Origin of the sequence: Marinobacter sp. HL-58, assembly GCF_001314605.1 — a bacterium.
Lineage (GTDB): Bacteria > Pseudomonadota > Gammaproteobacteria > Pseudomonadales > Oleiphilaceae > Marinobacter.
In genome coordinates, this window is the sequence record NZ_LIHP01000004.1 from 284,149 (window position 1) to 399,491 (window position 115,343).

Annotated in this window: 95 protein-coding genes and 1 pseudogene (2 of these 96 only partly in view); 50 read left to right on the plus strand and 46 right to left on the minus strand. The window is 56.2% G+C overall.

The window, feature by feature from the left end:
* Positions 1–747 carry the 5' end (the start) of a 1,4-alpha-glucan branching protein GlgB gene (gene glgB / locus HLUCCO03_RS05090; protein WP_027832029.1) on the minus strand. 1,140 nt of this gene lie to the left of the window's left edge, so the window shows 747 of its 1,887 coding nt (coding positions 1–747); it begins with the start codon at positions 745–747; its stop codon lies off the left edge, out of view.
* 189 nt (positions 748–936) lie between these two features.
* Here glgB and glgC point away from each other — a divergent pair, with 189 nt between their 5' ends.
* Genes glgC through glgP form a run of 6 tightly spaced genes read left to right on the plus strand, consistent with a single transcriptional unit; the run spans position 937 to position 9,217 of the window.
* Positions 937–2,202, plus strand: coding sequence for a glucose-1-phosphate adenylyltransferase (gene glgC / locus HLUCCO03_RS05095; RefSeq protein WP_027832028.1), 1,266 nt, complete (start codon positions 937–939; stop codon positions 2,200–2,202).
* Positions 2,192–3,919, plus strand: a complete 1,728-nt coding sequence (locus HLUCCO03_RS05100) for a glycoside hydrolase family 57 protein (RefSeq protein WP_027832027.1) — start codon at positions 2,192–2,194, stop codon at positions 3,917–3,919. The genes glgC and HLUCCO03_RS05100 overlap by 11 nt, the downstream gene beginning before the upstream one ends.
* Complete coding sequence (gene malQ / locus HLUCCO03_RS05105) at positions 3,916–5,403, plus strand: 4-alpha-glucanotransferase (RefSeq protein WP_292016618.1); 1,488 nt, start codon at positions 3,916–3,918, stop codon at positions 5,401–5,403. The genes HLUCCO03_RS05100 and malQ overlap by 4 nt, the downstream gene beginning before the upstream one ends.
* 4 nt (positions 5,404–5,407) lie before the next feature.
* Positions 5,408–5,875, plus strand: coding sequence for a PilZ domain-containing protein (locus tag HLUCCO03_RS05110; protein ID WP_292016619.1), 468 nt, complete (start codon positions 5,408–5,410; stop codon positions 5,873–5,875).
* A gap of 18 nt (positions 5,876–5,893) precedes the next feature.
* On the plus strand, positions 5,894–6,664 hold the full coding sequence (locus tag HLUCCO03_RS05115) for a glucose 1-dehydrogenase (RefSeq protein ID WP_027832025.1): 771 nt from the start codon (positions 5,894–5,896) through the stop codon (positions 6,662–6,664).
* Positions 6,665–6,688: 24 nt separating this feature from the next.
* Entirely contained in the window at positions 6,689–9,217 is a 2,529-nt protein-coding gene (glgP, locus tag HLUCCO03_RS05120) for an alpha-glucan family phosphorylase (RefSeq protein ID WP_027832024.1), read from the plus strand.
* A 3-nt stretch (positions 9,218–9,220) separates the two neighbouring features.
* On the opposite strand, the gene HLUCCO03_RS05125 is transcribed toward glgP, so the two are convergent.
* On the minus strand, positions 9,221–10,636 hold the full coding sequence (locus HLUCCO03_RS05125; RefSeq protein WP_027832023.1) for a TrkH family potassium uptake protein: 1,416 nt from the start codon (positions 10,634–10,636) through the stop codon (positions 9,221–9,223).
* A gap of 252 nt (positions 10,637–10,888) precedes the next feature.
* Between HLUCCO03_RS05125 and HLUCCO03_RS05130 the strand changes: the two genes are divergently transcribed.
* From HLUCCO03_RS05130 to HLUCCO03_RS05160, 7 genes are all read left to right on the plus strand, one after another.
* Positions 10,889–11,434, plus strand: coding sequence for a porin family protein (locus HLUCCO03_RS05130; RefSeq protein ID WP_027832022.1), 546 nt, complete (start codon positions 10,889–10,891; stop codon positions 11,432–11,434).
* A gap of 69 nt (positions 11,435–11,503) precedes the next feature.
* Complete coding sequence (locus tag HLUCCO03_RS05135; RefSeq protein WP_027832021.1) at positions 11,504–12,079, plus strand: ACP phosphodiesterase; 576 nt, start codon at positions 11,504–11,506, stop codon at positions 12,077–12,079.
* The gene (locus HLUCCO03_RS05140; RefSeq protein WP_036197484.1) at positions 12,079–12,669 is read left to right on the plus strand and encodes a RimK/LysX family protein; all 591 of its coding nucleotides are present in this window, start codon (positions 12,079–12,081) and stop codon (positions 12,667–12,669) included. Before HLUCCO03_RS05135 ends, HLUCCO03_RS05140 begins: the two co-directional genes overlap by 1 nt.
* Before the next feature lie 98 nt (positions 12,670–12,767).
* Positions 12,768–13,169, plus strand: coding sequence for an antitoxin Xre-like helix-turn-helix domain-containing protein (locus HLUCCO03_RS05145; RefSeq protein ID WP_027832019.1), 402 nt, complete (start codon positions 12,768–12,770; stop codon positions 13,167–13,169).
* Between the two features lie 35 nt (positions 13,170–13,204).
* On the plus strand, positions 13,205–13,858 hold the full coding sequence (locus HLUCCO03_RS05150) for an RES family NAD+ phosphorylase (RefSeq protein ID WP_051603856.1): 654 nt from the start codon (positions 13,205–13,207) through the stop codon (positions 13,856–13,858).
* A 78-nt stretch (positions 13,859–13,936) separates the two neighbouring features.
* The gene (locus tag HLUCCO03_RS05155) at positions 13,937–14,479 is read left to right on the plus strand and encodes a GNAT family N-acetyltransferase (RefSeq protein WP_036197481.1); all 543 of its coding nucleotides are present in this window, start codon (positions 13,937–13,939) and stop codon (positions 14,477–14,479) included.
* 24 nt (positions 14,480–14,503) lie between these two features.
* Positions 14,504–15,604, plus strand: a complete 1,101-nt coding sequence (locus tag HLUCCO03_RS05160; protein WP_027832017.1) for a histone deacetylase — start codon at positions 14,504–14,506, stop codon at positions 15,602–15,604.
* A gap of 79 nt (positions 15,605–15,683) precedes the next feature.
* Here the strand turns inward: HLUCCO03_RS05160 and HLUCCO03_RS05165 are convergent, their stop codons facing one another.
* On the minus strand, positions 15,684–16,991 hold the full coding sequence (locus tag HLUCCO03_RS05165) for an acetyl-CoA carboxylase biotin carboxylase subunit family protein (RefSeq protein WP_027832016.1): 1,308 nt from the start codon (positions 16,989–16,991) through the stop codon (positions 15,684–15,686).
* A 286-nt stretch (positions 16,992–17,277) separates the two neighbouring features.
* On the opposite strand from HLUCCO03_RS05165, the gene HLUCCO03_RS05170 reads away from it, so the two are divergent.
* From HLUCCO03_RS05170 to HLUCCO03_RS05195, 6 genes are all read left to right on the plus strand, one after another.
* Positions 17,278–19,017, plus strand: coding sequence for a hypothetical protein (locus tag HLUCCO03_RS05170; protein WP_292016620.1), 1,740 nt, complete (start codon positions 17,278–17,280; stop codon positions 19,015–19,017).
* The gene (locus HLUCCO03_RS05175; RefSeq protein ID WP_292016621.1) at positions 18,947–19,288 is read left to right on the plus strand and encodes a hypothetical protein; all 342 of its coding nucleotides are present in this window, start codon (positions 18,947–18,949) and stop codon (positions 19,286–19,288) included. Before HLUCCO03_RS05170 ends, HLUCCO03_RS05175 begins: the two co-directional genes overlap by 71 nt.
* Positions 19,289–19,857: 569 nt before the next feature.
* On the plus strand, positions 19,858–20,049 hold the full coding sequence (locus HLUCCO03_RS05180) for a phage/plasmid replication protein (protein WP_027832015.1): 192 nt from the start codon (positions 19,858–19,860) through the stop codon (positions 20,047–20,049).
* Between the two features lie 328 nt (positions 20,050–20,377).
* Positions 20,378–21,718, plus strand: coding sequence for a peptidoglycan DD-metalloendopeptidase family protein (locus tag HLUCCO03_RS05185; RefSeq protein WP_292016622.1), 1,341 nt, complete (start codon positions 20,378–20,380; stop codon positions 21,716–21,718).
* Between the two features lie 220 nt (positions 21,719–21,938).
* Positions 21,939–23,378, plus strand: a complete 1,440-nt coding sequence (gene hemG, locus HLUCCO03_RS05190; protein WP_081813545.1) for a protoporphyrinogen oxidase — start codon at positions 21,939–21,941, stop codon at positions 23,376–23,378.
* A 12-nt stretch (positions 23,379–23,390) separates the two neighbouring features.
* The gene (locus tag HLUCCO03_RS05195) at positions 23,391–24,575 is read left to right on the plus strand and encodes a hypothetical protein (RefSeq protein WP_027832013.1); all 1,185 of its coding nucleotides are present in this window, start codon (positions 23,391–23,393) and stop codon (positions 24,573–24,575) included.
* A 103-nt stretch (positions 24,576–24,678) separates the two neighbouring features.
* Here HLUCCO03_RS05195 and HLUCCO03_RS05200 read toward each other — a convergent pair whose 3' ends face one another.
* Positions 24,679–25,707, minus strand: a complete 1,029-nt coding sequence (locus HLUCCO03_RS05200) for an MBL fold metallo-hydrolase (RefSeq protein ID WP_292016623.1) — start codon at positions 25,705–25,707, stop codon at positions 24,679–24,681.
* 327 nt (positions 25,708–26,034) lie between these two features.
* Between HLUCCO03_RS05200 and HLUCCO03_RS05205 the strand changes: the two genes are divergently transcribed.
* Positions 26,035–26,688: a peroxiredoxin gene (locus tag HLUCCO03_RS05205; RefSeq protein WP_027832011.1), complete on the plus strand. Its 654-nt coding sequence runs from the start codon at positions 26,035–26,037 to the stop codon at positions 26,686–26,688.
* A gap of 92 nt (positions 26,689–26,780) precedes the next feature.
* Complete coding sequence (locus tag HLUCCO03_RS05210; RefSeq protein ID WP_027832010.1) at positions 26,781–27,161, plus strand: rhodanese-like domain-containing protein; 381 nt, start codon at positions 26,781–26,783, stop codon at positions 27,159–27,161.
* Positions 27,162–27,228: 67 nt separating this feature from the next.
* On the opposite strand, the gene cydB is transcribed toward HLUCCO03_RS05210, so the two are convergent.
* The 9 genes from cydB to HLUCCO03_RS05255 form a co-directional block, all read right to left on the minus strand.
* Complete coding sequence (gene cydB / locus HLUCCO03_RS05215; RefSeq protein ID WP_027832009.1) at positions 27,229–28,230, minus strand: cytochrome d ubiquinol oxidase subunit II; 1,002 nt, start codon at positions 28,228–28,230, stop codon at positions 27,229–27,231.
* A 2-nt stretch (positions 28,231–28,232) separates the two neighbouring features.
* Positions 28,233–29,663, minus strand: coding sequence for a cytochrome ubiquinol oxidase subunit I (locus tag HLUCCO03_RS05220; protein WP_027832008.1), 1,431 nt, complete (start codon positions 29,661–29,663; stop codon positions 28,233–28,235).
* A gap of 20 nt (positions 29,664–29,683) precedes the next feature.
* Positions 29,684–31,423 (minus strand): SulP family inorganic anion transporter, encoded by a 1,740-nt coding sequence (locus HLUCCO03_RS05225; RefSeq protein WP_036197478.1) that lies wholly within the window; start codon positions 31,421–31,423, stop codon positions 29,684–29,686.
* An 18-nt stretch (positions 31,424–31,441) separates the two neighbouring features.
* Positions 31,442–32,704, minus strand: a complete 1,263-nt coding sequence (locus HLUCCO03_RS05230; RefSeq protein ID WP_051603854.1) for an FAD/NAD(P)-binding oxidoreductase — start codon at positions 32,702–32,704, stop codon at positions 31,442–31,444.
* Between the two features lie 54 nt (positions 32,705–32,758).
* The gene (locus HLUCCO03_RS05235; RefSeq protein WP_027832005.1) at positions 32,759–33,181 is read right to left on the minus strand and encodes a TIGR01244 family sulfur transferase; all 423 of its coding nucleotides are present in this window, start codon (positions 33,179–33,181) and stop codon (positions 32,759–32,761) included.
* 13 nt (positions 33,182–33,194) lie between these two features.
* Positions 33,195–34,061 carry an MBL fold metallo-hydrolase gene (locus HLUCCO03_RS05240; RefSeq protein WP_027832004.1) on the minus strand — a complete coding sequence of 289 codons (867 nt, stop codon included), beginning with the start codon at positions 34,059–34,061 and terminating at the stop codon, positions 33,195–33,197.
* 405 nt (positions 34,062–34,466) lie between these two features.
* Complete coding sequence (locus tag HLUCCO03_RS05245; RefSeq protein ID WP_027832003.1) at positions 34,467–36,182, minus strand: protein adenylyltransferase SelO family protein; 1,716 nt, start codon at positions 36,180–36,182, stop codon at positions 34,467–34,469.
* A gap of 25 nt (positions 36,183–36,207) precedes the next feature.
* A complete protein-coding gene (locus tag HLUCCO03_RS05250) occupies positions 36,208–36,612 on the minus strand; it encodes an ACT domain-containing protein (protein WP_027832002.1) in 405 nt (134 codons plus the stop codon).
* Between the two features lie 253 nt (positions 36,613–36,865).
* Positions 36,866–37,273 carry a DUF4168 domain-containing protein gene (locus HLUCCO03_RS05255; protein ID WP_027832001.1) on the minus strand — a complete coding sequence of 136 codons (408 nt, stop codon included), beginning with the start codon at positions 37,271–37,273 and terminating at the stop codon, positions 36,866–36,868.
* Between the two features lie 374 nt (positions 37,274–37,647).
* Between HLUCCO03_RS05255 and HLUCCO03_RS05260 the strand changes: the two genes are divergently transcribed.
* Entirely contained in the window at positions 37,648–37,857 is a 210-nt protein-coding gene (locus tag HLUCCO03_RS05260; RefSeq protein WP_027832000.1) for a hypothetical protein, read from the plus strand.
* 15 nt (positions 37,858–37,872) lie between these two features.
* Here HLUCCO03_RS05260 and HLUCCO03_RS05265 read toward each other — a convergent pair whose 3' ends face one another.
* The 4 genes from HLUCCO03_RS05265 to HLUCCO03_RS05280 all read right to left on the minus strand — a co-directional run bounded on the left by HLUCCO03_RS05265 (position 37,873) and on the right by HLUCCO03_RS05280 (position 50,703).
* On the minus strand, positions 37,873–39,615 hold the full coding sequence (locus tag HLUCCO03_RS05265; protein WP_027831999.1) for an isocitrate/isopropylmalate family dehydrogenase: 1,743 nt from the start codon (positions 39,613–39,615) through the stop codon (positions 37,873–37,875).
* A gap of 36 nt (positions 39,616–39,651) precedes the next feature.
* Positions 39,652–41,115 (minus strand): malate:quinone oxidoreductase, encoded by a 1,464-nt coding sequence (locus HLUCCO03_RS05270; protein ID WP_027831998.1) that lies wholly within the window; start codon positions 41,113–41,115, stop codon positions 39,652–39,654.
* Positions 41,116–41,205: 90 nt separating this feature from the next.
* The gene (locus HLUCCO03_RS05275) at positions 41,206–49,494 is read right to left on the minus strand and encodes a glucoamylase family protein (RefSeq protein ID WP_292016624.1); all 8,289 of its coding nucleotides are present in this window, start codon (positions 49,492–49,494) and stop codon (positions 41,206–41,208) included.
* 357 nt (positions 49,495–49,851) lie between these two features.
* Positions 49,852–50,703, minus strand: a complete 852-nt coding sequence (locus HLUCCO03_RS05280; protein ID WP_197025676.1) for an alpha/beta hydrolase-fold protein — start codon at positions 50,701–50,703, stop codon at positions 49,852–49,854.
* Positions 50,704–50,885: 182 nt separating this feature from the next.
* Between HLUCCO03_RS05280 and HLUCCO03_RS05285 the strand changes: the two genes are divergently transcribed.
* From HLUCCO03_RS05285 to HLUCCO03_RS05295, 3 genes are all read left to right on the plus strand, one after another.
* On the plus strand, positions 50,886–51,905 hold the full coding sequence (locus HLUCCO03_RS05285) for an acyltransferase (protein ID WP_027831996.1): 1,020 nt from the start codon (positions 50,886–50,888) through the stop codon (positions 51,903–51,905).
* A 118-nt stretch (positions 51,906–52,023) separates the two neighbouring features.
* Positions 52,024–52,968, plus strand: a complete 945-nt coding sequence (locus tag HLUCCO03_RS05290) for a peptidoglycan-binding domain-containing protein (RefSeq protein WP_051603852.1) — start codon at positions 52,024–52,026, stop codon at positions 52,966–52,968.
* Between the two features lie 124 nt (positions 52,969–53,092).
* On the plus strand, positions 53,093–54,313 hold the full coding sequence (locus tag HLUCCO03_RS05295; RefSeq protein WP_051603851.1) for an MFS transporter: 1,221 nt from the start codon (positions 53,093–53,095) through the stop codon (positions 54,311–54,313).
* Here HLUCCO03_RS05295 and HLUCCO03_RS05300 read toward each other — a convergent pair whose 3' ends face one another.
* The 3 genes from HLUCCO03_RS05300 to HLUCCO03_RS05310 form a co-directional block, all read right to left on the minus strand.
* Entirely contained in the window at positions 54,314–54,466 is a 153-nt protein-coding gene (locus HLUCCO03_RS05300) for a hypothetical protein (protein ID WP_197025675.1), read from the minus strand.
* Positions 54,467–54,614: 148 nt separating this feature from the next.
* Positions 54,615–54,869: a YdcH family protein gene (locus HLUCCO03_RS05305; RefSeq protein WP_027831994.1), complete on the minus strand. Its 255-nt coding sequence runs from the start codon at positions 54,867–54,869 to the stop codon at positions 54,615–54,617.
* Between the two features lie 92 nt (positions 54,870–54,961).
* Positions 54,962–55,744, minus strand: coding sequence for a hypothetical protein (locus HLUCCO03_RS05310; protein WP_155939942.1), 783 nt, complete (start codon positions 55,742–55,744; stop codon positions 54,962–54,964).
* A gap of 206 nt (positions 55,745–55,950) precedes the next feature.
* Between HLUCCO03_RS05310 and HLUCCO03_RS05315 the strand changes: the two genes are divergently transcribed.
* Complete coding sequence (locus HLUCCO03_RS05315; RefSeq protein ID WP_027831992.1) at positions 55,951–56,919, plus strand: beta-ketoacyl-ACP synthase III; 969 nt, start codon at positions 55,951–55,953, stop codon at positions 56,917–56,919.
* 9 nt (positions 56,920–56,928) lie between these two features.
* Here the strand turns inward: HLUCCO03_RS05315 and HLUCCO03_RS05320 are convergent, their stop codons facing one another.
* Together HLUCCO03_RS05320 and HLUCCO03_RS05325 are read right to left on the minus strand one after the other, a co-directional pair.
* On the minus strand, positions 56,929–59,370 hold the full coding sequence (locus HLUCCO03_RS05320) for a YbcC family protein (RefSeq protein ID WP_027831991.1): 2,442 nt from the start codon (positions 59,368–59,370) through the stop codon (positions 56,929–56,931).
* Entirely contained in the window at positions 59,367–60,986 is a 1,620-nt protein-coding gene (locus HLUCCO03_RS05325; RefSeq protein ID WP_051603970.1) for an NADH-quinone oxidoreductase subunit L, read from the minus strand. The genes HLUCCO03_RS05320 and HLUCCO03_RS05325 overlap by 4 nt, the downstream gene beginning before the upstream one ends.
* Positions 60,987–61,087: 101 nt before the next feature.
* Between HLUCCO03_RS05325 and HLUCCO03_RS05330 the strand changes: the two genes are divergently transcribed.
* The 4 genes from HLUCCO03_RS05330 to HLUCCO03_RS05345 all read left to right on the plus strand — a co-directional run bounded on the left by HLUCCO03_RS05330 (position 61,088) and on the right by HLUCCO03_RS05345 (position 65,341).
* Entirely contained in the window at positions 61,088–61,999 is a 912-nt protein-coding gene (locus HLUCCO03_RS05330) for a LysR family transcriptional regulator (protein WP_027831989.1), read from the plus strand.
* 86 nt (positions 62,000–62,085) lie between these two features.
* Positions 62,086–63,567, plus strand: a complete 1,482-nt coding sequence (locus tag HLUCCO03_RS05335; RefSeq protein ID WP_027831988.1) for an NAD(P)/FAD-dependent oxidoreductase — start codon at positions 62,086–62,088, stop codon at positions 63,565–63,567.
* A 92-nt stretch (positions 63,568–63,659) separates the two neighbouring features.
* On the plus strand, positions 63,660–64,340 hold the full coding sequence (locus HLUCCO03_RS05340; RefSeq protein ID WP_027831987.1) for a FadR/GntR family transcriptional regulator: 681 nt from the start codon (positions 63,660–63,662) through the stop codon (positions 64,338–64,340).
* A complete protein-coding gene (locus tag HLUCCO03_RS05345) occupies positions 64,337–65,341 on the plus strand; it encodes a bile acid:sodium symporter family protein (RefSeq protein ID WP_027831986.1) in 1,005 nt (334 codons plus the stop codon). The genes HLUCCO03_RS05340 and HLUCCO03_RS05345 overlap by 4 nt, the downstream gene beginning before the upstream one ends.
* On the opposite strand, the gene HLUCCO03_RS05350 is transcribed toward HLUCCO03_RS05345, so the two are convergent.
* Positions 65,312–65,986, minus strand: coding sequence for a molecular chaperone DnaJ (locus HLUCCO03_RS05350; RefSeq protein ID WP_027831985.1), 675 nt, complete (start codon positions 65,984–65,986; stop codon positions 65,312–65,314). The genes HLUCCO03_RS05345 and HLUCCO03_RS05350 overlap by 30 nt on opposite strands.
* 130 nt (positions 65,987–66,116) lie before the next feature.
* Here HLUCCO03_RS05350 and HLUCCO03_RS05355 point away from each other — a divergent pair, with 130 nt between their 5' ends.
* Genes HLUCCO03_RS05355 through HLUCCO03_RS05365 form a run of 3 tightly spaced genes read left to right on the plus strand, consistent with a single transcriptional unit; the run spans position 66,117 to position 71,267 of the window.
* Entirely contained in the window at positions 66,117–68,309 is a 2,193-nt protein-coding gene (locus tag HLUCCO03_RS05355) for a TonB-dependent siderophore receptor (protein ID WP_292016625.1), read from the plus strand.
* Between the two features lie 56 nt (positions 68,310–68,365).
* Positions 68,366–69,322, plus strand: a complete 957-nt coding sequence (locus HLUCCO03_RS05360; RefSeq protein WP_292016626.1) for an ABC transporter substrate-binding protein — start codon at positions 68,366–68,368, stop codon at positions 69,320–69,322.
* Positions 69,315–71,267 (plus strand): ATP-binding protein, encoded by a 1,953-nt coding sequence (locus HLUCCO03_RS05365; protein ID WP_027831982.1) that lies wholly within the window; start codon positions 69,315–69,317, stop codon positions 71,265–71,267. Before HLUCCO03_RS05360 ends, HLUCCO03_RS05365 begins: the two co-directional genes overlap by 8 nt.
* A gap of 19 nt (positions 71,268–71,286) precedes the next feature.
* On the opposite strand, the gene gorA is transcribed toward HLUCCO03_RS05365, so the two are convergent.
* The 11 genes from gorA to gspE all read right to left on the minus strand — a co-directional run bounded on the left by gorA (position 71,287) and on the right by gspE (position 81,211).
* Complete coding sequence (gene gorA / locus HLUCCO03_RS05370; RefSeq protein ID WP_027831981.1) at positions 71,287–72,648, minus strand: glutathione-disulfide reductase; 1,362 nt, start codon at positions 72,646–72,648, stop codon at positions 71,287–71,289.
* Between the two features lie 32 nt (positions 72,649–72,680).
* Complete coding sequence (locus HLUCCO03_RS05375) at positions 72,681–73,346, minus strand: GNAT family N-acetyltransferase (RefSeq protein ID WP_036197475.1); 666 nt, start codon at positions 73,344–73,346, stop codon at positions 72,681–72,683.
* 22 nt (positions 73,347–73,368) lie between these two features.
* Complete coding sequence (gspM, locus tag HLUCCO03_RS05380) at positions 73,369–73,896, minus strand: type II secretion system protein GspM (RefSeq protein WP_027831979.1); 528 nt, start codon at positions 73,894–73,896, stop codon at positions 73,369–73,371.
* Positions 73,897–73,900: 4 nt separating this feature from the next.
* On the minus strand, positions 73,901–75,205 hold the full coding sequence (gene gspL, locus HLUCCO03_RS05385; RefSeq protein WP_027831978.1) for a type II secretion system protein GspL: 1,305 nt from the start codon (positions 75,203–75,205) through the stop codon (positions 73,901–73,903).
* Positions 75,206–75,274: 69 nt separating this feature from the next.
* Positions 75,275–76,330 (minus strand): type II secretion system minor pseudopilin GspK, encoded by a 1,056-nt coding sequence (gene gspK, locus HLUCCO03_RS05390; protein WP_292016627.1) that lies wholly within the window; start codon positions 76,328–76,330, stop codon positions 75,275–75,277.
* Complete coding sequence (gene gspJ, locus HLUCCO03_RS05395) at positions 76,281–77,072, minus strand: type II secretion system minor pseudopilin GspJ (RefSeq protein ID WP_027831976.1); 792 nt, start codon at positions 77,070–77,072, stop codon at positions 76,281–76,283. The genes gspK and gspJ overlap by 50 nt, the downstream gene beginning before the upstream one ends.
* Positions 77,072–77,446 (minus strand): type II secretion system minor pseudopilin GspI, encoded by a 375-nt coding sequence (gene gspI, locus HLUCCO03_RS05400; RefSeq protein WP_027831975.1) that lies wholly within the window; start codon positions 77,444–77,446, stop codon positions 77,072–77,074. Before gspI ends, gspJ begins: the two co-directional genes overlap by 1 nt.
* A complete protein-coding gene (gene gspH, locus HLUCCO03_RS05405; RefSeq protein ID WP_081813544.1) occupies positions 77,443–77,997 on the minus strand; it encodes a type II secretion system minor pseudopilin GspH in 555 nt (184 codons plus the stop codon). The genes gspI and gspH overlap by 4 nt, the downstream gene beginning before the upstream one ends.
* Positions 77,979–78,431, minus strand: a complete 453-nt coding sequence (gspG, locus tag HLUCCO03_RS05410; protein ID WP_036197472.1) for a type II secretion system major pseudopilin GspG — start codon at positions 78,429–78,431, stop codon at positions 77,979–77,981. The genes gspH and gspG overlap by 19 nt, the downstream gene beginning before the upstream one ends.
* Positions 78,432–78,486: 55 nt before the next feature.
* Positions 78,487–79,698, minus strand: coding sequence for a type II secretion system inner membrane protein GspF (gene gspF, locus HLUCCO03_RS05415; RefSeq protein ID WP_027831972.1), 1,212 nt, complete (start codon positions 79,696–79,698; stop codon positions 78,487–78,489).
* Positions 79,699–79,702: 4 nt separating this feature from the next.
* Positions 79,703–81,211 carry a type II secretion system ATPase GspE gene (gene gspE, locus HLUCCO03_RS05420; protein WP_027831971.1) on the minus strand — a complete coding sequence of 503 codons (1,509 nt, stop codon included), beginning with the start codon at positions 81,209–81,211 and terminating at the stop codon, positions 79,703–79,705.
* Between the two features lie 194 nt (positions 81,212–81,405).
* Between gspE and HLUCCO03_RS05425 the strand changes: the two genes are divergently transcribed.
* From HLUCCO03_RS05425 to HLUCCO03_RS05455, 7 genes are all read left to right on the plus strand, one after another.
* Positions 81,406–82,062, plus strand: coding sequence for a type II secretion system protein N (locus HLUCCO03_RS05425; protein ID WP_027831970.1), 657 nt, complete (start codon positions 81,406–81,408; stop codon positions 82,060–82,062).
* A 7-nt stretch (positions 82,063–82,069) separates the two neighbouring features.
* Positions 82,070–82,732 (plus strand): transglutaminase-like cysteine peptidase, encoded by a 663-nt coding sequence (locus HLUCCO03_RS05430; RefSeq protein WP_027831969.1) that lies wholly within the window; start codon positions 82,070–82,072, stop codon positions 82,730–82,732.
* Positions 82,733–82,831: 99 nt separating this feature from the next.
* Entirely contained in the window at positions 82,832–84,424 is a 1,593-nt protein-coding gene (locus HLUCCO03_RS05435; RefSeq protein WP_027831968.1) for an FAD-binding oxidoreductase, read from the plus strand.
* 2 nt (positions 84,425–84,426) lie between these two features.
* Positions 84,427–86,034, plus strand: a complete 1,608-nt coding sequence (locus tag HLUCCO03_RS05440; RefSeq protein WP_155939940.1) for a glycerol-3-phosphate dehydrogenase/oxidase — start codon at positions 84,427–84,429, stop codon at positions 86,032–86,034.
* Positions 86,031–87,593, plus strand: a complete 1,563-nt coding sequence (locus tag HLUCCO03_RS05445; RefSeq protein ID WP_027831966.1) for an FGGY-family carbohydrate kinase — start codon at positions 86,031–86,033, stop codon at positions 87,591–87,593. The genes HLUCCO03_RS05440 and HLUCCO03_RS05445 overlap by 4 nt, the downstream gene beginning before the upstream one ends.
* A 107-nt stretch (positions 87,594–87,700) precedes the next feature.
* Positions 87,701–88,543, plus strand: coding sequence for a cytochrome c oxidase assembly protein (locus HLUCCO03_RS05450; RefSeq protein WP_027831965.1), 843 nt, complete (start codon positions 87,701–87,703; stop codon positions 88,541–88,543).
* Between the two features lie 47 nt (positions 88,544–88,590).
* Positions 88,591–89,157 carry an SCO family protein gene (locus HLUCCO03_RS05455; RefSeq protein ID WP_292016632.1) on the plus strand — a complete coding sequence of 189 codons (567 nt, stop codon included), beginning with the start codon at positions 88,591–88,593 and terminating at the stop codon, positions 89,155–89,157.
* A 16-nt stretch (positions 89,158–89,173) separates the two neighbouring features.
* On the opposite strand, the gene HLUCCO03_RS05460 is transcribed toward HLUCCO03_RS05455, so the two are convergent.
* The 3 genes from HLUCCO03_RS05460 to HLUCCO03_RS05470 form a co-directional block, all read right to left on the minus strand.
* Positions 89,174–91,090 carry a class I poly(R)-hydroxyalkanoic acid synthase gene (locus tag HLUCCO03_RS05460; protein WP_081813543.1) on the minus strand — a complete coding sequence of 639 codons (1,917 nt, stop codon included), beginning with the start codon at positions 91,088–91,090 and terminating at the stop codon, positions 89,174–89,176.
* 102 nt (positions 91,091–91,192) lie between these two features.
* Entirely contained in the window at positions 91,193–91,936 is a 744-nt protein-coding gene (locus HLUCCO03_RS05465; protein WP_027831963.1) for a 3-oxoacyl-ACP reductase family protein, read from the minus strand.
* Between the two features lie 163 nt (positions 91,937–92,099).
* On the minus strand, positions 92,100–93,317 hold the full coding sequence (locus HLUCCO03_RS05470; protein WP_027831962.1) for a polyhydroxyalkanoate depolymerase: 1,218 nt from the start codon (positions 93,315–93,317) through the stop codon (positions 92,100–92,102).
* A 354-nt stretch (positions 93,318–93,671) separates the two neighbouring features.
* On the opposite strand from HLUCCO03_RS05470, the gene HLUCCO03_RS05475 reads away from it, so the two are divergent.
* From HLUCCO03_RS05475 to phbB, 3 genes are all read left to right on the plus strand, one after another.
* Positions 93,672–95,555: a pyruvate kinase gene (locus tag HLUCCO03_RS05475; protein ID WP_027831961.1), complete on the plus strand. Its 1,884-nt coding sequence runs from the start codon at positions 93,672–93,674 to the stop codon at positions 95,553–95,555.
* Between the two features lie 84 nt (positions 95,556–95,639).
* Positions 95,640–96,968: an acetyl-CoA hydrolase/transferase C-terminal domain-containing protein gene (locus tag HLUCCO03_RS05480; protein ID WP_027831960.1), complete on the plus strand. Its 1,329-nt coding sequence runs from the start codon at positions 95,640–95,642 to the stop codon at positions 96,966–96,968.
* Between the two features lie 52 nt (positions 96,969–97,020).
* Positions 97,021–97,779, plus strand: coding sequence for an acetoacetyl-CoA reductase (gene phbB, locus HLUCCO03_RS05485; protein WP_027831959.1), 759 nt, complete (start codon positions 97,021–97,023; stop codon positions 97,777–97,779).
* 102 nt (positions 97,780–97,881) lie between these two features.
* On the opposite strand, the gene HLUCCO03_RS05490 is transcribed toward phbB, so the two are convergent.
* Together HLUCCO03_RS05490 and HLUCCO03_RS05495 are read right to left on the minus strand one after the other, a co-directional pair.
* Positions 97,882–98,187, minus strand: a complete 306-nt coding sequence (locus HLUCCO03_RS05490) for a hypothetical protein (RefSeq protein ID WP_197025674.1) — start codon at positions 98,185–98,187, stop codon at positions 97,882–97,884.
* A gap of 91 nt (positions 98,188–98,278) precedes the next feature.
* The gene (locus HLUCCO03_RS05495) at positions 98,279–99,892 is read right to left on the minus strand and encodes a methyl-accepting chemotaxis protein (RefSeq protein WP_027831958.1); all 1,614 of its coding nucleotides are present in this window, start codon (positions 99,890–99,892) and stop codon (positions 98,279–98,281) included.
* Positions 99,893–100,187: 295 nt separating this feature from the next.
* On the opposite strand from HLUCCO03_RS05495, the gene HLUCCO03_RS05500 reads away from it, so the two are divergent.
* Together HLUCCO03_RS05500 and HLUCCO03_RS05505 are read left to right on the plus strand one after the other, a co-directional pair.
* Entirely contained in the window at positions 100,188–101,948 is a 1,761-nt protein-coding gene (locus HLUCCO03_RS05500) for a phosphodiesterase (protein WP_036197466.1), read from the plus strand.
* 81 nt (positions 101,949–102,029) lie between these two features.
* Entirely contained in the window at positions 102,030–102,563 is a 534-nt protein-coding gene (locus tag HLUCCO03_RS05505; RefSeq protein WP_036198065.1) for a CIA30 family protein, read from the plus strand.
* Here HLUCCO03_RS05505 and rhuM read toward each other — a convergent pair.
* Positions 102,557–103,099, minus strand: a complete 543-nt coding sequence (gene rhuM, locus HLUCCO03_RS05510; RefSeq protein WP_081813542.1) for a RhuM family protein — start codon at positions 103,097–103,099, stop codon at positions 102,557–102,559. The genes HLUCCO03_RS05505 and rhuM overlap by 7 nt on opposite strands.
* Before the next feature lie 24 nt (positions 103,100–103,123).
* Complete coding sequence (locus tag HLUCCO03_RS05515; RefSeq protein WP_027831957.1) at positions 103,124–104,479, minus strand: NADH:flavin oxidoreductase/NADH oxidase family protein; 1,356 nt, start codon at positions 104,477–104,479, stop codon at positions 103,124–103,126.
* A 170-nt stretch (positions 104,480–104,649) separates the two neighbouring features.
* Here HLUCCO03_RS05515 and HLUCCO03_RS05520 point away from each other — a divergent pair, with 170 nt between their 5' ends.
* Positions 104,650–104,907 carry a DUF465 domain-containing protein gene (locus HLUCCO03_RS05520; RefSeq protein ID WP_027831956.1) on the plus strand — a complete coding sequence of 86 codons (258 nt, stop codon included), beginning with the start codon at positions 104,650–104,652 and terminating at the stop codon, positions 104,905–104,907.
* Positions 104,908–104,988: 81 nt separating this feature from the next.
* Here HLUCCO03_RS05520 and HLUCCO03_RS05525 read toward each other — a convergent pair whose 3' ends face one another.
* The 3 genes and pseudogenes from HLUCCO03_RS05525 to HLUCCO03_RS05530 all read right to left on the minus strand — a co-directional run bounded on the left by HLUCCO03_RS05525 (position 104,989) and on the right by HLUCCO03_RS05530 (position 106,765).
* A complete protein-coding gene (locus HLUCCO03_RS05525) occupies positions 104,989–105,801 on the minus strand; it encodes a flavin monoamine oxidase family protein (protein WP_367142340.1) in 813 nt (270 codons plus the stop codon).
* A gap of 18 nt (positions 105,802–105,819) precedes the next feature.
* A pseudogene (locus HLUCCO03_RS19380) lies at positions 105,820–106,074 on the minus strand (FAD-dependent oxidoreductase); the annotation flags it as partial.
* Between the two features lie 64 nt (positions 106,075–106,138).
* Complete coding sequence (locus tag HLUCCO03_RS05530) at positions 106,139–106,765, minus strand: heme-binding protein (protein ID WP_027831954.1); 627 nt, start codon at positions 106,763–106,765, stop codon at positions 106,139–106,141.
* Between the two features lie 122 nt (positions 106,766–106,887).
* Between HLUCCO03_RS05530 and HLUCCO03_RS05535 the strand changes: the two genes are divergently transcribed.
* Entirely contained in the window at positions 106,888–107,733 is an 846-nt protein-coding gene (locus HLUCCO03_RS05535) for a hypothetical protein (RefSeq protein WP_027831953.1), read from the plus strand.
* Between the two features lie 55 nt (positions 107,734–107,788).
* Here the strand turns inward: HLUCCO03_RS05535 and HLUCCO03_RS05540 are convergent, their stop codons facing one another.
* Positions 107,789–109,096 carry a DUF3883 domain-containing protein gene (locus HLUCCO03_RS05540; RefSeq protein WP_027831952.1) on the minus strand — a complete coding sequence of 436 codons (1,308 nt, stop codon included), beginning with the start codon at positions 109,094–109,096 and terminating at the stop codon, positions 107,789–107,791.
* On the minus strand, positions 109,093–109,488 hold the full coding sequence (locus tag HLUCCO03_RS05545; RefSeq protein WP_027831951.1) for an HIT family protein: 396 nt from the start codon (positions 109,486–109,488) through the stop codon (positions 109,093–109,095). The genes HLUCCO03_RS05540 and HLUCCO03_RS05545 overlap by 4 nt, the downstream gene beginning before the upstream one ends.
* A gap of 516 nt (positions 109,489–110,004) precedes the next feature.
* On the opposite strand from HLUCCO03_RS05545, the gene HLUCCO03_RS05550 reads away from it, so the two are divergent.
* The 3 genes in view from HLUCCO03_RS05550 to drmB are tightly spaced (at most 4 nt apart) and all read left to right on the plus strand, a layout consistent with a single transcriptional unit that may run on beyond the window.
* Complete coding sequence (locus HLUCCO03_RS05550; RefSeq protein ID WP_027831950.1) at positions 110,005–111,609, plus strand: nuclease-related domain-containing protein; 1,605 nt, start codon at positions 110,005–110,007, stop codon at positions 111,607–111,609.
* Entirely contained in the window at positions 111,596–114,877 is a 3,282-nt protein-coding gene (locus tag HLUCCO03_RS05555; RefSeq protein WP_027831949.1) for a helicase-related protein, read from the plus strand. Before HLUCCO03_RS05550 ends, HLUCCO03_RS05555 begins: the two co-directional genes overlap by 14 nt.
* A gap of 4 nt (positions 114,878–114,881) precedes the next feature.
* Positions 114,882–115,343, plus strand: partial view of a DrmB family protein gene (drmB, locus tag HLUCCO03_RS05560; protein WP_027831948.1) — the beginning only. Its footprint extends 1,419 nt past the window's final position; the window shows 462 of its 1,881 coding nt (coding positions 1–462); it begins with the start codon at positions 114,882–114,884; the stop codon falls past the right edge of the window.

Below are 115,343 nucleotides of genomic sequence, written 5' to 3' on the forward strand. Positions count from 1 at the left end.
TTCATCCGTGGGGAAATGGCCGGGCACCCAGTCGAGAATAACCCCGAGGTTATTCTGGTGGCACTGATCCACGAGATAGCGCAGGTCATCCGGTGTGCCGAACCGGCTGGTGGGCGCGTAGTAGCCAGTGGTCTGGTAACCCCAGGACTCATCCAGGGGGTGCTCTGTCACTGGCAATAACTCGATATGGGTGAACCCCAGTTCCAGCACGTAGGGGATCAGCTGATCCGCCAGCTCGCGGTAGTTCAGCCAGCGCCCGGAGCCATGGTGGCGCCAGGAAGCAGCATGAACCTCATAGATTGAAATGGGGGTTTCCTGCCAGTTCCATCGGCTACGACGGCTGAGCCAGTCTCCGTCGTGCCAGTCGTAATGGCCTCTTTCGGTAACAACGGCCGCCGTGGCGGGTCTCAGTTCGAAGGCCTGGCCATAGGGATCGGTTTTCAGGAGCTGCCGGCCCTTCTCGGTGGTAATGACGAACTTATAGAGGGCGCCCGTACCGATACCGGGAACAAAGCACGACCATACCCCCATGCCTTCATGAAGGGCCATGGCGTGGGCGCCGGAAGCCCAGTCGTTGAAGTCGCCAACAACGCTGACGGCTTTGGCATGGGGGGCCCATACCGCGAAACGGACACCCTCAACGCCGTCGCTTTTGCAGACATGGGCGCCCATCACATTGTAGATGTGCCAGTGCCTGCCTTCGGCAAAAAGATGAAGGTCGAATTCGCTTAGCGCTGGGCTATCCATAGTCTGTGATATTCCTAACCAGGTGGAGCTGACATTGAACGCTAATGGGCCTGTTTGAAAAATGACCCGTGACAAGTCTACGTCATAATTTCGTGATAGTGTTTTAATATCATTACAAGCGTCAAATCCAAGTCAGGACCTTTCTGCTGAAAAACGCATCATAGTCAAAGGATTTTCAGGGGAGCAGTTATGCACACGGCCCAGCGTTTCGTCAGTCGCCTTACTCGCCAAACTCTCGCGCTGGTGCTCGCCGGCGGCCGGGGTTCCCGCCTTCATGATCTCACCAATTGGCGAGCCAAACCGGCGGTTCCTTTTGGTGGAAAGTTTCGAATTATCGATTTTCCACTCTCAAATTGTATTAACTCGGGTATAGGCAGGGTAGGTGTGATTACCCAGTACAAATCCCACTCCCTGATCCGCCATATCCAGAGAGGGTGGGGTTTCCTGCGCGGGGAAATGGATGAGTTCGTCGAATTGTTGCCAGCACAGCAACGGATTGAAACATCCTGGTATGAGGGAACAGCAGATGCTGTTTTGCAGAATCTGGACATCATTCGCAGCCACAATCCAGAATATGTTCTGATTCTCGCCGGTGACCATATCTACAAGATGGACTACGGCACAATGTTGGCTGCCCATGTCGAGAATGATGCTGAAATCACCGTTGGTTGTATCGAAGTACCCATTGACGAAGCCTCGGCATTCGGGGTTATGTCGGTAGACGATGAGCTAAGAGTTACTGAATTTGTTGAGAAACCGGAGCAACCCAAGCCTATGCCTGGCCAGCCGGGCAAGGCGCTGGCATCCATGGGTATCTACGTGTTCAGCACCCGGGTATTGTTCGATGAGTTGATGCGTGATCATCAGATGGAAGGGGACACCTCCCATGATTTCGGCAAGGATATTATCCCGTCGGTCATCAAACGCCTGCGGGTAATAGCTTTTCCGTTCCGGGATCCGGTTCAGAACAAACCTGCCTACTGGCGTGATGTGGGCACTATCGATGCACTCTGGCAGGCAAACCTGGAACTTATTGGCATCAGTCCGGAATTGAATCTGTACGATGCTGACTGGCCGATCTGGACCTATCAGGAGCAGTTGCCGCCGGCGAAGTTCATATTTGATGACGAGAACCGCAGGGGGACGGCGGTGGACTCAATGGTGGCAGGGGGCTGTATTGTGTCCGGCGCCGTGGTCAAACATTCCCTTTTATTCTCGCAGGTTAAAGTTCATTCCTACAGTGATATATCAGACTCGGTCATCTATCCGGATGTAGAGATTGGCCGCCACTGCCACATACGCAATGCCCTGATTGATCGCGGCTGCCGCATTCCGGAAGGCTCACGTATCGGTTTTGATGAAACCGAAGACCGCAAGCGGTTCCATGTTTCACCCAGGGGTATTGTGCTCATTACGCCCGAGATGCTCGGGCAGGACTACCCCCATGGTCTCTGAAACCAAAACCCCGGTGGTGCTTTGCTGGCATATGCACCAGCCCTCGTACCAGGACATGCGTACAGGCCAGTTCCTGTTTCCCTGGGTGTATCTGCACACCATCAAGGATTACAGCGACATGGCTGCTCACCTTGAAAAAGAGCCCCAGGCGAGGGCTGTGGTCAACTTTGCTCCGATTCTTCTGGAACAGATCGAAACCTACCTGGTCCAGATTGAACGATGGCGCCATGGTGCAGGCGAAATCGGTGACCCCCTGCTGGCAGCACTGGTCGCACAGGAAATGCCGGACACCGGCACTCCGGCCTTTCTCGGTCTGATGGAAAAAGCCCTGCGGGCCAACCCGGAACGCATCATCAGGCGCTATCCCGCCTACGCCAGACTGGCCGAGCTTGCCGAGGTCTACCGCCAGAAACCCGAGTTGCAGCGCTATATTTCCAGCCGATTCCTGTCGGATCTTCTGGTCTGGTATCACCTCGGCTGGATGGGGGAAACCATACGGCACGAGAACCATTGCATCCAGGCGCTTCAGGAAAAGGGACAGCATTTTACCCCTGACGACCGCAAGGCGTTGCTGGATGTGATTTTTGATGTGCTTTCCGGTATCGGCCCCAGGTACCGGCATCTGGCCCGGAATGGGCAGGTGGAGCTATCCGTCAGCCCCTACAGCCACGCCATGCTGCCGCTGTTGCTGGATCTCGGGTCTGCTCGCGAGGCCATGCCGGACATTCCCCTGCCTGTTTGCCGCCAATATCCCGGTGGCGAGGACAGGGCCGGCTGGCAACTGCAGCAGGCGAAATCCGTATTCCAGCGCTTTTTTGGTATTGAACCGACTGGGTGCTGGGCCTCGGAGGGCGGCCTCAGCCAGTCCACCCTGGCAATACTGGGTGAACACGGGTTCCGCTGGACGGCCAGCGGGGACTCGGTGATTCACAACAGCCTGAATCTTGCCCGGGAAGGCAACGCCAACCTGCCGGATTCAGGCGTTCATCAACCCTACAGTTTTGGCGAATCCGATATAACGGTGTTTTTCCGGGATGACGGGCTTTCCGACCTTATCGGTTTCACCTATGCCGACTGGCATGCGGTGGATGCCGTCGGTGATCTGGTTCATCACATGGAGAACATCGCGACGCAGGCCCAAGGCAAGGCGCACCCGGTGATTTCTGTGATTATGGATGGTGAAAATGCCTGGGAATACTATCCGGAAAACGGTTTTCATTTTCTCGACGAGCTGTATCGGGTGCTGGCGCACCATCCGCGGCTGAAACTCACAACCTACAGCGATCTGGTGGCAGAACCGGTTGCAGAGCAGATCAACCTGCCGCACCTGGTGGCCGGCAGCTGGATCTATGGCACTTTCTCCACCTGGATCGGCGACCCGGATAAGAACCGCGCCTGGGATCTTCTTTGTGAGGCAAAAACCCATTACGACCGGGTGATGGACAATGGCAGCCTGAGTTCCGAGCAAAAGGAGTCCGCCAGGCACCAGCTCGCTATCTGCGAAGGTTCGGACTGGTTCTGGTGGTTCGGGGATTACAACCCGGCCCAGATCGTCAGTGACTTTGAGCACCTTTACCGGCGCCACCTTGTCAATCTGTATGAGCTGATCGGCTATCCGGCACCACCGTCGGTATTCCAGCAACTGAGCCAGGGCAGCGGCGAACCGGCCCGGGGCGGCACCATGCGGCCCGGACATGAAGCGGATCAACCGGCATGATGTCGAGCAGCAACGACGATCTGTTCAACACGCGCCGGGCAGGGGTGCTGTTGCATCCGACCTGCCTGCCAGGCTCCTGGGGTGTCATCGGTGCTGAAGCACGGCAGTTTGTCGACTTCCTGGCCGCCAGTGGTATCAGCATCTGGCAGACGTTACCGATCGGTCCAACCCACCGTGATCTTTCTCCTTATCAGTCGTTGAGTGCCCACGCCGGTAACCCGGACTTTATAGACCTGGCTGAACTGGTCCAGGCCGGTTTGTTGGACGAGGGGGAGCTTTCCCGGCCGACAGCCGAACTGCGCCAGGCGCTATTGACTCTGGCGGCACAGCGGTTCTTCTCTAATGAAAGGGAGAGCCCGCCTGGCCTTGACCAGAGTGGATTCGAGCGCTTCAGGGCGGCCAATGATTACTGGCTTGATGATTTCTGCCTGTTCTGTGCGATCCGGGAGGTTCAGGAGTCTCCGGGCTGGCTGGAATGGCCGGAGTCCTTGCGGGATCGGGAAAGTAACGCGCTGCAGGCATTCATCAATGAGAACCAGCCCCGGCTGGCGCGGATCCGCTTCGAGCAGTTTCTGTTCAATCATCAATGGCAGGCGCTGCGGGACTATGCCCGAACAAAAGGCATTCTGCTGTTTGGGGACATCCCCATTTTCGTTGCCCACGACAGCGCCGATGTCTGGGCCAACCGGCACCTGTTCAAGCTGGACCAGCGAGGTGAGCCGACGGTGGTTGCCGGAGTGCCACCGGATTATTTCTCACCGGACGGCCAGCACTGGGGCAACCCGCTTTATGACTGGCAGGCCATGGCAGCGGATGGTTATCAGTGGTGGCTGGAACGGCTGGAAAGCCAGCGCCACCTTTTCGACCTGATTCGAATTGATCACTTCCGTGGGCTGCAGGCCTACTGGGAAATCCCGGCCGAATCACCGGAGCCACGATACGGCTACTGGGTTCCGGGCCCGGGAGATGATTTTCTTGCAACCTGCTTCAAGCGATTTCCGGAACTGCCCCTGGTAGCGGAAAACCTGGGCATGATCAGCGAGGATGTGGAGGAGCTCCGCAAGCGCTTCCGGCTGCCAGGTATGACGGTTATGCAATTCGGATTTGACGGCAGCCCGGACAATCCCCACCTGCTGCATAATCATCATGCCGGGGATCTCGTGTACACGGGAACCCACGACAACGACACCACCCTTGGCTGGTACCAGAGCCTGGACGAGCCTACACGTCGCTATGTAAATGACTATCTGGCCTGCGCCGCCGAGGACATGCCCTGGCCGGTCATCGAGGCAGCATTCCGCTCTGTATGCTCCCTGGCTATCGTTCCCATGCAGGATTACATCGGGCTGGGTACCGAGGCACGGTTCAATACTCCGGGCACCGTAACAAACAACTGGATCTGGCAACTGGACCGGAATTTATGCACTGAACAACTGTCCAAAAGGATCGCTGAGTCCGTTCAGAAATATGGGCGCCTGCCATAACACAATGACTGATCGCAATTTGATCAACGTCAAATTGATGCGCCCAACAGTGAGCTATAAAACAGTAGCAGTAGCAACGAATGGCATTCATGACGAGTCAGGGGGGAGAGTAATGGAACACAGACTCAGTAAACGCGTACAGGGAAAGCTCGGTCTGTTTGTGTACAAGCGTGGAATGCCCGTGGCAACCGGCCAGATCCGGGATGCATCCAAGCGGGGGCTTTTTATTTCGACCGACTACACAGATGTGCAGCTAAACCAGACACTGGAGCTTGAATTCCGTTTTCCTGACAATCAGGAGAAACAGTTCAGGCGACTGAAGGCACACGTTGTTCGCAAATCGGACAAAGGCCTTGGCGTCGATTTTGAGGGGGTTGAAAACGACGGTTTCACGATTTCATCACTTGTCCAGTGGCTGAAAAAACATCATGTGCCGATGAACTATTTTCCTGTTCGCCGGCAAGCCTATTAAATCTCACGGAGGATTCCCATGGCACGACTCAAAGGCAAGGTGGCCGTTGTTACCGGTGGCTCGGTAGGCATCGGGGCTGCAATCGCAACCCGAATGGCGGAAGAGGCCGCTGCTGTAGCCATCCTTGATTGCCAGGATCAGGAAGGCAAGGCGCTTGCCACTCAACTGACCGATCGCGGCCTGAAGGCAGGTTACTGGCATTGCGATGTCAGCAAGGAACAGGAGGTCAAACAGGTTCTGGACAAGGTTGCCGAAACCTTCGGCAGCCTGACGGTGATGGTCAATAATGCCGGTATCGCAGGTGCGAACAAGCCTACTCACGAACTGACCGAGGAAGAATGGGACCTTGTGCAGAATGTGAACGTGAAGGGGGTTTTCTTCTGCACCAAACACGCGATACCGCACATGAAGAAAGCGGGCGTGGGTAGCATTATTAACCTGTCATCCATTTACGGGCTGGTGAGCGCCCCGGACATTCCTCCTTACCACGCATCCAAGGGTGCCGTGCGGCTGATGACGAAAACCGATGCCCTGCTGTACGCGAAGGAGAATATCCGCGCCAATTCCATCCACCCCGGGTTTATCTGGACACCACTGGTTGAAGCTCACCTGAAGACCACTGGCCAGGATCCGGAAGAAGCGAGAAAAGCCACAGATGCGCTTCACCCGGTAGGCCATATGGGTGAACCGGACGATATTGCCTGGGGTGCGGTCTATCTGGCTTCGGACGAATCAAAATTCGTGACCGGCAGCGAGCTGGTCATTGATGGGGGTTACACAGCCCATTGACCCTGACCTGACCGGAGCTTCAACTTGACCCTGGCAGCCTATACTCCGCGGTCCTTGCCCGAGCCCCTTAAAGACCTGTTCACACTGGCGCTGGATCTGCGGTGGACCTGGCACCATGGCAGCGATGAACTCTGGCGTGCCCTGGATGAAGATACCTGGACCGCAACCCGCAATGCCTGGCTGGTTCTGAACAGCGTATCCGGCGACAGGCTGGCTGAACTGGCGGAAGACCCCGCCTTTCAGAAGCGATACCAGGAACAGGTGGCGGCCCACAATCAGTTTGTGCAAGCCAACACCTGGTACTTGGACGACTGCCCGGGCGACCTCGGGCAGGGAGTCGCCTATTTCTGCATGGAATACGGGCTCAGTGAATCCCTGCCGTTATACAGCGGTGGATTGGGTGTTCTGGCGGGTGACTATCTCAAGGCAGCCAGCGACCTTGGTGTCCCGGTGACTGCGGTTGGATTGCTCTACCAGCAGGGGTACTTCCGCCAGGCAATCAGTAATGACGGGGAACAGCTGGAGTTCTACCCCTACAACGACCCGACGATGCTTCCGGTTTCACCCCTCAGGGATGAAGACGGCGAATGGGTGAGGGTGATCGTCCCGTTCCCGGGCCGGCCTGTGCGCCTGAGAGCCTGGGTGGCGCAGGTGGGCCGCTGCCAGCTCCTGCTGCTGGACAGCAATGACCCGCGTAATGAACCCGGCGACCGGGGCATCACCAGCGAACTCTATACCGGTGATCCGGAGAAACGCCTGCAACAGGAAATGGTGCTGGGGATCGGCGGCTGGCGCCTTTTACATCAACTGGGTATTGAGCCAGCGGTGTGCCACCTCAACGAAGGTCATTGCGCGCTGGCGCTGATCGAAAGGGCGTTGTGCTGGCAGGACCAGCACAATACTGACTTTCAGACAGCCCGAGCCGCTACTCGGGCGACCAACCTGTTTACCACACACACCTCCGTTGCATCCGGCTTCGACCACTTCTCAAGGCCATTATTGCAGCTTTACCTGGCATCCTGGCTTGAAGCCCGTAACCTTACCGTCGAAGAACTGGTAAAGCTCGGCAGTCAGAGCGCCACGGGGGAATCCCGAACAGACGACCCACACCTGAATATGGCGTTTCTGGCATTGAATATGAGTGGCAGGATGAATGGGGTCAGCCGGATTCATCAGAAGGTTTCACAGAAAATCTTCCAGCCGTTCTTCGCTCGTTGGCCAGCCGAGGATATTCCTGCTGAATACGTCACCAATGGTGTGCACACCCCAAGCTGGGATTCCCCGGAATCCGATGCCATCTGGACAAAAGCCTGTGGCAAGGATCGCTGGCGACGCCCGCTACAGACTTCATGCCCGATGTCCGGAATATCGGATGAAGATGTGTGGGAAATGCGCCGCTTGCAACGCAGCCGGCTGGTTGGTTACCTGCGCCATCGTCTTGCCAGCCAGCATTGTGACCAGCACCCGGGAAACAACCACGCCGCGGCCTGTGGATTGCTGCTGGACAATGAAACCCTGACCCTCGGGTTTGCCAGGCGTTTCACGGACTACAAACGGCCGGATCTGCTGCTGAACGACCAGGAACGGCTTCTGGCACTGCTGGCAAGCCGGGACCGGCCCTTGCAGATAGTGCTGGCTGGCAAGGCCCACCCCCATGACCAACGTGGCAAGGAGATTATCCGGCGATGGAAAAGCTTCTGCCGCCGACCGGATGTGGAAGGCAAGGTCGTTTTTATTGAAGATTATGACCTGGGCGTGGCCAGCCAGTTAATCCAGGGTGTGGACGTATGGCTGAACTGCCCGAGGCATCCCTGGGAGGCCTGCGGTACCAGTGGCATGAAAGTGCTGGTGAATGGAGGGCTGAACCTGTCCCAGCACGATGGCTGGTGGGCCGAAGCATGGAACGACGAGGTAGGCTGGGCCATTCGCCCTGACGCAACGTTCGAAGAGCTTGGCAGTACCCACGAGCACGACGAATCCGATGCCAGGGAACTTCTTGACCTGCTGGAGGGCGAAGTGATCCCCGCCTTCTATAGCGTGGACGATCAGGGGTTGCCACGGGCATGGCTGCAACGGATACGTGCCAGCATGGATCAGCTGACGGCCTCCTTTTCGGCCAACCGGATGGTTCGGGAGTATGTGGAAGGATTTTACTTGCCCATGGTGGAACTGGGCAAACAACGCACCCCGGCGGCGGCAACAGAATTGGTGGCCGAGCACCAGGATATCATCCGGCACTGGCCAAGACTTCGCTTCAGCGCCTTCAGCGTCAGCGACTCCGGGGGCGATCAGACCTACACAGTAGAGGTTTACCTGGATGGTGTCGCAGAGCAGCGAATTGCGGTGGAACTGGTGGCGGAAGCATCTGATTACGGGCCTCGAACGGTCACCGTGATGACAATGAAGCATCCCCTTGCCGGATCAGCCCACAGTTATCTTTATGAATGCTCGGTACCGTCGCGCCCCGAAGGGCACTACACGCCGCGCCTGAGAGTAAAGGATGACCGCCTGACGCTGCCGCTGGAAAACCCCGCGGTGCAATGGCTGAGGTAGGTATCAGCTGCGCCAGAACGCCGGCGAAAGCACGATCACCACGCTGAGAATCTCAAGACGCCCCATCAGCATGCCCACGGACAGGACCCACTTGGCAGCCTCGGGTAACGGCGCGAAGGTGCCGGCTGGGCCGATGGTGTCACCAAGGGCAGGCCCCACGTTGGTAAGAACGGTCAGGGCTCCGGACAGGCTGGTAATAAAGTCCAGCTGCATCGCGGCCAGTGCAATCGTTATGAGCAGCAGGCACAACAGGAATATAAAGGTGTAAGCAATCATCGAGGAAATGATCTCGTCGCTAACCGCCCGGCCATTGTAGTTACGGGTAAACACGGCCCTGGGGTGCAACAGGCGCATCAACTGTTCCCGCAGGACGATCAGTGACAGCTGGAAGCGGAAAATTTTCATCCCACCCGCTGTTGAGCCCGAACATCCGCCAACAAACATCAGAAAGAAAAACAGTACGAATGCCAGGGGTCCCCAGGTGGAGTAGTCTTCTGACGCGTAGCCGGTTGTTGTGACCACTGAAGTCACGTTGAAAAGCGTTGAAACGTAACCGTCGATGGGGTCAAACCCGGATGGTGTCACGTACCAGCGATAAAGCGTCAGTAATGCAGGAATGACCAGCAAAATCAGCAAAAAAAGGCGAACCTGCTGGTCCCGGAACAACACCCCATGCTGGCCGTGCAGTTCCCGGACAAACAGGAAAAAAGGCAGACTGCCAATCATCATGAAGAAGGTTGCCTGGAGCAGGATCAGATTCGAGTCGAACTTGCCCATGGACATGTCAGAGGTAGAGAAGCCACCGGTGGCAATACTGGTGAGACCATGGTTGAACGCGTCGAACAGACTCATTCCGGAAAAGGAGTAAGTCGTTACTGCAATGACGGTAAACCCGACGTAGACAAAGAGCAGGCCGCGGCTGAGGGTTTTCATTCGGGGCAACGCCTTGTCTGTCCATTCGGACGACTCCGTAGCGAATAGCCGCATGCCACCAACCCGCAGGAAAGGCATCACGGCGACGAACATGCCGATAATCCCTATACCGCCAATCCACTGCAGTATTGAGCGCCAGAGCAGCAGATCCTGATCCATGGAATCAAGCCCGATAAGCACCGTAGCCCCGGTTGTGGTAATGCCGGAGGTGCCTTCGAAAAAGGCTTCTCCCAGGGTAAGGCCCAGGTCACTGAGGTAGAAAGGAAGCGAGGAGAGCAGGGCGATGATAAACCAGCTGGAAACCGTCAACACAAACATGAAGCGAGGTTTCAGATCTCTCGCCTGGCGATAGGTTGTCAGTATCCCAAGAAGGCCGATTCCGAAACAGATCGCTGCCGACTCCGCAAACGCCATGGCGTTCGGCGCCTCGGAAGTCGCAAGCAAAAGCACAGGCAAGGTCATGAAAATACTCAGAAGTATAAACATGACGCTGATAATGAAGATTACGGGACTCAGGTTTCTCAAAGGATGCTCAAGCCGGCTGAACAAAGAGATCGCGACAGAATACAGGCGGCATAGCGCTTTCGCAAGGTAGAACCCCAGAACTGTCAGGGTCTTACCGGTTAATTAAATCACTGTAAATTCCGCGTAAATGAGGATCCTGCCGCTGGTGTTTATCGTCAGCCTGATGCAACTTAAATTATTGAGTGCGGATACACACCAAAAGGAGTATTGAGCATGAAAAAGCCAATTGCACTGATGCTGGGCCTGGCCTCGGTTTCAGCCCTGGGTATCTCCCAGACAGCTTCAGCGGATATCTACAAATCCGGCGGTGGCAGCCTGTACGCTGGCCTGAACTATAGTTTCATTGATATTGAAAATGGCCGTGACGAAGTGGATGTTGGCGCGCTTTCCGCCAAGGTAGGGGGGCTGGTATCGCCATTCTTCGGGGTAGAGGCCCGTGCCGGCTTCGGTGTGGATGACGACCGCATCGACGGTGTCGACTATTCCCTGGACAATTTCTTCGGGGGCTACGCCACCCTTAATCTGGCCAACGAATCCCCGGCAACGCCCTACCTGGTATTCGGCTTTACCCGTATCGAACTCGAGGCACAATCGGTGCTGGGCACAACAACCGAGGATGAAACCGACTTCTCATACGGCGCTGGCGTCAATGTCGATATCACTCCGGAGGTGGCTGGCAACCTGGAATACATGCGTTACTATGACAAGAACGGCGCCACCGTTGACGGCCTTGGGCTGGGGGTAACCTTCAGCTTCTGATCCGGATGATTCCGGGCCTGGTTTTCTGGCGGCAGGCGCCCGTTTGCCGCCAGAATGTCAGGAGTCTTCTTGAATCACCTTGCCCATCTCTTTCTTGCACCGGATAGCCCACAGGCCCGCGTTGGCAGCCTGTTGGGAGATTTCGCCCGCGGCATCGTGCCCGGAGATCTGCCTGATAGGGTCAGGGAAGGGCTCTACCACCACCGGGCGGTGGACGCATTCACCGATCGCCATCCTGAAGTTATCGCCAGTAAACGGTTGTTTTCCCCGCAAAGGCGCCGCTTTGCCGGAATTGCCCTGGATATCCTCTATGATCACTACCTGTTAAGACACTGGCAACGCTTCAGTCATGTAAACCCGGATACCTTCATTGATCAGGTTTACCGGGAACTGGACCACCATTCGCCACTGATGCCTGAACCCATGCAGCGGGTAACCCGACAGATCGTCAGGCACGACTGGTTCCATTCCTATATGGAGCTTGAAAATATCGGATATGCTCTGGATCGCGTTGCCGGTCGTATCCGTTTCCAAAATGCGTTCACCGGCATCATTGAAGAGATTCAAGAGCACGACAATGAACTGGAACGCCGTTTTCTGCATTTTTTTCCTGAACTCAGGCACTTTGCCAAAGAGGCCCCATAATGTTGCCAAAGCCTGTAAAGTCTATCGCCGCCATGTTGTTACTCACCCCTGCAGTGCTTCTGGCAAATGCCGATGATGATGAGAACAGTATTCCTGAGAAGCTCGGGTATGTGGAATGGATCGTACTGGAGGAAACAGGCCTGCGCCTGAAAGCCCGGCTGGACACGGGTGCGAAAACATCGTCCCTGCATGCCGTCAATGTGGAGGCTTATGAAAAAGACGATGAAGAGTGGGTCAGTTTTCAGCTACCGCTGGCTGACCACAAGGATCAGGAAAATGGCGATGGTGAGGACCTGGACGAAGTCATCCTCGAGTTTAACTTGCCGGTCGAACGTACTGTGAAGGTCAAACGCAAGGGAGCAGATTCCCAGGACCGTTACGTGGTCAACATGGAGTTCTGCATTGCCGGAACCTCTCACTCAACAGAGTTTTCACTCACAGACCGCGGCAAATTCTCCTATCCAGCGCTATTGGGACGCCGCTTCATGAGTGATGACAATATCCTGACCGACTCATCGGACTCGTTTCTCGCGGAAAAAGAATGTGAACATAAAACCCTGGCAGATTTAGCTGACGAACACGGGGAGTGAGTGCACCTCCGTTTGTCTACGCATAGACTGATGCGAATAAATGGTTTATTCTGATACTCATCAATTCGCATGAAGATGGGTAACCGGTGGTATCGGCTATGAGCCAGGCACAGAAACTTGAATCCGTTGAAAAAAGCAGCGTCCCCGGCGTTGGCCTGAAGACTGTGTTCACAATTCTGGATCGTTGGGGCTGCACGGCGGACCAGATTCAGAAAATCCTTCAGATATCACGCCCGGCGTACTACAAATACCGCAAGAATCCGGAACAGGCCAACCTGACCCACGACCAGATCGAGAGGCTCAGCTACCTGGTGAATATTCACGGATGCCTGCGAATGATTTTCGAGAACCCCAGGAACGTTTACGGTTTTATGTCCCTGAAAAACGACAATCCGTACTTCAATGGCAAAAGCCCGCTTGAAATCATCAGTACCGGTCAGTTCTCTGCGCTTTATGAAACCTTCAAGCGCATAGATGCCCTGCGCGGGGGCTTGTGGTGACAGAGTCACTACCACCCCTGAAAACCCTGGAACCAATGACCGGGTTCCGGCTGGTAAACTCGAAGTTCCCACCCATTCATCTGTTTGATGACGTCGCAGACGAAAGCGAATTCGAGCAGTTGTACCAATTGCAAGCCATGACGAACCCGCGGATTCAGACAGAGGTGGGCAACCTTAACCTGATCCGGCGCTCTGACATTCCGTTTGGCATCACCGGTTGTTCTTACGCCATCAGCCCGTTTACCCACGTGAACCCTGAAGGCAGCCGTTTCAGCGATGGCCAGTTCGGCGTTCTTTACCTGGCAGACTCCATGGCAACCTCGATAGCCGAAGTGTCGTATCACCAGGGGCGCTATTGGGCAGGCGTTCACGGGCTGGATTATGACCGGCTGGTTTTTCGCGGACTGAAATTCAGGGTCGGGCAGATGGAGTGTCACGACGCCACGACCCTGCCTGAGACTGACCCAATCTATGCCCCGGAAAGCTATGCCGCGTCCAGAGTCCTCGGGCAGGCACTTTATAAATCCGGCGCGGAAAGCTTGCAATACCATTCAGTGCGCCGACCGGGCGCTACCTGCTGGGGACTGTTCACACCCAGGCACATCACAAGCGTTATTCAGAGTACCCATTTCGAGTTCATCTGGGACGGGCAGGCCATCAGCGCCATTCACCGGGTCAGCCTGGTCTGACATTCAACGGCGCCGAAAGCGACTATGATGTACTTGATAACCAAGAAGAACCAGCCATAGTAAAAGGGAAGCGCGGAAATGGTCGGCAAAAAGGGCGGTACGAAGAAGTACCTCATAAGAGATGCCATAGAGGAAGACCTGACCGTCATGGTTGAGTTTCTGGCCCGTTTAGCCCTGCACGTAGCCGACGCGCCGCCCCAGGATCTGACAGAGGACGAGCGAAACCGGCTTATTGAAGTAATGCAGTCGTCCCTGACGGACGGGAACAAACAACTGGTGGTGGCCGAGGTGCCCGGGGTGGGCCTGGTCGGAATGGGGTATATCTATCTCATTCGCAGCCAGGGTATCTGGGAGCAGACCAGCCATGTAGAGTTCAGGTCCGCGTTCATTGACGACGTGTGGGTAGAGCCGGAGTTCCGGAAACTGGGGATTTTCCCTGACCTGCTTCGCAGGCTGGTGTCATTCGCCGAGAGCCATGGCGCCTACGAACTGATCCTTGAGTATTCGGCATCCAACAAGGAAGCCAGGGCGGCATGGAGCAGGCTTGGTTTTAAAACCATCGGCATACGTGCCGCAGCGTTAACAAGCTCGGTGCAGGAAGCTCTGAGAAATCGGCCCTGAAAGCAGGGCTCAAAGGAGGCGCGAGTGTTAGGTGATCGAACGGTCAATGTTTTTACAGATGAAATCATGTTGGGCCATGATCCCAAGGTGGATCTGCCATTTGTTCCAAGCCGTGTAGAAAAGCGGGTCCGGCATATCCTGAAGGATCTGGACTTCAAATGGAGCTACCCGGAGCACCCCGGCCGCCTGACCGCCATTACGGAGTACCTGGAGAAAAACCCCATCCCGGGTGTTGAGTTCAAGTCCGGCGGCAGCGCTACCTACAATCAGCTTGCCAGGGTACATACGGCCTCTTACCTCGACCACGTATTTTCATTGTCAGGCCAGAGCGCCTGGCTCGACGCGGACACTACCGCGGTTTCACCGAACAGTATCAACGCGGCCCTGGCCGCTGCCGGCAACGCAATTGCGGCGGTAGAAAGTGTGATCAAAGGGGAATGCCAAAGCGCATTCGCCCTGGTGCGCCCGCCCGGCCATCACGCGGAGCCCGTAAGAGCCCGGGGCTTCTGTATTTTTAACAATGTTGCCGTAGCGGCAGCCCACGCCCTGGCAAGACTGGGATGTGAGCGGGTACTGATTGTCGACTGGGATGCACACCACGGCAACGGCACCCAGGACATCTTCTGGGCCGATCCTGATGTACTGTTCTTCGACACCCATTGTGCCGCGCCGTTCTATCCCGGATCGGGCCACCTGGAAGAAGTCGGGGCAGGTTTTGGCGAGGGTTACACAATCAATGTCCCGCTTCCGGAATCAGCCGGAGATGTCGCATTTGAAAAGGTCTACCGCGATATACTGGTTCCGGCCGCCGAACACTTCAAACCGGATCTTGTGCTGGTATCGGCCGGGTTTGATCCCCACCGCAATGATTTGGCGCTTAACCTGACCTACGACGGCTTCAAGGTCATTACCCGAATCGTACAGGACATTGCAGAGCAGCACTGTCAGGGCCGTCTGGCGTTCATATTGGAAGGCGGCTACAACCTGACGTCCCTCGCAAAGGGTGTTCATGCCGTACTGGAGGTTCTTTCCGGTGGGAATGTACCTGAGGTGTTTGAAACGGGGGTGAAAGAAGCTGAATACGCCGCCGAGTTTCACCGCTCCGCTTTCAGCGACGATGAGTGACCGGACGAATTGACGAAAACGCCCTTTGTCCCGGCCGTCAGATGGCAGGGGCAAAGGGCAGGGCGGTCAGGCAGGGCTTCTAGACATAGAAGTCCAGCTCTTCCTGAGCTTTCAGCAAATCCCGCATCTTGATGGGGTCGTCACCAAAGAAGAAGACGAGGCCCCAGTGGGTACCGAAGGCTGACCGGTCAGGGACAGTGGCCTCTGTCGGTTCGTGCAATTCGTGTGAACGGAAGTAGGGATGCTCAATCGTTTCTTTGGGCATTTCCAGTTTGCTGACCACACGACGCCTTGGATACACGCCGAAGCACCCTGCGTAACCTTTTGCATCCACCACCTCGCGAGGGAAAAAGCTGTCCACTTCTTCTTTGGTACTTTTGGGATCGAACACCAACATGGAAGCCTGGTACGCATTGAACCCATAAGCCATTTCGATCAGCTCGAAAGCCTTGAATCCGGGCGGGCGGTAAGCAACCTCGCCAAAGTACATTTCGCCATCTGCGGTGACGAAGTACTCGGGATGGATTAAGCCGAACTGAATGTCGAACGTTTTGATCAACAATTCGATCTGCTTGGTGATCGCATTGCGCCAACTCTCGAGTTGAGCGGTAGCCGGCACGAATACCGAGTACCCCAAGGTTACGTACTCCGAGATGTTGAGAAACTTGATCTTGCCGTCGTGGATCCAGGCCTCAACGGCGAATTCCCAGCCATCCAGGTGACTTTCCATCAGCAGGGGATATTCCTCTGCCGGGATACTATCGATTTCTTCTATCTTACGGATCATCCGGTGGCCCAGGCAGCCGGCCTTGTCGAATGCCTTGACGTGAATCGGGTCATCCGGGTCGCCATCGAGCTTGAGCAGCGTCTGGTTGACGCGCTTCATGAATCGGACGATGTCCTCTTTTTCGTGGGCCTCCTCAAAGATCCCGACACGGATGCCACCAAGCTGGGCACGCCGCTTCATCAACGCCTTGTCCCGGAACAGAATGGACTGCCCATACATGCGAGGACTGTTCAGCAGGACGGAGTTGATGGCGCCGGACCACTCGACGGTTTCCTCGAACAGTGGAATCGCGACATCCACACCTTCGGTTTTCAGTCGCTCCGCAATTTCCAGGGACCGATCATTAAGCCGGATAAAATCCCACGGAATGAAAGGTATCTTGTTGACTTCGCAGAAATCCGCAGCCCATTCGGGAGCAACAACGATATAGCGGCGGTCAAACTTCTGTGCCGCCTTGATCGCATTGACACTCCAGCCGAGCAGGGCAATGTAGCCCTTGTTCGGATCCTTGGGCGTTTCGGTGCCTTTCACCGAATCCATCTCCGGATCAAGCCAGGCGGCTTTATCTGGGGATACCTGAGTTTCTGATGTTATCGACATTCGATGTTCTCCTTGCCGGTCAGCCTGGAAAAACTGCGCCGACATTGGTGCGCACCAGGTAAACCAAGCCTTTAGACAATGTCGCTTACGGAGGGTTGAGTGGCCCAGAGCAAAGCGAGGTGCATGAGTACATGCATGAATGTGTCGCTGGGCGGATACAGCGGGTTTATGCTTCCCAACCGTCACTTTCAATATAGTCGCTCTGGTTACAAATAGAAACGAAAGTGCCGGAATCGTTTGCTTATGGAAGGCCTTAAGAGCATCGTTGAGTAATGGACGATTCAAAGTGGCTTATCGACTAAGCAAGGAAAGCATGGTGACTATCCCGGGTTCTGATCCAGCAACCAACGCATCTGTTTCAGCGTTTGACGAGGCTCTGGATCAGCTTGCGTTCACGCACCAGAGCGATTCGCTGGCACCAAATACCGAAGTGCTGGAAGCGGCACTGATTGTTATGGAAGCTCCGGGCGGACTCGACGCGCTCTACGCCCGGGTACCGGCAATGGAAGCGAAGGGCGTCTTTACCAACAGTGACTGGGACCAGCCCGCCATTCTGCGTCCAGCATTGGCGGTACGCACGCTGCGCCAGGGAGCCCCCGCCTACACGTGCATTGAGGCCCTGAGCGAACTGCGCCTGCTGGCAGTGGCTATGGGAGACTACCTTCATCCCGGCATTTCAGCAGAGCAGGCCAGGAATTTTCTGACCCAGGTGACAGCACTGAATCTGGACCTGCTTTCCGGTCAGATGAGCGAAGCGGATCGCGAGCGACCGCAGGGGCTGGGGCAGATCGTCAGCGCATTATATCAGTACCTGCTGAACAGGCTGGGCTACGAGAGTATTCTCGACAGCCTGGTGGATGAAGTGCACCGCCTGCTGGCACAGCGCCCGATACAGACTGACAGTATCAAGCAGATGGTCAGCCAGATTGCCAAGTGCCTTTTTGATCCGGAAATCGAAACCTCGGGAATGGACAAAGCCGCACGCCTCGTTGGCGCTTTATTCGGCCCGACATCCGGTTGCCGCGATGATCCGGGCTTTGCGGTTTATGGCGAACGCCTGGCTGCTATGGACGAAATCGCGTTATCGGAAGAAGCCCAGGGTTTCGCCAGTGCCATGCATGGAACCGGAATGGTTTCTCCCTACCATCCCATGCTGTTAAGACACTTGCGTGGGCATCGGGATGACCTGATCCCTCTGGCACTGGGCCTGAGCATCACCGGTAATGATGTCCTCCAGTGCTATCGGCAGATTGTGCTCGAACTGATTGACGAAGTCGTTCATCCTGAAACCTGTCAGGCTGTCTATGGCCTGGCCATGTTCCTTGAACGCGGCTCTCTGTTCACGCCGCCGGTAGCGTCGGGCTTGTGGCGGCAACTCGGACTGAACCTGTGCCAGACAGCATCCGACAAGCTGGCCACGGTTTTCGGTGATGCGCATCCACCCCGGGTTTATCTGCTGGCCGGTGTACTGAGCCTGCTGGGACAACCCCTCGGGATCGGCCAGGGCAATAATCCGACCTGCCAGTCTGTTATCGGACTTTCCATGTGGTCATTCAACGACGCGGACTTTCTGTTGCAGTTGGTGGCCTGGGCTGCACGGGATGATGATGTCGTCATGCGGTTCGAAGGTCAGCATATTAATTCCCGACACCTGGAAGCCGGCCTCGCGAAGGCACCGCCAACCGATGTGGACCCGGTTTCGTTGATTCTGATACCTCATCTTGACCGCATTTATGGCGAAATGGGCCGCCTGTGCGGTGTGCGCGATGATGACCTGCATCGCTGGATAAACCCGGAAATGTACGGCTGGTGGGTAGGGCTGGGATTTCTCAGCGTCATCAGCCGGCAGACAGGGAAAATTCATGAATATGAGGACTTTATCCGCCATTTTTATGCCAGCTACCATCCTTACTATAACGGCAATATACCCGTTATCCATCCACAGCCCGCTGGTATTGCTGTCACCGACAGTGGAGGGCGCCTGGTCGGACGCCATTGCCATAACCATCGTTCGCGTCAACCTTGATCGCGCCAGCGAAATACGCGTCTATTTTTTCAACCCCAACAATGACAGCGGCCAGGACTGGGGCCAGGACATTAACTGTTCAACCCAGAGTAATGGCGAGCGCTATGGCGAGGCATCACTGCCATTCGCAGAATTTGCATCACGTTTGTGCGTATTTCACTACGATTCAAGAGAACTGGGGAGCCTTTCACTGGTTCCAGAAGGGGACGTCGCCCGCGCCACAGAACTCGGTCGCAACAGTTGGGCTGCAAGTTACGAATCGGGCGCCTGATATCGGTAGCGCTTTACCGCCGAAGGACCATACGTTGGTTGGTAGAATAATATTGTATTTAACATAATATACATTATGCGCAGTATGGTGTGCCGTTTGTGCCGGTTTTGAGGCACCTCGGCCAACAAGGAACCCCCCGCGTGCGGGTGCCCCCCTTGTTCTGCGACTGGCTCGAAATCAGCGTTCGGAACCATGAAATGGCCTGTAGCCCTTGTGCCCCTTGGCTTTCAGGGATTTTCGGGGCCTCTCATTGGGCTCAAATTTGAGGGGGGGCGGCGGATTTTGGAGTTTGTACCCCCCCTATTAGAGCGAGGGGGGTTAGCATCGAGTTTCGCGCACCAGATTTCGGTGTAAACTTCTCCCGTAGTCCATTTTGAGAGATCCGATCCCACTAGGTGCGCCAACACCGATGATGTGGGATTTCTCATTCTTAAAGCCTGCTTGGTATGCCCAGGCGAATTCTTCACCCGGGGGAATATCGAACCCGGCCTTGCCGGGTTGATTCCACTGTAGGCCTTCTCTGGACGGCGATTAAACGCCGTGGCGGGATTCCCGCTGGAGTTCGAGCCATGCCATCCCATTTCTCAATGACCAAAGACGAGCAACTCACCTTCCTGCGTTTGCCGGTCAAATTGCGGGGAACCTATGTCACTTGGCTGATGGGATACAACCCCTACTTCCTGATGTCCCGCGAAACCTACTACCGCCATAAACGGGAGCTACTGTCGACTTTTGGGATCGATATTTCGCATAGGGTGTGACTCGAAAATCCCTTTAAAAACAGACTATTGAATATACATTATGCGCAGTATAAGGTGTGAATCGTTGGTAGGAACATCAATAGACATGGACGAACACCCGTGACATTGAGCTGAACATTCATCGACCAGCTTAAGTGACTTTGTCACTGACGGTTGAATCCCGCCGAGATACCTTCCCGTTGAAGTCTTTCGATCTATCTCGGCGTGTTCCTGCTGCTGGCCGGGCTGATTTTCTGGGGCGTGGCGTTTGAATTCCGGTTCAAGACCCGCACCTCGTATTACCTTGTCAGAACGTGGCATAGAGACGTAGAAAGTGAAGATATTCTCAATGTTTTCAACATCCCAGAAAATTGCGCTTGCGATGGCGGCCGCCGTTTTGCTGACATCAAACCTGATGCCACTCAAATCGTCACCTGTCATGGCCGCTCTGCCATCGGAAACGCTGGAGCGCGGGAACCAAATACCCCCGGCTCCGGCAGAGGCCGTTGAACCAGCCGGCACGGAAGACCGTCAGACGGCGGAGCGCCCAAAGGAGAAAACCGTTGATTGGCGTGTGGAGGCTGGAGACACATTAAACCGGATTTTCCGGGCAAACAAAGCGCCCGTGGAGGACCTTCAGGAGATTCTGGCAGCAGACGCCGAGTATCTGCATTTGGAAACCCTGAGGCCTGGAACTCGACTCGGTCTGCACTTCGATGAGCAAGGCCAGTTTTCAGAACTGATTCTGTTTCTCGACCCGGCACGCCACGTCACCTACTCGCGCCAACCCGATGGCTCCTTCGTGCATCATGCCTTCGAGGAAGAGACTTTTTGGGTCTCCGAGGTGCTCAGGGGCACGATCAATGGCAGTTTCTACGCCTCAGCTATGCAAGCAGGCGTAACGCAAGCGCAGATCCTTCTGATCGACCAGCTTCTGGGAAGCCAACTCAATTTCCGCAGGGATCTCCGGGCCGGCGATCGGTTCTCCGTCATTGTTGGCCACGAAACGACGGGCACCGAAAACACCGGGAAGACCCGCATCGAAGCCCTGTCTCTGGAACGCAGTGCCAGAACCCATTACGCCTTTCTTTATGACAACGGTAATTATTACGATGAGAATGGCGAGAGCGTGACGCCCGCTTTTCTGCGACTGCCCACCAAAAAGCGTTACCGTGTGAGCTCACACTTCAATCCCAGGCGATTGCACCCGGTGACTGGGCGCATCGCCCCTCACAACGGAGTGGATCTTGCGACGCCAACAGGCACACCCATTCTCAGCACCGGAGACGGTATTGTGGCCCGCATCGGAAATCACCCCTACGCCGGCAAGTACATCGACATTGATCATGGGGGCACGCACACCACACGGTACCTGCATCTCCATAAGATCCTGGTTCGTAAAGGCGCCGCAATAAAGCGAGGCCAGAAAATTGCATTGTCAGGAAATACCGGGCGCAGCACCGGCCCCCACCTGCACTTCGAGTTTCACATTAACGACCGCCCAGTAGATCCGCTAACTGCCGATATCCCTACCGCCGCAGCCATCCCAGAAGCCGAGATCGCACGCTTTAATAAAAAACTTAGTGAACGTCTAAATGTTATGGAGAACGCAGCGAGTCCGTCAGACCTGGCAATGAAGTTCGCCGTATGTCCGACTGACCTTAAAATGGGTCAGGGTGAGTTGAGCTGAAGCTGAAGCGGCCTCTAGGCCCTACGAATGTTCGCTTTTGTTTATCGGACGTCGAATTTAGCACTTTGTGTCGTCGCCCACCCTTTGCCCCTACCACCTGACGCAAACTCAGGATGTATATTCCTTTTCAGTCTTACCTTATTCCCGTTTCGTATCAAAATCGTGTAGTCTTGATACCTACGATTGGTGTTTCAAATTTTCATGATCATTCAAGGTTTTTATGCGAGAAACCACACGCACTAAAGAGTGCTCGTTTCTTATTGTAGGCGGAGGTATTACTGGTCTCTCACTTGCTCTTGAGGTCGGACGCCACAATAAAAACGTTACTTTGGTTGAGGCTGACGAACAACTGGGCGGAAATGTCCGGTCGGTTACAGAACAAGGCTGGCACATGGAGCTTGGGCCAAATACGTTGATGGCCAAACCAGCTTTGTATCAATTGCTGAAATCTCTGAATCTCGCGGATAAGGCCATTTCCCCCCCCTCCGCCAGTCGCAAGCGCTATGTGGTTAAAAATGGCAAGCCCATTGCGTTACCTGGCAGTCTCGGGTCTGCACTGAAAAGTCCTCTCATAGGCATCGAGGGTTGGAAGCATATACTTACCGAACCTTTTCGGAAACCTGCAACCCACGAGGAAACGCTCGCTGATTTCGTTCAGAGGCGTCTCGGCAACAATATACTCAGCCATTTCGTTGACCCCTTTGTATCCGGTGTGTACGCAGGCGACCCAGGTCGTCTCTCAGCGAAGGCCGCCTTCCCTCGCCTTTATCGATTGGAACAGGCCCATGGGTCATTGCTACTCGGTGGCCTTACTCAAGTGCGCGAAGGTAAAAAACAGCGTAATGAAGAGCGGCATAACGGCTTTCCCGACGACTGGCGCGGAAAACTTGTGAGTTTCCCCGAAGGGCTTTCCACCTTGACCGACGGCATCAGGGATGAACTGGAGAGCCTCCCCAATGTTCGCATTGTGACGGGCAGTAAGGTGGAAACAATTGATCGAAACGATCATGGTTGGCGCGCCGTTGATCACAAGGGACAGGTTTTTACTGCCCAGGACCTGATCCTCACCACGCCAGCAGGCGTCAGCGGATCGCTTATGGCAGGCACGGACACCCGGCTCAAGTTCGAGCTGGAGAGCATTTCGTACCCTCCCCTCGCGGCTGTCGTTCTGGGTTACCCCAAGCAAGCCGTCAAGCATCCGTTAGATGGTTTTGGAATGCTCATTCCAAGCCAGGAAAAAAGGCAAACTCTGGGGGCTCTGTTCTCGTCTACCCTTTTTCCAGAGCGCGCTCCCGATGGGAACGTGCTTTTCACGTGTTTTATAGGTGGCCGCAGAAACACGGCAGTCAACGAACAGTCCGACCAACAATTATTGAGTACCGTCAGTACAGAATTGAGTGAGCTACTCGGCATAAGCGCTAGCCCGGTTTTCACGAAAGTGGCCCGCTGGGTTCACGCCATACCGCAGTATGAAATCGGACACCTGGATCGAGTTTCCAAAATAGATGAGCTTGTCCACAGTTATTCTGGCCTTCATTTGATGGGAAACTGGCGTGATGGCATCAGTGTTGGCGACTGCATTGACAACGGACACGCCATGGCCCGGAAACTGTTGGGCCGATGCCAGGAGCACCAGGATTGCAAAGGCAGGTCTTGTTAACAGGAGCGTCTAATGTTTTACCGCCTACCGAAAGATACCAATTCCGATTGGTCTCCCACATATTTTTTAGCAGCGCTCGGTGCCGGGGGGCTTGCGGTAACCTTTTTTATGTGGCTGATGTTCTGGTTACCTCATCCTGACGCTCCCGTTCCCCTGTTTGAAGATGCCATCGATGCTTTGAAAAGTGGTGGCCTGATATCGAAAATTGCCATAGTGGGCGCCTGGGCTGGAATCGGCTTTTTCTCACTCTTGCACATTCAACTTCTGGCCTGGAATCTACGGCAGTTCAGCCAGTTCCGCAAAACGCCCGCTTATCAGCAGCTTCGCAACAGCAACTCTGAGACCCAGTTGCTCGCCGGGCCATTAACATTGGCCATGACCATTAATGTCGGCTTTATTCTCGGATTAACCTTCGTACCGGCGTTATGGTCTGTGGTTGAATGGTTGTTTCCAATTGCGCTTCTGGCGTTCCTTTTGGTTGGAGCCTGGGCGTTGGCTTTATTGCGTGATTTCTGGGGGAGAGTGCTTGTCGGTGGTGGTTTTGATTGTGTAAAGAACAACAATCTCGGTCAATTGTTGCCCGCCTTTGCCACAGCGATGATTGCTGTGGGCCTTGCCGCACCTGCCGCCATGAGCCAGAACACGGTGACGGTTACTTTCAGTCTTGTACTGTCCAGCTTTTTCATGGTGACAGCATTCGTTATCGGGGCTATTCAGATTGTTCTGGGATTCCGTGCCATGCTTGAGCAGGGAGCAGATCCATCTACCGCCCCAACTTTGTGGATCATAGTACCCATCCTGACCACATTGACCATCACGCTTCTCCGCCAGACTCACGGCTTCCACGTACACTTCGAATCCGGGGCCGGTGGTGTAGCCGTTCTTGGCATGCTCACGTATTTTCTTTGCGCCCAATTGGTATTTGGCCTGCTTGGTTGGGTAGTCCTTGCACGGTATGGCTATTTTGCAAGGTTCGTTACGGGAACCGAAAAGTCTGCCGGCGCCTACGCCCTTGTCTGCCCGGGGGTTGGTCTGGTGGTTATGATCCAGTTTTTTATCAATGCCGGGCTTGTAAGCTTTGGCGCTCTGGAGCGTTTCAGTGTCGCCTATTGGTGTCTGACGGGCGTCGCCCTGATTCTCCAGTTCACGACCATCTGGCTTGTCTATCGCCTGAACCGGCTGCACTTTAAAAAGTGACGGTCTCGGCGCTGATCGCCAGCGCCGTACATAAAGATTGATTTCCCGGGAAGACCGGGGAAGCCGGTTTTTCGAAGTCAGCTCAAAAGCCTGCCTGACCCTATCAATCCCTGGAAACTTCCATGAGTCCCCTGCTGAGGCTGGCCACCTCCTCAAAACCATTCTCCTTGAGAATATTGACCGCCAGGGCGGACCGCCGACCTGAACGGCAAAGTGCTACCACAGGCTTATTCCTGGGAACCTCGTCCACTCTGGATCTCAGCTCATTTAACGGGATTTGCAGGTCCACCAAAGCTTCAGCTGAGGGAAAGTCCTTTATCTCTTCGTCCAGCCTGACATCAAGAACAGTTACCTCATCAAGATGGTGCTCCAGCCACTCCTCACCGATTTCAGGAACCCCGGCATAGGTAAGCCGGATATCAGCCCAGTCAGGTTCTGCAGGCAACTTGCCATCCTCGGGACACCCGCTTCGGAGGTTCGCAGGTACCGCCTCGTCAATTTTCTTGGGATGAGGAAGTTTCATTGCCTTCATGTACTCCACGAAATCCGTTTCGTTGGCACCTCCTCCAACGCGGGCGTTGAACGCCTTTTCTTCCCCGATGGAGCTCTGGGTTCGTCCGTGATAGTCATGCGCCGGATAGACCAGGCATTCATCCGGCAAGACAAACAGCTTACTGGTGATAGATTGAAAGAGTTTATGAGCACTTCCCTGCTGGAAGTCGCTTCTCCCGCAGCCCCGGATCAGTAGTGCATCCCCGGTGAATACCATTGACTGATCTGAAAGGACATAACTCATGCACCCGTCGGTGTGGCCAGGGGTTGAGATAGCTCTGAGTGTCACACCGGCAACTCCGAATTCCTGACCATCATCGAGCGAGATATCTACATGCTCCGCTCCGATGGCTTTCGCTGAGGCGATTTTACAGCCGGTTTTCTGTTTCAGCAGCCATGCGGCGGTTATATGATCCGCATGGGCATGGGTATCTGCAACCAGGACCAGGGTCAGTTCCAGCTCATCGATCAGGGCCATGTCTCGTTTTGACTGAGAGAAGACCGGGTCGATCAGGATTGCCTCTTTTCTGTTTTCATCAGCCAGGAGATACGTGAATGTGGATGAAACATCATCAAACAATTGGCGAAATATCATTGGTGATCTCCATGGAAATTATCCGGTTGATTAATTTTATAAACCATTTCAAAGAGTATCGATGGCCTAATCCGGCGACCCACTAGACGAATCTGGCTTTCACCGTCCAAGAGAAGCTTCGTTATATCCGATTTCAGCTATCATTATAGTTGCTCACCGTAAAGAGGGCTTTAAATTGGCCTTCCCCTGTTGTCATTGAGTAGCGGTAGAAATCTTATTCTGAAACGGTATAACCTTAGTCCTTGATTGCATTTGATGACGGATTTATCTTTTTGATGTCAGTTGACAACCCAATCTCGAAAGGAAATCACTATGGATACTCAAGACGCACCTAACGCTGGCCTCCCGCGCATGAATGAACCGGCACCGGATTTCAAAGCACTAACGACTGATGGCGAGAAGTCCCTCAGCGATTATAAAGGCAAGTGGTTGGTTCTGTTCTCACATCCGGCTGACTTCACCCCGGTTTGCACCACCGAATTCATGGCCTTCGCCGAAGCAGCGCCGGAATTCGCCAGAATGAACTGTGAGTTACTGGGTCTGTCCATCGACAGCATCCATTCCCATATTGCCTGGATGCGCAATATCAAGGAAAAGTGGGGCGTTGAAATACCATTCCCGATCATTGAAGATCTGAAAATGGATGTGGCCAGGGCCTATGGCATGATCCACCCGGGTGCCGCCGATACTTCTGCAGTGCGCGCTACTTTCATCATCGACCCGGACGGCATTCTTCGGGCCATGGTCTACTACCCGATGAGCAACGGCCGGTCCGTCCCTGAGTTTCTGCGTTTGCTGGAAGCCCTGCAGACCAGCGATGAGCACGGTGTGGCCACCCCGGAAGGCTGGAAGAAAGGTGAGAAGGTTATCGTCCCGCCTGCCAAGACCGCCGAAGGTGCCAACGCCCGTGTTGAGTCAGGTGACTACGAATGCAAGGACTTCTACTTCTGTACCAGGTCCCTTTAACGATACCGAACCCTTGAATCCAGTATCTCCAGGGTAACCGCCACCGCCTTTGCGGTGGCGGTTTTTTAGATAAATGAATGGGGGTTTTCCTAATGAAAACTGTTCATGACATGGTTCAGGCTGCAAAGAAAGAAATCCGGGAAGTGCCTTTGGAGAAATCCGAAGAGACCATCAGAAATGCGGATCTGTTAATTGATGTTCGCGAAGCGGATGAGTTTCATGAGGGCCATATTCCGGGAGCGACCAATATTCCCAGAGGTATCCTGGAGTTCAAACTCACCAACGATCCCGCCTTTGAAGATCGCGGACTGAACATGGTTATCTACTGTAAAAACAGTGGGCGCTCTGCCCTCTCCGCCAAGGCCATGAAGGAAATGGGCTATATCCACGTACAGTCGATTGCCGGAGGAATTGAAGCATGGCAGGAAGCTGGTAAGCCGTTGGTCAAACCAGAACTGCCCGATTTCGACTGATCAACTATTCAGTAGCAAGGCATAGATACGAACAAGCCGCCTCCTGACCGGAGGCGGCTTGTTTTTATCAGTGATAACCCTCACCTGCGCGAACCTTGCCTCGGAAGACCCAATAGGTCCAGGCGGTGTAGGTGATCACGATGGGTACCACCAGCAGCGTGCCCAGGAGCAGGAACATCTGGGAGCCATAGGCCGAGGCCGCGTCCCACAGGGTGTAATCCGGCGGCACCACGTAAGGCCATCGGCTGACCACCAGGCCCAGGTAGGTGGTGATGAACAGTCCCATGGTGGCCACGAACGGCATGCCCTCGAAGCGGTTGCGCACCGATCGGAAGATCTGGAACGCGCACAGCAGGGTCAGCACCGGCAGGATCCAGATCACGGTCAGGTTCGAGAACCATCGGTCACGCACCAGGTCGTCCACGAACGGGGTCCAGACACTGATAATTCCGAAGATAATCAGCACCGTGGTCAGCAACGGCAGGGTGATTTTGTAGGCCCATTCCTGCAGTCGTCCCTCGGTCTTCATGATCAGCCAGGTGGAACCGAGCAGGGAGTAACCGGCGAGCATGCCGAGGCCAGTCAGCACGGTGAACGGGGTCAACCAGTCAAGCGCCCCGCCGACGTAGACGCCGTCGACGGTGTTGAAACCCTGAATGTAGGCACCGACCACTGCTCCCTGGGCAAAAGATGCCACGGTGGAACCGCCGGCAAAGGCCCAGTTCCAGAGATAGCGAGAGGTCCGGGCCTTGAACCGGAACTCGAAGGCCACACCCCGAAAAATCAGGCCGGCCAACAGCAGGAACACGCCAATGTACAACGCCGGCAGGAAGATGGTGTAGACCATCGGGAAGGCGGCCAGCAGGCCGGCCCCACCGAGCACCAGCCAGGTCTCGTTGCCGTCCCACACCGGGGCTACCGAGTTCATCATGGTGTCCCGGTCACCCTCACTCGGGGCGAACGGGAAGAGAATGCCGACCCCGAGGTCGAAGCCGTCCATCAGCACATACATGATGATGCCGAAGCCGATAATGAATGCCCAGATCAGGGGCAGATCGAACAGTTCCATAGTCAGTGACCTCCCTGACTGGCCGGTTTGCTAGGTTTGTCTTCGCCGTATTCGAACGGCACGTGGGCGGCGGAGAGCGGGCGGGCCGGACGATCCGCGTCGTGCTCTTCCTCGTCAGACCGATCTTCCAGCCCCACGTACAGCACCCGCATCAGGTAGTAGACCCCGGCAGAGAATACCGCCGCGTAGACCGCGATATAGCCGATCAGGGTGAACAGGGCCATGCCGCCGCTGAGGGACGGTGTCACCGATGAGGCCTGGTCCATGATGCCGTATACCAGCCACGGGGCCCGGCCCACCTCGGTGACGAACCAGCCAGTCAGCACCGCAATGAACGGGGCGATACTCATTACCCGCAATACCTGCAGGAACCAGTTGGATTGGAAGTAGCGGCCACCGCGACGCAGCGCCAGGCCGGTCAGGCCCACGATGATCATCAGGGTGCCAATGCCAACCATGATCCGGAACGACCAGAACACGATGGCCACCGGCGGCTGCTCCGCACGCGGAACGTCCTTGAGGCCGGGCACCACGCCGTCCCATTCGTGGGTCAGGATCAGACTGGCCAGGCTCGGAATTCCGATCTCGAAATGATTGGTCTGGGCTTCCTGATCCGGGATAGCGAACAGCAGCAGAGGCACGTTGGAAGAAGTCTCCCAGTTGCCTTCCATTGCCGCCACCTTGGTGGGCTGGTGCTCCATAGTATTGAGGCCGTGGAAATCCCCTACCACCAGCTGCGCCGGAGCAATAAACAGGATAAGCCACAGGCACATGGACAGCGCCTTGCGGTTTGCTTCAACTTCCCGCCCCTTGAGCAGATACCAGGCACTGACGCCGGCCACCACGAAGCTACCGGTCAGGAACGAGGCCAGGCCCATGTGCGTGAAGCGGTACCAGAAAGATGGATTGAAGATTGCCTCACTCCAGGAAGTAACATGGAAAACCCCGTCAACAATTTCAAAGCCGGCCGGAGTCTGCATCCAGCTGTTAGCCGAGAGAATCCAGAACGAGGAGATGAAGGTGCCGGTGGCTACCATGATGGCGGCGAACAGATGTACACCGGGCGGCACCTTATTGCGTCCGAACAGCAGCACACCGAGGAACGCCGCTTCCAGGAAGAAGGCGGTGATCACCTCATAGCTGAGTACTGGCCCAAGGAAGTTGGCGGTGGCCTGTGAGAAGTTGCTCCAGTTCGTCCCGAACTGGAACGACATCACGATGCCCGAGACCACGCCCATCCCGAAGACCACCGCAAAGACCTTGGTCCAGAAGCCCGAGAGCTTGAGCCACACCGGATTGCCGGTTTTAAAGCCCAGGCCCTCCAGCACCGCAATGTAGGAAGCCAGCCCGATGGTAAACACCGGGAAGATGGCGTGAAATGACACCACAAACGCGAACTGGATTCGCGATAGTAAGACAGGATCGAGTTCCATGGGAATCTCCAGTGAGATCGTCAGTCAGGTTTAAAAAGGATACTTGGCTTCTTCACGAGCGCTTTCCAGGCTTCGTAAGTACTGAGGAAAATCTGACCTTTCAGCTCCTCACAGAAATGCGTCCGTTTCAGGCGGTCCATGACCGGCCCTTTCACTTCGGCAAGATGCAGATGGATTCCCGCGTCCTCCAATCGAACATTAATCGCTTCGAGGCTTTCCAGGGCCGACGCATCTATTTCATTAACTGCCTGGCACGCCAGCACGAGATTCTTTATCTCCGGGTTCTCTGCAACGAGCTCCAGTACTGTTTCCTCAAGATATCGGGCATTGGCGAAATACAGGCTCTCGTCCACCCGGAGAATGGCGGTGGTTTTATCAATCTCCACCTCGTGCCGCCGCACATTCCGGAAATGTTCTGTGCCGGGAATACGCCCTACAATGGCGCTGTGAGGACGGCTCGTGCGATACAGATACAATCCGATTGAGAGGGCAACACCCACAACGATGCCGGCCTCGACGCCGTGCACCAGCGTCAGGATAACTGTTGCCAGCATAGCCACCCCGTCCGCCTTCGAATAGGCCATGGTTCTGCGGATAGCCGGCAGGTCAATCAGTGTACTGACCGCGATAATAATCGTTGCTGCCAGGGTGGCTTTCGGCAAAAACGCGAGAAATCCGGTCAGCGTGAGGGTCGCGATGGCAATACCCACAGCGGTCAGGGCTCCGGCAATCGGCGTCTCGGCTCCTGCTTCAAAGTTGACTACGGATCTCGAAAAACCGCCGGATACCGGAGAACCTCCACTGACCCCCGCTGCCACATTGGCGAGCCCGAGGGCGATCAGTTCAGAGTCCGGGTCTATCCTTTGCCGCCGCTTGGCGGCGAGCGTCTGAGCGACGGACACAGATTCCACAAAACCCACCAGGCTGATCAGGATGGCGGCAGGAACCAGAGTGCTCCAGATGGCGGGATCCATGGACGGAAGACTGATCTCGGGAAGACCACTCGGTACCTCTCCGACCAGGTTTACACCTGCTGCGCCGAGATCGAAATACCAGGCGGCTGCCGTAGTAACGATCACCGCGGCGACCGGAGCCGCCTTGGTAGTGAGATCCGCAAGCCGTTTTGATAACCCGATACCGATCAGGCCCTGCGTGAGAAAATTTCGGCATAAGTAGAGAAATAGCAAGGCGCCGCCACCAATCATCAGGGTGAAAGCGTTCACCTCGCCCATCTGTTGCCAGAGCCCTTGCCCCATTTCCAACAGATTGTGACCTCCGCCCTGGATACCCAGGATACTACCCAGCTGGCTGCCTGCTATCAGAATGCCGGATGCTGTGACAAACCCCGATATCACCGGGTGACTGAGGAAGTTGGCCAGAAAGCCCAGTCGCAGAAGGCCCATGGCGAAAAGCATCAGGCCGGATAGCGAGGCCAGAACCAGAGCGGCCCCTACGTATTCCGGTGTTCCCGGTTCGGCAATTCCTCCAAGCGCAGAGGCTGTCATCAGGGATGCCACGGCCACAGGCCCAACAGCGAGCGTGGCACTTGTTCCGAGCAGGGCATAAACCACCAGCGGGATCATACTGGCATAAAGCCCAACCTCGGGCGGCAGGCCTGCCAGTAAGGCATAAGCCAAAGCCTGGGGTACCAGCATTAAAGTGACAATCACTGCCGCGAGGCCGTCGCTGATAAACGTGTCGGCCCTGTAGTCTCTCAACCAGTTCAGGATTGGCAGATAGCGGATCAGCTTACCGGACATATCGTTCACTCCCTGATATCAGGCCTGACGTGCTGCCGGCGCTGCCAACCATTCCCGGCCTTTGAGCATGCCGTTCCAGTAAAGCCAGGGTAGCTGTTTAGCTTTTAGAAACCAGGCCATCCGGGTTGCCTTGGTACCATCGTTGATCCAAGACGGGAAACTTGGCTGCAGTTTGCCTCCGTAACCGAATTCAGCGAGAACGATTCTGCCCCTTTCCACCGTTAGCGGGCAGGATCCGTACCCCAGATAAGCGGCGGTCAGTAGCCTGTCTTCCAGTGAGGCAACGAGATTCTGCGCCACAACGGGAGCCTGTTTTCTCACCGCGGCCATGGTCTTAGCATTGGGTGTGCCACTGGCATCCCCCAGTCCGAAGATAGTGGGGTGCCTGACGTGTTGCAGAGTCTCCGGGTCGAGATCAATCCAGCCGTCGATATTGCCCAGTCCGGACTGCGCAATGAAGCCGGGAGGCCGCTGGGTGGGAACAACGTGAAGCATATCGAAGGTCCGGTCCACAGTTTCCTGTTGATCACCGGACTGTTTTACGAAGCGGGCTGTCCTTGTCTTGCCATCAACGGCCACCAGCCGCTCTTCAAAGCATAGATCAATGCCGTACCGGTCAATATATTTCTGCAGCTCCGGTACGTAATCCTCCACTCCGAACAGAACCTTGCCGGCGGAATGGTAAGAGACGTCAATATCGGCAAGCCGGCCCTTGCGTCGCCATTCATCTGCTGCCAGGTACATGGCCTTCTGGGGTGCGCCGGCACACTTTATCGGCATGGGCGGCTGAATGAACAGCGCTTTGCCTTTCTCCAGCTGCTCCACCAGGGACCAAGTGTAGGGTGCAAGATCGTATCGATAGTTGGAGGTCACCCCATTCATGCCGAGGGTTTCACTCAGGCCTTCAACACTTTCCCAGTCCATAACTAGGCCGGGGGCCACGACCAGCCGTCGATAACCAATACAACTGTGGTCAGTGAGCTTTACGACCTGTGCGCGAGGATCAACGCAATCGGCTGTTGCACGATACCAGCGACAGCCATCAGGTATAACAGATTCGGTTTTCCGGCGGGTGCTGCCAGCGGAAAATACACCTCCGCCGACCATGGTCCACCCTGGTTGGTAGTAGTGCAGTTCGCTGGGATCAATGATTGCGATATCCAGGTCCTTCTGGCGCTTCAGGAGACTGGCAGCGGTTGCAACACCGCCGGCGCCTGCTCCAATGATCACAACATCATGAATTATGATGGAGGACTGATATGCGTTTTGGGTAGGTTTCATCTTGGTTTCAACTCCGCATTGCCATGGAACCTCCCTGTCCTTCGAAATCAGTGTTCAAGAGTTACTTTCCAGCATTTCCTGAATTGGTTGGGGGTCGTGGCCAGCCCTGTGGGCGGCCTTCAGTAACAGCGGGATATTGCACTGAGGCTCTCTGGCGCGGGCATGGGCCCACATGTGAACGGCACGGCGACCAGTGCGGCAAAAGCCGAGAATTGGCGATGGCGCCCTTTCCAGTGCCTTGCCGAAAGCATCAATGTCTGCGTCCGAGTACTGACCGGAGGCGACAGGAACAGATATCCATTCCAGGCCGGCTCTGGCCGCAGCCTCCGCATAGGCATCCTCTCCCACAAAGCCTTCTTCTCCGGGACGCCGGTTACAGATAATGGCACGGAAGCCCTGGTCCCTGATTTCGGGCATGTCTTCCGGAGCTACGGTGTCCGCGACTGCAAACGCAGGTTCAAGGTAATGAATCTTCATGTCACACCTCCTGTCACAAGAGATTGATCGGAACTTTCAGGTAGATCTGTCCATTTGATTCCGCAGGAGGCATTTCTCCAGCACGCATATTGACCTGTACCGATGGCAGGATCAGCCGTGGCATGTTCAGAGTGGCGTCGCGCTCGGTTCTGAGCTTCACAAAGTCCTCTTCTGTCATGCCTTCACGTACATGAATATTGTTGGCGCGCTGCTCAGCAACACTGGTTTCATGCTGAAACTCTTCGCGCCCCGGTGCCTTGTAGTCGTGGCAAAGGAAGATGCGGGTCTGTTCAGGGAGCGCAAGCACTTTCTGAACGGAGCTATACAGTGTATGAGCATCACCACCCGGAAAATCACACCTTGCCGTACCAGCATCCGGTGCAAACAGTGTGTCGCCTACAAAGGCGGCATCGCCAATAACATAAGTCAGGCAAGCGGGCGTATGGCCGGGAGTATGCAGAACCCGTCCTTCCAGGCTGCCGATCCTGAAGCTGTCACCTTCCTCGAACAGGCGATCAAACTGGCTACCATCACGCGCAAACTCGGTGCCTGCGTTAAAGGCCTTACCAAAGATCTCCTGGACGTCGATGATTTTCTTTCCGATGCCGGTATTGCCCCCGAGCTTCTCGTGCAGATAAGGCGCGGCGGACAGGTGATCAGCATGTACATGGGTTTCCAGGATCCATTCGACGTTCAGGCCATTGTCCTGTACGTATTGAATGATCTCGTCGGCGGAGCGCACATCTGTGCGCCCGGCTGCATAATCGAAATCCAGAACGGAATCGAGAATTGCGCACGCATTACTTTGTGGATCCGTTACTACGTAACTGAAAGTATTGGTCGGTTCATCAAAGAAATGCTTGACCAGGGGCTTTTGCATAGTCGTTCCTCCATTTGGAGCGTCTGTCGTTAGCAGCCTCACTAAACCATACTTTTAGTTCTATGCATAGTGCTATTAGCTATATGTGATGTTATGACGTTAATAGCCAAACTTGATGGCGGGCATTCCGGGAACTGACCTCGAAATCCTATGAGTTACCCGAAATTGGGTTCATACTGGATGTTGAAAGCATTGGCATCACGCAGAGTTATGCCAAAGTACCCGTAACCAGAGGTGGACAGATCCCATGAGTAAAGGCCAGGACAGGAAAAAAGACAGTAAGAAGAAACCGCTTTTAACGCCCAAGGAAAAGAAAAAGGAGAAGAACGCAAAGAAAAACGAGAAAGACGTACTGGGACACTGATCTGAGGAGTATCTGCAAGCTGTCATCCCGATAACTTCCAATCACGATGAACAGCTAAGATGGGACGCCCCGCCAACGCCAAACAGCTCCGGCGGCTTCAGCCTGTAATAGTTTTTCTCCACGTCCTCCGATTGCTCGGCGTATGGCTGGGTCATGACGTCCTGCAGCTCCCGCAGCAAAGCGTAGTTCCCCGATTCGGCTTGCTGGTAGGCAGGCATAAGGAACCACTCTTTCAAGCTGTACTTGGGGTTGACCCTCTTCATCTGGCTGGAAAGTTCCTCACGGGAAGGATGTTGCGTGAGCGATTTCCAGTTTGTCAGCCAGGCTGACCAGCGCCCGTCCAGCCCGTCGGGATCTGCCGCATAGCTCCGGCCCCGATAGAAGCTTTTCCTGAGCGGTTCAATGTCCTCAGGCAACGACGAGAGTTCCCGGAAAAACAGGGTGTAGTCCACAGGCGTTTGCACCATCAAAGTTGCCAGCTCACTGAACAGATCCGGGTTGAAGGCTTCAAGCCCGAGTTTGGCCGCCCACATAATCTCCAGCTGCTTCTGCATCACGTTCGGGAACTCACTGTGAATCTCGTCGAGCTGCCGCAGACAGTCCGGATGCGCCGTCAACAACGGTCGTAGCGCTGAACAGAATGAGTAGAAGTTGCGTTCTGCCGCCATTGGCTGGTTCAGGAACGCGAAGTGCTGGCCACCACCGGTCCAGGGCTGGTACTGCGGATCAAACACTTCACAGAATCCAAACGGACCATAATCGAGCGTGAAGCCACCTGCGGCGCAGTTGTCGCTGTTGAAGTTGCCCTGGCAGTAGCCAACACGGATCCAGTTTGCCACAAGGGACGTCAGCCGGCTGCGGAACGCGCGTGCCAGCAACACCACTTTTTCCGCGGTTGGCAGTGTCTGGTCGATAACACCGTCATACTCACGATCGATCAGGTGCAGAACGAGCTTTTCGAGCTCTTCCATTGCCTGTGGGTGTTCATTTTTGCGGGCACGGCGCCCAAAGAGTTCCAACTGCCCTACCCGAATGAACGACGGCGCAACCCGCGTAGAGATGGCCACCGGCTCGGATACCAGCACGTCCGGATCAATGGAGCGTGAGCCCGGCGAATACCAGGGCCGCCTGACTTTCTCGGTTTTCGATACGTACAGGCTCAAAGACCGTGACGTTGGCACACCCAGCGCGTGCATATGCTCCTGTGCCAGGAACTCCCGCACACTGGAGCGCAGAACCGCCCGGCCATCCGCGCCGCGGCAGTAGGGTGTGCGCCCTGCCCCTTTCAACTGCATTTCCCACCGCTGGCCGTTGATAACGGCCTCAAGCACCGAAATCGCGCGACCGTCACCGTAACCGTTGCCGGTCTGGAAAGGGCATTGTTGGGTGAACTCGTTGCCGTAGATAGACAGTGCATAGCCGCACGCCCAACCGACCTTGAGCATGGGCTCCGGAACACGGGACAGGTCGCCGGAGAACATACGGACAAAATCGTGCGACTGCGCCAGGCTGTCGGCAAAGCCCAATTCGCCAAACAGGTGCTGGCTGTGCGCCACGTATTCAGGGTTTTCGATGGGAGTGGGTCTGACCGGAACATAGTGACCCGAGAAGACCTGTCGGGGGGCGTGGTCGGCTCCATCCGCCCTACCCTCAGGGTCACCGTTGAGGGTATCCATGAACGAGTAATCTGCCAGGGTTGCGAGATCGTCGAGAGTCGCAATATTGGCATGTGCTTCCCGGGACAGTGGTTCTAGCATAGGGACTCCTCGAGCGTGGGCCTGATCATGGATTGCTGGCAAGCTCCTTCAGTGCGTCCATGGCCTCGTCGATGCGATCGCTGGGCACGAACATGTGGTCGTGATAGAAGCCGGCGATGACGTTCGTGGTGATTCCCCGGTCGGCCAGCAGACTGGTGACAACGGATGTAAGGCCCAGGGCTTCGAGGCTGGAGTGGCCCTCGAGCGTAATGCGGCGGAAAACCCGGTAATAGTCCAGGCCCTCATCCTGAGCCTGTTGCAGAGGAATAACCAGGGTAAGCCCCTCCAGTTCGGCAATACAGACAATCGGTTTGAGCTTTTCAAGCTCGCCGTACTTTGCGCGGGGCACTGTGCAGTAGACATAGGAGGTCGAGTCAAGCGTTGGCGATAGCTGCTTGATCAAATCCTGGAGAAACTGTGGTCGCTTCATTTTTACCTGTCCTCTGGCCGAATGTCGTCGGCTTCTTTTGGGGAATGTCTGGCTTATCTTCTGTCCGTGGTAAGTTTGGCATCCGGTGCATCATCGGCCGGTCATGATATACGCATGGCAGAGCTGTCCGTTTCAGTCTAGTCGCTGTCCGGCCCGAATGCAGGTGATGTCGGTTATACGGGTTTTGTCGCGCACAAATAAACAAGGGGCCGTTTCCGGCCCCTTGGTCAGTCTGCGGCAAGACAAAAACCGTTTACATGCTCGCCGCAACCTTGTTCAGCTCATCCATCAGATCATCGTCATCCTTGATCAGATAACCGATCTCCTTGTATTCGGTGACGGAAAGGTCGTTCTCCTCGACGATACTGGCCATTTCCTCCCTGGCCTCCTCCATCAATTCGGCAATCTTGTTCTCGTCACCGTCAGCCTCCATCATTTTCCCGGTGTAATCCTTCCGGGCCTCGGTCAACTCCCTGGATGACTTCAGGAAAGCCTCCAGATGGTCGCTTTTCACGTCATCGGCAGTGAGCTCTTCGGCTTTATCAGCCACCTCATCGAGGTACAGGTTATCGTGCTCGTCCGCGAGAGCCGTCGCACTGGCCCCGAACATCAGGCCAGCGGCACACATAAGCGAAGCAATATTCCGAGTATACACGTTCATCTAACCACTCCTTGACCACTCCAGGCAGTCATGTGAGCCACAATCTCGGTGGCTCGTGAATGTACATTTCAATGTGTATATCGTGCCGACGTACGGGGTCAATGAAAGTGGATAGATGTTCATTACAGGGAAATGGTTTGTTGTCCCCGAAAATATGCTGCCTGTGAATTACACGATCAGCATGATCGGAAAAGGCCTGTAACGAAATCTTACAATTCTGAAGAGGGTAAATAAGTGAAAGCCGATACAGAGGTCATTATGCCGTTAAAACGATTGCCTGCACCCTTATGAGTCCCTAGAATTCGCGGCATTGAACGCTTCTGACGGCACTCGGTGAGGCGCAAGCGGCAATTTAAAATCTAAGGCATTACCCCATGGAACAAGTGAATCAAATCAGTGCCGTTGAACCCGAGAAGGTTTCCCTCGACGCCGTTGAGATCGCAGGGCTCATCGTTCCGCTGCTATTTGCGATCATGGCTATTGTTCTGGTGGCACTGGCACCAGATTCTGCAGAAGCACCCTCAAAAGATTCGAAAACCGAATCCCAGCGGGTTGAGTTGATCGAGCAAATCCAGAGGCGGTAAGAGCTCGCCTGCTATTCAGCCCTTCAGCAGGCTGTCCTCCACAGCGTTCAGAAAACCTCCCATATCCACCACCTGTTCGGAGCCCGGGTCGACCGTCTTGCCCTTGAGATCCGCCGTAACTATGCCCCTGTCGACGGTATCGGTCAGCGCTGCCTTGAGGTTGACCGCGTATTCGGACAGAGGCGCATTGCCCTCACGCTCGCCCAGGGTTTCCAGGGCATTGGCCAGGGCAAAGATCAGCGCGGAAGGATTAAAGTGAGCTTCGCGACCATCGCTCTCAAGGTATTTCAGGTACAGGTCGTGGGCCGTGCCATGGGGTGCCTCGAAGAGCATGGTGCCGTCCTTGCTCTCGATAATTGAGCTGGCGGTGGCGAGACTGCCACCGAGTGCCGCAGAAATGTCCGAGAAGATGTCCCCGTCCAGGTTCTGGGACGGATAGAGCGCGTTCCTCGGTGGATCCGTGATCATTTTCTTGAGCTGGCTGGAGGGCCGCATGATCATGAATGACGGCGGAGGCGTATGTTCCCGGGCCAGGTCCCTCCTCACTTCGGTAATCACATCGCTGTAGACTTCATCGTATTCCATGTACTCGCGTTTGAGGCCGAAATACACTTCCTTGTCCTTCCGGGACGCATCGCGAAACACCTGCATTACCCAGTCCTTGATCGCTTCGCGGTCATTGGACATAAGCAACATCGGGTCGCCCTTGCGGACACGGCGGGCGTGCTTCTCGTCGCCATCAACGATCACTTTGAGAATACCGTCTTCCTGCGCCGGCATGTTGAAGCTGCCGTACTGGTCGCCACCGCCAGCGCTCATGCGGGAAATGGATACATGGGCACCCCGGCTGGGAATGCCAAGCTTCCGCAACTGGTTCACCAGTTTGAAAAGCTTGCGCCCGGTGGTGTTGTCAGGCACGCCCCACAGCGCCCGGTCCGGCGGGTTCGAAACAATGCGAGCGGCCTGGGCATCGATGAGCTCGTAATAGTAATTCAGCCCCAGATCCCTGATCTTCTGGCGGTAGTCATTTTCGTAAATGTCTTCGATAACCGAGCGCATGGCGCCGTCATAACCGGGGATTACGGTATCTTTCAGACCCAGGTAAACATCCCGTTTCTCGTCGATCGCGCGCTGGAAGAAGCGGTGTGCCCAGGCTTTGACGTCTTCTATGTCGTTGGTGGCCAGTAGCCAGGGATCGCCCTTGCAGATCTCGCGCCGGTGCAATTCCACCGGGTCACCGCTGCTGCCCACGAACATCAGCTTGACCACGCCGGTGGCCAGGGAAAGCTGGTTGAAGCTGTCCTTGATCCCGCCATGCTCCATGGTGTCGACTTCTATGTCGCGGCCGATCCAGTCGGGCCGGCTGATCTTCAGGTTACGGAACTGGATGTCCTCGCGGGTGATGTTGCCGCTGATTCCCTTGCGGATGGCACCATTGGGGGACTTTGTAGCCAGGGGGTTCAGGTTGGAGGCATCCACTTCCGGGTGCTTGCGGAGCAGTTCATCCAGTTGCTGGCGGTTGACGGTCATGCCGGCATTCTTCACCCCTACCCCATAACGCCGAAGCGCCTCGATGGCTTCAGTCACGGCTTTGCCATTGGTCAGCAGGCGGTGTTCCGCCGACAGGTCAATTTCTTCAAGCTGTATGTCCAGCCGTGCCGTCACGAATTTCTGGAGTATCTGCTCAAAAGCCACCTGCGCCATTTCGTCACCGTGGAGAATGACCAAAGGCGACGCTACACGAATCCTGCTGTCCATAGATTTCTCCCTGCGGTTGGGCCTTTCAGGTCGGTCTTATTCTGGCCCTGGCTGAGTAATCCCGAGCTTTTCGTTAACGGCATCACGAATCTCCCGGTAGCGATCAGGCTGGTTGATCAGCGTGTTCAGATCATCCTCGGGAAAGATCCTGTTTCTCTTTTCCAGCGCGTCCTCTCTGGAAAAGATAGCCGGTAAAAGCTGTTCCAGACAGCGCAACATCACCTCCGGTGAGACGGAAGCACCTGGCGAGGCTCCGAGCAGGGTTCCATAGGTCTTGTCCTGGGACACAAGGATTTCCGTGCCCATCTGCAAATCCCCATCCTTGATGATCTGGACCCGCTGGCCGGCTTCTATCGGTTTCCAGTCAAACTTTTTGCTCAGGCCCGGGGCGAAGCTCTCAAGTTCTTCAAGCATGCTTTTTTCGCCTTTAAAGGTTTCCGAAACCAGGTATTTAACCAGGGGAAAGTGCTCCAGGGCGACGTTCAGCAAGCCGGGAAGATCATGCAGGCGGATCGAGCTGAGGTAATCAAAGAACCCGCGGCCTTTTTCGAGAACCGGTTTGAACGACGCAAAAGGTCCAAACAACAGGTAATGCTTGCCATCCACAACCCGCAAGTCCAGGTGCGGAACAGACATGGGAGGCGCGCCAACCTTGGCTTTGCCGTAGGTTTTGGCCCGGTATTTCTGGGCCTGCTCTTCGGTAATTGAAGCCTTCAGGAAGCGCCCACCCACCGGGAAGCCGGCAAACCGGTTCCGGAACGGCAGGTGGCTTTTCTTCAGCAGTGGAAAGGCACCGCCCCCGGCGCCCACGAAAAGCACGTCTGCCCTGTGCTGGACCGGAGTTCCGTTGGTAACGGCTTCAATCAGCCAGCGCCCGGTCGGGCTTCTGTGAACACGCTTCACGTGGGTGCCGTACTCGATTTTCACACCCAGCTTATTCACCGCATAGGCCGCCATATACTCGGTTAAAGCACCGAAATTAACGTCTGTGCCGGTTTCAATAACGGTCGCAGCCATTTTTTCGTGGCGCGGGCGCTCCTCCATGGTGTAGGGAATCCAGCTTTTTATCTCATCGAAGTCTTCCGAGTAACGCATATGCTCGAAGAAATGATGGGCTGACATTTCCTTGAATCGCAGCCGCAGTTCCTCGATGGAGGATTCGGACACAATGGTGCAGTGCCTGGTCTGGTTGATGAAGGTCTTCGGGTCTTTTACAACGCCTTTGTCGAGCAGATAGGCCCAGAACTGCTTGGCCACGTTGAACTGGGCATGAATTTTAAGGGCTTTTTCAACAGAAATGACTTCTTCGTCGACCGGGGTATAGTTCAGCTCACAGTTTGCTTCATGGCCCGTACCGGCATTCCAGAATGCCGAGGAGTTTCCCGCACCGGCCTTGTCCAGCCTCTCAAGGATGGTAATGTCCAGATCCGGTGCCAGCTCTTTTGCCAGAGTGGCAAAGGTGGTACCCATGATCCCTGCGCCAATGATCACTACGTTCATAAGGTCTGCCCGCCAGGCTGATAACAGAGAAAATTAATCAGAAATTATATCTCTCTCAACGGTACCATGCTTCTGGCGCACCCTGTAAACCTAACGGTGGTCCACGTCGACAAAGTGTTCGCGGCGGTCATCAACCAGCGGAATACGCATGTCCTGCTGTTCGTTTCCGTCCACCGTAACGCGTTCATCCTGCCCAGACGATTCGCTCATTCGCCTGATGGTGATGTGGTACACCGTCTCGCGGAAACGGTAGTGAATCTTGTAGGCATCCCAGTCATCCGGGAAGCACGGCGTAATGCGCAGATGATCCACTTCCAGTTGCAGTCCCAGCAGGGTTTCCACGGTCAGCCGGTACATCCAGCCCGCAGCGCCGGTATACCAGGTCCAGCCACCGCGGCCGATGTGTGGTGACACGCCGTAGATATCCGCGCACATTACGTAAGGCTCGACCTGGTAGCGTGCAATCGCTTCAGGCGTACTACCGTGATTGACCGGGTTAAGCATGGCGAAAAATTCCCACGCGCGCCCGGTATCGCCCAGCATCGCAAAGGCCATGGTGGTCCAGATTGCGGCGTGGGTGTACTGGCCGCCGTTCTCCCGCACACCGGGGATATACCCCTTGATGTAACCGGGTTCCAGGCCGGATTTGTCGAAAGGTGGGTCGAGCAGCTGGATGATCTGTTTGTCGCGCCGCACCAGACGCTCGTCCACCGCCATCATCGCCTGCCGGGCCCGCTGTGGGTCTCCGCCTTTCGAGATCACGGCCCAGCTCTGGCTGATGGAGTCAATCTGGCATTCATCGTTACTGCTGGACCCCAGTGGAGTGCCGTCATCAAAATAGGCCCGCCGATACCAGTTGCCGTCCCAGGCATGGGCCTCAAGATTGCTTCGCAGTTGTTCGGCCTGAGCGCTGCATAGTTCGCTGAATTCGTGGTCGTCGCGGTCCCTGGCCAGGCCAGCAAACAGCTCGAGATTCTCCAACAGGAACCAGCCCAGCCAAACGCTCTCGCCACGGCCGTCTTTGCCAACAAGATTCATGCCGTCGTTCCAGTCACCACAGCCCATCAGTGGCAGACGGTGGGCGCCGAAGCGCAGGCCATATCTGAGAGCCCGCACACAGTGCTCGTAAAGGCTGGCTGCCTCGGATGAGCGTTGAGGCTGATCGTAGTAGGCTTCCTCCTCTTCATACAACTCCCGCCCTTCAAGGAAATGGACGGATTCGTCCAGTACACCGGTATCGCCGGTCGCACGGATATAGCGGCAGGTGGCATAGGGCAGCCACAGATAGTCGTCGGAAAAATGGGTGCGCACACCCTGCCCGTTTGGTGGATGCCACCAGTGCTGCACGTCGCCCTTGAGAAACTGACGACCGGCGTGCAGGATCAACTGTTCACGGGCGAGCCCGGGTTTTGTGTGGATCAGCGCCATGGTGTCCTGCAGCTGGTCCCGGAAACCATAGGCGCCACCCGACTGATAGTAGCCACTGCGTCCCCACAATCGGCATGACAGTGTCTGGTACACCAGCCAGCCGTTGGCCAGCACGTTCAGTGCCTTGTCCGGCGTGTCAACGTTGACCGCACCCAGGGTTCGGTTCCAGTGTTCCCAGACGGCTTCCAGCGCCTGCCGCGCGCCCGCCTGGCCGCAAAATTGCTGAATGAAATGCCGTGCTTCATCGCCGTTGGCTGCAGCGCCGAAAACAAACACAATCTCCTGCTCCTGGCCGGGATCCAGCTCGACCCGGGTCTGTAAAGCAGCGCAAGGATCAAGGCCGGCCCCTATCCTTCCCGAGAGGCGTTTGCGGCGCATGGCTGCAGGCGCCGAGAGCATACCGTTACGACCAATGAACTCAGAGCGATTTCCGGTGATTGACCGTTCCCGCCCGCTGACCTGCGCGAACACTACCCGGTTGGCACATTCGCGGCCATAAGCATTGCGGGCGAACAGCGCACCGGTGTGCAGATCGGTTTCCGTGACAATGTGCATCAGGTTTGCGTGTCGCCACTCGCCAAGTACCAGTTCCCAGTATCCGGTCAGCGACAGGCTGCGAGGACGATCCGATTGATTGCGCAGCTTGACCACCAGGAACTTGACGGGGGCATCCATCGCTACATAGGTGAACAGCTCCGACGCAATATCCTGTTCAGAGTGCTCGAACACGCTATACCCGAAGCCGTGCCGGCACACATAACCGGATTGGCCACAGGCAGGCAGTGGTGTCGGCGACCAGAATGCCCCGGTTATTTCATCACGGATGTAGAGCGCTTCGCCGCTGGAATCCGACAGCGGATCATTGTGCCAGGGGGTGAGGCGGAATTCGTGAGCGTTACCTGCCCAGGTATAGGCACTGCCGCTTTCGCTGACAACGGTACCGATATGGGGGCTGGCAATGACATTGGCCCAGGGCATGGGCGTGGTTTGCCCGGGTTCCAGCGTGATCACGTATTCGTGACCGTCCGGCGTGAATCCGCCGAGGCCATTGCAGAAAATGCGTTCGCGGGGGGCCAGTGGGCGAACGGTGTGTGTTTTTTTCTGCTGAGGCGGTTCCAGCAGATCTGACGTGCGCTCCGACGATACCCGGCGATCCACCTGTTCGATCAGGGTGTCTGCGGTATCGCTGAAGACGATACGGGCAACGGTCTGCAGAAGCACGCGTTCGTCCTCAGAGAGCTCCTCGGCACGCCGCAGGAAAACCCCGCCCGGTTTATCAATGACCTGCGCTTCAGGGCCGGCATTGATCAGTCCCATGATCTGGTCCTGCAGCTCTGCCCGATAGCCTGAAAACCCTTCATTGAGAATCACCAGATCGGCGGCGAGGCCCTTCATTCGCCAATAGGCATGTGCCTGCACCACCTGTTTGACCAGGTCAATGCGGTTGAGATCGCCAATCAGCAGAAGCACGATGGGCAGATCCCCCGAGATGGCAAAACGCCACAATCCGGCCTGCCCCAGGCGGTTTCGGGCAATGATACTGGATGCCGCGCGGCGCAGTGGATTGCCGTAAATGACAGAATTGGCCAGCCGGCCGAAGACCTGTGCATCGGCCTCTGTAGCATTCAGGTGCCGCAATACCTCCTGGCTCTGGAACCAGGCCATTTCGAATGCGCGCTCGACGAAGTGTCGGTCGCAGTATTTCTCGAGCAGCGCCAGTGCTGCCTCACGGGTTTCCGCAACCCCGGAAATAATCTGCACACTGGCCGATTCATCAGGCTGCAAAGTCATTGTGCTGCGGATTGCGACGCAGGGGTCAAGCACTGCCCCCTGGGTGTTCGACAGGCTTGCCGAGCGTTGTTTGTTGTCCAGCATCACCGGATTGGCGGCTGTACGGCCACGGCCCAGAAAGCGGGCACGGTCTGTCTCAAAGGAAGGTTTGTCGGCCACCATGCCCGGTGCAGCCAGTAGGTGAAACAGCCACGGCACCTGCTCGCCCGGCGTACGGGGGCGCCTGGTGCAGAGAATGGCCTGCTGCCCGGGCAGGATTTCAGTCTGTACGAAAAGATTACTGAACGACCGGTGGGCCAGATCGGCGTTAAGCGGCGCCAACACAACCTCTGCAAAACTCGTCACTTCAATGCGGCGGGTTCGTTCTGACTGGTTGGTGAGTGTAACGCGACGAATCTCCACATCGTCTTCCGGGGACACACTGATTTCGGTGTGTGCCTCGATGGCATGGTCGCAACGCCGATATTCCGCCCGGGCCTGCACGAAAATCGCTTCATAATAATCGGCCTGTCGCCGAGTCGGCTGGTATGCGGTGGACCAGAATTGCCCGTCGTCCCGGTCGCGCAGGTAAATAAACGTACCCCAGCCATCGGAGGTGGTGTCCTCGCGCCAGCGTGTGACGGCAAGGTCACGCCAGCGGCTGGCACTGCCGCCGGCATGGGTTGCCATAACATGGTAGCGCCCGTTCGACAGCAGGTGAACTTCAGGCAACAGCGTGTCAGGGTCAGTGAACACGCGCATGATGGCTTCAACCTCGGCACCAGGAGGCCGTGCAGCGGCACTCACTTCTGCCGCATGTGGATGCAGCGTATCGCCCTGCTTGGGCACCCGTTCCTGCAACAGCAGTTCGGTCGCCCGGACCAACGGGTCCGACATGAAACGCCGCTGCATTGGCTGGTCCAGCAATACATGGGCAAAAGCCAGAAGGCTCATGCCCTGATGATGTGCCATAAAGCTCTGCACGATGGCGTACGCCTTGCCCCTCGGCACGCGCGTGGGCGTATAGTCGATGGCCTCGTAAAAGCCATGGGTGCCGAGAAACCCCTGCCCGGCAAGCGCCTGCAGATTGCGACAGGCTTGCTGGGGCATCACTGTCAGAGCCAGAGCGCTGGCGTAGGGAGCGATCACCAGGTCCTCGCCCAGCCCCCGTTTGAAGCCAAGCCCGGGCACACCAAACGCCCGGTACTGGTATACCTGGTCAACATCAGTGGCGTTGTAGCAGGATTCGGAAATACCCCAGGGTACCGCTCGTTGCCGGCCGTACTCGATCTGCCTTGAAACGGCCGCTTTGCAGGTTTGCGCAAGCAAAGTATCGGGGTAGCTGGGCATGATCAGCTGGGGCATCAGGTATTCGAACATCGAACCGCTCCAGGAAATCAGGCTGACGTCGCCGCCATGGCTGGTCAGCAGGCGGCCCAATGCAAACCAGTGCTTCTGGGGCACCTGTCCCTGGGCAATCAGCAGGAAGCTCGCCAGGCGGGCTTCCGATGCCAGAAGGTCATAACATGCGGGATCGCGGCGCCGTTCACCCACGTCGTAGCCGATAGTAAGAAGACTGGAGCCGGCATCGTAGAGAAATTCGAAATCCATTATCGCCAGCATCGAGCATCGCTCTGCCAGATCATCGATGAGCGCACGCTGTGCCTGCTCTGACCCATGCGCCGCAGTGCCGAACTGCTCCCGGAGAGCACCCAACTGGTGCCCGAATGCCCGCACCCAGTAAACCAGCTCAGGATTCCTGTTGCTATCCGCTGGCAGCCTTTCCTGCAGGGCTGCGCCAATCGGGCCTAACTGGTCCAGCGCGCTGTTGGCGGCGGCCAGCGTCTTTGGTTCGCCTTCCAGTATTAGCGCCCGCAGGGTTTCCTGAAGCAGACCGATCGTCTCCAGAAGTTCGGGGGCCGGTGAGTCGGGCAGCTCCTCAACCACCAGTTGCAGGGTATCCTGCAGGCCTTTCATGGCGCTCAGGGATAATGCCGGCTGGTTTTTCAGTTCGTCCAGTCCTGCTTTCAGGGTGAGCAGACTGCCTGCCAGATTACCGCTGTCCACCGATGAGACATATCGGGGATGGAGCGGCTGAAGCGTTCGGGTGTCGTACCAGTTGAAAAAATGGCCGCGGTAACGCTCCAGTGTTTCCATGGTAGTGAAAGTGTTGCCAATACGTTGCAGGCATTCTCCGGCCGTCAGATAGCCGAAATCGACGGCTGCAAGGTCTGCCAGAAGCGACATGCCGATATTGGTGGGCGATGTGCGCGAGGCAATGGTTGCCTCTGGAGAGGCCTGGAAGTTATCGGGCGGCAGCCAGTTGTCATCCGGGCCGACGAAGTCCGCGAAGTAACGCCAGGTTCGCCGGGCTGCGGTTCTCAGGAAGGCCTGCTGGTCAATGCCAAGGTCAGGAGACGGCACAACCAGGGGCAGGCTGATCCACCAGCCGACAAGCGGCAGCGCCAGCCACAGCAACAGGACGGGAACCGCAACGAGCCACACCACCGGCGGACTTGCCGCGATGAACATTGCTGCGCCCACCGCCAGCGCGAGGACCGGCGCAACCCACATCTCCCGGCCAAAGTCAGCCAGTGACCGGCATGCATTCCGGCGCTTGTAACTCGGCAATTGCCAAAGCAACAGCCCCTTTTTCGTAAACGGCATGCGTAAGCCCGATCGCGCGATCGCCCCCAGGGCAATTCGGGTGTCATAGGGCAAAAAAGCCAGTGTCAGCAGGGCCAGCACGACAGGGCGACCGGCGGATTTTCCAGTCTGGCTCACGTGCACCAGCCAGTCGCAGTGTTCGGGCTTGCGGATCAGATCAGTCAGTGCGCCCAGCAGAACAGGCAGAAACAGCACGGCCGCCACCAGCAGGGACCATACCCACGCCCGGTCCGGGTCAGCAAGCCACCCTGCAACCAGCAGGACCAGTAATGCCGGCCCAACCAGGCTGCGCCGCAGGTTGTCGAAAATTTTCCACAGGGACAGGGCCGACAGCGGATTCGCCTGCCGCTTCGATGCAATACCAGCCGCATCAGGCGGCCCCGGCACCCTCGGCAGCAACCATCCGGCCAACTGCCAGTCACCGCGTATCCAGCGGTGACGTCGGCTGGATTCAATGGCGACACTGGCCGGTTCCTCTTCGATAAGGTCCACATCAGTGACCAGAGTGGAGCGGGCGTAACCGCTCTCCAGCAGGTCATGACTGAGTATAAGATTCTCCGGGAAGCGTCCGTCGACGGCCTGACGAAATGCGTCGACATCGTAAATGCCCTTGCCAATGAACGAACCCTCCCCGAATACATCCTGGTATACATCCGACACTTCCCGGGTGTAAGGATCCAGGCCCGAGTCACCGGAGAACAGCCTGGCAAAGCGCGACTGGCTGGCACTGGTCAGGCTGATTGAGGCCCGTGGTTGCAGGATTGCGTAGCCCTCGACAATTCGGCCTTTGGCCGCGCTGTAGACAGGACGGTTGAGAGGGTGTGCCAGGTTGCCCACCAGGGTGCGTGCGGCATCGCGCGGAAGCTGGGTATCGGTATCCAGGGTGATAACGTAGCGGATCGAACCAAGGATGGACTGATCACCAACAATGTCCGAAAAGGCATTGGCCGCTTCGCCCCGAAGCCGGGCATTAAACTGTTCGAGTTTGCCGCGTTTGCGTTCGTAGCCCATCCACACCCTTTCGAACGGATTCCACCGCCGTGGCCGGTGGAACAGGTAGAAAATGCAGGGCCGGTCGGCACGATAGGTTTGGTTGAGTTTTTCCACCGAGGCACGCGCGTAGGCGACCAGGGCCGCATCCTCCGGTAGCGATTCCGTCGGGGCATCGTGGAAGTCCGTCAACAGTGCAAGATAAAGATTGGTATCCCGGTTGCCGAGATAGCGTATTTCCAGGGCCTCGATCAGATCATCGATCTGCTGCTGGCTGCCAAGCAGCGTGGGGACAATGACCATGGTGCGATGATCGGTGGGAATACCCCGGGAGAAATCCAGTCGCGGCAACGCACGCGGCGGCATGAACAGCGTCACGGCCTGGTTCACCAGCGCTACCGCCAGTGCAGAGGCGCCAATCATTCCTGTGACCACAAGCACCCAGTAACGCCAGTCAGTCAGTGCAAGTCCGTTGAAGCCATGGAGCACGGCCAGGGTCGTGAGCAATGTCAGTAGCAGGATGGAGCCGAGGTACAGTGGCAAACGCACCTGCCTGCTCTGTCTTTTAATGCGTGTTCCCAACGACAGTCGGCAACCGACTTTATCCTCCAGTTGTGCTCGCCCGTCGTCAATCAGGAAGTAGCCGACGTGGGTGCTGCGTTCAGCCCCGCCCTGATGCGCGGCGGCCTGCGCAAGAAGTATGGCTTCCCGTGCAACCTCGATCTCGCCACATGAGCTGCCCCGGGACACATCCTCAATGACATGCCGGTAGCGGTCACGGGTCGCAAAATCCTGGCGGGAATGCATACCGGAAGGATCGTCGCGCAGGGTCTTTTCAACAACACTGAGTGACTCGACATACCCTTTCCAGTCCATGGTGCCGATGAAACGGAGACTGCCTATGCTGTTGGCAATGGATATCTGGTTGGCCGCATCCGTTCGCCCGGCCGCCTCGGACAGCTTTGTTGCCGTCACCCCCTGCTCCAGCAGCTTCTGCTCGACCCAGGTCTGCACAAAGGCCATAACGGCTCCCTGTGCCTGAAGCCGGTCGTAGAACTCTTCCACAAACGGCGCCGTCAGGGGTACATCGGCATGGGCGAACTCAGCCAGCAACTGGATCAGCTGCTTTGGGTCGGTCTCGGCGGCGGCAAGCATGCGGTCCGCCCAGGTGATAGCGGCATCGCGCTCCTCACGGCGCTGGGCGATTCGTACCCCCACACGGCGCAGGTTCTCCAGCAATGCCAGTTGCAACATGATGGGGAAAGCCCACAATTCACCGAGTTTCAGGGGGGCGACGGTCTGATAGGCAGCAACAAACTGGGTAACGTTGTCGCTGTCGACGCGGCCATCCATGTGGGAGATCAATTCCAACGCCAGGTCGTAGATGCGGGGGAATCCCGCCGACGGGCCGTCCGCCAGGCGTGGTAGCTGCCGGCTGTAGCCGCGCGGAAGGTGTCGGCGTGCCTGGCCGATCTGCTGCTCAATCAGATAGAAATTGTCCAGCAGCCAGGCCTCGGTGGGCACAATTCTTTGTCCCGGCGTCGCAGCGGCCGTAACAACATCGTAAGCCGCCAACAGCACACGCGCATTATCCGCCAGCCGCGGCAATAACCTGTCCGCCCCGGAACGTGGGTCTGTTCGATGCTGCCCCGCCAGAGTCACCGCATGGCGCTTGAGTTGCTCAATGCTGAACAGTTCCGCGCGTAACAGCTCGGTATCCCGGTCATGACGCAGCTCATTCCGTGTGCGTGCCCAAAACCTGAAAGCTTTGATGGTTGCTGCTCCTTGCTAACCCGGTGCCGTTACTGATTTTCAGGGTGTGGAGCATAGCTGTCTGTGCGATAGCGAACGCTTCCCGGGGCAGGCATTACGCCGTTTTGTCTATGGCTCTCGCTCAAGCACATCCTGTACCGGCGTGGGCAGGGGCTCCCGCAAATAGCGATCAATGAAAAGAAGCCCCCGGGGCAAGCTTGACCTCCAGACACCCCAGGTATGCCCGCCTGGCAGTACCTGGCGCTCTACCAACCCGGGCTGGTGTGGCTTCAGCCTGTTTTCGAGAACCAGTGTGTGTTCAGAAGCATTCAGTGGGTCCCTGTCACCCGCAGTGAGGTAAAGCGGAACGGTGTGCTGCTGGGAAAGATAATGGTCAAGATAGGCCGTGTAGTTACGCCTTGCCCAGAGCTCCCCGTCAAACATTCCGTCCTTCAGGAATGACGGATGGCGCCACGCGGTGGAATTTGATGGAGGAAGTGGATCGTATATCGCAGGGCTGAAGGCCGCAGCCGCAACGAATTTTTCGGGATGCGCCATCGCGAAATTGATCGCGCCATAGCCACCGGCGGAGAGGCCTGCAACGGCGCGCCACCCCCGGTCTTCCACAACGCGGAAGGTCTCTTCAATGTGAGGCAGAAGTTCTTCCATAAAGGCAGATCCCGCATCCTCATTATGGCCGTCAATCCACCAGCTTTTGCTACCGGGCATCACAATAATCACCGGCGCTATCCGGCCACTGCGAATCATACGGTCAACAGTGCGTTTGAGCCTTCCTTTTCTCTGCCAGTCCTTGTGCCCCCCGAAGGATCCATGCAAAAGGTAGATCACCGGGTACCTATTGTTGTGGCTCGTTTCGTATCCTTCCGGAAGGTAAACCATGTACGGATAGGATTTTCCCAGCAGGTCTGACTCGAACCGGCCCTCGGTAACGTTCCCGCCAGCCCGGACGGATTGGGACACAAAAATGCTCATAAGTAGAAGAACAGCGGCTACTTGACGTATCATTCAGTCCGTCTCCAACGCCTGGTGCAAAAGAAAATCGCTCAAGTCGCAACTACGCCCCTGAGTATGAATTGGATCTGAAGCCATCGGGCCAGGAACAGCTCAGGGACCCCGGGTATACGTTGTACCGAGAGGAGCCCATGAAGCAAATCGAGGAAATCTACTGGTTGCGGTTCTACGGCTGTCTGGCTGTGTTCACTTTCCACCTCATAGACAGGATTGAACGCAACTACCTCGAACACGTGGTGCTTGACCTGGCCTATATACCCACTGTTGTTGGCACGCCAATCTTTATCTTCATCTCGATTTTCCTGTTTTCGGCCCGCTACGGCGAAAATATTCCCCATCACTTCCTGGCCAGACGTTTCAAGTACATGATGGTTCCGTACGTTGTTTACGGATTGATCTATTCGATGGCGGAATATGTTCGCCTATGGCTGTCGGACGAACCGGTAGCATTGCTGCCACATCTGGTTGAATACCTGCTTTTTGCGGGCTGGCATGGTTACTTCCTCGTTGTTGCCATGCAATTCTATATTCTGTTCTGGTGCTACAATCAGTTCCGTGCCTGGCGCTGGTTACCACCTGGCCCGTGCCTGATTGTGGCGTCATTTATCAGCATCGGATGGTGGGGATTCTTCCGCTGGCAGTCAATCGAACCGCCGGGTTACCTGCACTGGGTGGCCCCTGTGGGCTGGCTCTACCTGTTCTTCCTCGCACTGCTTCTTGTCAGGCACTATCCGGACCTGGAATCGCAACGGTGGTTCCGATTTGTAACCCGCCCCATATGGCTGATCGGCGTTCTGGCGGGCATACTGTTCTTTTCTCTCCAGGGACAACTGGAGTATTCCTCGAAAGAAACCTGGGTAGTTCCATTGTTTATCCTGGCACTGCTCTGGTCCCTGCCCCGTCTGGCGGATCGCAAAGCGACAGCGCTGGTCAAACGGGTCAACCAGGCATCATTCGGGATCTATCTGGCCCATCCATTGTTCTTCTCGGTGGTTGATTTTGTCACCTGGCATGTAAGCATTCCTCTCTGGTTATATGTCATCTCCATGGTGGTGGTTGGCATTACCGGCTCCCTTCTGCTCAACAACCTTGCCAATCGCGCTGAATGGAGTGCGGTGATGTTTGGCAAGCAGTTGCGGTTAAAGCACTGACAAGAAAAATCACCGGGTTTGCGCATGTGTTAACTGCGTCATAGGCGACATATCCAATTACTGATACTTTCAATACTCAACAAAATAATAGCGAAGCGTATCAGGGAGAGATTCACTCATGAGGCATTCACGCTTTACCGGGGCGCAGGGCTTTATCGCGATTGCGATGACAGCATCCCTTGGTGCCGTCGCTCAGGCGGCCGGGCCGGAAAGAACCATTTTTGCTGCGGAAAATGCCCTGTATGGGGCTGGTTTTGATGTGGGTAAAGCGGACGGCTGGATGGATAACGCCCTGCGCTCAGCAATTCGTGATTTTCAGTCCGGCCATGATGATCTGGAGACCACCGGCAACCTGGATTCGAAGACGTTATCTGCATTGGGCGTAGCAGCAACCGACAACAACACCATCACCGGCAATGCTGTTTCGGACCGCAAAGACGCCATGGCTGCAATTGGCCTGGAACCCGAGCGCTTTGCATCGTCAGGACCGACCCGATCCGTTGCCGCAGCGCCGGAACCAGAACCGGAACCAGAAGTGGAACCAGTAGCGGAAGCGCAGCCGGAACCTGCCCCGGTTGCACAACCTGAACCGGATACTACCGAAGTAGCTGAATCCACAGAGGAAAACACGGTTCAGGAGCCCGTGGATGAACCAGCTCCGGAACCAGAGGTTGCCGCCACCGAACCGGCCGCTTCGCCTGCCGATGCCGAAGTCACTAAACAACCTGCGGAGCCACAACCGGTACCGGAAGTGTCGGAGGTAGTCACTGACGATAAGGAATCCCCAGAAGAAAGAGCCGAAGCGGAACCGGCTGTGGAAGAGGAAGCCGAAAGCGCCACCGTCGAGATCGTAGCGGTCGAGGAAGTCCCGGACATCGAGTCACAACTGCCCGACGAGCCAACAGGTGCCGGCAATCCGGAGGCATCGGAGCCTGCCCAGGTGGCCAGGACGTCGACCGACAAGGTCAACGAAACCAGTACAGCGAACAACGGAACGACGCACCAGAGCAGCGGCGGATTTTTCAGCTCGATCTTCGACTTCCTGTTCGGCTGGTTGATCTGACCAACACCCCGACACGGCCCCGAATCTGATCGGGGCATACGCGTATTCCGAAATGTCATGGAATGGCGCAGAATACACGGCCTTGTTTCAAACCCACTGATGTCTCGCCAAGGCCAACCGTCCCATGCCCGCTTTAACGCAGGAAGCTCCCCACTCTCCCGCCCGGATCATGCTGATTGTCTTTTCACTCGCCATGGGTGGTTTCGGAATAGGCACCGGAGAATTCGCCATTATGGGGCTAATGCCCGGTGTGGCTCAGGACCTGGGCGTGACCGAGCCACAGGTGGGTCACCTGATCAGTGCCTATGCCCTGGGAGTTGTTATAGGCGCGCCATTGCTTGCCATCGGTGGTGCAAGAGTTTCTCGCCGGCACCTGCTGATCCTGTTGATGGGTTTCTACGCCATTGGCAATATTGCCAGCGCCCTGGCACCGGGATACGGGTCGCTGCTGGCCTTCCGCTTTATCGCCGGCCTGCCTCACGGTGCCTATTTTGGTGTTGCGGCGCTGGTGGCGGCGTCACTGGTACCGGTTAATCGGCGGGCAAAAGTGGTCAGCCTCGTGATGATGGGGCTTACCACCGCCCTGTTGATAGGAAATCCCCTCGCGACGGTTCTGGGCCAGAGCCTGGACTGGCGTTACGCATTCGGTTTTGTTGGAGCCATTGCAACGCTGACCGGCCTGCTGATCATTCTTTTCCTGCCCCTGGATCGGAGCGAAGTCAGGCAAAGTCCGTTTTCCGAGTTGAGAGCTTTTAACAGGCCCGAGATCTGGTATCCGCTGGCGATCGGATCTATCGGCTTTGCAGGTATGTTCTGTGTGTTCAGCTACATGGCCCCCACACTGCTGGAAGTGACCGGGGTCAGCCGTTTCTGGATACCCATTGCGCTGGCCGTATTCGGGTTGGGCGGATTCGTGGGCAATATCCTGGGAGGCTGGCTCTTCGACAGGCTCAGATTCAGCAGTATCGGATGGATGCTGGTGTGGAGTATCAGCATGTTGCTGCTGTTCCCCTACGCCACTGAAAACCTCTGGACGATGCTGCTCATCTGCTTTCTGGTGGCACTTATGGTCGGGCTTGGCCCTGCCCTGCAAACCCATCTCATGGATGTGGCAGATGGCGCCCAGACCCTCGCCGCCGCGTCACACCACGCGGCATTCAATGTCGCCAATGCGCTGGGGCCGTGGCTCGGAGGCATGGCAATCAGCGCAGGACTGGGATGGCAATCGACCGGCTATGTGGGCGCTGCAATGGCGGTGGCAGGGCTGGGCATATTCCTGCTGGCCTGGCGCCAGCAGGCGGCTGTTCGCAATGAACCTGAAACCGCATTCAGCCACGAGGGCTGATCAGAACTTCCAGAAAGGTGTTTTCAGGCGCTGCTCGACAACTTCCGGCGGATATCCAACGTCCTGGAGAAGGCGTGGTTCCATGGTATGAACCAGGTGGAGGAAGTTACGCTTCATTCTCCACCCTTTGTAAAGTGATACTGCTCTGCTCATTTCAATCATCCATTCTGAGGTAACAAAAGGGGCAAACCGTAACCGGTTTTAATTAGTTACCTATTTTATGGATGACGCGTTCCGGGCCACATACTTGGAAACCACTACTCAGCCTCTTTTCAGGGCCCGGACGGCTAATGACTTATACCTATCCTGCGCCGTTGGACTTCTTCACGAGCGTTTTATAGAGATCATCCTTCAATTGCAGACGTTTTTGTTTCATCTGGTGCAGCTTGTCATCACCAATCGGAGAATCCCTGAGCTCGAGACCCTCGATTTCCTGGTCCAGCTCTGCGTACTGTTGAAAATGTTCCTTGAACGTCTGGTCGCTGTTTCTTAACTCGTCAATCAACTCCTGAAATTGCGGAAATTCTTTGTGAAGCTCGTGGTTGGAAATACCCATTACCTCGTCTCCTTCTTGTCGCAGAGTGGTTGGTCAGCATGCCATTCCTGGCCCGGATTTGTGAACAGTTACGGTTCCTCTGAACAGAAAACCTACAAATCCGAGTCCAGCGGCTCCAGCCCCAGGGATTGTTTGAACTCCCGGTATTGATCACGGTAAACAATGGCACCCAACGCCATTGCAGCCTTGGTAGCCATGCGATCAAAGCTATCACGAATCAGGCCGGGTATGCTTGTTTTCAGCCTTACGCTGGCCGTTTCGATCAACACCGCCCCCATGACCAGCAATGCATCAATTCGCCGGTTGTCACGGTCGCCATCAAGAATCTGCCGGGCCAGGGATTGCGCATCGCCCAGTATGATGCTTTCTTCCTCGTTCAGGCTGGCGCCGTCGAACGCCATGAAGCTTTGATAGCGCCTGGCCCGCTTCAGCATGAAGGCTTCTTTTACTGCCGGGTCCGGTTCATCGGGTTCTTGCCTGGTATTGAGAAGCCCGTGCAGGCGGAAATCGATTTCTCCGGCAGCGCGCTTTTCGTCGAAGACCTGCCTGATATCGGCTCGGGCAATGCTGGATGTGGTCTCCATGGCTTCGGCAATAACGGCATCGAAGGTGGATTTCTCCACCACATCCAGCACCCTTCGGATGGTATGGATGGACTTCATGACATCCGGCCAGAGGCGTGGATCGGCCTGCCCCGGTTCCTCCGGAAGCCGTGCCTCCATGGCCCGGGCACTGAAAAAGGCATTCTCTACATCGCGAACCGCAATGCCGGGTTCGTTAGCAACCCATTTGACGCCGTAGTCATTGAGGTCTTCAATCAGGCTTGAGGTGAGAATAAGCAGGTAATACTTCATGCCGAGGGGAAGGTCTGTCACCAGCAACACTCCTTCACAACAAGGGTACCTGTTTACAGGTATAGCTGATTATGGCATGACTACCAATGTTCCGGCCTGCTCTGCGCCGTTTTGATCCGCCGCGGGGGGCAGCCTTTGACAAACCGCTAATAGCTGGGAGCGATCAATAAGGTATAGGATGATTGAAAGAATCTGAGCATTGACCGGTCTACCTGAGGAATATTCACATGACGTACGCGCGAATTGTCGGCACGGGCTCCTACCTGCCCGAGAATGTCATGACAAACGAAGACATGGAAAAGATTGTCGACACCAGCGACCAGTGGATTCGTGAGCGTACCGGAATCGAGCAGCGCCACATTGCGGTGGAAGGCGAAACCACCGTCGATCTTGCCGAAAAAGCCTCACGCCTGGCTATTGAAGCAGCGGGCATGAAGCCAACCGATATCGACCTGATCATCTTCGCCACATCCACGCCGGACAAGATTTTCCCCAGTTCTGCCTGCATCCTCCAGGCCCGCCTTGATATTCACGGCTGCCCGGCTTTCGACATTCAGGCGGTATGCAGCGGTTTTGTCTACGCCCTCTCGGTGGCGGATAAGTTCATCAAGACCGGCAGCAGCAAACGGGTCCTGGTTGTTGGCGCCGAGCTGTTTTCCCGCATCCTGGACTGGGAAGATCGCGGCACCTGCGTGCTCTTCGGCGATGGTGCCGGCGCTGTGGTGCTGGAGGCGAACGAAGAAACCGGGATTCTGTCTACCCATATCCACGCAGACGGCAAATACGAAGACCTTCTCCATGTACCCTGCGGTATCGGCGATGGCTTTGACCAGGTCCGGGCCGGCAAGGGGCACGTTCATATGAAAGGCAATGAGGTGTTCAAGATTGCGGTGAACACCCTAGGCCGGATTGTGGATGAAACCCTGGAGGCCAACCAGATGCAGAAGTCCGATGTAGACTGGCTGGTCCCCCATCAGGCCAACCTCAGGATCATTGCCGCCACAGCCCGCAAGCTGAATATGTCCATGGACCAGGTGGTGATTACCGTGAACAAGCACGGCAACACCTCTGCCGCCTCCATCCCCCTGGCGCTTGATGTGGCCGTTCGTGACGGACGCATCAGGAAGAACGAGGTCATCCTGCTGGAGGCCTTTGGCGGTGGATTTACCTGGGGCTCAGCCCTGATCCGGTTCTGACCCCCGGATTCAGGACTGCCATTGCCCATCGCGATACAGTTCACCGCCCTGGTCAGTCAGGCGATACAACCAGACCCACTGGTTTTCCACCAGGGCTTCTACATCCGGATTCTGCCGGATGGCGGCCTCTATTTTCCCGGCGGGCGCATCAACCACGACTGTCAGCCGAACCGGCTCGTGCCGCCAGTAGGTGCCATCGTGGACGGACTGGAGCGGTAGACCGATGCGCAAATCGGTTCCGTTGCCTTCGATCACGCCCACATTGCCGCCAACCACCGAGTGCAGCAGTTTGTTGCCGGCGCCGTAAACATCCAGCATGGTCACCGAGCCGAAATACTGCATGTTGATCCAGTTGGCGACGATCATGGGTGCGGAAAGCAAGGCCGCCAGTATGTCACCATCGTGATCCTGCTCCGGGTCATAATCATGCAGGAAGACCCGTCCTCCCAGGTTTCTGGCACGGGTTTTGTCCCGTTTTGCAAAGATGATGGCGGCATTGTTGGCCAGCCCCCACTCGGGCCTGACTTCAGTCCAGTCCGAGGTTCTGCTCTTAAGCTGCTGTAATAGCTCGCTATCTCCGAAGCCATTCAGCTTGAGAGCCGTTGCCCGTTCTCTCCGCGTCTTTTTCCCGGCTTCGGCAAACCCGCGTTCAAGATCGGCAATCAATGGCCCATGGGACTCCGGCAGCTTGTGGGCATCAAACAGGGTGACCTCATCGGTCACAGTGCAGTGTTCTGCGGCTACAGCCCAGCTGTCTCCGGGGATGGAAATGCCCTCCTCCGCCAGCGCCACGCGCACCTGGGGATCGTTGAACAGTTGTGCCGCAAGCCGGGCATTCAGGCCTCCGTTCTGGCCACCACAGGCACCGCAGGCCAGGCCTGCATGATGGGGGTTATTCTCTGTGTGGGTACCGTGGCCGGTGAAAACCAACAGTGGTGCGAAGTTGCGGGTCAGGGACATGCCCCGGAGAAATCCGGCCACCAGCTCAACCCTGGTGGTCTCAAACAGCGGGTCTCCACCCTGGAGATACACCAGCCGTGTTTCCGCCGGATCGGGTTTGTCTGCCGTGTTTTTGCGGGCCGACAGGTTGAGGGAATCCTTGACCATTTTCCAGGCCCAGGCCAGCCCGGTGGTTTCCACCAGTGTGAACGTGGACAGGCTTCCGTACTTGGCCTTGCGCACTGATTCCCGCGTCATTTCACGCTGATCCAGGACCCTGCTCAGGGCAGCATCGCGCTCGTTGCTGCCCTGGGTATCCACCACACGATAGGCCGGCCCCAGGATACCTGGCAGCTTTTCCATGGGGCGATAAGGCCCGTGCCGGTGGTGAACGACAGGCAACCCGAAGAAACCGGCAAACCCGATGGTCTGGATACCCGGATGCGCCTCCTCCAGGTGGCGGCGCATGATCTCGGAGCGAACATCAATACAGAACACGGCCTGCACATCGGGGCGCCCGGCAGTTTTATCGCCATCGGGCCGGGGCCGCTCATTATTGCCCAGAGCCTGCCACAATGTGCGCTGGTATCCGATCTCGAAAGCCCGCTGCCAGACCCAGAGCCAATCCGATTCCCCCAGAGAGCTGCGAGAAACCAGAGCCTCGCGCTGGCTTGCCGCGGTATTGATCTGTTCCGGGGTGGCATGGGCAGACGCTGCCCACTCCCAGATCAGCAATACCGACAGCAGCTCTTCGCAAATGCCTGAGTCTTCTCCCTTCAGGTTCGCCCGCCAGTCCACGCCCCGGCACCAGCCGGCCCAGCCCGGTATGCGCAGCAAAAGGCCGTGGCAGAGCGCCTCCAGCGTGTCCGCATCGACACCAAGTGCTTCAATGGCCTGGCCGGTTGCCTCCAGCCGGTCGTCCGGCAGTGCCCTGAACCAGGCCCTGACCCCGCGAATGCCGGTGCGGAAGTCCAGGGACACATCCATGCGTGCTGATTTCAGCCAGAAATCAAACAGGCTTTCTTCACCGGAGCGTGTTGACCAGCGGGACTGCCTTTTATCAAAGAAGGCGCCGCAGGTTCGACCAATCTGGTCAACCACGGCTGCCATCGGCCGCTCGCCCTGATCAGCGGCAGGGAGAATGTCCAGCAGCGAGTAACCCGGCGGTGCAGGCGGGCGCTCGGGGCGGTAGAGCCGCTTACAGTAGAACTCGGCAGAGTCACTGATGCCCGCCTCTTCCAGGCTCGCCAGAAGATCATCCCGGCTGATTCTGCCGCCTTCCCACGCCTCGCGATAGAAAGCCGCCGGCATCAACAGGGATTCCGAGCGCCGGCGCCGCAGCAGATGGTCGGCGTGGGTCGCCGGATAATGCCGTAAACCCCAGAACGGGTTTACAGCGATCCACTGATCCAGCGGCCAGACCGGAGCAATCCTGTGACAGGCGTTCGTCAGCGTTACCTGCCACTGGTCGACGGACGCATTGGCAGCGGAGCTTTGAGCGAGACCGTTCATGCTTTTTCTTCCACGGTGAATGGACGGTGAGGCGCCCGGTTAAGGGCTGCGGGCGCATTGAGTGCCTGCGACGCCAGACGCCGGGTAAGCTGATCGAAAGGCAAATCAAGATACAGCCCCTGGCTGAAATGCCTGTGCAGAGACGCCACAGGCCGGGCCCGGGGTGCCAGTGCCACCATGAGCGACAGCAACACCAGGGCGGCCAGTAATCCGAACCCGATTCCCAGGGCCACGCCCGGCAACGCAAACGTTGCGTGTTCCGGCACCGCAGAGCCCAGCAAAGCGTGGAGAATGGCATAGACAGGCACCAGCAACAGCGCCAGGCCGGCGATTCTCATCCTTGCCGCCAGTCGGGTGCCCCGCGGCATGCCCATGGCCGCACTGGCTACGGCAAGTACAAGCAAGGCGCCGAACACCGGGTTGCCCTCCACCAGCCAGGGCTGCCACAGCAGCATCGCCGAGGCCAGTGCCGCTGTTGAGCCGGCCCAGAAAAGCCGGTTACCGGCCGTTGACTCGGGAAACACGTCCACGGCAGACACGCTGACGGTGCGCCCCGCAGCGAGGAAGGAATGGGCCTTGTAGACGGAGTGAGCCAGCAGGTGCAGCAACGCCAGGGTGTAGGCTCCCATGCCGATCTCGAACAACATGAAGCCCATCTGTGCGCAGGTGGACCAGGCCAGCGCATGCTTCACCGAGTAATGGGTCATCATGGTAATCACGGCGATAACCGCGGTGGTTCCGCCCACGACCAGGAGAATCATGTGCCCGGCGGTAAAGCCTTCGAAAACCGGAAACAGGCGCAGCCAGAGGAAACCACCCAGGTTGATGACGCCGGCATGCAGCAGCGCGGATACCGGTGTTGGTGCTTCCATAACCCTGAGCAACCAGCCATGGAAAGGAATCTGGGCGCACTTGAGTACTGCCGCCAGCGCCAGCAGGATGGCCGCTGTATTGAGCGCGGCGGAATCCCCCGGGTTGGCAGCCTGCATGGCCACCATATCCGGCAACCGGAAGGAACCGTAATGGTGATACAGCAGGAGCACACCGCCGATCACCAGGGCATCCCCGACGCGGCTCACAATAAACTTCTGAACCGCGGCAATCCGTGCCTGGGGGCGATCGGGATAGAGCGTCAGCAGATTATGAAGGGCCAGGCTCACTCCTACCCAGGCACCCGCCAGCACCAGAAGATTATTGGTAAACGCCAGGACCATCACGCAGGTAACGGTGGTCAGGAACCAGGGCAAAAACCGATCACGGCCCGGATCACCCCGCAAATAGTTTTCCGCAAAGCGAAGAATCGCCCAGCCGATGAACGCCACCATCAGCGCCATCCAGAGCGCCACTCCATCGGTGTACAGTCCCAGCCGGTGAGCTGCGCCGGTCAGACTGTCGCTGCTGCCAGTCAACGCCTTTTCCGCCATCAGAAGGGCGGCAATCACGATCGTGAGGACCATGGACGCCCTCAACAGCTGACTTGCAACCCGCCAGCAATGATTGAGTTTGAGAACATCACCAGATCGGGCGCTGAACAAGGCAACGGCAAACAGGCAGACCGGAATCATCAGCCATAATCCAAGTGCCAGAAAAGCCAGTGCAGGCATCAGTAAGTTCATTTTGAATCCCTCCAGATTTCCCATTACTTTGCCTTTTTCTGAACGTTAATTAAAATAGATATAAATGAACCAAACGTTCTCTTTTATAGATACCTCTGCCCATGAAACTGAATTACCACCACCTCTATTACTTCTGGATGGTCGCCCGAACCGGGCATCTGACCCGGGCTGCCAGAATGCTGCACGTCTCGCAATCGGCACTGTCGGGTCAGATTCGCAAACTGGAAGACAGCCTTGGCCACGATCTGTTTATCCGCGAAAGCCGCAAGCTGACACTCTCGGAGGCGGGAAGGATGGCGTTTTCCTACGCAGAGGAAATATTCCGCCACGGGGAGGAACTCACCGCCCTTTTTGCGTCCGGGTCCAAGCCCAACCGGGAGGTCATGCGCATAGGCGCCGTGGCGACGTTATCGCGGAATTTCCAGGAGGCGTTTCTGCAACCGTTGCTGGGGCGGGATGATCTTGAGTTGTGCCTGCAGAGCGGGCATATCGATGAGCTGTTGCGGAGGCTATCGGCCCACCGGCTCGATATTATCCTGTCCAACCAGGCGGTGAGAGGCGACGACCAGAATCCCTGGCGCTCGCGGCTCATCGCCCGGCAACCTGTCAGCATCATCGGCCCACCGGGAGCGGCCAACGGAAGCGGGTTTCCTGACTTTCTGACCGGCCGGAACCTGATTGTACCCGGCCCCGAGAGCAATATTCGCCAGGGCTTTGACCAGCTTTGCGAATATCACAGAATCTATCCGTCCATATCGGCCGAAGTTGACGACATGGCCATGATGCGGCTGCTCACCCGGGACAGTGGTCATTACGCGGTCCTGCCACCGGTGGTGGTTCGTGATGAGCTTAATACGGGTGCCCTGGTTGACTATGGCGCCTTACCGGGCATCTTCGAGGAGTTCTACGCCATCACCATAAGGCGCCGCTTCGAGAAACCGGCGCTGCAGGAAATACTCGCACAACCGGCCGAGAATTTTCTGGCAATGCCGGTTGTTGAGCTTTCTGACTAGCCGGCCTGTCAGGAAAAGTCATCCATTATAGGGATATGGGCCCGTATACTGGCTGCTCAATCACGTTTCAGCCGGGCCAACTTGCCATGAACCAATCTGCAAAAGCTGCGTCCCCCTCCCTGTTGATCATCGGTACCGGGTTTGGCGGCCTTGGCATGGCAATACAGCTCAAAAAGGCCGGCATACATTCATTCCTGATGCTGGAGAAAGCCAACGCAGTCGGCGGCACCTGGCGCGACAACACCTACCCCGGCGCAGCCTGCGATGTGCAGTCTCACTTGTACTCGTTTTCATTCGAGCCCAAACACGACTGGTCCCGGAAGTTCGGACTACAGCCGGAAATTCTCGGCTACATGCAACACTGTGTCGAGAAGTACGACCTGGCGGGGCACATCCGTTTCGGCAAGGAAGTAGCCAGTGCGGTCTTTGATGAAACCGAAAACACCTGGACTGTCACCACCACCGATGGTGACTCGTTCCGGGCCGACATCGTCGTGACCGCCACCGGCCAGCTGAATCAACCCGCCTGGCCCGACATTCCCGGCCTGGAAAGCTTCACCGGCAGGATGTTCCACTCCGCTCGCTGGGATCACGATTACGATCTGAACGGGAAAAACGTGGCGGTGATTGGCACCGGCGCCAGTGCCATCCAGTTCGTACCGGAAATTGTTCCGAGGGTGAAGTCCCTCAGCCTGTTCCAGCGTTCCGCAGCCTGGGTGCTGCCGAAACCGGACCGGTCATTCCATCGGTGGGAGCAGGCACTGTTCCGCAGGATTCCGGCCTGGGACCGCCTCTACCGTTACCTGATCTACTGGAAAAACGAGAGCCGCGCCCTGGCCTTCACCCGCTTCAGCAGCCTGCTGGAAATCTTCGCCTGGCAGGCCAAACGCTTTGCCGGAAGTGAGGTGAACAACCCTGAAAAACTCAGGCAGCTGATTCCGGACTACAAGATTGGCTGCAAACGCATCCTCATCTCCAATGACTGGTACCGGGCTGTCGACCAGGCCCATGTGAACCTGGTTACCACAGATATTGAACGGGTAACAGAAAACGGTGTGATGACCACCGACGGCGCTTTGCACAAAGTGGATGCCATCATCATGGGAACCGGCTTCGCCGCGTCCGAGTTCCTTTCACCCATGAGTATCACCGGTCGCCATGGCATGTCACTGAACCAGGCCTGGGCCGATGGTTCCGAGGCGTACAAGGGCATTACCGTGTCCGGCTTCCCCAACCTGTTCATACTCTACGGCCCCAACACCAACCTCGCTCACAACAGCATTGTCTACATGCTGGAGTCCCAGATCCGTTATGTGCTCAGCTGCATCGACTCGCTGCGTACAACCCCCGGCACTGCCATGGACGTCAGGCCGGACCGGCTCAGGGCGTTTTCCGCCACGGTGCAGGAGAAGCTTCAACGCAGCGTGTGGGACTCCGGCTGCCAGTCCTGGTACCTGGACAAGAACGGCAGGAATACCGTGAACTGGCCGGGATTCACCTTTACCTACCGCAAGGCGACCCGGCAGGTGGACCCAGACGACTACGTGTTTCTTCCGCCCCCGCGCTAGCAATCTCCTGATTTGAGACCAGTTTCAGCCGTATTTGACAGCGTCCCGTTATTCATAGGATGATTGGATCATCAGCTGTCAGGATCATAAACATGCAACTTGCAAGAATCACAAGAGGCTCTCTGGTGGAAACCGCCATCGAGAGCCTTCGCCACGCCATTGAACAGGGCCACTGGACCATCGGTGACCGGTTGCCAGTGGAGGCGGACCTGTCACAGTCACTGGGCGTCAGCCGCAATACCGTTCGGGAAGCTGTCCGGGTTCTGGTTCATGTGGGCATGCTGGAAACCCGCCAGGGGGACGGTACCTACGTACGCGCCACAAAGGATGCCGGGGAAACCCTGCGCAGAATTGGCCGCTCCCAGCTCCGGGACAAGCTGGAGGTACGTATTATGCTGGAAACCGAAGCAGCAAAACTGGCGGCGAAACGGCGGGACGCAAAAGACCTGGAGAAGATGACGCTCGCCCTGGACGAACGCGCTAGAGCCGGCGATGACCTCAAGGAGCGAATCCGCCATGACCAGGCATTTCACACGGCGCTGGTAGCGGCATCCCACAACCCTGCCCTCACAGAGCTGTACGACTATTTCGCCCATGCTGTAGCGCTGACCATCGAGCAGACAGAACTGGACTCGGACCTGCCTGAGCCGACCCAGGAAGACCATGAGCTGTTGCTGGCCGCCATTCGGCGGCAGGACGACGCGAAGGCCGAAGCACTGGCAAAAGCGCTGCTCCAGCCAAGCCTGGATGCCCTCGGGAATGGGCTGTCATGAAATTCAGGCTGGACACCTTCACGATTCTGCTTCTGGGCGCCATTGTACTCGCCACCTTTTTGCCGGTACGTGGTAGCGCCGCTGACGCTTTGGCAACCACCGGCACCCTAGCGGTCGCACTGTTATTCTTTCTTCACGGTGCCGCGCTGTCCCGGGAACAGATCATCGCCGGGGCCACCCACTGGCGCCTGCACATCATTATCACGGCGTTTACGTTTGTGTTTTTTCCACTGGTGGCACTGCCGATTAACGAAATCAGCCGCTTTGCGCCCCAATGGATGCCACCGGATCTGGGCCTCGGGTTCCTTTACCTGGGGGTTCTGCCATCAGCTGTCTCCTCATCCATTGCCTATACCGCCATGGCAAAAGGTAATGTGCCTGCAGCCATTTGCAGCGCCGCGGCGTCCAACGTTTTCGGTATGATGCTGACACCCTTCCTGCTGTTGCTGCTGGTGAGTACATCCGGAGATGGCAGTTTTTCAGTGGCCGAAGCCCTCAGGGACATCGTGCTTCAGTTACTTCTCCCCTTCGCGGTGGGCCACGGATTGCGGCCTTTGCTGGGTGGCTTTCTGGCCCGCCACGAAACGCTTACTTCCCGATACGACCAGTGCGTGATCTGGCTGATTGTCTATTCGGCTTTTTCTCACTCGGTTGCCAGCGGCCTCTGGCAGAATCTGCCGCTGAACGCCATCTTGCTGGCTATTGCCCTGTGCTTTGCACTGCTCGGTTTCTTCATGGTGATGGCAATGTGGGTGGTGCGCAGATTGGGGTTCAGCCTGGAGGACGAAGCCGCTGTAGTGTTCTGTGGCTCCAAGAAAAGCTTGGCTTCGGGATTGCCCATGGCCAAGGTATTGTTCTCCGGGCATCCCGGTTTCGGCATGATCGTACTGCCGATTATGTGTTACAACCAGATTCAGGTGATTGTCGGGGCCATGCTGGCGCAGAAGTACCGGAGCAAAATCGAGGCGGCGTCAGCCACCACCGCCCATTCCACTGAATAGCGTGGCAAGGATGGCCAGCCCCACAATCCAGCCTATGACCGCGGGCCAGAAGTTCACCATCTGGGGCGGCAACTCCTCCCGGGGCTCCTGTTCCGCGCCTGCCTGATCTGAAAATGTCTCGTCTTCCGGTTGCGCCTCAGGAGCATCACGGAGACTGTACCAGTCAAACCAGCCTGCCAGGAACTGCACCACGGGAGACGGAAAACTGCCGTTCTCGGCCATGGGGCGAACCTGCTGCTCCAGTGCCTTCCCGATTTCCCGGCGAAGACGGGGCTGGTCCGCCGGCGGTTCTCCAAGGATGGCTTTCCAGATCTGGGGGTCGCTGCTTCGGCGGGAATCATTCATCAGTGCGCGAATCTGGATGATCACCTCCCGCACAATCTGCTGCTCGGATGCATCCAGCTCCGACTCTTCCTGCGCACGCGCTTCGGAAACGGCCTGATCGGATGCTCCGGAGGGCACGCTTTCACCAACTGGCGGTTCTGCCTGCACCGAGGCTGGTTCAGCCCCGGTAGCTTCACGATAGGCCTCTCGCAGGCGCTGGAGCTCCTCATCTGAGGCGAATTTTTCCTGGCGCTCGTAAGCGGCGTCAATCAGGGCCCGGTCACGGGTGGGTTCAATTCCGAGTATTTCCCAACAATTCATAGAGTTGCAACTCATTCAGCGGATAAACATTACATTTTCGAGAGACAAACTTAATCTTGTCACTTAGGATAAGGATCATGCAGTCAAACTAAAAAAACTCCTACACTCGGCAAAGTATAAAACGACACCCATGTCCGTTACGAACGATCCCGCTAAAAATCCGGAGTTTTCCGGTTGTTGCGCCCTGCCCCTGCGTATCATTCCTGTTGTTCTCGCAGGCATGTTACTGCCCCTTGCAACATCTGCAAATGCAGACGACAGCGCTGAGTCATACGAGCTGGCCGCAACTGGCGATGCCCCCGAAGCCTTTTCAATGAACTCGGCGATTCCTGAGGTTCTGACTACCACCAGGCTCAGGCAACCAAAATCCAGGGTTCCCGGCACAACAACTATCATCACCGGCGATATGATTCGCGATCTGGGCATCATGAATCTGGTTGAGGTTTTCCGCCTGGTGCCTGGCATGACCGTGGATGCGGTAGGCAGTAACCAGCCGGTAACCAGCTATCACGGGACCGTGCATTACGAGCAACGCAGGCTCCAGGTTCAGGTTGACGGCCGTACCTCGTATCAGGCCAGCCTGTCGGACATGGACTGGAACACCATGCCGGTGCCACTGGACCTGATTGAACGAATCGAGATAAGCCGCGGCCCCAACAGTGCAGCCTATGGCATCAATGCCTTTCTGGGCACCATCAACATCATTACCCGGGCACCGGAAGACAGTGCGGGCGTCGAATTGAGGGCCATTTCCGGCTCGCGAGGTTACGGTCGGGCCTTTGGCTCCGCGGGCAATACCAATGATGACTACACCTGGCGCGTTGCCTACGAAAAGCGCAAGTCAGACGGGTTCGATGAACAGGAAGACGACGGCCAGATCTACCCGTTCAACAATGGGTTCGATATTAATACCTTCAATTACGACAGCAACCTCACAATCAGCAGTGATTATGACCTGGATATACGGGCGGGAGTTGTTGATGGCGTGGATGAAGAAGATGCCCGCAAGAACGGTAAGTTCGGAGCCAATGCAAACCCCGATATTCTGGTGGACGATTATTACCTGCAGACACGCCTCAACGTAGCGGCATCAAACCGCCACTTCTTCCATTTGCAGGCCTCGTTCCAGAATTACGACCGCCGCCAGAGGTGGAGGGTGTGTATTCCACAGGACCTGTTCAACGACATTCTCGATCCGGATGAACCAACACCGGACCTCAGGCCCTGCACCCCCGAGGATAACGACCCTTTCCTGGCCGACCTGAACGAAGACACTGAAGAATCCCGTCTGGAGTTCGAGCTTCAGGATACCATTCTGTTCAATCCGGACCTGAAACTCGTCTCCGGTCTGGGCTATCGCAAGGATACCTACCGCTCCGAGACCTTCTTCAACGGCCGCGGCAACAATTACCAGTCGCGGGTATTCGGTAATCTTGAATACTCGCCCTTTCGCTGGCTGACACTGAACTCCGGAGCAAACTGGGAAAGAACAACCACGACGGATGAGGGCTATTTCTCCCCGCGGCTTGCTGCGAACTTCATCCTGTCCAATAACCATACCCTGCGATTTGTCTACTCCAGGGCGGTCCGCACACCCGATGCCTTTGAGCAGAATCCCAACTGGTCCTATCGTCCCAGGGACGTTGCTCCCCCATACGAATTCCTTGAAGGAGAACGTTTCCTGGTAGAGAGCCTGGTTAACCAAACCACATCCACTTTTGGCAAAGATCTTGAAGAAGAGCGTATAACTTCCCGGGAAATAAGCTATTTTGGCCAATACTATCTGGACTCTTCCATATTCTCGATGGAAGTCCGCTACTTCAATGACCAGTTAAGAGACATGATCAGCGGCATTATCAATGAAGAAGAATGGACCATTGATAACAACGTCGCCCTTGACCAGGAAGGCTTCGAGGTAGAAGCATCCCTGGACTTTCCTGGCACTCAACTGCGCCTGGGCTATGCTTACCTGGATCAGGACGGTCGCTACACGGGAGCAAACGACCGAGATGCCGGCGACAAGCGTTACGCCGTCGAACTGCTGGGCCGCCTGTCTGTCAGGCACTCGGGAAGTTTCACCTGGATTCAGGATCTTCCCTTTGACCTGACATCCTCGGCAGCCTTCTATTTCGCCGATGAATTCCGTCGTGCCCACTTCGAACGTGCGGATTTCCGACTTGCGCGGCGCGTGCATGCAACCGGTTACAGTTACGAACTCGCACTGACCATGCAACACTACCTGAACACAGACCCGACTCTCAGCCCGGACAATATCATCAGAGACCACAACCAGTTTTTCGTCGAAGCTGGCGTCAGGTTCTGAATCAACATGGACGACATCAGACCCCGGATGGTATGAAAGCAACAGAGAACCCGAACATGGCGGCAAGAACAGGCTTCCCTGTAACCAGATGGCCCCTGGTCATCCTTGCCCTTTTTCTGATCACCACCACCTCTGTCCAGAACGTTGCCGCACAACCGGCGGCCGGCTCAGTGGTTTACCTTGCCGGCTCCGGGAATTCAGCTTTGAACCGCCGCATGATGACCCTTCTTGAGAAGGAGCTGGGAAGCTCCACCGTTATACGCTCGTTCAGCGCCGGACAAACCTCACAGGACACGACAACACCGGTTATCGCGCTGGGCCCTGAAGCCTTTGCCAGGGTGCGCCAGGAGGATAAGAATGTACCCATCCTGGCATTGCTTGTGGACCAGTCGTTTATCGAAGGCTACGCGGAGCGTTCCGGTGGGTCTGTCTCCGGCATTCTTTATAACCCGCCGCTGCTGAGGCAGGCGATTGCCGGCCAGGTTATTCTGCCTCAGGCCACAAGAGTAGCGATGCTGGCACGCCCTGATACGGTTGAGCTGTATGAACCGGTAACCGAGCAGCTTTCCGCGTACGGGCTTAAAGGGAAGGTTTTTGTTGTAAGCTCTGATGAGAAACTGATCCCCACCCTGATCAGGGCTCTGAACTACGGAGATTTCATCCTCGCAGCCCCTGACAACAACATCTATAATACCAGAACCATCAAGCACATTTTGCTGACCGCTTACCGCCGTAACCGTATTGTCATCGGCCCGAGCCAGGCTTATGTAAAGGCGGGGTCACTGGCCTCCACCTACACGCCACTGACCGAAATTGCGGAACTGGCAGCCAGTTTCATAGAACAGTACCGGTCCGACGGCCGGTTCCCACCTCCCGCCTACCCCGATAATTTCAGTATCGAGCTGAACCAGCAGGTTGCCCGGTCACTGAATATTCCGTTACCGGAGAAGCAGGAGATTATCAGGTCGGTAATGGAACGGCTTGCCGACCCCGAGGAGGCTGCCGATGAGTAAGCAGTTACAGGTGCAGTCCCAGGCCCCGCTCTCCAGAAAACTCCTGCTTCTGGGGGCGGCCCCGGCCATTGTCATGTTCATTGTGCTGATGGTTTTCTTTACCTCCGCACGCCTTGATGATGCCCGCAAGGACCTGGCCGACAGCAGCCAGATGCTGGCGGACAGCCTTGCACCGGCCGTGGAATACGCTGTTGTTTCCGGCAACACCGCTGCCCTTGAGCAGATTCTCTCCCAGTCGCTGAGGCGCAGCCGGGCACAGTGGATCAGGGTATCCAACCTGATGGGTAAAGAGGTGGGCTATGTCTCCACCGAACAACCGCAGCAAACCGGGGAAAATGCCACGTTCGACGTGTTTGAGTCGGAAATCCTGCAACAACCACTGGACCTGGGCGAAGACCGCCAGACGGAATGGTTCGAACCGGATTACGGATTCGGGGGCGGCGCCCTGAGAGTGGGTACCATCCAGGTTGGTGTCAACAAGGAGCAACTGGCCGCCCGTCGTCAGGACATTCTCTGGACGTCACTTGCGGTTGGCTTTTCACTTCTGCTGTTTACCCTGTTGATTGTCAACCACTCCCTGAACAGCATTATCGCCCCCATTCGCGGCCTGTCCCGGCGCGTAGCAAGGCTCACCACCCGTGATTACGAAGAGGTACCCGTCAGCCGAACCGGCACCACCCGCGAAATCAGGGAACTTGAGGAAAGCCTGAACTCACTGGCCAGCCATCTCCGGACACTGAAGCAATCAAGAGACGAGACCCTGGCGTCGTCCGAGAAAGCCAGGGAGCGGGCGGAACAGGCCAATCGCGCGAAGTCGGAATTCCTGGCCACCATGAGCCATGAATTGCGCACACCGCTCAATGGCGTGCTGGGCATGATCGAACTGGTTACCGAGGAACCGCTGAGCCCACGGCAGAACGACTATTTGCAAACCGCCCGGCAGTCCACGGAAGACCTGCTGACGGTGATCAACGATATTCTGGATTATTCCCATATCGACCGTGGCACTCTGGCGCTTGAAAACCGGGAGTTTGACCTGCAGCAACTGATCACAAACTGTACCGCGAGTTACCGCCATATTGCGGAACAGCAGGGCCTGACACTATCCACCAGGTTCGTGGGGGAATGGCCGGACCACCCGGTGGTTCTCGGGGATGCTTCCAGGCTGCGGCAGATCCTCGCCGGGTTGATTGATAACGCCATCAAGTTTACCGGCGATGGCTACATCAATGTTCAGGCTGGCTGGTTCTCGCTGGAAGACAACTGCATGGTACTGAATTGCACGGTCAGCGACTCCGGCTGTGGCATCCCCGTTGAAAGAATTCAGGATATTTTCAATTCATTTGAACAGGTAGAAACAGGCAACTCCCGGCGCTATGGGGGAACCGGCATGGGGTTGTCGCTGGTGCAGAGGCTGGTCGAACTGATGGGTGGCCACGTCCGGGTTGAAACCGACCTTGGCAAGGGTTCCTCGTTCCGGTTTGAGCTTCCCTTTGAACTGGCGCCCCAAACCACGCCTGCCCTCACCTCGGGGGCACCGGGGCCGCTGGTAACCGGGGAAAGCAAGGCACGGGCGCTGGTGGTCGAAGACAACATTGTAAATCAGAGAGTGGCCACTGCCCTGCTCAAGCGACTGGGATTCGGCGTCGACGCCGCAATCAATGGCGAGGAGGCTCTGGAGATGGTCAAGACCAATCATACCGGTTACGACGTCATTCTGATGGATTGCCAGATGCCGTTGATGGATGGCTATGAGACCACGCGCTGCATCCGTGAGTGGGAAAAGAGTAACGGCCAGGGCGGCACGCCTATCATTGCACTGACAGCCGATGCGCTTCCGGGCACAGAGGCCACGTGTCGGGAATCGGGGATGAACGATTACCTTTCAAAGCCTGTCCGAAAAGAAAACCTCAGAAAGGTACTCAGCCGCTGGATAAACCTGTAACCAGCGGCCGAATATCCCTTTACGCGACGGGGTCACGCATGGTGACGAATTCTTCAGCGGAGGTGGGGTGAATGCCTATGGTGCTGTCAAATTGCGCCTTGGTTGCCCCTGCCTTGATGGCCACCGCAATGCCCTGGGTAATTTCCCCGGCATCCGGCCCCACCATATGGGCTCCCAGCACACGATCTGACTCATCATCCACCACCAGCTTCATCAGCGATCGTTCGTCGCGACCACTGAGTGTATGCTTCATGGGTTTGAATTCGGAGCGGTAAATACGCAGTTTGTGTCCGGCCTCCCGCGCTTCTGCTTCGGTGAGGCCCACGGTGCCTATGTTAGGCTGGCAGAACACCGCTGTCGGGATACTGGCGTAATCCATTTCACCCTTGCCATCCCCGAACAGCCTCCGGGAGAGCACCATGCCCTGGGCAAGAGCCACCGGGGTCAGTTGCGGCGTACCAATCACGTCACCCAGAGCCGTGATGGAGGGGACCGCCGTCTGGAAATAATCATCGACAACCACGTGGCCGGATGCACTGAGCTGAACCCCCAGCTCTTCCAGGCCAAGACCATCCACCAGCGCCCGACGCCCTGTTGCCGCCATGACCAGACCCGTGTTCATGCGGGTACCATCTGTCAGGTTGACGGCGTAATGGGAGCTCTCACTCTCTATGGATTCGATATTCACCCCGAAACGAAGGTTGATCCCCTTCTTGCGCATCTCAGCCGCCGTAAATTCCCTGATATCGTCATCGAACCCACGAAGGAAAAGCTCACCCCGGTAAAGCAGGGTTGTTTCCACCCCGAGCCCGGCAAGAATACCGGCGAACTCTACTGCAATGTAACCACCACCCCAGACCACGGCCTGCTTGGGCAATTGCGGCAGGTAAAACATCTCGTTGGAGGTGAGCACGCATTCCTTGCCGGGAACATCGGGAACCACGGGCCAGCTGCCGGTCGCAACGGTAATATGCTTGCTGGTGAAGGCCCTGTCGCCGACCACAACGGTATGGGCGTCCGCGAGTGAGGCAGTACCTTCGATAACCGTTACCCCGGCATTCTCCAGCATTCGGCCATAGATGCCATTCAGCCGTTCAATTTCGGCATTCTTGTTGGCAACCAGCCGGGTCCAGTCAAAAGTGACCTGATCACCGGGAACATTCCAGCCGTAACCGGCAGCATCCTCGATGTCTTCACCGGCGTGGGAGCCGTACACGAACAGTTTCTTGGGAACGCAGCCCACATTGACACAGGTTCCACCAAGATACCTGGATTCAACAACGGCCACACGGGCCCCTTTGGCAGCAGACATCCTGGCCAGCCGGACTCCACCGGAACCGGCGCCAATTATGATCAGATCGAAATCCTGCTTGTCAGACACAGCGTCTCCTGTCTTGGTAAAGGACTGCTCGCTCAGCCCGGGGCTACCGCGGTTTCTCCGGCGCGGACTTCGCGAAACAGTACATGATCTTCAAAATCACCCAGCCGGATAGTCCCGAGGCTGCGGAACCCTTCCGACTCATAGAATGGCAGATAACGGCTATTGCCGGTATCAAGAACCAGGCCGCTGCCGCGGGGATTCTCTGCACAAAGCTTCTCTACGGTGGACAGTAACATCCGCCCGAAGCCCTTGTTCTGGTACTTGGGATTGACCCCCATCAGCGGTAGCTGATGGGCAAGCGGCTGCGGCAGCATTTCCTTGATTTTCTCATGGTAGTCAAGGTACCTGCGGGTACAGGCGAAACCGGCGGTCAGCACCATTCGGATGCGCCAGCTGATCTGCTCGGCCAGGTTCAGCCTCAGTTCAGGCTCGCCAATAAACGCAACCGCCACCAGCGTATCATTTACCATTACGCCAATGGCGTCCTGGTCCAGTTCGAAGTACAGATCAATCAGTTCCCGTACCGTGGCCCTCACCCGCTGTTCGTAGCCGGGCCGTCGGTGATCAAACAGGTACTGGAACGTTGGCTCGTTCCGATAGGCGCTGACCAGTATCGATATCGCTTCGTTACGGGCGCTGGTATCAAGACGGACTATGGTTGGCTCGGGGCTGTTCTTGTTGTCTCTACCGTCAGTCATCCTGCGTTCTCCAGTGGTCATGTCAGATTTTCAGTGTCAGGCGTACGGACACCATGCCGGGATCGTCTCGTCGATCCATCGAAGCCTGATCGATCTGAACACCGTGCCCGGTATTCAGTTGTTCCAGCCAGCTTGCCACCTCCGTAAAGGGTACGCCGTCGAGCCAGACCCGTATGGCGTTGTCTCCGCTTGGCTCGAAGCGCTGAAGCGACAGGCCTGCCTCCGAGGCGCTCCGGGTTACCAGCGACATCAGCGCACGGCCGTCTTCCGGGGCGTCAACGCTGGTACTTCCCTGGCCGCCGGCCCCGGACAGCTTCTCCAGCGAATCACGATTGGCTTCTAGCCAGGCCAGAAGTTCGGTGGAGCTCTCCCGCTCATCCAGGGCCTCGTCGTGGAAACTGGCAGCCGGAACCCAGACTGCAAAATAGAGAATCCCCAGAAAGATGGCAACCGCCAGAACCGTCAGGGCCTGCTGATCCCTGCGCGGTAGCTGGTCATACTGGGCAATCATCTTGCCCACCGCCGGCTGTTCCCTGATTCTGTTCAGCATGGCGTTATCCTCCTGAAACCGTCAATCGGCCGCGAGCACCATCGGATTCATTCACTACCGATCCGATGTCAGCCTTCAGCCCCTGGTCTGTGAGACCGTTCCGGAGGGCGCTCAACTTGTTGTAGCTGTCCGCCCGAACATCCACGACCAGCTCTCCACGGTTACTGCTGTAATTCACCGAGTTGAACATGACCGAACCGGTGTCGGGTACCTTCGAATACTGTTCACCGGTGTATTTCATCAGGGTAATGAACCCGGCATCGGGGCCATCAGATTGCATTTGCCTTAGCTGGCCCTGAACAACCCGGCGCACGTTCCCGGCATGAGTTCTGGAATCGTCCGGAAATGCCTCCCGGTATATCGCCATGGCCTCGCCGCGGGTCTGCTCTGCCTTCTGAAGGTGGTAAAAGCCCATGCCCAGCTCAACGCCGATCTGAATCACGAACCAGACACTGGCCACTGCGATAAGTGGCCTCCAGGCCGTCAGCGCTCCGGACCTGCCTGTGCGTATGCTGTATTCCCCCTGGCAGAGATTGATCGGCTGGCACAGATGGTGATGGTGGGAGTAGGCCAGCAGTTCCAGCGGCATCAGTTCCAGCGTTTCCTCGCTCACCGCCAGGCGTTCGGAGGACCTGAGCTCGCTGAGATCCGCCTGCTGGTGCTCGAATTCCTGCTCTGTGCCATAAATGGTAACCGGCACTTCCGCCACGACCTCATCGGAAGGAGGCAAGACCAGGGTCTGGGCGAACATGGCCAGGTTCCGAGCCTGAACACTGAGCCACTCGCCCTGGTCGCTCGCCAGCATGGCGGTTTCACCATCCAGGCAGATGGACCAGCCGCCGTCGGTGATCGGCAACAGCCCCGCATCGGGATAGATTGCCTCCAGCTTCAGATGTTCCCATCCGCTGAACATGGCAACCCATTCCGCCATCCGCTCATGGTCGACAGCAGCAACCCGGAAGCCCTTTTCAGTGCGGTTACCCAATGCCAGGTGAACGCTCTCGATATCCTGGGCAATCTGTTCCTCAACGGCATAAGGCAGCGCCTGGTGCACAAACCGGGTTTGCTTTGCCGGAATATCCGCCAGACAGAAGAGTGCCTCTTCACCCGGAATCAGACCAACCAGCAGCACCTGCTCCAGATCATTCTGGGCCAGTGTCTGTTCAATATCCTCTTTCCGATCCGCGGTGCCGCGGACCTGGGCATCTCCGCTGGCATCAAGCAGAACCCAGTTGTACAGCTGGGCTTCCGGTGTGACATCAGGCGCCGCCAGCGGCGGCAGAGGCCTGACATAAAGGCGATATGACATTCTGTGCGGTTTCCTTTTCAGCCCTTCCGGGGCCGCATTGTCGTTATCAATGGTGGTTCAGGTGCCCAGCTACTCTTCGGAGATGCTGAATGGCTCTTTCGTTATCCGGTTTTTCTGGCCGGTATCCCGATGGACCGTCTGCATTTCACCCTCGGGACTGCGGTAAACCGTGCTCACCAGGTTCGTCACCCGGTCATCGTAGGTAATCCGGGATGCCACTTCAAAAAAACGTGTCTGCAGTCCAAGGCCCGTTGCTTTCAGCCCCAGGCCCGAGAACTCCGGCAGCGCCAGGAAATCCTGTACGCTCTCGAAGCGCTCTTCCTCGCGCCTCTCCAGAATAGCGTCTGCCTGGGCCTGTGTCAGTTCTTCGTGCAGGGAACGCAACACAGCCGCCGAAGCGGTATTAACGTTAATACCCAGGCCCGCAACCGGCAAGGCCGCGACATGAGGCCGTAAAGCCTGGTATGCCTCTTCGGTCATGCCATCGATCAAACGCAGTTCCGAGACTGACACAAACGGCTGATTTCCGGCCCGATAGGCAGGATCCTCCATCAGATACTGGCCATCCTCGGCCCCGTAGGCGCTGACGGTTTCGTCGTCTGCATCAATCCAGTCTATCAGGGCATCAACGTTTACCGTTGTAATCTCCAGAACCTGAAGCAGGCGGGTTATCCGGTCCCGGACGACCGGATCAACCTGTCCGGTGCCCCGCACCAGGTCGTTGAGGTTGATCCTGCCGCCCAGGTCATCAATCTGCACTTCCGCTACACCATTGTCATCAAGAGGCAGTATCGCTGCGTTCTGCGCCCAGAACTCATCGGAACTGTCCACCATCACGCCGTTTTCCTTGTCCTCCTCGAAATCCCGGATCAGGATCTGGCGCGCAAAGGCTTCCGCTCCGAGGGCCACACTCTGGCCTTGCTGCTGGGCAAGATAATGGCTGGCACGGAACACACGCACACTCTGTTGCTGGGTCATGCCGGTGGCGAGCATGACCACCAGGGCCATGGCCAGCAGCACCATGATCAGCGCCACGCCTCCCTGGCGATTGATCGGGCTATGGCCCACCAGCGGATTAGCCTCCGGCATTGCCAGCACCCTCCTGCCCGTTGTTCTGCTGGGCATCGTCTTCTTCCTGCTGCTCTGTATTGTCCTCATCCGTGTCGGATTCGTTGGCGGCATTGATGGTGCCCTGGGCCTGGCTGTTATTGAAATCAGGCAGCGAGAACGTGCGTACCAGTTCGCCAAAGCGCTCGTGCTCCACCGTGATTTCGATACCCAGGGGTAACGAAATGTCCGGCCGGGTTCCGGGATTCAGGTTTGCCATACTGTCGTCATCAGGCCAGCTGTCCCGCCAGTTACGCTGTTCATCCAGAAAACGCACGGTAAAGTCTGTGACATCCGACAGAAGCACGATGTCCTGACTGTTGTCTTCCTGGGCCTGGTCAACGGAAACCCAGTAGCGGCGACGCAGTTCATCGCCTGTGTATTCCCAGCCCACCCGCTGTAACGAGCTGCGGCGGGTACCCAGTGGGTTACGCCATCCCTGTCGGGTGAGCATCAGTGCAAAATCGTCTTCGCGGCTGGTCAGCGCCGGATTGAAGTCGCCGTATATGTCACGGCCGGGCCGGTTGACGATCTGCGTGATATCGCGCTCCAGAAGCAGCATGGTGCGCTGAACCGCATCAAACTGGTCTGCAACTTCGTTGACCCGGTCCCGGGATGTCACCACGTTGCCCAGTACCTGCCAGACACCCAGGCCAATCACAGCCGTGATGGTGACTGCGATCAGCATTTCCATCAGGGTAAAACCATTGCGGACAATCGGCCGCCCTGCCCTGGACTGCACAAGTACTGGAACCGACATCAGTTTTCACCAATGAAGGCAGACAGTGTATGGACCGGTGGCGGCTCGGATTCATTGCCACGGAAGCGTGCAACAGTGACTTCAACGCGCAGTATGGAGGGGTCTTCAGTGCCTATTACCGCAGTGGTGACCTGCCAGCGGAACGGGCCGTATTCTGTCTCCTCGGTATTTTCGGAGATTGATGGCAGGTTTTCCTGCAACCTCAGTTCATTGATCCGGTTATCGGCCACCCAGCCGGCCAGAGTTTTGTCACGTATGCGCTCATAACTGGAAATATACTGGCTGCCAACCTCGGCGGCGGCCGTTGCAATCAGGCCGAACACCAGAAGCGCGACCAGTACCTCGATCAGTGTAAAGCCACGCTGGGTAGTCATACCTCATCGTTTCCTTCGCTTCCCGGATATCGCCATTCCATCGGGGAAAAACCGTTGGAGGCGATGGTGTGCATCCTGGAATCGTCCCTGCCAAGGGTAAATTCCAGCTCAAAGGGCGTGGTTTCGCCACTGGAGAAAAACACGACATCAGGGCGCAGGCGGTCTTCCTCAGACGCCAGCCTGGGGGTGTCATTCTCGATGTATTCGGTGACTGTGATCCATTCCGGAAAGCTGCGCAGCCGGAACATCGGCTCGCCGGGAACCTTCCATTCGCCACTCTGGTCTTCCCAGGCAACAAAGCGATAGCCGTCATCCTCCAGAATCAGGCCAAGCTCGGTGTTATTGAGCACAGCCTGCTCCGAGACAGTTTGCATCAGCAGATACAGTTCCCGTATTTCGTTCTCCATTTCCCGGTCCCGGGAGCTTCCGCCCATGGTCATTACCGCCAGGGCCGCCAGCAAACCCACCACAACCAGAACAACAAGAATCTCAATCAGCGTGAAGCCTGAATGCCGCGCCCTGGCCTGCACAATCAGTCCCTGACATTCCACACACTGATATCGGCATCGTCGCCATCACCGCCTTCGCGACCATCGGCACCGTAGGAGAACAGATCATAAGGCCCTTCGCTTCCCGGGCTGATATACTGGTACTCATTGCCCCAGGGATCTTCCGGTACGCTATTGAGGTAGCCCTCGGGGTTCCAGTTTTTCGGTTCGGGGCTGCCGCTGGGCTCTTCAACCAGTGCCTCCAGCCCTTGCTGTGTTGAGGGGTATTGACTGTTATCGAGACGATACAGGTCGAGGGCATTGGCGATATTGCTCAATTGGGTTTCCGCTACCGTTACCCTGGCCTGATCACTGCGTCCCATGATGTTGGGAGCCACGATGGCAACCAGCAGTCCCAGGATGACCATGACCACCATGATCTCGATCAGGGTAAAGCCCTTGTTGGAATTCCGGTTTTTCATTGTCTTGCTCTTCATTGTTGCATGTCTCTGGGTTTGAAAATGGGCCTGCCGGCAACCGTTGATAAACGGATTAGCCAACCAGGTTACTCATGTTGAGAATCGGGAGCATGATGGCCAGCACAATAATGAGCACCACCACGCCCATCAACAGCAGCATCATGGGTTCAAACAGGCCCACAATCGCTGCAATCTTCGACTGCAGGGTATTCTCCTGCATGGTCGCTGTCCGCTCGAGCATGCTGTCCAGTTCGCCGCTGGCCTCGCCACTGGCAATCATGTGCAGCATCATCGGAGGGAAATACCCGGTCTGGTCCAGTGAACGGTGCAGTGACCCGCCTTCACTTACCTTTCTGGCCGCATCCCTCAGTTCCTGGCGCAGATAGTCGTTGGATAATACCTCGCCGGCAATCCGCATGGCTTCCACCAGCGGAACGCCACTGGTGGTGAGTATGCTGAGGGTGCTGGCATAGCGCGCCGTATTCACACCCCGCACCATGCCGGCAAACAGTGGCATGTTCAGAAGGCTTTTATGGAATCGCAACCGGAACGCCGGCTTGCGTAACGACCACCGGAACGCCGCGATACCTGCCACAATCAGTATCAGCAAGTAGACACCGTAATTGCCCAGAAAATCCGATACCGCCAGCATGGCTGACGTCAGTGCCGGCAACTCCTGGCCCTGCTTCACAAAGACTTCAATAATATCCGGCACCACATAGGTCAGCAGGAACACCACAATGGAGATGGCAACCACACTGAGAATGATCGGATAGATGGCCGCAAGCTGGATTTTCTGGCGCGATTCCTGGCGCGCCTCGGTGTAATCCGCCAGCCGGTTCAGCACCAGGTCCAGATGCCCGGCATGTTCACCGGCCGCCACCGTAGACCGGTAAAGCCTCGGAAAAGCGCGGGGAAACTCACCCAGGCTGTCAGCAAGACTATAGCCCTCCATGACCTTTGCCCTTATGGCAATCAGCATACTCCGGATGCGGGGGCTGGATGACTGCTGGGCGGCTGCCGACAGCGACTGCTCTATGGGGATACCCGACTGGATCAGTGTCGCCAGTTGCCGGGTAACCAGTGCCAGGTCGGCGGTGGCAAGGCCCCCCCGACTGCTCAGGGGGTTGCTGCGGGTCTGTTTTTCGGTGGCGGGTTCCACTGCCAGCGGTGTCAGCCCCCGGTCCCTGAGCTGCTGGCGTACCGCCCTCGGAGCATCCGCTTCAACGACGCCCTGTTTCTGTTTGCCGCGGCTATCTAGCGCTTTGTATTCGAACGCTGGCATGTATCTACCTGCTCCGGTGGGTCACACGAAGGACCTCTTCGACCGTGGTCACCCCATCCAGGATTTTCTGAACGCCATCGGCATGAATGCTCGGGCCATGGAGCCGGGCCTCATGTTCCAGATCCAGTTCCCCTGCCCGCTTGTGGATCAGCGAGCTGATCTCTTCGTTCACCTCAACCACCTCATAGATACCGATACGGCCCCGGTACCCCAGCTGGTTGCAGTGCTCACACCCCCTGGCGCGGTATATGGTGGGCGGATTATCCGCATTCTGCTGAAGAAACTCGCAATGCTCCTCACTGGGCTCGTAGGGTTCACGGCAGTCCTTGCACAGCACCCGCACCAGACGCTGGGCAACAATTCCCACGAGACTGGACGAAATCAGGAACGGCTCAATGCCCATGTCCATCAGGCGGGTTATCGCGCCAACCGCGGTATTGGTGTGCAGGGTCGACAGCACCAGGTGGCCGGTCAGGCTGGCCTGCACCGCAATTTCCGCAGTTTCAAGATCGCGGATCTCACCTATCATCACCACGTCCGGATCCTGGCGGAGGATGGCTCTCAGGCCCCTGGCAAAGGTCATGTCAACCTTGGTATTGACCTGGGTCTGGCCGATACCCGGCAGATTGTACTCGATGGGGTCTTCCACCGTCAGGATATTGCGGCTGCGGTCGTTGATCTCCTGCAGCGATGCATACAGGGTGGTGGATTTACCGGAACCGGTCGGGCCGGTGACCAGAAGAATACCGTAGGGGCGATAGATCAGTTTGCGCAACACCTTCAGGTCATTGCCGGCCATGCCCAGTGACTCCAGGCGAATGTTGCCAGCCTGTTTGTCCAGCAGACGCAGCACCACCCTTTCGCCACTCGAGGAAGGCATGGTCGAGACACGGATATCCACTTCCCGGCCGGCCACCCTCAGGGCAATACGACCGTCCTGGGGAATGCGTTTTTCAGCAATATCCAGTTTCGCCATGACCTTGATACGGGATACCAGCAGTGGCGCCAGGGCGCGCTTGGGCTGCACCACTTCCCGCAGCACACCGTCCACCCGGAAGCGCACCACAAGTCGGGTTTCATAGGTTTCAATATGCACATCGGAAGCGCTGGTCTTGACCGCTTCGGTCAGGATGGCGTTGATCAGCCGGATAATCGGGGCGTCGTCTTCCTGTTCCAGGAGGTCTTCGGTTTCCGGAACCGAGTCCGCCAGGGACGCCAGGTCCATGTCGTCGCCGATGCCTTCAACCATTTGCATGGCTTCCGCGGAATCGTTCTGATAGGCCGCATTCAGCGCGGCGTCGAACCTGGCCGGCTCTATGGTGGAAAACCGGGCACGCCCTCCACTGATGCGATTGGCCTCCGCCAGCGCGGAATGGCCCGCTCCCGGACGCACCAGGATAACCGGCTCACCGTTGTCATCGCGGGTCAGAATCACGCCATTACGTTTGGCGAACGTGAAGGGAAGACGGCCCAGGGGGGCATCCTGGGCCTGAAGTTCTGTGTCTGTGTCCACGATCGTCCTCGTTTTGTTACCGGGGCCGGAAGGCGAAAGTTCCAGAAACCCTTTTTATTCAATTAATTCAGAAAGGCTACCATAGGATATGGAACCGCTGAATAACTCTATACACTATACTGCCAATAAAACTATGCAGTCTGATAACCTGTGAGCCTTTTGCCGGCTCTCACCAGCTCTTTCCGGGACAATCAATGCTTCTAACCAGCTCGAGGTTACCACTCTTACTCGCTATCGTCGCAGGCATCGGCATGATCACTGTGACAGCCTGGCAGGGATATCGTTTCTGGCAGAATGAAAACGATACGGCCACCTCGCCTTCCATCAATGTACAGACAAAAACCGACATCCCGCAGGAACCGGAGGTTAATCTGGCCTCTCTTGACCTTTTCGGCAAAGCCGGAGAAGCAAAAAACCAGGTTGAACCGGACACCGAAAACCTTCCGGAAACCAATCTGCGGCTGTTCCTGAGGGGGGTGCTTGCGGCCTCCGGAGAGTTCCCCGGCAGCGCGCTGATTGAAGACGACAAAAGCAAAACCGAAGCCTACCTTGTGGGCGATGAACTGCCCGGAGACGCAACGCTCCGTTCGGTGCGCGCCAACCGCGTTATCATCGAGAGAGGCGGCAAACTCGAAAACCTTTATTTCCCCGAGGATGAGGATCGTTCCGGGGTATCTCTGGCTTCCGGGCAGGAATCCAGCCGCGAAGAAGAACAGGAGCAGCCCCGGGTGGAGCCAGTCAGCTCAGGCCAGCCCTCATCCTCCGACGCCAGCGGGGACAGTGAACAGCGCCGGGAAGAAATCCGCCGGCGGCTGGAGCAGCTTCGTGAACGCCTGAGAAACAATAACTGAGGCCTTCATGGAGACGGCCATTCCGATTCCCCGAAGCCGTTGCTCCCTGCTCTCCATGGTCCTGATGGTTACCACGTTGACGGTGGCTGCTTTTGAGCTCAGTGACCGGCTGATGGATTACGTAAGGACCGAATTCGGTGAAGAGGCCCACAGCCGCCTTGAAACCTGGCAAAACCTTCACAACATGGCGGCCAATGCGCCCGTGGACCGGCAACTCAGACTGGTCAATTCCTTCTTCAATCGCGCCAGCTTCGTGACCGATATGGAGCACTGGGGCGAGGAAGACTACTGGGCAACACCGGTGGAGCTGCTGACCACCAACGGTGGTGACTGTGAGGATTTCTCCATCGCCAAGTACCTGACCCTCAAATCCATGGGTGTGCCGGATGAACAGTTACGCATTGTCTACGTCAAGGCCCTTGAGCTTAACCAGGCCCACATGGTTCTGGCCTGGTACCCGGAACCGGATGCCGACCCGCTGATACTCGATAACCTGATCAACGACATCAAACCTGCCTCCCAGAGACCGGATCTCGAACCGGTATACAGCTTCAACGGCGATGGCCTGTGGCTGAACCGCAGCGGGGGTGACAGCAAGCGCATAGGCGACGCCGAGAAGCTCGCCCACTGGCAGGACCTCAACAGCCGGCTCATCGACAGCCTGCGGTGACGCCAAAAGACACTACAGTTGTCGTCAGGTGACATAGTCCCCGTTGCAATTACCGGTACAATCATCGCCATACCAAACCACACAAAAAGGATGGCCAATATGCGACGCTGGAACGGCTGGGGTGATGACCAGTTCAACCTTGAGTTACCCGAGGGAGGACGCCAGTTCCTGGAAGAGCGTATCGGCGCGGCCACGCCGCTCAGGGATATCTCCCTTGAAACCGCCTGTTCACAGGTGCCTGACAGCCGCCTGCCCGACCATTCCCATGTGGTTGTAAACCCGGAAGACCGAGTGCGCCACGCCCGGGGACAGAGCCTGGCTGACTGGCTGGCCATGCGCAGTGGCGAATTCGGTGTTTTTCCTGATGGCGTGGCCTATCCGGAGTCGTCAAAGGACGTTCAGTCCCTGCTGGCCTATGCCGAAGCAAATGATGTCTCACTGATTCCCTACGGTGGCGGCACCAGCGTTGCCGGGCATATCAACCCCGTTGCCGGGGGGAAACCGGTACTGACAGTGGATATGGGCCGCATGAACCGGCTCATTGACCTGGACCGGGAAAGCCAGATTGCCACCTTCGGAGCGGGCACGCCCGGCCCGCTGGTTGAATCCCAGCTGCGGGCACACGGCTATACCCTTGGCCACTTTCCCCAGTCGTTCGAGCTGTCCACGGTTGGCGGCTGGGTGGCAAGCCGCTCCAGTGGCCAGCAGTCCCTGCGTTATGGCCGTATCGAGCAGCTGTTCGCCGGTGGCCGCATTGAAACCCTCAGGGGCACACTGGACATACCTACCTTTCCGGCCTCCAGCGCCGGCCCGGATATCCGCGAGATGATTCTGGGCTCGGAGGGCCGTATCGGCCTGATCACGGAAGTGAAGGTGCGTGTTACCCCCCTGCCGGAGCATGAAAGCTTCCACGTGGTGTTTTTCCCGACCTGGGACAAGGCAAGAACCGCCTGCCGCAAGCTGGTGCAGAACCGCACGCAGCTTTCCATGCTGCGCCTGAGCAACGCCACCGAAACAGAAACCCAGCTTGCCCTGGCGGGCCATCCCGGGCTGATCGGCATGCTGGAGTCCTACCTGTCCCTGCGCGGCGCAAAGGCTGGCAAATGCATGATGACCTTCGGCATTACCGGCAGCAGGCGCCAATGCAGCAATGCCCTCAAGGAAACCCGCGCCATCTGTGGCGAGTATGACGGAATCTATACCGGCAAAAAGCTGGGCGACAAATGGGCGGCCAAACGCTTCACCATGCCCTACCTGCGGGAGGCGCTCTGGGAACTGGGTTATGCCGTTGACACCCTGGAAACCGCAACCGACTGGGATAACGTGGACAATCTCTTAAAGCAGATTGAAGAAAACCTTCGTAACCGGTTGAATAAAAACAAGGAGTCGGTGCACGTATTTACCCATCTCTCGCACTTCTACACCCAGGGCTGCAGCATCTACACCACCTATGTATTCCGTGTTGCAGGCAGCTACAGCGAAACCCTGGACCGCTGGAAGGCCCTGAAAGACAGCACCTCTTCCGTTATCGTCAATAATCGGGGCACCATCAGCCACCAGCATGGCGTCGGCAAGGATCACGCCCCTTTCCTGCCGGTGGAAAAAGGCGAGCTGGGCATGCTGGCGATCGGCTCCCTGTGCAGGACCTTCGACCCGGCAGGCCTGCTCAACCCGAAAACCCTGGTTGAATAATCATGTCTCTGACCCGCGCACAGAAACTGGAACAGATCCGGAACGCTGACCACGGATTTGACATCGTGGTGATCGGTGGCGGCATTACCGGCGCCGGCGTCGCCCGGGAAGCGGCCGGCAGCGGCCTGCGCACCCTGCTGGTGGAACAGAAGGATTTCTCATGGGGTACCTCCAGCCGTTCCTCGAAAATGGTTCACGGCGGCCTGCGCTACCTGGGAAGCGGCCACTTCAACCTGACCCGGGATGCGGTTCGTGAGCGGGAGCGGCTGATGGCAGAGGCACCGGGGCTGATCGACCCTTTGCGTTTTGTCATGCCGCACTACCGCAAACAGTTTCCAGGCCCGCGGCTGTTCCAGATACTTTTGCGTGTGTACGACCGGATAGCGGGCCATCCCACACGACAACGGCTGTCCCCCGCCGAAACCCTGCAATGGGTGCCGGGGCTGGCCACAGACAACCTGGTTGCCGCCAGCGGATTCACCGACGCCGTTACCGATGATTCCCGATTGGTACAGAGGCTTATCGAGGAAGCCGAGCATGATGGGGCCCTGAGCCTGAACTACCTGCAGGCGGATGCCGTCCTGCGTGATGGCGACAGTTCCGCCGTGACCGGTATCCGGCTTCGTGATACCAGTGCTGACGGGCCTGCGTTCGATGTGGACACCCGCCTGGTTGTCAATGCTACCGGCGCCTGGGCCCGTAACCTGCAGCAGCTGGACGACGACAAAACCAGCATCAGGCCCCTGCGGGGCAGCCATCTGGTTCTGCCGTTCAGCAGGCTGCCGGTTTCCTGCTCGGTATCGCTGTTTCATCCCCACGACCGGCGCCCGGTTTTCGCATTTCCCTGGCAGGGCACCACCGTGCTGGGCACCACCGATCTGGATCATGGCAAGGACCTTTCCGAGGAGCCAGCCATCACCCGGGAAGAGCTGGATTACCTGCTGCAGATCTCGGAGACGCTTTTTCCGTCCAGCGCTATCACCGAAGCCGACATCATTGCGACCTGGGCCGGCGTCAGGCCCGTGGTCAGCGAGAAAAACACGGGGGCCAAACGGGTAAAACCCTCGAAGGAAAACCGGGAGCATGTTATCTGGTCCGACAACGGGCTGATCAGCATCGCCGGCGGCAAGCTCACCACCTTCCGCCTGATTGCGCGGGAAGTGCTCACCAAAGCGCAGAACCTGATGCCGGGGCTGGCACTGAGAAAGGAAGATGCGCCGGTTTTCGCACCACCCCGAGACCTTGCGCGGCCACGATCCATCAGCCACTGCACCTGGGACCGCCTCAAGGGTTTCTACGGGCCGGCCCTGGAGCAGGTGCTGGATGCCGGTTCCCACGACAGGATTGCCGGCACCGATACTCTTTGGGCGGAACTGGCCTGGGCTGCAGCCAATACTGGTGTTGTACACCTGGATGACCTGCTGTTACGCCGGACCCGGCTGGGCCTGATCCTGCCGGCAGGGGGTAAGTCCCTTCTGCCGGAAATAAGAGCCCTTTGCCAACCCATCCTGGGCTGGGATGACGACACCTGGAACCATGAGCAGGCCCGTTACCTCGGCATCTGGCAGGCCAGTTATTCGCTTCCCGTAAACGATGGCAAACCGACATGAGCCGGGACCAGTCGCTGATAATGGCCATCGACAATGGCACCCAGAGCGTTCGCGCGCTGCTGTTTGATACCCGGGGAAACCTGGTGGGCAAAGGCAAGCAGGACATTGAACCCTACTTTTCCGAACAACCCGGCTGGGCCGAACAACATCCGGAGTATTTCTGGGAATCCCTGGGCAAGGCGTGCGACCTGTTATGGCAGAACTGCACTGCCCAGCCGTCACAGGTAGCCGGTGTTACCGTCACCACCCAGCGGGGAACCGTGATCAACCTGGACGGCAACGGCAACCCCCTGAGGCCGGCCATCATCTGGCTGGACCAGCGCCACGCCAGTGTGGACGGGCCCGTACCCGGCCCCTGGGGCTGGCTGTTCAGGCTGACGCGGCTGGAGCCCACCGTTGACCGTTTTCGCGAGAAAACCCAGGCCAACTGGATTGCCCAGAATCAACCGGATGTCTGGTCCCAAACCCGCCATTTCCTGTTGCTTTCCGGCTACCTGAACTACCGCCTGACCGGCCGCTTCCGGGACTCAACCGGCAGCCAGGTGGGTTATATCCCCTTTGATTACAAGCGCCATCGCTGGGCCGGCAAGCACGATTTCAAATGGCAGACCATGCCCGTTCGGCCTGACATGCTGCCGGAACTGGTCCCGCCCGGCGAACGAATCGGCGACCTCACCACCGAAGCCGCTGCCCACCTGGGCTTGCCCGAAGCCCTGCCTGTTATTGCCGCGGCTTCCGACAAGGCCTGTGAAATCCTGGGTTCCGGTGGCCTGGGCCCGGATATCGGCTGTATGAGTTACGGCACCACGGCCACCATCAATACCACCAGCGCACGCTATGTTGAGCCGGTCCGGATGATGCCCCCATACCCGTCCGCACTCCCGGGCCACTATTCCACAGAGGTCATGATCTACCGTGGGTTCTGGATGGTCAGCTGGTTCAAACGGGAATTCGGCCTCAGGGAACAGAGACTGGCCGAACAGAAAGGTATTGAGCCGGAAGCCCTCTTCGACGAACTGGTTCGCGCCGTACCCCCGGGTTCCATGGGGCTCATGCTGCAGCCTTACTGGTCACCCGGAGTCAGGCAACCGGGGCCGGAGGCTAAAGGCTCAATCATCGGCTTTGGCGATGTACACACCCGCTCACACATCTATCGCGCCATACTGGAAGGGCTGGCCTATGCACTCCGTGAAGGCAAGGAGCGCATCGAAAAACGCAGCGGTATACCGATTCGCAGATTGCGGGTGGCGGGCGGCGGCTCCCAGAGCGATGCCGCCATGCAACTGACCGCGGATGTTTTCGGGCTGCCCGCCGAGCGCCCCCATACCTATGAAACCTCCGGCCTGGGTGCGGCCATCGACGCTGCCGTGGGCCTGGGCCTTCACCCGGATTTTGAGACAGCCGTTAACGCCATGACCCGGGTCGGTGATGTTTTTCACCCGCAGGAGGAGTCCCGCAAGCTCTATGAACGGCTCTACCGGGAGGTGTATCTGAAAATGTACCCGCAGCTGCAACCGCTGTACCGGAAGATACGGGACATCACCGGCTACCCGAAGTAACATCCCGGGCCAACAATCGCTTGAATTTACCCGTCAGTCCGGTAAAACTCTGAACCTGCTATAACAACAATTCGCTGGTTCCGTTCCAGAGCATTAAGGCACGCCCGATGTCCGTTACAGACTATCTGATTCCCTATGATTTCTCCCCCGTAACGATACTGAGCTTTGCGCTTGTGCTGGGTTTTTACGGCTACGGGCTGCTGAAAATGCCGGAAGCGGACCGGCCAGGCAGTGGCCGCATCCTGGTGTTCCTCATCGGAGTCATCATGTGCTACGGCGTTATGCAGACCCGATTCGACTACTACTCCCAGTACATGTTCTTCGTTCACCGGGGCCAGCACCTGATTCTGCATCACCTGGGGCCATTCCTGATCGCGCTGTCCAACCCGCTGCCGGTGATGCGTTACCTCTTCAGCCGCATCAAACCCGGCATCAGGAAGGCGTTGACGCCCCTGGGATGGATATACCGGTTCCTGCAACACCCGGCCATTGCCTCCTTCCTGTTTGTCGGCCTGATCTACTTCTGGCTGTGGCCGCCCATTCATTTTGACGCCATGCTCAGCCGGGATCTCTACTGGATCATGAACTGGAGCATGCTGCTGGACGGGCTGCTGTTCTGGTGGCTGATCTTCGACCCACGCTCACCGGTAGCCAGTGATGCCCTGGGCTATGGCAAACGCATCCTGCTGCTGGCCCTGGTCGCCCTGCCCCAGATGGTGCTTGGTGCCACCATAGTGTTCTCCCGGGGCATGGTTTATGACGTATATGAAGTCTGTGGCCGGGCCTGGCCCATGCCTCCCGAGACAGACCAACTGCTGGGTGGCCTGCTGACCTGGATTCCGCCGGCCATGATGAGCATCCTTGGTATATTGATCATTCTTCGTCGCGCCATGCGCGAAGATGGTAAACCGGCCCCCTATTCCGAAGAACTGAAGGCAACTCATTCATGACAACCCAGACCCTGTCACGACTGCTCAGAATGCTGCCAGTCACCGCCATGATTGCCGCAACAACCATGCTGGCAGGCTGCCTTGGCGACGAAGAGTCCTGGCGCGGAAAGGACATTAGCGGCCTGATGCCGGAACTGGCGTTCGAGCTGACCGGCACATCCGGCGACACAGTGACTGCCGACGACACAAACGGTGAAATCCGGATGGTGTTCTTCGGCTTCACCTCCTGCCCCGACGTTTGCCCCGCAACGCTCCAGAAGCTGTCACGTGCCGTGAAGGACATGCCGGATGAGTTGCAGGACGACACCCGGATCGTGTTCGTAAGCGTTGACCCGCAGAGGGACACCCCGGAACGGATCCGGAGTTACGTGGATTTCTTCAGTGAACGAGCCATCGGCGTCACCGGCGAAGAGAAGGCACTGCGGGAACTGAGCAAACGTTACCGCACCACCTTTGGCTACGACGATCCTGATGCCGAAGGCAACTACAACGTTTCCCACAGCGGCGCCGTGTATGTTTTCGACCGCAACGGCAACGCCCGCCTCCTGTTCAGGCCGGACATGAGCGTAGAGGATATCCGGACCGATCTGGTTACGCTGGCCGAAGAAAGCTGACCTGTAGATTACAGGGTCAGCTCACCTTGGCGGTTTTCCTGGCCCTTCGGGGCTTTGCCGCACCGGTGGAGGCCGGTTTCCTGCGCCGGGTAGCGCCCACGGCACGGGTTTTCCTGCGCTGTGGTATTGCCGGGGCCGGCTTGTTGCGCAGGTAAGACCCGGGAGCAGGCTCGATGACTGGCAATTCACCCTCGCCCGGGGTCCTTGCCGGCACCTCACCACCGCCGAACTGCGCGGCCCATTCGACCCAGTCCGGCCACCAGGACCCCTCGAACTGTTCAGCCCCCTTGAGCCACTCCTCCGGCGCCAGGTCAGTGTTCTCGTTGGTACGGTAGCCGTATTTGTGCTTCGCCGGCGGGTTGATGATCCCGGCAATGTGTCCGGACCCGCCCAGCACGAATCTTACAGGCCCTCCAAGATAACGGGAGCCCCGGTAACAGGACACCCAGGGCGCGATATGGTCTTCAATCGCGGAAACAAAGTAGGCAGGGGTTTTGACCTTTCCGAGATCGATGGGGGTATCTTCAAGGGTGATGCCGCCAGGTTCGCGAAGACGGTTCTGAAGATACATGTTGCGCAGGTAAAAGCTGTGCATGGCCGCCGGCAGGCGCGTCGAGTCCGAGTTCCAGTGCAGCAGGTCGAACGCGGGCGTTTCATTGCCCAGCAGGTAATTGTTGATAAAGAAGGACCATATCAGGCTGTTGGCGCGCAACATGTTAAAGGCAGTGGCCATGGCGGTGCCTTCCAGGTAGCCCTGCTTGTTCATGGCCTTTTCGATCTTTTTGATCATGTCTTCATCGATGAAGACTTCCAGGTCGCCCACCTCACTGAAATCCAGCAGGCTGGTGAGGAAAGTCGCGCTCTGGACGCGGTCGTCGCCGCGCGCCGCCAGCCACGCCAGAGTGCAGCCAAGCAGCGTGCCCCCGATGCAGTAACCAATGGCGTTGATCTCGCGCTCGCCAGTGGCCTTTTCGATCGCATCCAGTGCCGCCACCGGCCCTTCAAGCATGTAGTCCTCAAAACCCTTGTGGGCATGCTCCTTCCCCGGGTTCACCCAGGAAATCACAAACACCGTGTGGCCTTTTTCAACCAGGTACCGGATAAAGGATTTGTTGGCGCCCAGGTCAAGGATGTAATACTTGTTGATCCACGGTGGCACAATCATCAGTGGCCGGCGATGGACGGTATCGGTCGTGGGCCGGTACTGGATCAGTTGCATCAGGTCGTTCTGATAGATCACTTCACCGGGGGTATCGGCCAGATTCTTTCCGACTTCGAAGGCCGCCGGGTCCGACATCCGGAACGACAGTTGCCCATCGGCCTTATCCAGATCCCGTAAAAAATTGGCAAGCCCGCGTACCAGGTTCCGGCCCCGGGTATCCACCGTTGTGCGCAGAACCTGCGGATTGGTCAGCACGAAATTGCTGGGTGACAGGGCATCCGTCGCCTGGCTGACAAAAAAACGAACCTTGCGCCTGTCGTGCTCATCCAGGCCACGTACATCCTCGATGGTGTCCTTGATCCAGCGATCGGACATCAGGTAGGCCTGCTTCAGGAAGTTGAAATAGGCAATCTTGTCCCAGGCCTCATCCCGGAACCTTCCATCCCCCTGCTCCGGCACGGCCACCCGCATGGACTCCCGACTGATCAGGCTCATCAAGGCGCCACTGCCCAGAATGGAGGCATTCTGCAAAATGCGCATCTGCGCGGTAATCAGGGTATCCGGCTGGGTGGCCAGCTTGCCCGTAAACCGGACAAAAGGCCTGGCAAGGCTCTTGATGCTCAGAGGATTGGGCCGGCCGCCTTTCAGGCGCCGCACCAGAGACTTTTTGACCAGCCGACCGCCATGCAACCCGGCACTGACCAGGGAACTACTGACACTATCGGGTTGTACATCGTTGCTGGAACCGGTTTTAACGGATTTGTCCGACATCGTTACTCTCTCCTGGCCATTCACGCCGGCAGAGCATGGCTCGCCGGCGGAAGTAGCGTTTCTTGCGGCAATCAAACGCAGCTGAGTAAGGGCCCGGACCACCTACATGTATACGCCTCCGTTAACGTTGATCTGCTGTCCGGTGATGTAGTCGCCGTCCGCCGCAATAAAGACCACAGCCCTGGCAATTTCCTCGGGCTGACCAAAACGCCCCATGGGAACCCTGGCAACAATCTTCTCCCGGATATGATCAGGCACCTGCGCCAGCATTTCCGTTTCGGTAAAACCCGGAGCGATGGCATTGACGGTGATGTTGTATTTGGCCATTTCGATGGCAAGGGTCTTGGTGAATGCGATTATTCCGCCTTTACTGGCGGCGTAATTCGCCTGGCCATAATTGCCGGCCTGACCAACGAAGGATGTGATGTTGACGATACGGCCATAGCCCTGGTCCATCATGATCTTGAGCACTTCCGAGCAGGTTGCATAAACACTGCCCAGATTGGTGTCCAGGACATCGGTCCAGTCCTCGTCTGTGAGGTTTTTCATGGCCTTGTCGCGGGTAATGCCTGCGTTGTTGATGAGGATATCAACACGGCCCCAGTCTTCATTTACTTTGCGGATCAGGTTGCGGGCTGCGCTCATATCCGACAGGTCCGCCTGAACCGCCATCGAGCGGATGCCCAGATCCTCCAGCTCTTTGACCACGTCGTCCGCATCCGCGCTTCGGGAGCGGTAATTGACGGCAACGTCGGCGCCCCGACGGGCGAGCTGTAACGCAATCTCCCGGCCAATACCCCGAGAGCCACCGGTAACGATAGCTACTTTTCCTTTGAGGTCCTGCATATTCGTTCTCGCCCTGTTATTTTTATGTTTCCCGCCCCTCGTTCAACAGATACCGGGGCCGGGGATCCAGTCAGGCGCCCTGATGTTTCAGAGACGCCTGATTTCAAGCTAGCAGAGAGAACAAAACCGGACAAGGAACTTCAGGAATACAACCAGTGGCCCGTCAGGACATGCGGATGAATTTCTGTAACCTTGGCGCAATCTCCTCGCGCCAGCGCCGGCCATTGAAGGTGCCATAGTGCCCTACGCCGGCTTGCAGATGGTGAACCTTGCGATCCGCAGGGATATTCCCGCAAAGATCATGGGCTGCACGGGTCTGTCCCGGGCTGGAGATATCGTCCTTGTCACCTTCAATGGTCATCAATGCGGTTTTACGGATGGCCTCCGGCTTAACCAGGCGCCCGCGGTGCATGAAGCAGCCTCTGGCCAGGTGGAATTCCTGGAACACACGCTCAATCGTATCCAGGTAATAGGCATCCGGCAGATCCATCACAGCCAGATACTCATCATAGAACTCCCGGTGGCGGGCCACTTCTTCGGTATCGTCGTCACGAATCGAACGGAAAAGCCCGCGGTAGGCGTCCACATGCCGGTCGAAATTCATGTTGATGAAGCCTGTCAGCTGCAGGAAACCAGGATAGACCCTGCGCATGGCGCCCGGATAGGGAGCCGGCACGGTATGGATCAGATTCCGTTTGAACCAGGACAGCTTGTGCTTGCTGGCCAGCTCACAGGGCTCGGTAGGAGCAATCCGCCCATCCACCGGGCCACTCATCAACGCCAGTGAGCGCGGTGCCGACGGGTGATTGTCCTCCGCCATAATGGCCGTGGCCGCCAGCACCGGTACAACCGGCTGGCACACCGCCAGCACATGGGTGTCGGGGCCGAGGTGATCAATAAAATCAATAACGTAATCTATGTAGTCATCAAGACCGAAATTCCCCTCGGAAACCGGCACCTTACAGGCATCGCGCCAGTCGGTAATGTACACATCGTGGGCCGGCAGCATGGCTTCCACGGTACCCCGCAGCAACGATGCGAAATGGCCGGATAACGGCGCCACAATCAACAGCCTGGGATCATCCGGGCGATCCACGTTGCGCTGGAAGTGTTTGAGCTGGCAGAACGGTTTGCGTTTGACGATGGTTTCGCTGACCGACACTGTCTCACCGTCACAGACGGTGGAATCAAGATTGAATGCCGGCTTGGGATATCGCTTGGTCAGATCCTCGAACACACTGAGTGCGGACGCAACACTGCGGGTGCCAGGCACCCGGGACCAGGGATTAAGCTGATGTTTTAATAGCGAACTTTGAGCTCCGGCGAGTATGCGCATGGGAGTCAGGGCAACCCTGCTGAGTTCATGGCCGTAATACATCATGGGCATTATCCTGTTGGGTGGGGCTTTGGGTCCTGCTGTTGGTAACTTCTCCTGTCCTTCGGAAGCATGTATCCGGGCCGGTTGGCCCCTCTGGACTATAACCAAGCATACGCCTGTTTGGCACCGGCGCAAATGGCTGGATTCTCGCCGCTGGCAGATGCTCCCATGATTTTACCTGCCACGGGCGTCTGTGATTGCCCCAAGGGCGCAGTACATACCCTGTTCGCGACCGCAACAAAACCTTCACACAACTGAAACAGTCCTCCCTGACAGTTAAGTGCCGTATGAAATTTGCACAGAATCATCGAATGGCCCCAGTGCTATATAACGCAGGCAAGCCCCGGGAACTCAGGTATGGAAAATGCACAGACGCCAACGCTTGCTCCATCAGAAATTGAAGAAGTTGGTAGCTTGCTGGAAGACCTCACGAAACTGAGAGGGACTCTGCTCCGGGAAACTGCGGAGCACCGGGTTAATCTGAATGACATCAATCCTGCCTATCAGCCAAGCGCGGAAAACCTGCTCTGTTACTTGTCACTACGACGGAATGACATTCGGCCGCTTCAGCAACGCCTTGCATCACTGGGTTTGTCCTCACTGGGCCGTTCCGAGTCTTGCGTCGTCTCCACCCTGGATGCCGTGATCCGAACGCTGGCAGCCCTTCTCGGCCAACACCTCCCCGATCCAGAGAACGAAACCATTCAGAGGGTTGGTATCCAGGAGGGCCCAAGATTACTCACTGCGCATACGGATCAATTGCTCGGGTGCGCGACGAACGACCGAAACGTCCGCATCATGGTTACTATGCCGACCGAAGCGGCACATGATGAAAGCATCATTCGCAACCTTCTGGCCAAGGGCATGAACTGCATGCGGATCAATTGTGCACATGACACTCCCGACATATGGATGGCGATGATCCGCAATCTTCGCAAAGCAGAACAAGCCATTGGCGTTGATTGCCGTATTTTTATGGATCTTGGAGGGCCCAAGATACGAACTGGCGAGATTCAACCGGGGCCAAAGGTTGTGCATATTCGGCCCAAGCGTAATGAATACGGCATTACAGTGATACCCGCCCGGATCTGGCTCTTTTCCGGGGAGTCTCCGTCAGAAGCTCCCGATGACTGTGCGGCCCGGTTCCGGGTTTCCGAAGGTTTCATCAAGAGCTTGCATCGTTGTGACGAAATCACTCTGTTTGATGCCAGGAAAAAGCACCGTAAATGGACCGTGGTGGAGACTACGGACATGGGCTGCATGGTCGAGAGTATCAAGGCTTGCTATGTGGTGCCCGGTACAAAGCTGCACCTCAGGAATGGAGAAAATCCGAAAGTGATCGGTGAGATCGGTGATTTCCCGCCACGGCCCGGTGTAATCCTGCTGAACAGGGGCGACTCACTGGTCGTCTCCACACAACCTGCATCCGGGCAGCCCGAGTTACAAGGCAGCCTGGAATACAACTCGGTGCCTTCAGTCATAAGCTGCACAATGCCAGAGATTATTTCTCAGGTCCGGCCCGGGGAGACCATCTGGTTCGACGATGGAAAGATTGGTGGTGTCATCGAAAAGGTGGAACAGGATCGATTCCTGGTAAAAATCCAGCATGCGCGTCCAGGGGGCAGCAAACTCCGGGGTGGCAAGGGAATCAACCTGCCTGACAGTCAATTAAGCATCGACGCGCTCACACCAGCAGACATCGAAAACCTGGCTTTTGTTGCAGAACACGCCGATGCAGTCGAATTGTCTTTCGCGAACTCCGCACAGGATGTCCAGTTGCTTGAGAAGAGCCTGGAAACTCTGGGCACCAAAAAACCGGCTATCGTGCTAAAGATTGAAACCCTGAAAGGCTTTATAAACCTTCCCTCAATGCTCCTGGCTGGCATGCGTTGGCCCAGCTGCGGTGTCATGATTGCCAGAGGCGACCTGGCAGTGGAATGCGGTTATGAGCGCCTGGCAGAAATCCAGGAAGAAATACTATGGGTTTGTGAGGCAGCGCATGTTCCGGTGATCTGGGCGACCCAGGTATTGGAGAATCTGGCTCAAAAGGGCATGCCCTCCAGAGCCGAAATCTCCGATGTCGTCATGGCGCATCGCGCAGAATGCGTAATGCTCAACAAAGGTCCACACATCATAGAGGCCCTGGAAGTCCTTAACAGTATTCTGAAGCGGATGCAGAACCACCAAACGAAGAAACGCGCCATGCTCAGGGAACTCAGATTGGCCCATATGACGCCCTGAGCAAAAGACAGTTGTTCATATAACGTTCACATAATTCCAGCAAAATTACCTGAACCCAAGGACAGAAAATCAGGTTGGTGATAAATGGATGTGGCAGGCCCGGATCTTAAAGCACTTTACCTCGACCGACGGCTGCTACCACACGAAGCCGTACAGACCATCGCCGGTTGCAAGAACCTGATTCTGGGGATGAGTGCGGCACAACCCCCTGCACTGATGGCAGCAACAGCCGACGCGCTGAAGGATCGGCTGATTGGTCCTCTGGCGATATATTACCTGCACGGTACGGAAAGCCTCCGCAGAAGCATTTTGGATCCGGAGCTATCCGACCGGGTTACTCCTCGCCCGCTGTTCCTGAGCCATTCCGACAGAGCCGCGATTGAGCAATCCGGCTCCCAGAGCTGGATAGAGTTCGTACCCGCCATGCTGCACCAGGCCGGGCGCCTGTTAACCGAACACGTTGATCCCGAATGTTTCTTCGTGACGGTGTCACCCATGGACCGTCACGGTTACTTCAGCCTTGGCACCAACGCCGACTACGGTGCATCGGTTATTCGCAAGGCCAAAAAGGTCATCGTCGAAGTCAACCGTTACATGCCCCGGACATTCGGCGAATGCTCCGTTCACATCTCCGAGATTGATTACCTTGTGGAACATGATCAGCCGCTGATCGAAGCCACCCCTAACCCGCCAACCCCGGTGGACATGACAATTGCCGGTCAGATCGTCCAGCGGATTAATGATGGCGACACAGTACAGATCGGTGTTGGCGGCGTTCCCAACGCGGTATTGGCTGGACTGGCAAACCATAAAAACCTCGGTTTGCACAGCGAGCTGTTTTCTCCGGCCATGATGCCCCTGATTCAGTCTGGCGTGATGAATGGGCGGCGAAAAACCTGGATGCAGCACAAACATGTGTTCACCTTCGCACTCGGTGACCGGGCTCTATACGACTTTCTCGACGACAACCCCTCGATTGTCGGATATCCGGCATCCTGGGTGAACAACCCTGACATCATTCGACTCAACGACAACATGGTTTCGGTCAACTCTGCGCTGGAGATAGACCTGACCGGCCAGATCAACTCCGAGCAACTTGGTGATCATCCGTTCTCGGGAACCGGCGGCCAACTGGATTTTGTCCGGGGCGCCTACGCTGCCCGGAACGGCCGTTCATTCGTGGCACTCCGGTCAACAGCGAGATCTGGCACAGTCAGTCGAATCGTGTCCCGGCTTTCCGGAGGAACCGTGACAGATCCAAGAAACGACGTTCACTTCGTGGTTACGGAGCATGGCTGCGTGAATCTGAAAGGGCTCTCAATTCCTCAGCGTGCACGGGCATTAATCAGTATTGCAGCACCGGAATTCAGAGAGGGACTGGAACGCGAAGCAACGTCTATGGGGCTCGTGTAAACCGGGTAAAACAAGGATTTTCTCCTGTATTTGACAGTAAGGAAGGTAAGAAATGACAGCTCAGAAACAATCAGGCATTGCTTTGGTTACAGGCGGCACCAGAGGGATCGGAGAAGCCATCTGCAAAGCGCTATCTGGCGAGGGCTATAAGGTGGTTACAACGTTCAGAAACAAAGAGCGTGAGCGGGAGGCGCGGGAGTGGCAAAGCCGCCGGGCAGACGACGGCCTGGAAATTGACCTGGTGGAAATGGATGTCTCCGATACGCGAAGCTGTGAGATAGCCGCTGACGAACTGATGCGCCGTTATGGGCGACTTGATGTGTTGGTGAACAACGCCGGTATTACCCGTGATTCGGTCATGAAAAAAATGTCGATCGAAGCCTGGCAAGAGGTCATTCACACCAATCTCGACGGCGTATTCAATGTCACACGCTGCTTTTTAGACACTCTGCTCGCACAGAACTATGGCCGCATCATCAATATTTCGTCCATCAATGCCCAGAAAGGCCAGTTTGGTCAGGTGAACTATTCAGCGGCAAAAGCGGGTATTCATGGCTTCACCAAAGCACTGGCCCAGGAAACTGCCCGCAAAGGCATCACCGTAAACACGGTCTCTCCGGGCTACGTGGAAACCGATATGATCATGGCCATTGATGAGAAGATCCGGGAACAGATCAAAGCCCAGATTCCTGTGGGTCGTTTCGGCCAGCCTGAAGAAATCGCCCGACTGGTGGCCTTTCTTGCCGACGAGAAATCTTCGTTCATTACCGGTGCCGATTTATCCATTAACGGCGGCATGTTCATGCACTGATCGGATGGGACCGCCTCAAAGGACGAGAGAGTAGGAAAAAAACCGGGAGGGGCCCTCCCGGTAGTGACGTTCCACTCATTTAAAACACGATGATGCTTTGCACTACCCTTCTGACGATACCGGCAACTCATTACAAAAGTGTTTCAAGTCGTGATCGATAGGGTTGCTTTTATCGAATGCGTTCCAGTTGAGGATATTACCCTGGGCGTCAAAATGAACGAAACCCGCGTAGTCATCGTCGTGGCGCCATGTTTTGATATAACCGACGACTTCACCCTCCTCCGAAAGCATTTCAAATGACTCCCTGGTACTGTCTATTGCTTCTCCGCGCGCCTCTACGGGTTCCGATGGTCGAAGCGCAAAATTTGAATAGTCAAGCAGAACAAGTGAGAGAGGGTCAGTGTTCACTGGACAAACTCCTTGCAGTCAGACATTTGAATAAAGAGATCAAAAGCTCAAACCAGTATATCCCATGCCGTCTGTCATGGATTGACATCCCTCAACCAGTAGATGTCTGGAAACGACCAGTGAGATCACTCATCGAGTCCGCTTCCTGTTTGAGGGCCAAACTTATCTCTCTGCTACCAGCAACGTTGTTGCTGACAGTCGCCGCATGGGCGTCAAGTGTAATAAACCGGTCGCCCACTCTGTCAATTTCATCCCGTTGCAGCGAAAGCGCTTCATCGATTGTGATGCTTTGCCGCTCCAATTCCGAGAACCGGTGATTCATCGAAACAAGGTGGCCTTTAAGCTCCTCAAGAGTCTGGCGGTTATCATCACCGGCCCCGGTCATTTCGTCTATCAGGTGTTCAACGCCCTGCACGCCCCTGACCAGGTCTGCCACCCACTGGTTGATTTCACCGGTGGAATCGGCAGTGCGTTTGGAAAGCGTCCGAACCTCGTCGGCAACCACCGCAAACCCACGGCCATGTTCGCCTGCCCTTGCTGCCTCGATTGCGGCATTGAGGGCCAGAAGATTTGTCTGTTCAGCGATTTCAGCAATTACGCCAATCACCTTCTCGATTTTCGAGGCCGATTCCGCAAGTTCCTGTATCGAACCTGAGACCCGGCCAATTACTTCAACAGTATGCTCTGCCGCTGTTTCACTTTTAAGAAGGCCGGACTGAATGTCCGAATTTGCTGCTACCGCCGCCTGAACGGTTTCGGTGGATTCACGGGTCGATGCCTCAATGGTGGAAGCCTGGTCCGCCATCGCCTTCATCGAATCGGTCACTTCCTGAATCTGATGCTGAGTCGTTTGCGAGGCAGACTCCAGTTCCCTCGCCTGTATATCAAGGCGGTCGGATCGTTCGTTGATACTTCTCGACGCATCGCGAATCTCTCTGACAAATTCCTCAAACCGGCCTACCAGCCGTATCAGGGCGGCTGCGACTCCCGCTACTTCGTCCGACCCGGCCAGGCCCGGTGGATTGGCCAGGTCTGAACGTTCGTCCATTCTCTGGATATCCCGCTCGATGCGCTGCAGCCTTACAATCACGGTCTGTCTCAGCCAGAACGTCATCATAACAACAACAATCAGGAAGGCCACTGAACCAATAATCAGTGACACCTGTTGGCGGTCCAGATAAGCCAGAAGCTCCTCGGATTCCTGATTAATACGACTGCGGCTCCCTTCCTTGCGGGCGTTAATGCTTTCAAGCAATGGCGACAGGGCGGGAAAAAGCGAAAAGTCCACCGTTTTACCGGCCTGATAATAACTCTTCTCCTCGACTCCTTCCGCGAGTTCTTCCAGGTATCCAACCACCGCTTCGCGGGCATCTTCATTGTCGTTTGCCCAGGTGCTCAGCTGTGCATTCTTCTGAATCGCACCCCACTTCGCAGGAATAGACTCCGCGAGCGATGCGAATTCTTCATTGATCTCATCCCAAAGCAATAACTGCCCTTTGATTTTGAAAGAAAGATCCTGCACACGACGGAGGTCATGCTCCAGATCGTCCAGCAACCAGGATTCGGCCATACGATTCTGGATCAGATCTTCTGCAGCGTTTTCCGCCTTACCAATGATCGACCAGGACAATAGCGCGAGGGCTGAAAGCGCCAGAATCGAGAAAAATGAGAAGAAGAGAATTCGACTGCGAACAGTTTTGAGCATGATGCCACCACACATGAAGAATGGCGGTAATGCTGCACACGGATTGTGACACTCCTGTTACCGGAGGCTCAGAAGATATTGATTTAGCGCTATAAATTACAAAAGTTAACATCGTTTAGCCTGTGGCTTCTGCGCCCCTGAAATATGTCTGTCATGTATAGCGAAGATTATGTGGATGATTGGAAGATGCTTGGCACAACCGGATATGAGCCAACCTAATCAGTAGGCTCGGGGCATGCGACGGAGCGACGCAAACTGATTTCCCCACGCCGCACTCACATCCAGGAGTGACCCAATGCAGGACTGCCTCAGTCAGGAACTGAACCGCTTGTTGTTGAAGGAAGACATCACCACACTTTTGCAACCCATCGTGAATATCGATAAAAAAAGCGTATTTGGTTTTGAGGCACTGAGCCGCGGGCCGTCAGACAGCCCTTTGCACACGGCCCCTATGCTGTTTGAAACCGCCGAACGCTGTGGCCAGACGCTGGAACTGGAAACGCTCTGTCTTCGCACCGCCGCACGCCACTGGTCCGGCCATGGCACTCCGCTGAAACTGTTCGTCAATATCAGCCCGGCCAAGCTGATGCCTCCGGAGTTCAACCCCACACAGCTGCAGGAACTTCTGCTGGCAAATGGACTGAAGGCATCAGACATCGTTATCGAACTCTCCGAGCGATATCCCACCGCCGATCCATCAGAGCTGCTGAAGACACTGGTATGGCTGAAGGCAGAAGGCTTTCTCATCGCCATCGACGACCTCGGCAGTGGCTATTCCGGATTAAAGCTCTGGTCCGAGCTGAAGCCGGACTTCGTAAAGATTGACCGACACTTTATTCGCGACATACAGGACGACCTCATCAAGCGAGAATTTCTGAGATCCGTTGTAGACCTGGCGGACCGGTTGGGCTGTAAATTAATTGCAGAAGGGATCGAAACCGAAGCTGAATTCCGGGTTGTTTCAGATCTTGGCATTGCACTTGTCCAGGGTTTTCTGTTCGGTCGGCCAAAGGCGGTGGCCACAGCATGTCTGGACTCACTGAACGTTCAGACTTCACGTACACCCAAATTACACCAGAGAGAAAAAGACACGGCAGGATTATTGTGCAGGTACATCGAACCCGTAACTTCGGAATCGACCTTGCAACATGCCTGGGAGCGGCTCCAGAGTGAGCCCGATGTGTTCGCTCTGCCCGTGGTGGATGACGGCAGGCCCCTTGGCCTGATTCACAAGTGGCGGGTTCTGGAAACCTTCAGCACGCCCTACGGCCGGGCCCTTTACGAGCGGCTACCGGTTACCCAGATGCACAGCCCGGATGCACTGGTTGTGGACTACGAGGTACCACTGAACGAAGTGAGCGAAAGGCTGATTAATGACGATGCTCACTATCTCAAACAGCATTTCATTATCGTCAGGGACGGGAAGTACGCCGGGTTGGGCGCCACGCGCTCATTGCTCAAACATATCACCGAACGAAAGATTGAAAATGCACGCTATGCCAATCCCCTGACCCTTTTGCCGGGCAATGTTCCCATTCAACAGGCTCTCGTCGCCCGTACTCAGGAGAAGCGTCCCTTTTCACTGGTATATTTTGATATCAATATGTTCAAGCCACTTAACGACGTCCTGGGTTACAGGGTTGGCGATCAGGTAATACTTCTGCTATCCGAACTTCTATCCACAACCTTCCATGCCCGGGATGAGTTTGTCGGCCACATTGGCGGAGACGATTTTGTTGTGATCAGCTCGTCGCCATCGGTTATTGCCAGCGCGGGTATGGTGCAAACACTTTTTGTCGAACAGAGCCGACGCTTTTACAACGATATCGCACTGAAAAGAGGGTACGTTGAATCGGAAGACAGAAACGGGCAGGTCAACTCCTTCCCCCTGGTCTCCCTGGCAGCCGGTATCGTAGAGGTGGCAGCGGACGCAAACCTGACGGCAGACCAGCTTTCAGACCTTGCCAGCTATGCCAAGAAAAGGGCCAAGGCCTCCCCGGACTTCTCATTTGTGAGCCTTGCAGGTTCCCGTTCCGTAAAACCACTGCTAGCGTGAAATAATCACAATCCAACCCGGAATCATCGGTATCTTTCGCTGATGATTTGTCCGGATTCGCCCGACTACGGATGGGAAACCATGGAGAAGACCAGCGCTCATGACAACGAGAACGCATCCGCGGCACTCGTCTCGTTTGGTTCTGATGCAAGTCAACTGACCTGGGAACCCCTCGGGGACCGAGTGATGGGCGGGCAATCTGATAGCACACTGGTGTGCCTGGAGGATGGAATCGGCCACTTCCATGGCACGGTTCGGCTGGACAACGGCGGCGGCTTTGCTTCCGTCAAAGCGGACTTGCCAGAGCCACTCGATGCCTCACGCTACACCGGTATTGAGCTTCTCGCGATCGGCGACGGCAAGACCTATAAAATCGGCCTACGCAACAGCACCGACCGCCGCAGCATTGTATACCAGCATGCATTTACCCCGGATACGGAAGACTGGAGCCGCATCCGGCTTCCTTTCAGTAACTTCATTCCTACTTGGCGCGGCAAGACAGTGACGGATGCGGAGCCATTGAAAACCGGTCTCCTCGCGTCAGTAAGCCTGTTTGTTTCCGGGCGGCAGGCCGGGGAGTTTGAGCTGAGGATGCAGGACTGGGTTCTTTACTGAACGCTACGTGGCAAACTTTTCCTGCCCAGCCAGGCAGCCTTTACCTCAACACTGGGATAAGCCGGCTCGCCAAATACGGACTGATCCAGGGCAGCTTTGCGCACCAGCGTCAAAGCCGCTTCCAGCTCCTGGGCATTTTCTTCAAAGCGTTGGCGATTGATTGTCCAGCCCTGGGTGAGGTGTTCACGCAAAATACGGGTAGCCCACTGGCGGAAGCGCGTGGCCTTGCTGGAGTTTACTCTGTAGCCCACAGAGATAATGGCATCCAGATTATACTGCTTGATACTACGGGTGACCTGGCGCCGCCCTTCCTGACGAACTACCGAGGATTCCTCGGTAGTTGCCGACTCGTTAAGCTCACCCTCTTTATAAATATTCTTGAGGTGCAAACCGATATTATCTGTGGATGTGTCAAATGCTTCCGCCATTTGTCGCTGACTCAGCCAGACGGTTTCCTGATTGGCATCCAGCCGCACCTCGACCGCCTGGTCGGCGTTTTCATAGATAACAATAGGGTTGCGGTTTTCTTCATTCATTCAATTTTCTCCATCCCTGAAAATTCACTGTCGACCTCCTCTACGTGGCTGGCGACGGGCCTTCTTCACCCGCCGGGCCTGGCTCAACTCATCCTTCACGTAGGCCCCCACAGCCTTGAGGATACCCAGGTCCGGATCGGCTTCTTTGCCATCCGCCAGCCGGAAAATCTGCTGGTAGTACCAGGCCTGGCCGCCCAGCACGTTGATTATCTTGAGTGGCATCAGCGGACTGGCCGGCGAGAAAAATCCCCGCTCGGCAAGCTTGACATGATCTTCGTGGCAAACCGCCTTATCAATGCGCCCTTCAAGCAGATCCCTGGGCGTATTGGGATCCGTACAGAGCGGTCGGCCAAGGCCAATCATGTCGGTTTCGCCACTGGCAATCGCCTCTTCCATAAACGTACGCGTCCGGAATCCACCGGTGACCATCAGCGGGCAGTCGCAAACCTCACGAATCGTCTGGGCGTAATCCAGGAAGTAAGCCTCCCGCTTGCGCGTGCTTTCCCGAACGGCCGGCCCGTCGCTCGCGGTTTCCGCATCACCGCTGTACCCGAGCAGCCGCGGCTGCTCGTAGGTGCCGCCGGACACCTCCAGCAAATCAATTCCCTCCTCATTGAGCCAGCGCACCACACTCACAGACTCATCCAGCGTAAACCCGCCCTTGCGGAAATCGTCAGAATTCAGTTTCACCGCCACCGGAAACTCCGGACCCACCGCAGCGCGAGTCGCCCGCACCACCTCAAGCAGGAAACGGGCTCGATTTTCCAGCACTCCACCCCAGCGATCCGTGCGCTGGTTGGTGACCGGCGACAGAAAAGACGACAACAAGTAACCATGAGCCCCATGCACCTGAACGCCGGTAAAACCCGCGGCTTTGGCGATCCGGGCCACGTTGGCAAAGCGCTGTATAAAATCGAGGATCTCCGGCTCCGTCAGTGCCCTTGGGCGGGCATAGTTGCCCATCAGCGAAAGCTGTACCGCCGAAGGCCCCATTGGGCGCGAGGTCACGTAACGCGGCGACTGCCGACCAGCATGGGAAATCTGCATCCACAAATGGTTGCCGTTGCGGGTGCCCGCTGCGGCCCAGGCACGCAACTGCACCATACCCTCCGGCTCGTCCTTCACTTTTGCCAAATCTGGCGCCGGATCGATCGCCACGTTACCCGGCCGCTCCAGCACCCGGTGATCAATCATCACGTTGCCGGTAATCAGCAACCCCGCTCCGCCATCGGACCATCGCCGATACAGGGTTTCATGGCGGTGGGTGGCGTGTAGCTGGTCGTCTGCCAGCCCTTCGGTCATCGCGGCCTTGGCAATTCGGTTGGGCAGGACTGCTCCGCAGGGAAGTGTCAGAGGTTCGGCGAGGGGCGATTCGGGCATAGCGTCATCCTGATTGTTTTGACTGTGGGAACTTCCGGGTTAAAAAAACACGCCAATCATGAGCGAAAATGCCTACGCCCGGCGGCTTGTCACTGGTCATCACCTTGCCGTATTGTTTGTCGCTGACAGCGAAAATTTAAACACACACCGCAATCAAAGGGATTGTCTTTATGGCACTGGAAAAACACGATCTGATCCATGAATTCCCAGCCTCAAAAGAAGCTATTCATCACCTGAAAACCACCAACAATCATTTCGCGAAATTGTTTGAAGAGTACCATGAGGTAGATCATTCAGTTCACCATTTCGAGGGTGGTGCCGAGAACACCTCTGACGAACACTTGGAGGACCTCAAGAAACAGCGCCTGAATCTGAAAGACCAGCTTTCTGGCATGATTCGCGAGTACGAATCCGCGTCTGAAAAATAGAAGTAACCCGGCAACGATTCCCCGGGCTCGGGCGTAAGCTCTCAGCTCGCGCCGGGGCTCTGCCCCTTTCCGCAAACATTCCTAAAAAGAATCTAAACCGCGATTTACCGCATCAATAGCGCCGGCCAGATGCCCCGTAAACTCACGTGACCACTCACTGCCAATTCCGGTTACTCTGTTAGCCCATGCACCTGAGATCGGCGACAAGGCAGGCACAGGGTGCTCGCCAGACGATCTTTGATCCGCAACGGTCGCTGTGTGAACCTCTTTAGCCCAGTCCTTTATAAATTCCGCCTCGGGAGTTGCGGCCTGCGAACCAAAAAGCCGCACAAACTGTTCGCAGCAAGCATTCATAAGTTCTCTATCAGAAACGCGGGAGCGTATGTCAGCAGGCACACCCAGGAAACCAAACAATGCCGCCTTCCCGTCCGGAGTAGAAGCATCATGGATCTCAACCATTGGCCCAACTGCACTTCGAGCCTCCCCGGATAATCCTTGATCTCGCCAGAAAGGCTGATCAAACACGGCAATATATTTTGCGTGAGGGGCCATCCAGGTATCTGTCTCTTTCCACTGTCTTGCAAGCTCGTTCGGCAAGGCGGGCGAAAACGTAAGCTGAGACTCAACCAATCGGGGTGGCAATGCCAGCAACACATGGTCAGCGCTGTAGCTCAGGGTTTGCCCTTCAGCATTTTCGGTCAGTAGCTCGATAGACGGACCTGAAATGCCAAGACTACGAACCGTTTGGCCTGTCACCACCCGTACCGGATCAAGCCGCTGATACAAAGCCTCAATGAGCGCAAACATGCCACCGGCGATTCGCATTGAAGGTGGAGAGTTGACGTACCCGGCCGTTCGCTGAGGGGGCTGATTGGAAGAACGTTCCAGAAGCATATCGCCCGTTTCAAATTGCTCAAAGGTCTCTAACCCGAGCCCATCTACCAGCTGCGCCATATCGGTCTGGAATGCAGGCCAGAACCAGGCGGGGCCCAGATCGAAGCCCTCACCCGCCACATCAAATTTACCCCCAGAGTGGATCGTAGACGCAATACGCCCACCAAGAACATCCCTCGCCTCCAGAACGACGTAGTCTTTGATGCCTTTTTTCTCGAGAACATAAGCGGCGTATAAACCCGCCAGGCCGGCGCCAACAATGGCGACGCGAGCGTTTTTCATGAATAAACTTCCTGTGATGATCTTGATGCTTTGGTGAGTAGCCTGATACGCGCTATCACTGCAAATTGTTTATTGGGATCAACACTTCATTTCGCCTCAAAAACCAGGGCATGAACGGTGCGTTATAACGCGCCCAGACTGGCTTGCCCTGAATAGTGAAGCCCTTTTTGTTGATCCATTCCTCCAACCTCGCCTTATTCTTTTGATAGCCTGATTTGCTCCAGAACCCGGAGTATTCGATGGCTGCCATAGTCCGCTCAGGCACCTGGCGTATGGTGATCCTCTCGTCCCGGGGTTTCGGAGTGGTCTGCATCGTAAATGATCCCGGCATCATAAAACTGACCACCCAATTCCCGTCGACCTGCGTCTGGCCTACCGGTGCCGTCATGTCGATTTCCTGACCCTCAGCCACCTGGCCAACAGGCGCGGTCATGGCGATTTCCTGCTGGGATTGGTTATTGCCGGAAATGTATTTAAACAAGCGACCAAAAGCTTCACTACCTGCGTCTTCAAATTCTGTGTCAACGACCGTCTCTGCAACAATATGCGGCTCGTAAACACGTACCTCCAGATTTTCCTCCTTCAGGAGGACTGTGTATTCCGCTTCTTCTGTCGCCATGGTGGTTGCCGATAGGAACATTGAGCAAAGGGAGATTAAGAGCGCTGCCTGCCGGTTGTGCATAGTGTTTCCTTTTATAGTCACCTCTAAGTTCGAGGGCCAGCCTTCCGGCTATGATACGCTTCAAATCTACAAGGCGCGTGGCAAACACTCACAACCCAACAGAGAGGGTCACTACAGTCAGTATGACAACCCGCTCCTTCCAACTTGATTTAGAAGAACCATTCAATCTGAGGATGACTGTGGAAAGCCACGGTTGGTGCCAGCTTGCGCCCTGGCATTGGGACGGCAAGCTCCTCGAACGAACTGTAAAGATCGAGGGCAACAAAGAATGGGTTCGCGTCCAACAAATTGATCCGAATCAGCTCAGTATCGAAACATCGTCGCCAGATGACGACAAGGTCACCACACGGGTTTCTCGCTGGCTGCAACTGGACTGGGAACCGTCAGAATTTCTGGCACTTTGCGACGTCAATGATCCGGCCATTGGTCACTTTGTTCGCTCCGGAGGTGGGCGCTTTCTTCGGGGCGATAGTTTCTTCGAGGACCTGATTAAAACCGTCTGCACCATCAACACCACATGGCAACAGACCAAAGTCATGGTCGGCTCATTGGTATCTCTCGGAAACGGTTTGTTTCCCGCGCCCAACGACATCCTGGAGATCGGTCCTGACCGGCTGGCAGGTGAATGCAAACTTGGCTTCAGGGCCAGAACGGTAACCAACGTAACGGTGCAGTTGCTACACGATGGTGTTATCAACCAGGACGGATCCGCTGCTGGCGACAGCTCAGTGAATTACGATTACCTGACGTACCTAAAAGGTATCGGCCCCTACTCAGCGGCACATGCCATGATGCTTTTAAGGGATTTTTCGACTCTGCCGGTGGATTCCGAAGTCAGCGCGTACCTCCGGGAAAGGGGCTTCGATTCCAAGGATGCACAGGAGGCGTTTCGACACTGGGGGCAATATCGGTTTCTTGGGTACAAGCTAAGGCGAATTATCGATAAGGAGAATTGGATTGGTGACTGATAATTGAATTAACTGACAATCAACACTACTACCAAACCCCAGGGATCGTTCTTCCTTAAAACCGGGCCCGATAGTTCTGGGGCAACAGATGCACATGCTGTTCAATGGCCCCCGCCAAAATAAAGAATCTCGGAGCTGTGGTAAATTCGTAAACGCGATACAAGCGGAACGCATCTGAGTAGTCATTGGAAAACGCCCGCTCGTTCTCGCTAATGAAAAACGGCAGATACTTCCCCGAGTTCGTCGCCTTCACCTCCAGGAAGCGCTCTTGATCACCCGTCGAGTCAAAAGACCGAATGTCGAAACCCAGTCCATCACCACGTTCTTTGCTGGACCATTCGACCTCGGCTGCCAGGTCTGGCCGACCCTGGGCGGTGAGCCTCTGCCTTTCCATACGAAGCACGAATTCCTCCGCACGCTCCCCCAGTTGGCGGTTGCGACGCTCACGCTCAGAGAAGTCGATATGCTTCGCCAGATAGCTGGGCTTGCTCTCGGCGACATGAGGGATACGCTCAGGCGGTTCCGGATCAAATACCGAATCCCAGCCACGATTATAATATTCCGGCTCATCGGCGACTTTATCAGCGACCTGGTTTACGTCGTCGACGACCTTCTGATGGCCGGCAAGATAGGACAGAACCACCTGTTTGAGCTGTTGCTGATAGTTAAACGCCGGTTTGTAGCCGGGAATGTATGGGAGTCCCAGTTCGAGCAACACGGCGCTCACATTCTGATGCTTGTATTCGATGGATCCATCGGTGCGATTATTCAATCGAGGCTGCAGCGCCCTGCGATGCGCAGCTTTGCTGTAGGAGGCGCCGACAAGATGCTTCTCCAGCATCGCCACATAATCATTGACCAGAAATTCACACTCCAACCAATCCCAGCCGCCACGTTGAGGCTGTAGCAGATCGCGAATCGACTTCTCATCCAGACTGGTCATCAGCGCAGATTTTAGAAGCTCACGCGCAATCTGGTTGCCAAGCAACTCGAATAGCTCATCGTCCAGATATGCATAATCAATGTGAGCGTCAATAACGCCCTGGGATGTCGCCGTTGTCAGTTGCTGATAGGGCTCCTGCTGACCGGGTCTGATTTTGTGGTGCCAAAAACCCTCACTTCGAAGATGGAAAAATGGCAGGTGAGGATTGTTTCGATCCGAAGGCGACGCCAGTGCCTGAAAGCGTTCGGTGAATTGGCGCTTGAGTTTTTCGTCAAAATCAAACCGATTGCTCGTAACCTCGCCGGACTCAACGAGATCCATCACCGCCTGCAACATGGCCACTTTGTGAGGGCTCTTGTTAGCACCACCGCTGTTCAGCCGAAGCGTTGAAAATCGCTTCTCATAATCAAGCAGGCTCATCGGTCACTCCAGTAATCCGCTTTCTCGGGGATAACCCATCGCACACCACCACGCGGATCTTGCTGGTCCCCCGCATACCTCGGAATCAAGTGGCAATGCATATGCATAACCGTCTGGCCAGCCGCCTTGCCGCAATTCATGCCAATATTATAGCCATCCGGCTGGTAACGCTCTTCGAGCCACTGCTTGCCCTGCTCGACCAGCTCCATAATAGCTTGTTGTTCAACCGCAGTGAGATCGAACCAGTCGGCGGCATGGCGGTTGGGGACGACCAACAAGTGGCCTTGAGAAACTGGAAAGCCATCCAGCCGGATATGAGCCAATGCATTGAACGGCATTGAGCCTTGTTCTGATGTTTCAGTGTCCGCGCAAAATGGACAGATATCTTTCATTACAAACTTCCAGCTACAGATTCTGGTCATGCGAACGCTGTGAATTGAGTAACGGCTAGAACCAAAGTCACTAAAGACGATTACTAGGCCGCCTGACTGCACTGAATCCGTTAACAACAAATTTGACAATAACTGGTTTCTTCAGTGAAGCAAATCGTAAGCCTGCCCTAAATTTAGAATATTGCAAAAATCTTATAAGCAAACTACTCTAAGTTCTATGGTGAAAAATTGGTCTAGCTTGTTGTAATCAATGCAATAACTGCATTCCTTTGGATAGAGCACTTGGCATGGAAAAGCAGTATTCGTTCTCAATACACCGCCCTCTCCTTCCACAAGCCAGCCGCCATGTCACCCCTCTTTGGCGCCGAGCGATGGGAAATGCAGTCGCGGACTATTCAGGATTTCTCGCAAAGACCAGTAGACCCTCTGACACGAAAGCCAAATTGTAATCGGCGCCACGCTCCAAGCATGTTTGAGCTACGCGAGATACCCAAACATGGATAGGTAACTACTTTTATGAAGATCATTCCTTCTTATATTTGGGACGGGGAGAAGCCTGGGAATCAGGCAGAGCATCGTTTCTTTGAGGTTCTGCAAAAATTACCCTTCCCAGAGAAGAGCATTGCATTGCATAGCCAGAATTTGAGGGGCGATAAGAAACAAAGCTGGTATGAGATAGACTTCCTTATCTTAACGCAAACCTGCATTTACGGAGTTGAGGTCAAAACCGGCTTTTTGTCGAGCCGAGAGGGTGATTGGCGAGTCCATAAATCCAACATGGATATTGCCTATACGAAAAAGAAGTCACCATATGTCCAAGCGAAAGACGCTACTCTTTACTGGCGCGACAATTGGCTTTTCAAACATTTCCCCGAGCTGAGAGGACGCATTGACTGCGCCTATATGGTGGCGCTATTCCAAAACGATGAGTCGAGCCTACAAACGCTTAACTGCCCTGAGCTACCTCGAGAAGTCGTTTTGGGAGACCAAGAATTCACAGTCGATGGGCTTCTGAAACGGCTCGAAGAGACGAAGGACTACCACCTCACGCCAACAAAACGACGAGTTCAAAACCCAGGACTTTCCAAGCAAGAAGTCGAGTTCATCGCTAACAAATTAAGACCAAGTCTGGAGCAATCTTATCCCGCCGGGGTAAGGAACTTCCTCTTAAAGTCTCAACATGAGCTGACTGAGGAGCAATACAGACTCCTCGATGCTTTGGAAAGCTTTGACCGCCTGCTAATCGATGGTGGCGCTGGCACAGGAAAAACTTTCGTCCTTACTCATCTAGTTAGAAAAGACGTACTTGCCGGGAAGGCAGTCCTGATTCTCACACGCCCGGAGAAGCTGCGTTCAAAGCTCCAACTGCTTCTCAAAGATTTAGACGTTTGCGTACTGGGACCCGAGGACCTAGCCAACATAGAAGACAATCGATTCGACATTCTTTATGTGGACGAAGGCCAAGATTTATGTGATGAGCAAACCCTTCACGACCTCGACAAGAAACTACGTCGAGGGATGGACAACTCACGCTGGCGTTGGTTTGGCGATTTCCAAAACCAACTCGGCGCCGAGCTACACATGTCTGAAGAAGTCTTCGAATTCATCAAGGGGCTGACCGGGAACAATTCAATCTTTCCACTGAAGCGGAATGTTAGGAATACCCCGAATGTCGTTCGGTGGCTGGAAGCCATCTGCCACGCAAGAATGGGTGAAACCGTAATGGCAGGAGCCGGACCGGAGGTCCTCATCGAAAACGAGCACAGGTTCTCCAGCCTGCTTGAGCAAGTAGCTTCGAACCCAGTTCTTGATGATTCGCCAACGGAGTCGACGGTAATCATCTACCCGGAGGGCTTTTCTGGCGAGTTTCACTCAAGCACTTTCGGTAACGAAGCCCTTAACAAAAACCTTTTGATAAGCGATTCGGAGAGTTTTAAAGGGCTTGAGTCAGAAGTTGTGTATGCCTGGGTACCTCCGAAAATAGAAGACTCTGATCTAAAAGACTATCTATATAAAAGTGTGTCACGAGCGAGAGCAATATGTTTCGTCATGACCAAAAACAAAGACTCATTAATGAAGCAAGCCATGCGGTTGCAGGAATCGAATCATGAACCGAGCTGATATAAGAGATCGTGTCTCTGAAGAGATCAAGAGCCTGCTGATTGGACCTTATGATGGTCCCGATGAAAAGGTATCTGGACGTCTCTCCCTCCGTTATTTGGCTGGAATTCTTTATCCGGTCGGTTCGACACGCGGGCAACTACAACAGGAAGAGACCCCGGAGTCTGCAGACACTGGAGGAAGCGATGAGTTCTCTGCAGATTCTGAGAACCCTCTCTCTCTGGCAAACGAGATGCTTCCGTCGTCAGTTGCTATCTCTTTTTGTGTTCGTAAAGGCTCCGATGTATTCGTTCAGGCTGGGGGCGGACACTATGAACTGGAAGAAAAGTCACCTCAAAAATGGCAGAGGCATCAACTACCCGATAGCCAATTGACGGTAAACACGGACGAAAGCCAGCGATTCGAAGTACTCGGGGGCGCCGGCAAAATTAGAGTTGCTCGAAGAGAATCAAACTTTAGTCCTAGCACCGAGATTATTACTGTTGCTCTGTTGAACGCTCATAAGACTACAGACAAAGAAAACGTTGAAGCAACAAAAAATATCGAGAAGCGCATTTATCAAGTTACTCTTTCTTGTAGCGCAGAAGGCGGCATTCTGCCCTACGAAGACGTTAGCTCCAACATCGACGATTTAGAGGAGGAGGTACTGGCACTCCAGTATTCGCAGAACTCCGTTTTTGCTGTGGGTCACGGCGCATCCGTGTCTTGGCTGAGCGATGGAAGCTTGGCCGACACTGTGAGTATTGACTACGCACCATCTGCACGCGTCTACAGACCGATATTCGATAGCCTTCAGCTGGACGATGGACGAGTATTCGATTCATCTGAAGTTCTTCGGCTTGGTTACCTCGCCTCGTCGGACACCTCAAAAAATGATGCAGTTTCAAAGCTCAAAGCGTTCATCAATTTCTATGGGGAATGGATTGAGCTCCAAAAGGCAATTTCGGTTCCACAGAGGTATGAAAGGTCTCGAGATCACCTTATTTCTGAGATGTCGAAGTGTTTCGACAGGATGCACCGTAGCGTTGATCTTCTTGAGCAGAGGGACGACTGTTGGCAAGCATTCCAACTTGCAAACGCAGCAATGCTAATACAGATGGATCAGAATGATAGGATCAACACGTTACGGACAGCCAGAAGCAGCGAAGGAAAAAGTTGGCCGATTCCTGCCGACGAGGCAGTCCACCCGGGCGACAACACGATTCCAGACCAGCTTCCCAACAGCTGGCGTCCATTCCAGTTGGCATTTTTTCTCCTCACAATGTTTGACCTCGAACACCCGGAGGAAGAGGACGCCAGCACTGTAGATTTGATTTGGTTCTCTACGGGTGGCGGTAAAACCGAAGCTTATCTGCTATTGGCAGCCTACGAGCTAATCCGGCGACGGCACCGATTCGCTGATCCAGACACTGGAAGCGGAACCGGGGTGATTACTAGATACACTCTTCGTTTCCTGACGGCCGACCAATTCGCACGAACCGGCTCTTTGATTTGTGCATTGGAGAAGCTGCGCCAGGCTTGCGACTACAAGCTTGGCGATGCTCCTTTTTCTCTAGGGTTGTACGCTGGTGGCTCGGTTTCTTACAACAAAATCGCTGACGCCGAACAAGCAATCTCAAAACTCCAGAACAATCCCGCCGAGGATCATCTTTTCCAACTAGACTACTGTCCCAACTGCGGCACATCTCTACTACCTAGCGAACCAAAGTTTGATGATAACGGAGAGCCAGACCTCTCCCAGCTAGGCTACTCGATCGTTGAAAACCACGTTCACGTCCATTGCACAAATGATGGCTGTTTGTTTTCGAATTCAACAGGACTACCCATCAAAACTGTCGATGAGGATATTTTTGAAACGCCGCCCAGTTTTCTTCTTGGCACGGTCGACAAATTCGCTAATTTCGCTTTTGGCAAACGGGAAGGAAGCATCTTTAAAGGAAGAGATGGGAAAAAGGCTCCTCCAAGTCTGATAATTCAGGACGAACTGCATCTCATATCAGGTCCACTCGGCACCATAGCTGCAGTTTACGAGAGCGCCTTCGACGCCATCATCAGGTTCCAGAATCAAGCACTCGGGTTTGGGGAGCGTGGACCAAAGTATATTGCATCGAGCGCAACCGTCCGCGATTCTGACACCCAGATACAACGCCTCCTGGGCAGAAGTTCCGCAATATTTCCGCCTCGAGGAATCTCTTCCGCTGACTCCTTCTTTTCTAAGGAAGACCGAGACCTCCAAAGCTCACGTCTATATATGGGAATCATGGCCCAAGGCTTGAACTCCACCTCTGCAGCCCACTGGACCGCTGCGGCGATGCTCCAAGCAGTTCGAGGAGTCTGTGAGTCAAATTCATTGAGTGCCAAAGAGATTGATTTCCTGTGGTCTCTGGTCTGTTACTGCAATAGTAAAAGAGAGCTCGGGCTAATCAATGCGTCTACGAACGATGAAATTCTTTCAAGAATGCGCGTATATCGGGCAATTCAAAGGTTGGACGAAACCAATCTCAAAGAACTTCGCAAGGAGGAAGTGAGTAGTCAGGGCGTGAAAAGCATCTCTGAAACACGAGGAAATCTTCTAATACCGCTGTCAGATAATCGCGATACTCCCGTCAGAGACTTTATTCCGGCGACAAATATGATTTCTGTCGGTGTGGATATTGATCGGCTCGGCGCAATGATGATCAACGGACAACCTAAAACTACGGCAGAGTACATTCAAGCTTCTTCGAGGGTTGGCCGAGCTCCATCAAAGAGGGGGCCAGGTTTGGTGTTAACCCTTTACTCACCCTCAAAACCGAGAGACAGAAGTCACTACGAACATTTCAGAGCCTACCATGAAACACTTTACCGGCTTGTCGAACCGACCAGCGTAACGCCTGGCAGTGAACAGGCTCTCGAGCGCGCTTTGCACGCCGCAATTATTATTTCTTTGAGACACTCCATCAAGGATTTGAATAACCATCCTAGAGTGAGCTCGTTCGAAAAACCAGAAACGAAAAAAATACTCGACCTATTAAAAGACAGGTTACTTGCGTCATACCCCGATCCTCTGCATCAATCTCATGAAAGAGAAACCATTCTACGTCTTTATGATCAGGTCATAGAACGTTGGCGACATCTCGCGGATGAGTTTACGGATCTGGTTTATTACTCGAACAGCCGGGGAGATCATTCCCTGATGAGTGATTTTTCTGGGAGGCATTCATCTGGATTCCCCACTATGCGATCAATGAGATCGGTCGATGTATCAATCCCCATGAAATTTAGGTAACAACATGAAAGGCGAAATCAGAAGAGCCCAACTAATTCAAACCTTCGGAGTTGGCGCGATCGTTGATGCTAATGGTGAAACCTTTGTTGTCAAAGATACGACCTATTGGGATGCCAGAGAAAGAATCGAGTGCGCCCGTCTGTCTCGGCTTATTCAAGGAAAAAGCCTCCGAACTTTCTCGGGAAACGCAAATGAGGAAGAAGCTGTGCCAGTCGAACGCTTCCCTCGTTGGTATTATTGCCCGGCGTGCAATCGGATGAGGAAGATTTCGAAAAAAGAGGATTATGAAAACGAAGAGGGACTTTGCCCACGTTGCAAAAATGCCGAGTGCAAACACAAACCAGAAATGATACCCATGCGCTTTGTAGCTTACTGCAGCAATGGGCACCTTACCGAAATTAATTGGTGGGAATGGGTCCACCAAAAAGCTAGCGCGGCAGAAAATGGTCAATGCAAAGATAAAGAC

Excerpts from the sequence above, each read along its gene's own strand:
- HLUCCO03_RS05110 (WP_292016619.1), top strand. The coding sequence starts at position 5,408 with ATGACTGATCGCAATTTGATCAACGTCAAATTGATGCGCCCAACAGTG.
- HLUCCO03_RS05295 (WP_051603851.1), top strand. The coding sequence starts at position 53,093 with ATGCCCGCTTTAACGCAGGAAGCTCCCCACTCTCCCGCCCGGATCATG.
- HLUCCO03_RS05545 (WP_027831951.1), bottom strand. The coding sequence starts at position 109,488 with ATGAAAGATATCTGTCCATTTTGCGCGGACACTGAAACATCAGAACAA.
- HLUCCO03_RS05430 (WP_027831969.1), top strand. The coding sequence starts at position 82,070 with ATGGAGACGGCCATTCCGATTCCCCGAAGCCGTTGCTCCCTGCTCTCC.
- HLUCCO03_RS05125 (WP_027832023.1), bottom strand. The coding sequence starts at position 10,636 with ATGTTTATACTTCTGAGTATTTTCATGACCTTGCCTGTGCTTTTGCTT.
- HLUCCO03_RS05250 (WP_027832002.1), bottom strand. The coding sequence starts at position 36,612 with ATGAAGCGACCACAGTTTCTCCAGGATTTGATCAAGCAGCTATCGCCA.
- HLUCCO03_RS05360 (WP_292016626.1), top strand. The coding sequence starts at position 68,366 with ATGGCGGCAAGAACAGGCTTCCCTGTAACCAGATGGCCCCTGGTCATC.
- HLUCCO03_RS05320 (WP_027831991.1), bottom strand. The coding sequence starts at position 59,370 with ATGAACGGTCTCGCTCAAAGCTCCGCTGCCAATGCGTCCGTCGACCAG.
- phbB (WP_027831959.1), top strand. The coding sequence starts at position 97,021 with ATGACAGCTCAGAAACAATCAGGCATTGCTTTGGTTACAGGCGGCACC.
- HLUCCO03_RS05100 (WP_027832027.1), top strand. The coding sequence starts at position 2,192 with ATGGTCTCTGAAACCAAAACCCCGGTGGTGCTTTGCTGGCATATGCAC.
- gspI (WP_027831975.1), bottom strand. The coding sequence starts at position 77,446 with ATGACTACCCAGCGTGGCTTTACACTGATCGAGGTACTGGTCGCGCTT.
- gspL (WP_027831978.1), bottom strand. The coding sequence starts at position 75,205 with ATGTCATATCGCCTTTATGTCAGGCCTCTGCCGCCGCTGGCGGCGCCT.
- HLUCCO03_RS05180 (WP_027832015.1), top strand. The coding sequence starts at position 19,858 with ATGCCATCCCATTTCTCAATGACCAAAGACGAGCAACTCACCTTCCTG.
- gspG (WP_036197472.1), bottom strand. The coding sequence starts at position 78,431 with ATGAAGAGCAAGACAATGAAAAACCGGAATTCCAACAAGGGCTTTACC.
- HLUCCO03_RS05450 (WP_027831965.1), top strand. The coding sequence starts at position 87,701 with ATGTCCGTTACAGACTATCTGATTCCCTATGATTTCTCCCCCGTAACG.
- HLUCCO03_RS05555 (WP_027831949.1), top strand. The coding sequence starts at position 111,596 with ATGAACCGAGCTGATATAAGAGATCGTGTCTCTGAAGAGATCAAGAGC.
- HLUCCO03_RS05475 (WP_027831961.1), top strand. The coding sequence starts at position 93,672 with ATGGAAAATGCACAGACGCCAACGCTTGCTCCATCAGAAATTGAAGAA.
- HLUCCO03_RS05150 (WP_051603856.1), top strand. The coding sequence starts at position 13,205 with ATGACCGGGTTCCGGCTGGTAAACTCGAAGTTCCCACCCATTCATCTG.
- HLUCCO03_RS05230 (WP_051603854.1), bottom strand. The coding sequence starts at position 32,704 with ATGAAACCTACCCAAAACGCATATCAGTCCTCCATCATAATTCATGAT.
- HLUCCO03_RS05245 (WP_027832003.1), bottom strand. The coding sequence starts at position 36,182 with ATGCTAGAACCACTGTCCCGGGAAGCACATGCCAATATTGCGACTCTC.
- HLUCCO03_RS05440 (WP_155939940.1), top strand. The coding sequence starts at position 84,427 with ATGTCTCTGACCCGCGCACAGAAACTGGAACAGATCCGGAACGCTGAC.
- HLUCCO03_RS05460 (WP_081813543.1), bottom strand. The coding sequence starts at position 91,090 with ATGTCGGACAAATCCGTTAAAACCGGTTCCAGCAACGATGTACAACCC.
- HLUCCO03_RS05140 (WP_036197484.1), top strand. The coding sequence starts at position 12,079 with ATGTTGCCAAAGCCTGTAAAGTCTATCGCCGCCATGTTGTTACTCACC.
- HLUCCO03_RS05535 (WP_027831953.1), top strand. The coding sequence starts at position 106,888 with ATGACAACCCGCTCCTTCCAACTTGATTTAGAAGAACCATTCAATCTG.
- gspF (WP_027831972.1), bottom strand. The coding sequence starts at position 79,698 with ATGCCAGCGTTCGAATACAAAGCGCTAGATAGCCGCGGCAAACAGAAA.
- HLUCCO03_RS05115 (WP_027832025.1), top strand. The coding sequence starts at position 5,894 with ATGGCACGACTCAAAGGCAAGGTGGCCGTTGTTACCGGTGGCTCGGTA.
- HLUCCO03_RS05520 (WP_027831956.1), top strand. The coding sequence starts at position 104,650 with ATGGCACTGGAAAAACACGATCTGATCCATGAATTCCCAGCCTCAAAA.
- rhuM (WP_081813542.1), bottom strand. The coding sequence starts at position 103,099 with ATGAATGAAGAAAACCGCAACCCTATTGTTATCTATGAAAACGCCGAC.
- HLUCCO03_RS05350 (WP_027831985.1), bottom strand. The coding sequence starts at position 65,986 with ATGAATTGTTGGGAAATACTCGGAATTGAACCCACCCGTGACCGGGCC.
- HLUCCO03_RS05365 (WP_027831982.1), top strand. The coding sequence starts at position 69,315 with ATGAGTAAGCAGTTACAGGTGCAGTCCCAGGCCCCGCTCTCCAGAAAA.
- cydB (WP_027832009.1), bottom strand. The coding sequence starts at position 28,230 with ATGGAACTGTTCGATCTGCCCCTGATCTGGGCATTCATTATCGGCTTC.
- HLUCCO03_RS05515 (WP_027831957.1), bottom strand. The coding sequence starts at position 104,479 with ATGCCCGAATCGCCCCTCGCCGAACCTCTGACACTTCCCTGCGGAGCA.
- gspM (WP_027831979.1), bottom strand. The coding sequence starts at position 73,896 with ATGCTGAACAGAATCAGGGAACAGCCGGCGGTGGGCAAGATGATTGCC.
- HLUCCO03_RS05480 (WP_027831960.1), top strand. The coding sequence starts at position 95,640 with ATGGATGTGGCAGGCCCGGATCTTAAAGCACTTTACCTCGACCGACGG.
- HLUCCO03_RS05335 (WP_027831988.1), top strand. The coding sequence starts at position 62,086 with ATGAACCAATCTGCAAAAGCTGCGTCCCCCTCCCTGTTGATCATCGGT.
- malQ (WP_292016618.1), top strand. The coding sequence starts at position 3,916 with ATGATGTCGAGCAGCAACGACGATCTGTTCAACACGCGCCGGGCAGGG.
- HLUCCO03_RS05260 (WP_027832000.1), top strand. The coding sequence starts at position 37,648 with ATGGAACAAGTGAATCAAATCAGTGCCGTTGAACCCGAGAAGGTTTCC.
- HLUCCO03_RS05330 (WP_027831989.1), top strand. The coding sequence starts at position 61,088 with ATGAAACTGAATTACCACCACCTCTATTACTTCTGGATGGTCGCCCGA.
- HLUCCO03_RS05470 (WP_027831962.1), bottom strand. The coding sequence starts at position 93,317 with ATGATGTATTACGGCCATGAACTCAGCAGGGTTGCCCTGACTCCCATG.
- gspK (WP_292016627.1), bottom strand. The coding sequence starts at position 76,330 with ATGCCCAGCAGAACAACGGGCAGGAGGGTGCTGGCAATGCCGGAGGCT.
- HLUCCO03_RS05285 (WP_027831996.1), top strand. The coding sequence starts at position 50,886 with ATGAAGCAAATCGAGGAAATCTACTGGTTGCGGTTCTACGGCTGTCTG.
- HLUCCO03_RS05290 (WP_051603852.1), top strand. The coding sequence starts at position 52,024 with ATGAGGCATTCACGCTTTACCGGGGCGCAGGGCTTTATCGCGATTGCG.
- HLUCCO03_RS05185 (WP_292016622.1), top strand. The coding sequence starts at position 20,378 with ATGTTTTCAACATCCCAGAAAATTGCGCTTGCGATGGCGGCCGCCGTT.
- HLUCCO03_RS05540 (WP_027831952.1), bottom strand. The coding sequence starts at position 109,096 with ATGAGCCTGCTTGATTATGAGAAGCGATTTTCAACGCTTCGGCTGAAC.
- HLUCCO03_RS05505 (WP_036198065.1), top strand. The coding sequence starts at position 102,030 with ATGGAGAAGACCAGCGCTCATGACAACGAGAACGCATCCGCGGCACTC.
- HLUCCO03_RS05500 (WP_036197466.1), top strand. The coding sequence starts at position 100,188 with ATGCAGGACTGCCTCAGTCAGGAACTGAACCGCTTGTTGTTGAAGGAA.
- HLUCCO03_RS05220 (WP_027832008.1), bottom strand. The coding sequence starts at position 29,663 with ATGGAACTCGATCCTGTCTTACTATCGCGAATCCAGTTCGCGTTTGTG.
- HLUCCO03_RS05240 (WP_027832004.1), bottom strand. The coding sequence starts at position 34,061 with ATGCAAAAGCCCCTGGTCAAGCATTTCTTTGATGAACCGACCAATACT.
- HLUCCO03_RS05340 (WP_027831987.1), top strand. The coding sequence starts at position 63,660 with ATGCAACTTGCAAGAATCACAAGAGGCTCTCTGGTGGAAACCGCCATC.
- HLUCCO03_RS05130 (WP_027832022.1), top strand. The coding sequence starts at position 10,889 with ATGAAAAAGCCAATTGCACTGATGCTGGGCCTGGCCTCGGTTTCAGCC.
- HLUCCO03_RS05445 (WP_027831966.1), top strand. The coding sequence starts at position 86,031 with ATGAGCCGGGACCAGTCGCTGATAATGGCCATCGACAATGGCACCCAG.
- HLUCCO03_RS05345 (WP_027831986.1), top strand. The coding sequence starts at position 64,337 with ATGAAATTCAGGCTGGACACCTTCACGATTCTGCTTCTGGGCGCCATT.
- HLUCCO03_RS05375 (WP_036197475.1), bottom strand. The coding sequence starts at position 73,346 with ATGACTGACGGTAGAGACAACAAGAACAGCCCCGAGCCAACCATAGTC.
- HLUCCO03_RS05165 (WP_027832016.1), bottom strand. The coding sequence starts at position 16,991 with ATGTCGATAACATCAGAAACTCAGGTATCCCCAGATAAAGCCGCCTGG.
- hemG (WP_081813545.1), top strand. The coding sequence starts at position 21,939 with ATGCGAGAAACCACACGCACTAAAGAGTGCTCGTTTCTTATTGTAGGC.
- HLUCCO03_RS05465 (WP_027831963.1), bottom strand. The coding sequence starts at position 91,936 with ATGCAGGACCTCAAAGGAAAAGTAGCTATCGTTACCGGTGGCTCTCGG.
- HLUCCO03_RS05145 (WP_027832019.1), top strand. The coding sequence starts at position 12,768 with ATGAGCCAGGCACAGAAACTTGAATCCGTTGAAAAAAGCAGCGTCCCC.
- HLUCCO03_RS05525 (WP_367142340.1), bottom strand. The coding sequence starts at position 105,801 with ATGCTTCTGGAACGTTCTTCCAATCAGCCCCCTCAGCGAACGGCCGGG.
- HLUCCO03_RS05210 (WP_027832010.1), top strand. The coding sequence starts at position 26,781 with ATGAAAACTGTTCATGACATGGTTCAGGCTGCAAAGAAAGAAATCCGG.
- HLUCCO03_RS05495 (WP_027831958.1), bottom strand. The coding sequence starts at position 99,892 with ATGCTCAAAACTGTTCGCAGTCGAATTCTCTTCTTCTCATTTTTCTCG.
- HLUCCO03_RS05315 (WP_027831992.1), top strand. The coding sequence starts at position 55,951 with ATGACGTACGCGCGAATTGTCGGCACGGGCTCCTACCTGCCCGAGAAT.
- HLUCCO03_RS05265 (WP_027831999.1), bottom strand. The coding sequence starts at position 39,615 with ATGGACAGCAGGATTCGTGTAGCGTCGCCTTTGGTCATTCTCCACGGT.
- HLUCCO03_RS05155 (WP_036197481.1), top strand. The coding sequence starts at position 13,937 with ATGGTCGGCAAAAAGGGCGGTACGAAGAAGTACCTCATAAGAGATGCC.
- HLUCCO03_RS05255 (WP_027832001.1), bottom strand. The coding sequence starts at position 37,273 with ATGAACGTGTATACTCGGAATATTGCTTCGCTTATGTGTGCCGCTGGC.
- HLUCCO03_RS05300 (WP_197025675.1), bottom strand. The coding sequence starts at position 54,466 with ATGAGCAGAGCAGTATCACTTTACAAAGGGTGGAGAATGAAGCGTAAC.
- HLUCCO03_RS05205 (WP_027832011.1), top strand. The coding sequence starts at position 26,035 with ATGGATACTCAAGACGCACCTAACGCTGGCCTCCCGCGCATGAATGAA.
- HLUCCO03_RS05225 (WP_036197478.1), bottom strand. The coding sequence starts at position 31,423 with ATGTCCGGTAAGCTGATCCGCTATCTGCCAATCCTGAACTGGTTGAGA.
- HLUCCO03_RS05325 (WP_051603970.1), bottom strand. The coding sequence starts at position 60,986 with ATGAACTTACTGATGCCTGCACTGGCTTTTCTGGCACTTGGATTATGG.
- HLUCCO03_RS05355 (WP_292016625.1), top strand. The coding sequence starts at position 66,117 with ATGTCCGTTACGAACGATCCCGCTAAAAATCCGGAGTTTTCCGGTTGT.
- HLUCCO03_RS05270 (WP_027831998.1), bottom strand. The coding sequence starts at position 41,115 with ATGAACGTAGTGATCATTGGCGCAGGGATCATGGGTACCACCTTTGCC.
- HLUCCO03_RS05305 (WP_027831994.1), bottom strand. The coding sequence starts at position 54,869 with ATGGGTATTTCCAACCACGAGCTTCACAAAGAATTTCCGCAATTTCAG.
- HLUCCO03_RS05550 (WP_027831950.1), top strand. The coding sequence starts at position 110,005 with ATGAAGATCATTCCTTCTTATATTTGGGACGGGGAGAAGCCTGGGAAT.
- HLUCCO03_RS05425 (WP_027831970.1), top strand. The coding sequence starts at position 81,406 with ATGCTTCTAACCAGCTCGAGGTTACCACTCTTACTCGCTATCGTCGCA.
- HLUCCO03_RS05235 (WP_027832005.1), bottom strand. The coding sequence starts at position 33,181 with ATGAAGATTCATTACCTTGAACCTGCGTTTGCAGTCGCGGACACCGTA.
- gspJ (WP_027831976.1), bottom strand. The coding sequence starts at position 77,072 with ATGTCGGTTCCAGTACTTGTGCAGTCCAGGGCAGGGCGGCCGATTGTC.
- glgC (WP_027832028.1), top strand. The coding sequence starts at position 937 with ATGCACACGGCCCAGCGTTTCGTCAGTCGCCTTACTCGCCAAACTCTC.
- HLUCCO03_RS05195 (WP_027832013.1), top strand. The coding sequence starts at position 23,391 with ATGTTTTACCGCCTACCGAAAGATACCAATTCCGATTGGTCTCCCACA.
- HLUCCO03_RS05455 (WP_292016632.1), top strand. The coding sequence starts at position 88,591 with ATGATTGCCGCAACAACCATGCTGGCAGGCTGCCTTGGCGACGAAGAG.
- HLUCCO03_RS05530 (WP_027831954.1), bottom strand. The coding sequence starts at position 106,765 with ATGCACAACCGGCAGGCAGCGCTCTTAATCTCCCTTTGCTCAATGTTC.
- HLUCCO03_RS05435 (WP_027831968.1), top strand. The coding sequence starts at position 82,832 with ATGCGACGCTGGAACGGCTGGGGTGATGACCAGTTCAACCTTGAGTTA.